The 110,591-nt window shown below is 61.5% G+C and carries 119 protein-coding genes, 4 tRNA genes and 1 rRNA gene (2 of these 124 running past the window's edge); 37 read left to right on the top strand and 87 right to left on the bottom strand.

Annotated elements, in window-relative coordinates:
• The 4 genes from leuS to ASF66_RS12030 all read left to right on the top strand — a co-directional run.
• Positions 1–612: the end of a leucine--tRNA ligase gene (leuS, locus tag ASF66_RS12045; protein ID WP_056844004.1), read on the top strand. The gene continues 1,995 nt to the left of window position 1, outside the view; only the last 612 of its 2,607 coding nucleotides appear in the window; its start codon lies off the left edge, out of view; the stop codon is at positions 610–612.
• A gap of 72 nt (positions 613–684) precedes the next feature.
• The gene (locus tag ASF66_RS12040; RefSeq protein ID WP_049860849.1) at positions 685–1,290 is read left to right on the top strand and encodes an LPS-assembly lipoprotein LptE; all 606 of its coding nucleotides are present in this window, start codon (positions 685–687) and stop codon (positions 1,288–1,290) included.
• 74 nt (positions 1,291–1,364) lie between these two features.
• Entirely contained in the window at positions 1,365–2,402 is a 1,038-nt protein-coding gene (gene holA, locus ASF66_RS12035; RefSeq protein WP_056844003.1) for a DNA polymerase III subunit delta, read from the top strand.
• Positions 2,403–2,600: 198 nt separating this feature from the next.
• Positions 2,601–3,920 (top strand): lytic murein transglycosylase, encoded by a 1,320-nt coding sequence (locus tag ASF66_RS12030; RefSeq protein ID WP_056844002.1) that lies wholly within the window; start codon positions 2,601–2,603, stop codon positions 3,918–3,920.
• Positions 3,921–3,945: 25 nt separating this feature from the next.
• Here ASF66_RS12030 and ASF66_RS12025 read toward each other — a convergent pair whose 3' ends face one another.
• From ASF66_RS12025 to ASF66_RS11965, 13 genes are all read right to left on the bottom strand, one after another.
• Complete coding sequence (locus ASF66_RS12025) at positions 3,946–4,857, bottom strand: S66 peptidase family protein (protein WP_056844001.1); 912 nt, start codon at positions 4,855–4,857, stop codon at positions 3,946–3,948.
• A gap of 65 nt (positions 4,858–4,922) precedes the next feature.
• Positions 4,923–5,954 carry a lipoyl synthase gene (gene lipA / locus ASF66_RS12020; RefSeq protein WP_049860845.1) on the bottom strand — a complete coding sequence of 344 codons (1,032 nt, stop codon included), beginning with the start codon at positions 5,952–5,954 and terminating at the stop codon, positions 4,923–4,925.
• 1 nt (position 5,955) lies between these two features.
• Positions 5,956–6,603 (bottom strand): lipoyl(octanoyl) transferase LipB, encoded by a 648-nt coding sequence (lipB, locus tag ASF66_RS12015; RefSeq protein ID WP_056844000.1) that lies wholly within the window; start codon positions 6,601–6,603, stop codon positions 5,956–5,958.
• On the bottom strand, positions 6,603–6,878 hold the full coding sequence (locus ASF66_RS12010) for a DUF493 domain-containing protein (protein ID WP_049860843.1): 276 nt from the start codon (positions 6,876–6,878) through the stop codon (positions 6,603–6,605). Before ASF66_RS12010 ends, lipB begins: the two co-directional genes overlap by 1 nt.
• A 79-nt stretch (positions 6,879–6,957) precedes the next feature.
• On the bottom strand, positions 6,958–8,118 hold the full coding sequence (locus ASF66_RS12005) for a D-alanyl-D-alanine carboxypeptidase family protein (protein ID WP_049860842.1): 1,161 nt from the start codon (positions 8,116–8,118) through the stop codon (positions 6,958–6,960).
• A gap of 122 nt (positions 8,119–8,240) precedes the next feature.
• Positions 8,241–9,260 (bottom strand): septal ring lytic transglycosylase RlpA family protein, encoded by a 1,020-nt coding sequence (locus tag ASF66_RS12000; RefSeq protein WP_056843999.1) that lies wholly within the window; start codon positions 9,258–9,260, stop codon positions 8,241–8,243.
• The gene (gene mltB / locus ASF66_RS11995; protein ID WP_056843998.1) at positions 9,260–10,270 is read right to left on the bottom strand and encodes a lytic murein transglycosylase B; all 1,011 of its coding nucleotides are present in this window, start codon (positions 10,268–10,270) and stop codon (positions 9,260–9,262) included. The genes ASF66_RS12000 and mltB overlap by 1 nt, the downstream gene beginning before the upstream one ends.
• A 17-nt stretch (positions 10,271–10,287) precedes the next feature.
• On the bottom strand, positions 10,288–11,391 hold the full coding sequence (rodA, locus tag ASF66_RS11990) for a rod shape-determining protein RodA (protein ID WP_049860839.1): 1,104 nt from the start codon (positions 11,389–11,391) through the stop codon (positions 10,288–10,290).
• Positions 11,392–11,422: 31 nt separating this feature from the next.
• Positions 11,423–13,318 (bottom strand): penicillin-binding protein 2, encoded by a 1,896-nt coding sequence (mrdA, locus tag ASF66_RS11985; RefSeq protein ID WP_049860838.1) that lies wholly within the window; start codon positions 13,316–13,318, stop codon positions 11,423–11,425.
• Positions 13,319–13,333: 15 nt separating this feature from the next.
• Positions 13,334–13,801 carry a 23S rRNA (pseudouridine(1915)-N(3))-methyltransferase RlmH gene (gene rlmH, locus ASF66_RS11980; RefSeq protein WP_043192648.1) on the bottom strand — a complete coding sequence of 156 codons (468 nt, stop codon included), beginning with the start codon at positions 13,799–13,801 and terminating at the stop codon, positions 13,334–13,336.
• Between the two features lie 8 nt (positions 13,802–13,809).
• Positions 13,810–14,217 carry a ribosome silencing factor gene (gene rsfS / locus ASF66_RS11975; protein WP_056843997.1) on the bottom strand — a complete coding sequence of 136 codons (408 nt, stop codon included), beginning with the start codon at positions 14,215–14,217 and terminating at the stop codon, positions 13,810–13,812.
• Between the two features lie 17 nt (positions 14,218–14,234).
• Positions 14,235–14,924 carry a nicotinate-nucleotide adenylyltransferase gene (gene nadD, locus ASF66_RS11970; RefSeq protein ID WP_056843996.1) on the bottom strand — a complete coding sequence of 230 codons (690 nt, stop codon included), beginning with the start codon at positions 14,922–14,924 and terminating at the stop codon, positions 14,235–14,237.
• A gap of 1 nt (position 14,925) precedes the next feature.
• Positions 14,926–16,197: a glutamate-5-semialdehyde dehydrogenase gene (locus ASF66_RS11965; RefSeq protein ID WP_056843995.1), complete on the bottom strand. Its 1,272-nt coding sequence runs from the start codon at positions 16,195–16,197 to the stop codon at positions 14,926–14,928.
• Between the two features lie 168 nt (positions 16,198–16,365).
• Here ASF66_RS11965 and ASF66_RS11960 point away from each other — a divergent pair, with 168 nt between their 5' ends.
• Together ASF66_RS11960 and ASF66_RS11955 are read left to right on the top strand one after the other, a co-directional pair.
• Positions 16,366–17,037 carry a DNA-3-methyladenine glycosylase gene (locus tag ASF66_RS11960; protein ID WP_056843994.1) on the top strand — a complete coding sequence of 224 codons (672 nt, stop codon included), beginning with the start codon at positions 16,366–16,368 and terminating at the stop codon, positions 17,035–17,037.
• Between the two features lie 3 nt (positions 17,038–17,040).
• Positions 17,041–18,360, top strand: coding sequence for a bifunctional DedA family/phosphatase PAP2 family protein (locus ASF66_RS11955; RefSeq protein ID WP_056843993.1), 1,320 nt, complete (start codon positions 17,041–17,043; stop codon positions 18,358–18,360).
• Between the two features lie 36 nt (positions 18,361–18,396).
• Here the strand turns inward: ASF66_RS11955 and ASF66_RS11950 are convergent, their stop codons facing one another.
• The 3 genes from ASF66_RS11950 to ASF66_RS11940 are packed head-to-tail and all read right to left on the bottom strand — an operon-like array spanning position 18,397 to position 20,077.
• Positions 18,397–18,987, bottom strand: a complete 591-nt coding sequence (locus ASF66_RS11950; RefSeq protein ID WP_056843992.1) for an LON peptidase substrate-binding domain-containing protein — start codon at positions 18,985–18,987, stop codon at positions 18,397–18,399.
• Between the two features lie 11 nt (positions 18,988–18,998).
• Complete coding sequence (locus ASF66_RS11945) at positions 18,999–19,715, bottom strand: LrgB family protein (protein WP_049860831.1); 717 nt, start codon at positions 19,713–19,715, stop codon at positions 18,999–19,001.
• On the bottom strand, positions 19,712–20,077 hold the full coding sequence (locus ASF66_RS11940; protein WP_049860830.1) for a CidA/LrgA family protein: 366 nt from the start codon (positions 20,075–20,077) through the stop codon (positions 19,712–19,714). The genes ASF66_RS11945 and ASF66_RS11940 overlap by 4 nt, the downstream gene beginning before the upstream one ends.
• A 221-nt stretch (positions 20,078–20,298) precedes the next feature.
• Here ASF66_RS11940 and ASF66_RS11935 point away from each other — a divergent pair, with 221 nt between their 5' ends.
• Both ASF66_RS11935 and ASF66_RS11930 read left to right on the top strand, forming a co-directional pair.
• On the top strand, positions 20,299–22,008 hold the full coding sequence (locus ASF66_RS11935) for a C13 family peptidase (protein ID WP_056843991.1): 1,710 nt from the start codon (positions 20,299–20,301) through the stop codon (positions 22,006–22,008).
• Positions 22,009–22,048: 40 nt separating this feature from the next.
• Positions 22,049–22,690 (top strand): oxidoreductase, encoded by a 642-nt coding sequence (locus tag ASF66_RS11930; protein WP_049860828.1) that lies wholly within the window; start codon positions 22,049–22,051, stop codon positions 22,688–22,690.
• A 15-nt stretch (positions 22,691–22,705) separates the two neighbouring features.
• Here the strand turns inward: ASF66_RS11930 and ubiX are convergent, their stop codons facing one another.
• Both ubiX and mpl read right to left on the bottom strand, forming a co-directional pair.
• Positions 22,706–23,335 (bottom strand): flavin prenyltransferase UbiX, encoded by a 630-nt coding sequence (gene ubiX / locus ASF66_RS11925; protein WP_056843990.1) that lies wholly within the window; start codon positions 23,333–23,335, stop codon positions 22,706–22,708.
• On the bottom strand, positions 23,332–24,681 hold the full coding sequence (gene mpl, locus ASF66_RS11920) for a UDP-N-acetylmuramate:L-alanyl-gamma-D-glutamyl-meso-diaminopimelate ligase (RefSeq protein ID WP_049860827.1): 1,350 nt from the start codon (positions 24,679–24,681) through the stop codon (positions 23,332–23,334). The genes ubiX and mpl overlap by 4 nt, the downstream gene beginning before the upstream one ends.
• A gap of 187 nt (positions 24,682–24,868) precedes the next feature.
• Here mpl and exaC point away from each other — a divergent pair, with 187 nt between their 5' ends.
• The 4 genes from exaC to ppa all read left to right on the top strand — a co-directional run bounded on the left by exaC (position 24,869) and on the right by ppa (position 28,814).
• Positions 24,869–26,389, top strand: a complete 1,521-nt coding sequence (gene exaC / locus ASF66_RS11915) for an acetaldehyde dehydrogenase ExaC (RefSeq protein ID WP_049860826.1) — start codon at positions 24,869–24,871, stop codon at positions 26,387–26,389.
• A gap of 182 nt (positions 26,390–26,571) precedes the next feature.
• The gene (locus ASF66_RS11910) at positions 26,572–27,219 is read left to right on the top strand and encodes a DedA family protein (RefSeq protein WP_049860825.1); all 648 of its coding nucleotides are present in this window, start codon (positions 26,572–26,574) and stop codon (positions 27,217–27,219) included.
• A gap of 4 nt (positions 27,220–27,223) precedes the next feature.
• The gene (locus ASF66_RS11905; RefSeq protein WP_056843989.1) at positions 27,224–28,015 is read left to right on the top strand and encodes a zinc-dependent peptidase; all 792 of its coding nucleotides are present in this window, start codon (positions 27,224–27,226) and stop codon (positions 28,013–28,015) included.
• 271 nt (positions 28,016–28,286) lie between these two features.
• Complete coding sequence (ppa, locus tag ASF66_RS11900; protein WP_049860823.1) at positions 28,287–28,814, top strand: inorganic diphosphatase; 528 nt, start codon at positions 28,287–28,289, stop codon at positions 28,812–28,814.
• A 370-nt stretch (positions 28,815–29,184) separates the two neighbouring features.
• On the opposite strand, the gene ASF66_RS11895 is transcribed toward ppa, so the two are convergent.
• Positions 29,185–29,970 carry an aldolase gene (locus ASF66_RS11895; protein ID WP_056843988.1) on the bottom strand — a complete coding sequence of 262 codons (786 nt, stop codon included), beginning with the start codon at positions 29,968–29,970 and terminating at the stop codon, positions 29,185–29,187.
• A 230-nt stretch (positions 29,971–30,200) separates the two neighbouring features.
• Here ASF66_RS11895 and ASF66_RS11890 point away from each other — a divergent pair, with 230 nt between their 5' ends.
• Positions 30,201–31,523, top strand: a complete 1,323-nt coding sequence (locus tag ASF66_RS11890) for an aspartate aminotransferase family protein (RefSeq protein ID WP_056843987.1) — start codon at positions 30,201–30,203, stop codon at positions 31,521–31,523.
• Positions 31,524–31,650: 127 nt separating this feature from the next.
• Here the strand turns inward: ASF66_RS11890 and pdxR are convergent, their stop codons facing one another.
• A complete protein-coding gene (pdxR, locus tag ASF66_RS11885) occupies positions 31,651–33,147 on the bottom strand; it encodes a MocR-like pyridoxine biosynthesis transcription factor PdxR (RefSeq protein ID WP_056843986.1) in 1,497 nt (498 codons plus the stop codon).
• 287 nt (positions 33,148–33,434) lie between these two features.
• Here pdxR and ASF66_RS11880 point away from each other — a divergent pair, with 287 nt between their 5' ends.
• From ASF66_RS11880 to ASF66_RS11865, 4 genes are all read left to right on the top strand, one after another.
• Complete coding sequence (locus ASF66_RS11880; RefSeq protein ID WP_082484657.1) at positions 33,435–34,328, top strand: transporter substrate-binding domain-containing protein; 894 nt, start codon at positions 33,435–33,437, stop codon at positions 34,326–34,328.
• A gap of 171 nt (positions 34,329–34,499) precedes the next feature.
• Positions 34,500–35,141: an amino acid ABC transporter permease gene (locus ASF66_RS11875; RefSeq protein ID WP_049860819.1), complete on the top strand. Its 642-nt coding sequence runs from the start codon at positions 34,500–34,502 to the stop codon at positions 35,139–35,141.
• 12 nt (positions 35,142–35,153) lie between these two features.
• Positions 35,154–35,816 (top strand): amino acid ABC transporter permease, encoded by a 663-nt coding sequence (locus ASF66_RS11870; protein WP_056843985.1) that lies wholly within the window; start codon positions 35,154–35,156, stop codon positions 35,814–35,816.
• Positions 35,809–36,582 carry an amino acid ABC transporter ATP-binding protein gene (locus tag ASF66_RS11865; protein ID WP_090360605.1) on the top strand — a complete coding sequence of 258 codons (774 nt, stop codon included), beginning with the start codon at positions 35,809–35,811 and terminating at the stop codon, positions 36,580–36,582. The genes ASF66_RS11870 and ASF66_RS11865 overlap by 8 nt, the downstream gene beginning before the upstream one ends.
• Before the next feature lie 12 nt (positions 36,583–36,594).
• Here the strand turns inward: ASF66_RS11865 and ASF66_RS11860 are convergent, their stop codons facing one another.
• Positions 36,595–37,122, bottom strand: coding sequence for a glyoxalase superfamily protein (locus ASF66_RS11860; RefSeq protein ID WP_056843984.1), 528 nt, complete (start codon positions 37,120–37,122; stop codon positions 36,595–36,597).
• A gap of 492 nt (positions 37,123–37,614) precedes the next feature.
• Between ASF66_RS11860 and ASF66_RS11855 the strand changes: the two genes are divergently transcribed.
• Genes ASF66_RS11855 through cysC form a run of 6 tightly spaced genes read left to right on the top strand, consistent with a single transcriptional unit; the run spans position 37,615 to position 43,393 of the window.
• Positions 37,615–38,292, top strand: a complete 678-nt coding sequence (locus tag ASF66_RS11855; protein ID WP_056843983.1) for a class I SAM-dependent DNA methyltransferase — start codon at positions 37,615–37,617, stop codon at positions 38,290–38,292.
• Positions 38,289–39,230, top strand: a complete 942-nt coding sequence (locus ASF66_RS22070) for an isopenicillin N synthase family dioxygenase (RefSeq protein ID WP_082484656.1) — start codon at positions 38,289–38,291, stop codon at positions 39,228–39,230. The genes ASF66_RS11855 and ASF66_RS22070 overlap by 4 nt, the downstream gene beginning before the upstream one ends.
• A 19-nt stretch (positions 39,231–39,249) precedes the next feature.
• On the top strand, positions 39,250–40,569 hold the full coding sequence (locus ASF66_RS11845; RefSeq protein WP_056843982.1) for an NAD(P)-dependent oxidoreductase: 1,320 nt from the start codon (positions 39,250–39,252) through the stop codon (positions 40,567–40,569).
• Positions 40,566–41,669 carry a mandelate racemase/muconate lactonizing enzyme family protein gene (locus tag ASF66_RS11840; protein ID WP_056843981.1) on the top strand — a complete coding sequence of 368 codons (1,104 nt, stop codon included), beginning with the start codon at positions 40,566–40,568 and terminating at the stop codon, positions 41,667–41,669. Before ASF66_RS11845 ends, ASF66_RS11840 begins: the two co-directional genes overlap by 4 nt.
• Positions 41,662–42,816 carry an aromatic ring-hydroxylating oxygenase subunit alpha gene (locus ASF66_RS11835; protein ID WP_056843980.1) on the top strand — a complete coding sequence of 385 codons (1,155 nt, stop codon included), beginning with the start codon at positions 41,662–41,664 and terminating at the stop codon, positions 42,814–42,816. Before ASF66_RS11840 ends, ASF66_RS11835 begins: the two co-directional genes overlap by 8 nt.
• A complete protein-coding gene (gene cysC / locus ASF66_RS11830; RefSeq protein ID WP_056843979.1) occupies positions 42,809–43,393 on the top strand; it encodes an adenylyl-sulfate kinase in 585 nt (194 codons plus the stop codon). Before ASF66_RS11835 ends, cysC begins: the two co-directional genes overlap by 8 nt.
• A gap of 4 nt (positions 43,394–43,397) precedes the next feature.
• Here cysC and ASF66_RS11825 read toward each other — a convergent pair whose 3' ends face one another.
• Positions 43,398–44,336 (bottom strand): LysR substrate-binding domain-containing protein, encoded by a 939-nt coding sequence (locus tag ASF66_RS11825; RefSeq protein ID WP_082484652.1) that lies wholly within the window; start codon positions 44,334–44,336, stop codon positions 43,398–43,400.
• Between the two features lie 62 nt (positions 44,337–44,398).
• Between ASF66_RS11825 and ASF66_RS11820 the strand changes: the two genes are divergently transcribed.
• The 6 genes from ASF66_RS11820 (at position 44,399) to dxs (ending at position 53,662) form a co-directional block, all read left to right on the top strand.
• Positions 44,399–45,346 carry a DMT family transporter gene (locus tag ASF66_RS11820; RefSeq protein ID WP_236707102.1) on the top strand — a complete coding sequence of 316 codons (948 nt, stop codon included), beginning with the start codon at positions 44,399–44,401 and terminating at the stop codon, positions 45,344–45,346.
• Positions 45,347–45,360: 14 nt separating this feature from the next.
• Entirely contained in the window at positions 45,361–49,452 is a 4,092-nt protein-coding gene (locus ASF66_RS11815; RefSeq protein WP_056843976.1) for an SDR family oxidoreductase, read from the top strand.
• A complete protein-coding gene (locus ASF66_RS11810; protein ID WP_056843975.1) occupies positions 49,449–50,486 on the top strand; it encodes an NAD(P)-dependent alcohol dehydrogenase in 1,038 nt (345 codons plus the stop codon). Before ASF66_RS11815 ends, ASF66_RS11810 begins: the two co-directional genes overlap by 4 nt.
• Before the next feature lie 80 nt (positions 50,487–50,566).
• A complete protein-coding gene (locus ASF66_RS11805; RefSeq protein WP_049860808.1) occupies positions 50,567–50,809 on the top strand; it encodes an exodeoxyribonuclease VII small subunit in 243 nt (80 codons plus the stop codon).
• Positions 50,806–51,693, top strand: a complete 888-nt coding sequence (ispA, locus tag ASF66_RS11800; protein ID WP_056843974.1) for a (2E,6E)-farnesyl diphosphate synthase — start codon at positions 50,806–50,808, stop codon at positions 51,691–51,693. Before ASF66_RS11805 ends, ispA begins: the two co-directional genes overlap by 4 nt.
• A gap of 70 nt (positions 51,694–51,763) precedes the next feature.
• Complete coding sequence (gene dxs / locus ASF66_RS11795; protein WP_056843973.1) at positions 51,764–53,662, top strand: 1-deoxy-D-xylulose-5-phosphate synthase; 1,899 nt, start codon at positions 51,764–51,766, stop codon at positions 53,660–53,662.
• Positions 53,663–53,707: 45 nt separating this feature from the next.
• Here the strand turns inward: dxs and ribA are convergent, their stop codons facing one another.
• From ribA to nrdR, 10 genes are all read right to left on the bottom strand, one after another.
• Complete coding sequence (gene ribA, locus ASF66_RS11790) at positions 53,708–54,349, bottom strand: GTP cyclohydrolase II (protein ID WP_056843972.1); 642 nt, start codon at positions 54,347–54,349, stop codon at positions 53,708–53,710.
• Between the two features lie 102 nt (positions 54,350–54,451).
• Positions 54,452–55,195, bottom strand: coding sequence for a substrate-binding periplasmic protein (locus tag ASF66_RS11785; RefSeq protein ID WP_056843971.1), 744 nt, complete (start codon positions 55,193–55,195; stop codon positions 54,452–54,454).
• A gap of 37 nt (positions 55,196–55,232) precedes the next feature.
• Positions 55,233–55,742 carry a phosphatidylglycerophosphatase A family protein gene (locus ASF66_RS11780; RefSeq protein ID WP_049860803.1) on the bottom strand — a complete coding sequence of 170 codons (510 nt, stop codon included), beginning with the start codon at positions 55,740–55,742 and terminating at the stop codon, positions 55,233–55,235.
• Entirely contained in the window at positions 55,739–56,704 is a 966-nt protein-coding gene (gene thiL / locus ASF66_RS11775; protein WP_056844281.1) for a thiamine-phosphate kinase, read from the bottom strand. The genes ASF66_RS11780 and thiL overlap by 4 nt, the downstream gene beginning before the upstream one ends.
• 17 nt (positions 56,705–56,721) lie before the next feature.
• Entirely contained in the window at positions 56,722–57,222 is a 501-nt protein-coding gene (gene nusB / locus ASF66_RS11770) for a transcription antitermination factor NusB (RefSeq protein ID WP_049860802.1), read from the bottom strand.
• Positions 57,219–57,695, bottom strand: a complete 477-nt coding sequence (gene ribH, locus ASF66_RS11765) for a 6,7-dimethyl-8-ribityllumazine synthase (RefSeq protein ID WP_049860801.1) — start codon at positions 57,693–57,695, stop codon at positions 57,219–57,221. The genes nusB and ribH overlap by 4 nt, the downstream gene beginning before the upstream one ends.
• Before the next feature lie 133 nt (positions 57,696–57,828).
• Positions 57,829–58,920, bottom strand: coding sequence for a bifunctional 3,4-dihydroxy-2-butanone-4-phosphate synthase/GTP cyclohydrolase II (gene ribBA / locus ASF66_RS11760; protein ID WP_056843970.1), 1,092 nt, complete (start codon positions 58,918–58,920; stop codon positions 57,829–57,831).
• Positions 58,921–58,954: 34 nt separating this feature from the next.
• Positions 58,955–59,617, bottom strand: a complete 663-nt coding sequence (locus ASF66_RS11755; protein WP_049860799.1) for a riboflavin synthase — start codon at positions 59,615–59,617, stop codon at positions 58,955–58,957.
• Between the two features lie 45 nt (positions 59,618–59,662).
• A complete protein-coding gene (gene ribD, locus ASF66_RS11750) occupies positions 59,663–60,826 on the bottom strand; it encodes a bifunctional diaminohydroxyphosphoribosylaminopyrimidine deaminase/5-amino-6-(5-phosphoribosylamino)uracil reductase RibD (RefSeq protein ID WP_056843969.1) in 1,164 nt (387 codons plus the stop codon).
• A gap of 5 nt (positions 60,827–60,831) precedes the next feature.
• Complete coding sequence (nrdR, locus tag ASF66_RS11745) at positions 60,832–61,296, bottom strand: transcriptional regulator NrdR (protein WP_161804299.1); 465 nt, start codon at positions 61,294–61,296, stop codon at positions 60,832–60,834.
• 107 nt (positions 61,297–61,403) lie between these two features.
• Here nrdR and ASF66_RS11740 point away from each other — a divergent pair, with 107 nt between their 5' ends.
• Both ASF66_RS11740 and trxA read left to right on the top strand, forming a co-directional pair.
• Complete coding sequence (locus tag ASF66_RS11740) at positions 61,404–61,865, top strand: YbaY family lipoprotein (protein ID WP_056843968.1); 462 nt, start codon at positions 61,404–61,406, stop codon at positions 61,863–61,865.
• 100 nt (positions 61,866–61,965) lie between these two features.
• Positions 61,966–62,838: a thioredoxin gene (gene trxA, locus ASF66_RS11735; RefSeq protein ID WP_056843967.1), complete on the top strand. Its 873-nt coding sequence runs from the start codon at positions 61,966–61,968 to the stop codon at positions 62,836–62,838.
• A 39-nt stretch (positions 62,839–62,877) separates the two neighbouring features.
• Here the strand turns inward: trxA and ASF66_RS11730 are convergent, their stop codons facing one another.
• Complete coding sequence (locus ASF66_RS11730) at positions 62,878–63,234, bottom strand: hypothetical protein (protein WP_056843966.1); 357 nt, start codon at positions 63,232–63,234, stop codon at positions 62,878–62,880.
• A gap of 183 nt (positions 63,235–63,417) precedes the next feature.
• Between ASF66_RS11730 and ASF66_RS11725 the strand changes: the two genes are divergently transcribed.
• The 5 genes from ASF66_RS11725 to ASF66_RS11705 all read left to right on the top strand — a co-directional run bounded on the left by ASF66_RS11725 (position 63,418) and on the right by ASF66_RS11705 (position 67,319).
• On the top strand, positions 63,418–64,011 hold the full coding sequence (locus ASF66_RS11725) for a DUF2796 domain-containing protein (protein WP_056843965.1): 594 nt from the start codon (positions 63,418–63,420) through the stop codon (positions 64,009–64,011).
• Between the two features lie 3 nt (positions 64,012–64,014).
• Positions 64,015–64,734, top strand: coding sequence for an ABC transporter ATP-binding protein (locus ASF66_RS11720; RefSeq protein ID WP_049860794.1), 720 nt, complete (start codon positions 64,015–64,017; stop codon positions 64,732–64,734).
• The gene (locus tag ASF66_RS11715) at positions 64,734–65,999 is read left to right on the top strand and encodes an ABC transporter permease (RefSeq protein WP_049860793.1); all 1,266 of its coding nucleotides are present in this window, start codon (positions 64,734–64,736) and stop codon (positions 65,997–65,999) included. The genes ASF66_RS11720 and ASF66_RS11715 overlap by 1 nt, the downstream gene beginning before the upstream one ends.
• Before the next feature lie 11 nt (positions 66,000–66,010).
• Complete coding sequence (locus ASF66_RS11710) at positions 66,011–66,526, top strand: DUF3299 domain-containing protein (RefSeq protein ID WP_056843964.1); 516 nt, start codon at positions 66,011–66,013, stop codon at positions 66,524–66,526.
• Positions 66,527–66,620: 94 nt separating this feature from the next.
• Positions 66,621–67,319, top strand: a complete 699-nt coding sequence (locus ASF66_RS11705) for an OmpW/AlkL family protein (RefSeq protein WP_056843963.1) — start codon at positions 66,621–66,623, stop codon at positions 67,317–67,319.
• A gap of 65 nt (positions 67,320–67,384) precedes the next feature.
• On the opposite strand, the gene ASF66_RS11700 is transcribed toward ASF66_RS11705, so the two are convergent.
• From ASF66_RS11700 to ASF66_RS11680, 5 genes are all read right to left on the bottom strand, one after another.
• Positions 67,385–68,314, bottom strand: a complete 930-nt coding sequence (locus ASF66_RS11700) for an NAD-dependent epimerase/dehydratase family protein (protein ID WP_056843962.1) — start codon at positions 68,312–68,314, stop codon at positions 67,385–67,387.
• Positions 68,307–69,191: a sugar nucleotide-binding protein gene (locus tag ASF66_RS11695; protein ID WP_056843961.1), complete on the bottom strand. Its 885-nt coding sequence runs from the start codon at positions 69,189–69,191 to the stop codon at positions 68,307–68,309. The genes ASF66_RS11700 and ASF66_RS11695 overlap by 8 nt, the downstream gene beginning before the upstream one ends.
• Positions 69,192–69,352: 161 nt before the next feature.
• Entirely contained in the window at positions 69,353–70,486 is a 1,134-nt protein-coding gene (locus tag ASF66_RS11690) for an acyltransferase family protein (RefSeq protein WP_056843960.1), read from the bottom strand.
• A 292-nt stretch (positions 70,487–70,778) separates the two neighbouring features.
• Positions 70,779–71,309 (bottom strand): single-stranded DNA-binding protein, encoded by a 531-nt coding sequence (locus ASF66_RS11685; protein ID WP_043192553.1) that lies wholly within the window; start codon positions 71,307–71,309, stop codon positions 70,779–70,781.
• 9 nt (positions 71,310–71,318) lie between these two features.
• Complete coding sequence (locus ASF66_RS11680) at positions 71,319–72,713, bottom strand: MFS transporter (RefSeq protein ID WP_056843959.1); 1,395 nt, start codon at positions 72,711–72,713, stop codon at positions 71,319–71,321.
• A 165-nt stretch (positions 72,714–72,878) separates the two neighbouring features.
• Here ASF66_RS11680 and uvrA point away from each other — a divergent pair, with 165 nt between their 5' ends.
• Positions 72,879–75,713, top strand: a complete 2,835-nt coding sequence (uvrA, locus tag ASF66_RS11675; protein ID WP_056843958.1) for an excinuclease ABC subunit UvrA — start codon at positions 72,879–72,881, stop codon at positions 75,711–75,713.
• Between the two features lie 138 nt (positions 75,714–75,851).
• Here the strand turns inward: uvrA and bfr are convergent, their stop codons facing one another.
• From bfr to rrf, 49 genes are all read right to left on the bottom strand, one after another.
• Positions 75,852–76,316 carry a bacterioferritin gene (gene bfr, locus ASF66_RS11670; protein WP_049860778.1) on the bottom strand — a complete coding sequence of 155 codons (465 nt, stop codon included), beginning with the start codon at positions 76,314–76,316 and terminating at the stop codon, positions 75,852–75,854.
• Between the two features lie 154 nt (positions 76,317–76,470).
• On the bottom strand, positions 76,471–77,919 hold the full coding sequence (locus ASF66_RS11665; protein ID WP_056843957.1) for a catalase: 1,449 nt from the start codon (positions 77,917–77,919) through the stop codon (positions 76,471–76,473).
• Between the two features lie 181 nt (positions 77,920–78,100).
• Positions 78,101–78,487: a 50S ribosomal protein L17 gene (gene rplQ, locus ASF66_RS11660; protein WP_056843956.1), complete on the bottom strand. Its 387-nt coding sequence runs from the start codon at positions 78,485–78,487 to the stop codon at positions 78,101–78,103.
• A 42-nt stretch (positions 78,488–78,529) separates the two neighbouring features.
• Entirely contained in the window at positions 78,530–79,531 is a 1,002-nt protein-coding gene (locus ASF66_RS11655; protein WP_007924176.1) for a DNA-directed RNA polymerase subunit alpha, read from the bottom strand.
• A 22-nt stretch (positions 79,532–79,553) separates the two neighbouring features.
• Positions 79,554–80,174 carry a 30S ribosomal protein S4 gene (rpsD, locus tag ASF66_RS11650; protein WP_043192542.1) on the bottom strand — a complete coding sequence of 207 codons (621 nt, stop codon included), beginning with the start codon at positions 80,172–80,174 and terminating at the stop codon, positions 79,554–79,556.
• An 18-nt stretch (positions 80,175–80,192) separates the two neighbouring features.
• A complete protein-coding gene (rpsK, locus tag ASF66_RS11645; RefSeq protein ID WP_002555466.1) occupies positions 80,193–80,582 on the bottom strand; it encodes a 30S ribosomal protein S11 in 390 nt (129 codons plus the stop codon).
• A gap of 30 nt (positions 80,583–80,612) precedes the next feature.
• Positions 80,613–80,969, bottom strand: coding sequence for a 30S ribosomal protein S13 (gene rpsM / locus ASF66_RS11640; RefSeq protein ID WP_008374135.1), 357 nt, complete (start codon positions 80,967–80,969; stop codon positions 80,613–80,615).
• Between the two features lie 129 nt (positions 80,970–81,098).
• Positions 81,099–81,215 carry a 50S ribosomal protein L36 gene (gene rpmJ / locus ASF66_RS22065; RefSeq protein WP_002555468.1) on the bottom strand — a complete coding sequence of 39 codons (117 nt, stop codon included), beginning with the start codon at positions 81,213–81,215 and terminating at the stop codon, positions 81,099–81,101.
• 28 nt (positions 81,216–81,243) lie between these two features.
• A complete protein-coding gene (gene secY, locus ASF66_RS11635) occupies positions 81,244–82,575 on the bottom strand; it encodes a preprotein translocase subunit SecY (protein WP_043192540.1) in 1,332 nt (443 codons plus the stop codon).
• Complete coding sequence (gene rplO / locus ASF66_RS11630) at positions 82,576–83,010, bottom strand: 50S ribosomal protein L15 (RefSeq protein WP_049860776.1); 435 nt, start codon at positions 83,008–83,010, stop codon at positions 82,576–82,578.
• A 3-nt stretch (positions 83,011–83,013) separates the two neighbouring features.
• Entirely contained in the window at positions 83,014–83,190 is a 177-nt protein-coding gene (rpmD, locus tag ASF66_RS11625) for a 50S ribosomal protein L30 (RefSeq protein WP_003176408.1), read from the bottom strand.
• Positions 83,191–83,192: 2 nt separating this feature from the next.
• Entirely contained in the window at positions 83,193–83,693 is a 501-nt protein-coding gene (gene rpsE, locus ASF66_RS11620; protein WP_043192537.1) for a 30S ribosomal protein S5, read from the bottom strand.
• 3 nt (positions 83,694–83,696) lie between these two features.
• On the bottom strand, positions 83,697–84,047 hold the full coding sequence (gene rplR / locus ASF66_RS11615) for a 50S ribosomal protein L18 (RefSeq protein ID WP_043192536.1): 351 nt from the start codon (positions 84,045–84,047) through the stop codon (positions 83,697–83,699).
• 10 nt (positions 84,048–84,057) lie between these two features.
• The gene (gene rplF, locus ASF66_RS11610) at positions 84,058–84,591 is read right to left on the bottom strand and encodes a 50S ribosomal protein L6 (RefSeq protein WP_043192535.1); all 534 of its coding nucleotides are present in this window, start codon (positions 84,589–84,591) and stop codon (positions 84,058–84,060) included.
• A gap of 12 nt (positions 84,592–84,603) precedes the next feature.
• Positions 84,604–84,996 carry a 30S ribosomal protein S8 gene (gene rpsH, locus ASF66_RS11605; RefSeq protein ID WP_043192534.1) on the bottom strand — a complete coding sequence of 131 codons (393 nt, stop codon included), beginning with the start codon at positions 84,994–84,996 and terminating at the stop codon, positions 84,604–84,606.
• Between the two features lie 212 nt (positions 84,997–85,208).
• Positions 85,209–85,514 carry a 30S ribosomal protein S14 gene (rpsN, locus tag ASF66_RS11600; protein ID WP_049860775.1) on the bottom strand — a complete coding sequence of 102 codons (306 nt, stop codon included), beginning with the start codon at positions 85,512–85,514 and terminating at the stop codon, positions 85,209–85,211.
• A 13-nt stretch (positions 85,515–85,527) separates the two neighbouring features.
• The gene (rplE, locus tag ASF66_RS11595; protein ID WP_049860774.1) at positions 85,528–86,067 is read right to left on the bottom strand and encodes a 50S ribosomal protein L5; all 540 of its coding nucleotides are present in this window, start codon (positions 86,065–86,067) and stop codon (positions 85,528–85,530) included.
• A 20-nt stretch (positions 86,068–86,087) separates the two neighbouring features.
• The gene (rplX, locus tag ASF66_RS11590; protein WP_049860773.1) at positions 86,088–86,402 is read right to left on the bottom strand and encodes a 50S ribosomal protein L24; all 315 of its coding nucleotides are present in this window, start codon (positions 86,400–86,402) and stop codon (positions 86,088–86,090) included.
• Positions 86,403–86,413: 11 nt separating this feature from the next.
• On the bottom strand, positions 86,414–86,782 hold the full coding sequence (gene rplN, locus ASF66_RS11585) for a 50S ribosomal protein L14 (RefSeq protein WP_003243907.1): 369 nt from the start codon (positions 86,780–86,782) through the stop codon (positions 86,414–86,416).
• A gap of 23 nt (positions 86,783–86,805) precedes the next feature.
• Complete coding sequence (rpsQ, locus tag ASF66_RS11580; protein ID WP_043192528.1) at positions 86,806–87,072, bottom strand: 30S ribosomal protein S17; 267 nt, start codon at positions 87,070–87,072, stop codon at positions 86,806–86,808.
• Between the two features lie 2 nt (positions 87,073–87,074).
• Positions 87,075–87,266, bottom strand: coding sequence for a 50S ribosomal protein L29 (rpmC, locus tag ASF66_RS11575; protein WP_002555481.1), 192 nt, complete (start codon positions 87,264–87,266; stop codon positions 87,075–87,077).
• Positions 87,266–87,679: a 50S ribosomal protein L16 gene (rplP, locus tag ASF66_RS11570; protein ID WP_003176421.1), complete on the bottom strand. Its 414-nt coding sequence runs from the start codon at positions 87,677–87,679 to the stop codon at positions 87,266–87,268. The genes rpmC and rplP overlap by 1 nt, the downstream gene beginning before the upstream one ends.
• Positions 87,680–87,691: 12 nt before the next feature.
• Positions 87,692–88,378 carry a 30S ribosomal protein S3 gene (rpsC, locus tag ASF66_RS11565; RefSeq protein WP_003176422.1) on the bottom strand — a complete coding sequence of 229 codons (687 nt, stop codon included), beginning with the start codon at positions 88,376–88,378 and terminating at the stop codon, positions 87,692–87,694.
• A gap of 13 nt (positions 88,379–88,391) precedes the next feature.
• The gene (gene rplV / locus ASF66_RS11560; RefSeq protein ID WP_003103908.1) at positions 88,392–88,724 is read right to left on the bottom strand and encodes a 50S ribosomal protein L22; all 333 of its coding nucleotides are present in this window, start codon (positions 88,722–88,724) and stop codon (positions 88,392–88,394) included.
• A gap of 11 nt (positions 88,725–88,735) precedes the next feature.
• Positions 88,736–89,011, bottom strand: a complete 276-nt coding sequence (gene rpsS / locus ASF66_RS11555) for a 30S ribosomal protein S19 (RefSeq protein ID WP_002555486.1) — start codon at positions 89,009–89,011, stop codon at positions 88,736–88,738.
• A gap of 16 nt (positions 89,012–89,027) precedes the next feature.
• Entirely contained in the window at positions 89,028–89,852 is an 825-nt protein-coding gene (gene rplB, locus ASF66_RS11550) for a 50S ribosomal protein L2 (protein ID WP_043192523.1), read from the bottom strand.
• A 14-nt stretch (positions 89,853–89,866) separates the two neighbouring features.
• The gene (rplW, locus tag ASF66_RS11545) at positions 89,867–90,166 is read right to left on the bottom strand and encodes a 50S ribosomal protein L23 (protein ID WP_002555488.1); all 300 of its coding nucleotides are present in this window, start codon (positions 90,164–90,166) and stop codon (positions 89,867–89,869) included.
• Positions 90,163–90,765: a 50S ribosomal protein L4 gene (gene rplD, locus ASF66_RS11540; RefSeq protein WP_043192522.1), complete on the bottom strand. Its 603-nt coding sequence runs from the start codon at positions 90,763–90,765 to the stop codon at positions 90,163–90,165. Before rplD ends, rplW begins: the two co-directional genes overlap by 4 nt.
• A 12-nt stretch (positions 90,766–90,777) precedes the next feature.
• A complete protein-coding gene (rplC, locus tag ASF66_RS11535; protein WP_043192521.1) occupies positions 90,778–91,413 on the bottom strand; it encodes a 50S ribosomal protein L3 in 636 nt (211 codons plus the stop codon).
• An 81-nt stretch (positions 91,414–91,494) separates the two neighbouring features.
• A complete protein-coding gene (rpsJ, locus tag ASF66_RS11530; RefSeq protein ID WP_003186070.1) occupies positions 91,495–91,806 on the bottom strand; it encodes a 30S ribosomal protein S10 in 312 nt (103 codons plus the stop codon).
• Positions 91,807–91,947: 141 nt separating this feature from the next.
• Positions 91,948–93,141, bottom strand: coding sequence for an elongation factor Tu (gene tuf, locus ASF66_RS11525; protein ID WP_049860772.1), 1,194 nt, complete (start codon positions 93,139–93,141; stop codon positions 91,948–91,950).
• A gap of 30 nt (positions 93,142–93,171) precedes the next feature.
• Positions 93,172–95,274 carry an elongation factor G gene (fusA, locus tag ASF66_RS11520; protein ID WP_049860771.1) on the bottom strand — a complete coding sequence of 701 codons (2,103 nt, stop codon included), beginning with the start codon at positions 95,272–95,274 and terminating at the stop codon, positions 93,172–93,174.
• A gap of 30 nt (positions 95,275–95,304) precedes the next feature.
• Positions 95,305–95,775: a 30S ribosomal protein S7 gene (gene rpsG, locus ASF66_RS11515; RefSeq protein ID WP_010490886.1), complete on the bottom strand. Its 471-nt coding sequence runs from the start codon at positions 95,773–95,775 to the stop codon at positions 95,305–95,307.
• Between the two features lie 101 nt (positions 95,776–95,876).
• Positions 95,877–96,248 carry a 30S ribosomal protein S12 gene (gene rpsL, locus ASF66_RS11510; RefSeq protein ID WP_003186084.1) on the bottom strand — a complete coding sequence of 124 codons (372 nt, stop codon included), beginning with the start codon at positions 96,246–96,248 and terminating at the stop codon, positions 95,877–95,879.
• A gap of 218 nt (positions 96,249–96,466) precedes the next feature.
• Positions 96,467–100,666: a DNA-directed RNA polymerase subunit beta' gene (gene rpoC / locus ASF66_RS11505; RefSeq protein ID WP_043192517.1), complete on the bottom strand. Its 4,200-nt coding sequence runs from the start codon at positions 100,664–100,666 to the stop codon at positions 96,467–96,469.
• 64 nt (positions 100,667–100,730) lie between these two features.
• Entirely contained in the window at positions 100,731–104,804 is a 4,074-nt protein-coding gene (gene rpoB / locus ASF66_RS11500) for a DNA-directed RNA polymerase subunit beta (protein ID WP_049860770.1), read from the bottom strand.
• 216 nt (positions 104,805–105,020) lie between these two features.
• Positions 105,021–105,389 (bottom strand): 50S ribosomal protein L7/L12, encoded by a 369-nt coding sequence (rplL, locus tag ASF66_RS11495; protein WP_043192515.1) that lies wholly within the window; start codon positions 105,387–105,389, stop codon positions 105,021–105,023.
• Between the two features lie 80 nt (positions 105,390–105,469).
• Complete coding sequence (gene rplJ, locus ASF66_RS11490; RefSeq protein ID WP_049860769.1) at positions 105,470–105,970, bottom strand: 50S ribosomal protein L10; 501 nt, start codon at positions 105,968–105,970, stop codon at positions 105,470–105,472.
• Positions 105,971–106,174: 204 nt separating this feature from the next.
• Positions 106,175–106,870, bottom strand: coding sequence for a 50S ribosomal protein L1 (gene rplA, locus ASF66_RS11485; protein ID WP_043192511.1), 696 nt, complete (start codon positions 106,868–106,870; stop codon positions 106,175–106,177).
• The gene (rplK, locus tag ASF66_RS11480) at positions 106,870–107,301 is read right to left on the bottom strand and encodes a 50S ribosomal protein L11 (protein WP_049860768.1); all 432 of its coding nucleotides are present in this window, start codon (positions 107,299–107,301) and stop codon (positions 106,870–106,872) included. The genes rplA and rplK overlap by 1 nt, the downstream gene beginning before the upstream one ends.
• 115 nt (positions 107,302–107,416) lie before the next feature.
• A complete protein-coding gene (nusG, locus tag ASF66_RS11475) occupies positions 107,417–107,950 on the bottom strand; it encodes a transcription termination/antitermination protein NusG (protein WP_010443972.1) in 534 nt (177 codons plus the stop codon).
• Between the two features lie 9 nt (positions 107,951–107,959).
• A complete protein-coding gene (secE, locus tag ASF66_RS11470; protein ID WP_043192508.1) occupies positions 107,960–108,328 on the bottom strand; it encodes a preprotein translocase subunit SecE in 369 nt (122 codons plus the stop codon).
• Positions 108,329–108,373: 45 nt separating this feature from the next.
• Positions 108,374–108,449: transfer RNA gene (locus ASF66_RS11465), tRNA-Trp, on the bottom strand.
• A 210-nt stretch (positions 108,450–108,659) separates the two neighbouring features.
• Positions 108,660–108,735: transfer RNA gene (locus ASF66_RS11460), tRNA-Thr, on the bottom strand.
• Between the two features lie 26 nt (positions 108,736–108,761).
• Positions 108,762–108,835, bottom strand: a tRNA-Gly gene (locus ASF66_RS11455).
• Between the two features lie 24 nt (positions 108,836–108,859).
• Positions 108,860–108,944 (bottom strand) — tRNA-Tyr (locus tag ASF66_RS11450).
• A gap of 290 nt (positions 108,945–109,234) precedes the next feature.
• Positions 109,235–109,402 carry a hypothetical protein gene (locus ASF66_RS22745; RefSeq protein WP_177327965.1) on the bottom strand — a complete coding sequence of 56 codons (168 nt, stop codon included), beginning with the start codon at positions 109,400–109,402 and terminating at the stop codon, positions 109,235–109,237.
• A complete protein-coding gene (gene birA, locus ASF66_RS11445; RefSeq protein ID WP_056843955.1) occupies positions 109,399–110,391 on the bottom strand; it encodes a bifunctional biotin--[acetyl-CoA-carboxylase] ligase/biotin operon repressor BirA in 993 nt (330 codons plus the stop codon). Before birA ends, ASF66_RS22745 begins: the two co-directional genes overlap by 4 nt.
• Positions 110,392–110,542: 151 nt before the next feature.
• Positions 110,543–110,591: ribosomal RNA gene (gene rrf / locus ASF66_RS11440) — 5S ribosomal RNA — on the bottom strand (it continues 121 nt past the right edge of the window).

Genomic DNA, 110,591 nt, shown 5'->3' with positions numbered 1-110,591 from the left:
TGGTCCGACTCCGGCGTGGAAGGCTCGCACCGCTTCCTCAAGCGCGTCTGGCGTCTGGCGCAGGCACATGTCGGCCAGGGTTCGCATGCCCCGCTCGACGTCGTAGCTCTGGACGACGAACAGAAAGCCGTTCGCCGCGCGATCCACCTGGCGATCAAGCAGGCCAGTCAGGATGTGGGCCAGAACCACAAGTTCAACACCGCCATCGCCCAGGTGATGACGCTGATGAACGTGCTGGAGAAGGCCCCGCAGGCCACGGCTCAGGATCGTGCCTTGCTGCACGAAGGTCTGGAAACCGTGACCCTGCTGCTGGCACCGATCACGCCGCACATCAGCCACGAGCTCTGGCAGCAGCTGGGCCACGCCGATGCGGTAATCGATGCCGGCTGGCCTGTATTGGACGAATCGGCCCTGGTGCAGGACAGTCTGCAGTTGGTCATCCAGGTCAACGGCAAGCTGCGCGGCCAGATCGACATGCCTGCCAGTGCCAGCCGCGAAGAGATCGAAGCCGCCGCACGGGTCAACGAAAACGTGCTGCGTTTCACCGACGGCCTGACCATCCGCAAGGTCATCGTCGTACCAGGTAAACTGGTCAACATCGTCGCCAGCTGATCGACCGGCGCCCGCTTCACCGGGCGCCCGTCACGCATGCCACAGCCAACAAGGTTTCTAGGGAGCAACAAGATGATCAAACGCAATCTGCTGGTTATGGGCCTGGCTGTCCTGCTGAGCGCCTGTGGTTTCCAGCTCCGCGGCACCGGCACCAACGAGATGGCCATCAAGGAACTCAACCTTACTGCGCGCGACGCCTACGGCCAGACCGTGGTGCAACTGCGCAAGGCGTTGCAGAACAGCGGGGTCCACGTGGCCAGCGGCGCACCGTACACCCTGGACCTGGTGAACGAGCGCGAGGATCGTCGCACCGCCAGCTACAGCGGTTCGGCGCGCTCGTCCGAGTACGAGCTGAGCAACATGCTGCAATATGAGATTCGCGGGCAGAACAACCTGAGCTTGCTCAACGACAAGATCGAAGTGCAGAAGGTTTATGTCCACGACGGCAACAACCTGACAGGTTCGGACCAGGAAGCCAGCCAGGTGCGTCGTGAAATGCGTAACGAGTTGGTCCAGCGGATGATGCTGCGTCTGCAGCAGATCACCCCTGCCCAGCTGCAAAAGCTGCAGGTAGATGCCGACGCACGCGCCAAGGCCGAAGCCGATGCGGCCGCCGAAGCTCAGCGTGTGATGGATGCAACGCCCCAGCAGTCGCCGATCCAGATCCCCAATCAGTAAGGCAGACAAGGGCGCTCAGGCGCCCTTTTCGCTGCCATCGCACCCGTGAAGTGTTCAATCCTGTCGATGCGTCCATGAAAATCACCCCCGCCCAGCTCGGCAAACACCTGCAAGGCCCGCTTGCGCCTGTCTATGTGGTCAGCGGCGACGATCCGCTGCTGTGCCAGGAAGCGGCGGACGCCATACGTGCCACGGCGCGTCAGCAAGGCTTCGACGAACGCCAGGTGTTCAGTGCCGACAGCAACTTCGATTGGGGCACGCTGCTGCAGGCCGGTGCCAGCCTGTCGCTGTTTGCCGAGCGGCGCCTGCTGGAACTGCGCCTGCCTTCGGGCAAGCCGGGTGACAAGGGCGCTGCGGCGCTGATCGAATACTGCTTACGACCTGCCGAAGATACCGTGCTGTTGATCAGCCTGCCCAAGCTGGACGGCAGTGCGCAGAAAACCAAATGGGGCAAGGCCCTGGTGGATGGCGCGCACACGCAGTTCGTGCAGATCTGGCCGGTGGATGCGCAGCAGTTGCCGCAATGGATCCGCCAGCGCCTGGCCCAGGCCGGGCTGGCGGCGCAACCGGATGCGGTGGAGCTGATCGCCGCGCGGGTAGAGGGCAATCTGCTGGCGGCCGCGCAGGAGATCGAAAAGCTCAAGTTACTGGCCGAGGGTAACCAGATCACGCTGGAGACGGTGCAATCGGCGGTCGCCGACAGTGCTCGCTTCGACGTGTTCGGCCTGATCGATGCGATCCTCAATGGCCAGGCCGAACATGCTCTGCGCATGCTCGAAGGGTTGCGCGGCGAAGGTGTCGAGCCGCCGGTCATCCTCTGGGCGCTGGCCCGCGAGCTACGCCTGCTGGCCAGCCTGTCGCAGCAGTACAGCCAGGGGGTGCCGCTGGACAAGGCTTTCAGCCAGGCCCGCCCGCCCGTCTGGGACAAGCGCAAACCGCTGATGAGCAAGGCTCTGCAGCGGCATTCGGCACTGCGCTGGGCGCAGTTGCTGCAGGATGCGCAACGCATTGACGCGCAGATCAAGGGTCAGGCGCCGGGTTCGGTGTGGGTGGGGTTGTCGCGGTTATCGCTGTTGATGACGGGCCAGCGCCTGACCCTTCCGGCCGAATAGCGCAGCATTCTGGTAGGCAGATGAAGCCTGCACTGCGGCATGTCAGATACATTGCGTCGCTGCATTCGCGGGCAGAGCCCGCTCCCACAAAGCTGCACCGCAGAGTGTCAGGCTGATCGCTGAACAGGCTAAACCCATGCTACTGGTTCGGCTGGCATGTTAAGGTTTGCCTCTGCCCCGAAAGCCCTGGACTTGTGAATGTCTTCTCGTCGTACCTCTGGCTGGCCCATGCGCCAGTTCGCCGTGACTACCTGCCTGGCCTTGCTGGTTGCCTGCGCGGAAAAACCCACCGTCGCCGATACCCTGCCCGCTCCGATCGTCCAGCCTTCCCTGCCGGTGCCCATGGCGCCCGCGCCGAGCAGCGTCGACACCCCGGTGCTGCCAACCCAGACATTCGCAGAATGGCAACAGGGCTTCCGCCAGCAAGCGCTGCGCAGCGGCGTCGACGCGCAGCTGTTCGACCGCGCCTTTGAAGGCGTCACGCCCGACCTGAGCGTAATCAAGGCTGATCGCAGCCAACCTGAATTCAGCCGTCCGGTGTGGGAATACCTCGACGGCGCCATCTCCCCGACTCGCGTGCGCCGTGGCCAGGCCATGCTTGACCAGTATGCGGACGTGCTGACGAGCATCGAGCAGCGCTACGGCGTCGAGCGCCAGGTGCTGGTTGCCGTGTGGGGCATGGAAAGCAGCTTCGGTCAGATCCAGGGCGACAAATCGGTGATCCGCTCGTTGGCGACCCTGGCTTACGAAGGCCGCCGCCCTGAGTTCGCGCAAAGCCAGCTGCTGGCTGCGTTGCAGATCCTGCAGAATGGCGACATCCAACCTGAGCGCATGCTCGGCTCGTGGGCCGGTGCCATGGGCCAGACCCAGTTCATCCCCACCACCTACAATTCCCACGCCGTGGACTTCGACGGCGATGGTCGCCGCGACATCTGGAACAGCGCCGCCGACGCCCTCGCCTCTACGGCCCACTACCTGCAAAGCTCTGGCTGGCAAAGCGGCCAGACCTGGGGCCTGGAAGTGCGCCTGCCCGAGGGCTTCGACTACGCCCTGGCCGACGGCAGCAGTCGCAAGCCGGTCAGCGAATGGCAGCGTCTGGGTGTAGCGACGATGCCCGGCGGCGCAGTCCCGGCGGGCAGCGAGAATGCCTCGGCGGCGCTGCTTCTGCCCGCCGGCTACCGCGGCCCGGCCTTTCTGGTGTTCGATAATTTCCGCGCGATCCTGAAGTACAACAACTCCTCGTCGTACGCGCTGGGCGTAAGCCTGCTGGCACAGCGCTTCCAGGGTTCGGGCTACATTCAAGGCACCTGGCCGAAAGATGACATGCCCCTCACACGCACCGAGCGCATCGAGCTGCAGAGCCGGTTGACTGCGCGCAATTACGACGCCGGCGCTCCGGACGGCATCATCGGCGCCAACACACGCAAGGCCATCCGCAGTGCGCAGCAAACCCTGGGCTGGCCAGCTGACGGCTATCCGACCCACAAGCTGCTGGAAGCCTTGCGGGCGCAGCAGTAACAGGATGTGGTGGCCTTGGCATCGCCTAGACCACCACATCCTGCTCCAACCAGACCTGCCGCTCAGTGGCGTCAAGCCTGACCTGCACGCCCAGCGGCAAGGTCAGGTTCGGATCGCAATGACCACTGCGCCACCCGGCCAGCACTGGAATGCCATCGGCCTGAAACGTATCGAGCAGCAGCGGCGTCATCTGCTCGACACCGATGCCCGCGAAGTCGCCCACAATCACACCCCGCACCCCACGCAGCTTGCCGGCCAGGCGCAGGTGGGTCAGGAAACGATCCACGCGGTACAGCGGCTCGTTGACGTCCTCGATGAACAGCACGATGTCCTCGCCAGGCAGCTCGTACGGCGTTCCCAGCGTGGCACTGATCATCGCCAGGTTGCCGCCCATCAATCGCCCTTGAGCCTGGCCAGGCAGTATCGTGGTCAGCGGCCACGCTGGCGGATGCCGCAACAGGTCTCCTGCCCCCAGCTCTCCGCGCAGCATCTGCCACAACGAAGACTCGGTAGGCGCTTGCTTCTGCGTCAGCAGATCGGATTTGAACAACGGCCCATGGAAGGTCACGAACCCGGCATGGCGAGCGATGGCCACATGCAGCGCGGTGATATCGCTGTAGCCCACGAAGGGTTTGGGGTGGCGCGCCAGTAGCGGGAAGTCGATCTTGTCCAGCAGACGGGGCGTACCGTAGCCACCACGCAGGCAGAAAATGGCATCTACTTCGGGATCGGAAAACGCGTCGTGGAGGTCTTGCAGGCGGGCCTCGTCGCTACCGGCCAGATAACCCTGGGCCAGCGCAACACCGGGGTAGATCCGCAGCGTGTAGCCGCGCGCTCGGGCCCAGGCGCAAGCTGCTTTGATGTCCAGCTCGATGGGGCCCGCCGGCGCGATCAGGGCGATCGTGCCGTGGTCGGGCAGACGTGGGGGTAATTGCATGGGAAAAACTCCGCAATCGTGGGTCCGGCGTACACCAGGCGGTGCCTGCTCTACGCCGGCAGATGTCAGAGCTTGATCTTGGCTTCGTGCGCCTGCTGGTCGGCATGGTACGAGGAGCGCACCAACGGCCCGGAGGCGACGTTCTTGAAGCCCATCTTGTAGCCTTCCTCGGCGAACCAGGCGAAGGTGTCCGGGTGCACGAAGCGCTGGACCGGCAAGTGGCTGCGCGACGGCTGCAGGTACTGGCCCAGGGTCAACATGTCGATGTTGTGCTCGCGCATGCGGTGCATGACCTCGATCACTTCCTCGTCGGTTTCGCCCAGACCCAGCATCAGGCCGGACTTGGTCGGCACATGGGGCACCAGCTCCTTGAACTTCTGCAGCAGGGTCAGCGACCACTGATAGTCCGAACCCGGACGCGCGGCCTTGTACAGGCGCGGTACGGTTTCCAGGTTGTGGTTGAACACATCCGGCGGCTCTTGCGCCGTGATGGCCAGTGCCACGTCCATACGCCCACGGTAGTCGGGCACCAGGGTTTCCAACTGCACGCCGGGTGACAGCTTGCGGATCTCGCGCAGGCAGTCGGCGAAGTGCTGGGCACCGCCGTCGCGCAGGTCGTCGCGATCCACCGAGGTGATCACCACGTACTTGAGGCGCAGATCGGCGATGGCCACGGCGAGGTTCATCGGCTCGTCGGCGTCCAATGCCTTGGGGCGACCATGACCCACATCGCAGAACGGGCAGCGACGGGTGCAGATGTCGCCCATGATCATGAAGGTCGCGGTACCGCCGGAGAAGCATTCGCCCAGGTTGGGGCAGCTGGCCTCTTCGCAGACGCTGTGCAGCTTGTGCTTGCGCAGCAGCTGCTTGATGCGGTCGACTTCGGGCGACACCGGAATGCGCACACGGATCCAGTCGGGCTTTTTCGGCAGCTCTTCGGTGGGGATGATCTTGACCGGGATGCGCGCGACCTTTTCGGCACCGCGCAGCTTGACGCCCGCCTCGACCTTGGGCCGCGGCGCGTTGGCCTTGGGCGCACCCTCGGCGAGGTTCTGCAGGGGGATCAGCGTTTGCACAGCTTCTGTCGCGGTAGTCATATCAGTCGATTCCGCCCGTAAGGGTCGTCTGCTCAACATAGTCGAGGTGCTTGACCAGCTGCGCTCGCAGCCTTGCACTGACCTCGGCAAATTCAAGGGGTGCGACATGATCGCACATCTGCGTCATCGGCAGGCCGGCATATCCACATGGATTTATCCGTCGAAAGGGCGCGAGGTCCATGTCGACGTTCAGGGCCAGGCCGTGGAATGAGCAACCACGGCGTATACGCAGGCCCAGCGAGGCGATCTTCGCGCCGTTCACGTAGACACCGGGGGCATCCGCACGGGCTGCGGCTGGCACCCCATAGGAGGCCAGCAGATCGATCAGGGTGTGTTCCATGCGCGTGACCAGCTCGCGCACACCGTAGCCCAGCCGGCGCACGTCCAGCAGCAGGTACACCACCAGTTGGCCGGGGCCATGGTAGGTCACCTGGCCACCACGGTCGACCTGCACCACCGGGATCTCGCCGGGCACCAGCAGGTGCTCGGCCTTGCCCGCCTGGCCCTGGGTGAAGACCGCCGGATGCTGGACCAGCCAGACTTCATCGGCGGCGTCTGCATCGCGCTGATCGGTGAACCGCTGCATCGCGTGCCAGACGGGCTCGTAAGGCATCAGACCGAGTTCGCGAAACCCCAGGCATTGCGGCATCAAAGCACCATTTTGACGATGCCGGTGGCGCGCAGCTCACTGTTGATGTTGTAGAGCTGTTCCTGGCCGGTCGCCAGGATGTGCAACTGCAGAGTGGTGTAGTTGCCGTTGGTGCTCTGGCGCTCGGCGTTCTTGTCGTGATTGACGGTGGCGTGCTTCTCGACGATCTTCACCACCGTGTCGCGAAAGCCCACGCCGGTGTCGCCGATGATCTTGATCGGGTAGTCGGCGCAGGGAAATTCGATCTTCGGTTCTTTTACTTCGGTATCGGTCATGACGATGACGGCCTCGGGTAAACCGTGAAAACAACAACGCCCCCGCCTGTTGCCAAGGCGAGGGCGCGCGGTCGCGATATCAGTTGAACAAGCCGTAGAAGAATAGACGAACGCTATCCCACACGCGGCGGAAAATACCACCTTCCTGTACATCGTCCAACGCGATCAGATCGGAGGTCTGAACGATCTTGTCACCGTTCTTCACTTCGACCTTGCCGATCACATCGCCCTTGGCGATGGGCGCGGTCAGCTGCGGGTTGATGGTCATGCTGGCAGCCAGATTCTTCAGCTGGCCCTTGGGCAGCGTCATGGTCAGGTCTTCAGCCAGGCCGGCCTTGATCTCGCGGATATCGCCCTTCCAAACCGGTGCTTTGGCCAGCTCGGTGCCCTTCTGGTAGAAGGTCTGGGTTTCGTAGAAGCGGAAGCCGTAGGTCAGCAGCTTCTGGGTTTCGGCTGCACGGGCCTGCTCGCTGTTGGTGCCGAACACCACGGCGATCAGACGCATGCCGTCGCGCACGGCCGAGGACACCATGCAGTAGCCGGCTTCTTCGGTGTGGCCGGTCTTCAGACCGTCGACGGTCTTGTCACGCCACAGCAGCAGGTTGCGGTTGGGCTGCTTGATGTTGTTCCAGAAGAACTCCTTCTGCGAGTAGATCGCATAGTGGGCCGGGTCTTCGTGGATGATGGCGCGAGCCAGCAGTGCCATGTCGTGAGCGGTGGAGTAGTGCTCAGGGTTCGGCAGGCCGGTCGGGTTCATGAAGTGGCTGTTGCTCATGCCCAGTTTGCCGGCGGTGGTGTTCATCATGTCGGCGAAGGCGTCTTCGCTGCCGGCGATGTGCTCGGAGAGCGCCACCGAAGCGTCGTTGCCCGACTGGATGATGATGCCGTGCAGCAGGTCGCTGACCGACACCTGGGTGCCGACCTTGATGAACATCCGCGAGCCGCCGGTGCGCCAGGCGTTTTCGCTGACGGTGACCGGGTCGTTCTCGCCGATCTGGCCGCGACGGATCTCCAGGGTGGCGATGTACGCGGTCATCAGTTTGGTCAGGCTGGCTGGCGGCAGACGCTGGTCGCCGTTGTTTTCAACCAGCACGTTACCGCTGGAAGCTTCCATCAGCACGTAGGATTTGGCAGCCAGTTGCGGCGGCGCTGGCATCATCTGATCTGCCGCCCAAGCGGCAGGGGCAATGATCAGCGGTACAAGCAGGCACAGGCGTTTGGCAAATGTGGTGATGTTCATCCGTCTCTCGAAATTGCTGATGGGCACATGCCCTTGCGGGCAGTCTTGTTGTGGGCGGGCGGCCCGGTGTCGCACGCCCGTTGCGGGGCGTTCATTGCAGCGCCGCCCGCAGGCGGCGCGGTTCAATCCAGTGTCACCAACTTGGGCACGCCGAGGTTGGCCATGCGCACGTTGTCCTGTATCTGCTGGGCTTCACCCTGGGAATTGATCGGTCCCAGACGCACCCGATAGAACGTCTGCTGGTTGACCGCGATCTGGCTGGTGAAGGCCGGTGCGCTGACCATCGAGCTCAGCTTGGAACGCAGCAGCTCCGCAGCGTCGGGGTTGGCGAACGCTCCCACCTGGAGATACAGGCCAGACGCTTGTGCAGAACCGTTTTTTTTTGCGTCCATCTGCACCGGCAGCGTGGCGACCGCGTGTTGCTGGGGCGGCGGCGTGTATTGCTCGACCGTGCCGGCCGACGGCGTGATGTTGGGCCGGGCCTGAGCCACCACCGGCCCCTGGTTCAGCACCAGCGGCGCCGGGCGACCACGCTGGGCCCACCATTCCTGAGGATCGATCCCCTCGACCCGGACGCGCGCAGTGCCCGTTTCGGCGTAGCCCAGCTTCTTGGCGGCGGCATAGGACAGGTCGATGATCCGGTCGGAATAGAAAGGCCCGCGGTCGTTGACCCGCAGTACCACCGTGCGATTGTTGTCCAGGTTGGTCACGCGCACATAGCTGGGCAGCGGCAGGGTCTTGTGCGCCGCGCTCATGCCATACAGGTCGTAGACCTCACCGTTGGCGGTGTTCTGGCCGTGGAACTTGGTGCCATACCAGGACGCCGTGCCGGTGGCCTGATACTGGCGCGACTCGGCTATCGGGAAGTAGGTCTTGCCCAGCACCGTGTAGGGGTTGGCCTTGTAGGGACCGGTGTGCAGGGTCGGTACGGCGTCGGGGATCTTCGACACGTCGACGTCCCACCATGGCGCGCCGTCCTTGTGAGCCCGATTGATGTTCAGGCCGGGAATGGCTTTGACGGTCGGGCCCGATTGCTTGACGGTACGCGACGGCGGCGGGGTCGACGAGCAGCTGGCGAGCAACAGGCCCAGTGCCGCGCAGGCCGCGATGGCTGAAGATGTACGTATCGGCATTGCCCGCATTACTTGACGCCCCGTGCTTGAACCAGCGATTCCGACAGTTGGTGCACAGCCATGGCGTACATCACACTGCGGTTGTAGCGAGTGATTGCATAGAAATTCTTCAGGCCCATCCAGTATTCCGGACCTTCGGCGCCCTGCAGGCGGAAGGCGGTCACTGGCAGGTCGTCGCGCAGCGCATCATGACTCGACCAGCCCAGCGCCCGCAACTGCCCGACATTCTTGACCGGGTCGATGCCCGGGCTCAAGCCATCGTCGACCTGCGGACCGGAAACGCTGGCCCGGCTGACCACTGGCTGGCCGGCGACCCATCCATGCTCCTTGAAATAGCTGGCGACGCTGCCGATGGCGTCATCGGCGTCGGTCCAGATATTGATGTGGCCGTCGCCGTCGAAATCCACCGCGTAGGCGCGGAAGCTGCTGGGCATGAACTGCGGCAGCCCCATGGCCCCTGCGTACGAGCCCTTGAGGGTCAACGGATCGAGCTGCTCGTCGCGCGCCAGCATGAGAAACTCGCGCAGCTCCTTGCGGAAGAATGGCGCGCGCGGCGGGTAATCGAAGCTCAGGGTGGACAGCGCGTCGATCACCCGATAACTGCCGGTGTTGCGGCCGAAGAAGGTTTCGACACCGATGATCGCGACGATGACCTGCGCCGGGACGCCGTATTCGCGCTCCGCACGGGCCAGCACCGCCTCGTGCTGACGCCAGAAGTCGACGCCGCGGGCGATACGCGCATCGGTGATGAACATCGGCCGGTACTCGCTCCACGGCTTGACCCGTTCGGCGGGACGCGAGATCGCGTCGAGAATCGACTGCTTGCGCTCGACTTCCCTGAACACCTCATTCAACTGGTCGCTGGCGAAGCCATAGTCGCGGGTCATCTCACCAATGAACTGGGTCACCTGCGGTGAGCCACCGTAGTCGCCGGCGCTGGCTTGCTGTGCCGACCCCAACAGGCCCATCAGGCCGATCCAGGGAACGCTTCGAGCTGCCCAGCTACGCATTACTTGCATGCAATTGCTCACCTTATTCAAACCTGTGCGATCCACTTGCGATGGGTGTGGATCGACATCAAAACGCCAAACGCTGACAGTAGGGTCACCAACGAAGTTCCGCCGTAGCTAATGAATGGCAACGGCACCCCCACCACCGGCAGCAGGCCACTGACCATACCGATATTGACGAAAACGTAAACAAAAAAAGTCATGGTCAGGCTGCCGGCCAGCAACTTTCCGTACAGGGTCTGGGCCTGCGCAGTGATCACCAGCCCGCGGCCGATCAACAACAGATAGATCAACAGCAGCGCACAGATACCGACCAGGCCGAACTCCTCGCCCAGCACCGCGATGATGAAGTCGGTATGGCTTTCCGGCAGGAAGTCCAGGTGCGACTGGGTGCCCAGCAGCCAGCCCTTGCCAAACACGCCGCCGGAGCCGATGGCCGCCTTGGACTGGATGATGTTCCAGCCAGTCCCCAGCGGATCGCTCTCCGGGTCGAGGAAAGTCAGGATCCGCTGCTTCTGGTAGTCGTGCATGATGAAGAACCACATGGCCACGGCAACGGGCACGGCGGCTGCCAGCACGCTGAGGATCCAGCGCCAGCGCAGCCCGGCCATGAACAGCACGAAGGCGCCAGAGGCCAGGATCAGCAGCGACGTGCCCAGGTCCGGCTGACGCACGATCAGCACGAAGGGAATGCCGATCAGGGCCAGGCTGGCCGCCACGTGCTTGAGCGTGGGTGGCAGGGTTCGCTTGGCCAGGTACCAGGCGATGGTCGCCGGCATGATGATCTTCATGAATTCCGAGGGCTGAAAGCGGATGACCCCGGGAATGTTGATCCAGCGCGTGGCGCCCATGGCGTTGTGACCCATCACGTCCACCACCACCAGCAATATCACCCCGGCCACGTAGGCCAGGGGTACCCAGCGCGCCATGAAGCGCGGCTCCAGCTGGGCTATCACGAACATCGAGACCAGGCCCAGACCGAACGAGGTCGCCTGCTTGATCAGCAGGTCCCAGTTCTTGCCGCTGGCCGAATACAGGACGAACAGGCTGCCGGCCGCCAGGGTCAGCAGCAGGATCAGCAGGGGGCCGTCGACGTGGATGCGTTGCAGGAACGTCGCGCGGCGACGCATCACATCCTCGCTGGAGAGGATGCGGTCGAAATTACTCTTCAAGGGCGGTGATCTCCGCGCCCGCGGCGCTGGCGTATTCGGGTTTCAACTGGCCGTCGGGGCCGAGCAGCCAGGCATCCATGATCTGCCGCACCACAGGCGCGGCGACGCCTGAACCGGACTCACCGTTCTCGACCATCACCGACACCACGATGCGCGGATTGTCGGCAGGCGCGAAGCCGACGAACAGGGCATGGTCGCGATGGCGTTCCTGGACCTTGCTGCGGTCGTACTTTTCGCCCTGGCGAATGGCGACGACCTGAGCCGTACCGGACTTGCCGGCGATGCGGTACTTGGCGCCGATGGCCGCCTTGCGCGCGGTACCGCGGGCACCTTGCATGACCATCTCCATGCCATGGGTGACCTTGCCCCAATCGGAAGGGTTGCGCAGCACGATGTCGGGCATGGGGTTCTCGTCTACCGGCGGCGCGCCCTCGATGGTGCGCGCCAGCCGCGGACGATTCCATTTGCCCTTGTTGGCCACCAGAGCGGTGGCCTGGGCCAATTGCAGCGGGGTGGCCTGCATGTAGCCCTGGCCGATGCCCAGGATCAGCGTTTCGCCGGGGAACCAGGCTTGGCGACGGGTCTTGCGCTTCCATTCGCGCGAAGGCATCAGGCCCGGCGACTCCTCGAACATGTCCAGGGACACCTTCTGGCCGATGCCGAACTGACCCATGTAGCTGTCCAGCTTGTCGATGCCCAGCTTGTGCGCCAGGTCATAGAAATAGGTGTCGTTGGAACGCATGATGGCGGTGTCCAGGTCCACCCAGCCATCGCCGGTGCGGTTCCAGTTGCGGTACTTGTGGTCGTAGTTGGGCAGCTGATAGAAGCCGGGGTCGAACACCCGCGAACCGGCGTTGATCACACCGGAATCCAGGCCGGCGATCGCTACCGCGGGCTTGATCGTCGAACCAGGTGGATACAGGCCGCGCAATACACGGTTGAACAGCGGCCGATCGATCGAATCGCGCAGGTCGGCGTAGGCCTGGAAGCCGATGCCGGTGACGAACAGGTTGGGGTCGAAACTGGGCTGGCTGACCATGGCCAGCACTTCACCGGTGCGCGGGTCCATCGCCACGATGGCACCGCGCCGACCGCCCAGCGCTTCTTCGGCGGCTTCCTGCAGCTTGATGTCCAGGCTCAGAACGATGTCCTTGCCTGGTTTCGGATCGGTGCGCTTGAGCACCCGCAGCACACGGCCGCGAGCATTGGTCTCGACTTCCTCGTAACCCACCGTGCCGTGCAGCTCCGGCTCGTAGAAGCGCTCGATACCGGTTTTGCCGATGTGATGAGTACCGCTGTAGTCCACCGGATCCAGGGTCTTGAGTTCCTTCTCGTTGATGCGTCCGACGTAGCCCACCGAGTGCGCGAAATGCGCGCCCTGCGGGTAGTGCCGCACCAACTGTGCGACCACTTCCACACCGGGCAGACGAAACTGGTTCACCGCGACCCGGGCGATCTGTTCTTCGTTGAGCTCGAACAGGATCGGCACCGGCTCGAACGGCCGGCGCCCCTGTTTCATGCGGCGCTCGAACAATTGCCGGTCTTCGTCGCTGAGCTCCAGCACCTCGACGATGGTGTCGAGCACCTGACGCCAGTCGCCGGAGCGCTCGCGGGTCATGCTCAGGCTGAAACTGGGCCGGTTGTCGGCCACGACCACGCCATTGCGATCGAAGATCAGCCCGCGCGTGGGCGGGATCGGCTGCACGTGCACCCGATTGTTTTCCGACAGGGTGGAGTGATACTCGTACTGGATCACCTGCAGGAAATACAGGCGCGCGATCAGGACGCAGATCAGCACCAGAATCGCCGCCGCACCGACCACGACGCGGCTGCGCACGGTGCGCGCGTCTTTCTCGTGGTCCTTGAGGCGAATCGGCTGGGACATCGGCTGGTTTACGGCCTATTTGTGATAAGGGTGCCCGGACAGTACGGTCCAGGCGCGATACAGCTGCTCGCCGATGAGTATCCGTACCAGCGGGTGAGGCAGGGTCAGCGGCGACAACGACCAGCGCTGCTCGGCACGGGCGCAGACTTCCGGCGCCAGCCCCTCGGGGCCACCGACCATGAAGTTCACCGTGCGCGAGTCCAGGCGCCAGCGATCCAGTTCCACCGCCAACTGCTCGGTGCTCCAGGGCTTGCCGTGCACTTCCAGGGTGACGATGCGCTCGCCCGGACCCACCTTGGCCAGCATCGCTTCGCCTTCCTGACGGATGAAGCGTGCGACGTCGGCATTCTTGCCGCGGGTGTTCAGCGGAATTTCGACCAGGTCCAGCGCAAGCTCGGCAGGCAGACGCTTGGCATACTCATGCCAGCCTTCTTCCACCCACTTGGGCATGCGCGAACCCACCGCGATCAGACGCAGACGCATGGCCCAGACTACTCTTGGTCGTTAAGAGTCTGGTGGCCGGGGGTATGGTGCGCAGCGCTGGCGGCACGGCTCTGCTCGGCGCCCTGCCACAGGCGTTCCAGGTCGTAGAACTGGCGCGAGGCGGCGGTCATCATGTGCACCACCACGGTGTCCAGGTCCAGCAGGACCCAGTCGCTGTCGCCCGCGCCTTCTTCGCCCAGCGGCTTGACGCCCTTGGCCTTGACCAGTTCGCGAACCTTCTCGCGCATGGCGCTGATCTGGCGGTTGGAGGTACCGGTGGCGATGACCATGAAGTCGGTGATGCTGTTCTTGTCGCGCACGTCGATGACCAGGATGTCCTGGGCCTTGACGTCTTCCAGAGCAGTCTTGGTCAGCTCGACGATTTCTTCTGCGGGGATTGCTTGCTTATTGCTCATAAAAAAACTCGTTCAGTTCAATTGGACGCACGGTACAGCCCGTGCGCCTCGATGTAGGCCAGTACAGCGTCAGGCACCAGGAAACGCACCGACTTGCCGCTGGCCAGCAGTTGACGGATCTGGGTGGCCGACACCGCGAGCGGTGCCTGCCAGACGAAAGTAATCTGCCCGCAGGGCCCCTTGAGGGCTTGCGGGTCGCTGATGGAACGCGCCGCCACCAGATTGCGCAGGGCATCGGGCAGCTCGGTGTCGGCATCAGGTCGCTGCAACACGACGATATGGCAGTGTTGCAGCAGTTCTTCCCAGCGGTACCAGGTGGGCAGGCCACAAAAGGCGTCCCAGCCCAGCAGCAGGAGCAACTGGTCTTGCGGGTCGAGCTCGGCACGCATCGACACCAGGGTGTCGAGTGTGTACGACGGTTTGTCGCGCCCCAGCTCGCGGTCATCCACGCTCAAGGGCGCCAGACCCTGAACCGCGGCACGCACCATGGCCAGGCGCTGCTCGGCCGATACCTGCGGCTGGTCGCGGTGCGGCGGCCGCGCGCTGGGCACCAGCCGCAGGTCGTCCAGACCCAGTGCCTCGACCACCTCCACGGCGCCGCGCAGATGACCGATGTGCACCGGGTCGAAGGTACCGCCCAGCACGCCGATTCGACGCGCAGCGCGGGAGTGTACAGCGTGGGGACCGGGGCGGCTCGGTGCGGTCAACTCAGACCGGCTCCTGGCCGCGCAGCTGGCCGTCGCCGATCACCACGTATTTTTCGCAGGTCAGGCCTTCCAGCCCCACTGGACCGCGAGCGTGGATCTTGTCGGTGGAAATGCCGATCTCGGCGCCCAGACCATACTCGAAGCCATCGGCGAAACAGGTCGGTGCATTGACCATCACCGAGGCCGAGTCGACTTCGGCGACGAAACGCCGGGCGTGGCCCTGCTGCTCGGTCACGATCGCATCGGTGTGGTGCGAGCCGTGGTGGTTGATGTGCTCGATCGCCTGGTCCAGGCCGTCGACCACACGGATCGACAGGATGGCCGCCAGGTACTCGGTATCCCAGTCCTCTTCGCTGGCCGGTACCGCGTCGATGAGGTCGCGGGTGCGCGGGCAACCGCGCAGCTCGACGCCTTTCTCGCGGAACTGGGCGGCCATCGGCGGCAGGAAGCTGGCCGCCACCGACTGGTCGACCAGCAGGGTTTCCATGGCCCCGCAGATGCCGTAGCGGTAGGTCTTGGCATTGAAGGCGATGCGTTGCGCCTTGGCCAGGTCGGCCCCGGCGTCGACGAACACATGGCAGATGCCGTCCAGGTGCTTGATCACCGGCACCTTGGCCTCGCGGCTGACACGCTCGATCAGACCACGCCCGCCGCGCGGCACGATGATGTCCACGTACTCGGGCATGCTGATAAGGGCGCCGACCGCCGCGCGGTCAGTGGTGTCGACCACCTGCACCACGGCGGCGGGCAAGCCGGCTTCGGCCAGGCCGCGCTGGATGCAGGCGGCGATGGCGCGGTTGGAATGGATGGCCTCGGAGCCGCCACGCAGGATGGTCGCGTTGCCCGACTTCAGGCACAGGCTGGCGGCGTCGATGGTCACGTTGGGCCGCGACTCGTAGATGATACCGACCACGCCCAGGGGCACGCGCATCTTGCCGACCTGGATCCCCGAAGGCCGGTAGCTCATGTCGCGGATCGCGCCGACCGGGTCCGGCAGGCTGGCCACCTGGCGCAGGCCGACGATCATGCCGTCGATGCGCGCAGGGGTCAGCGCCAGGCGCTCGAGCATGGCCGCGTCCAGGCCATTGGCGCGACCCGATGCCAAATCCTGCTCGTTGGCGGCAACCAGTTCGGCGCGGGCGCTGTCCAAGGCACTGGCCGCCGCCTGCAGGGCGCGATTCTTCTGCGCAGTGCTGGCACGGCCAATGACCCGCGAGGCTTCGCGGGCGGCGCGACCCAGGCGGGTCATGTAGTCAAGAACGGACTCGGTCATGGTCTCTATGGTCTTGGCAAAGAGGAAAGCGGCTGATTATAGCTGTCACGTACGCCCACTAACAGCGGTGACGGGCGGATGGTCGAAAACACCTCTTTAAACATATGTCCACGGGCCTGCCCGATGTGCAATTGCTATCATCCACCGCGACACCGAATGGACCCCGTTATGTTCAACCCGTTGCCCGACGCCTTTTTCGATACCGACGCGCAATCCCTGGCCCGTGCGTTGCTGGGCAAGGTGATTCGCCACCGTCAGGGACCCTATTGGCTGTCGGCGCGCATCATCGAAACCGAGGCGTACTACGTCACGGATCGCGGCAGCCATGCCTCGCTTGGCTATACCCACAAGCGCCGCGCGCTGTTCCTGAACGGCGGCCACATCTATATGTATTACGCCCGCGGTGGCGATTCGCTGAATTTCAGTGCCCAGGGACCGGGCAACGCGGTGCTGATCAAGTCGGCCTACCCCTGGCTCGACGCCTGCACCGACGACAACGCCTTCGCCCAGATGCAGCTCAACAATCCCGATGCGAGCGGCCAGCCACGTCCGGCCGAGCGCCTGTGCGCCGGGCAGACTCTGCTGTGCAAGGCCCTGGGCCTGAAAGTGCCGGTGTGGGACGCCCAGCGCTTCGACACCGAGCACCTGTTCGTCGACGATGTCGGCGCCACTGTCTCGCACGTGGTGCAGACCACGCGCCTGGGCATTCCGCTGGGCCGTGACGAACACCTGCCCTATCGCTTCGTGGATGCCGGCTATGCCCGCTTCTGCACGCGCAACCCCCTGCGTCGCGGCCAGATCGAAGGCCGCGATTATTTCTCGATCTTTCAAGGAACCTGACTCATGGGCGAATGGCTGGACAGTCTGACAGGCTGGCTGACGTTGCATCCGCAGTGGCTGGGCGTGGCGATCTTCGCCATTGCCTGCATCGAATGCCTGGCGATCGCCGGGATCGTCGTACCCGGCACGGTGGTTTTATTCGCCGTGGCGGTGCTGGCGGGCAACGGTGCGCTGTCGCTCAGCGAAACCCTGCTGCTGGGCTACGCCGGCGGCCTGTTGGGCGACGCCATTTCATACGCCTTAGGCAGGCGCTTTCACCAGAACATCCGTGGCCTGCCGTTGCTGCGCACGCACCCGCAATGGCTGGAGACCGCCGAGAGCTATTTCCAGCGCTACGGCGTTGCCAGCCTGCTGGTCGGCCGCTTCATCGGCCCGCTGCGGCCGATGCTGCCCATGGTCGCCGGGATGCTCGACATGCCCTTGCCGCGCTTCATCCTCGTCAGCCTGGTGGCGGCGGCCGGCTGGTCGGTGGCCTATCTGCTACCAGGCTGGGCAACCGGTGCGGCATTCCGCCTGCCCCTGCCCGATGACTTCTGGCCACAGGCAGGTATCGTCGTTGCCTGTATCGCCCTGCTGATGGGCCTGAGCCTGCATGCCACCTGGCGCAACCGCGAGCGCGGCACGATGCTGATCGCCCTCGCCTCCTTGATCATGCTGATTGCCCTGTTCTTCGGCTTCCCGCACCTGAGCGCGCTGGACAACGGCCTCAAGACCCTGGTGCAGGAGCACCGCAGCGAGGCCGCGGAAACTTTCGTGGTGCTGGTGACACGCATCGGTGATTTCCGCACCCAGTTCATGGCGGCCGGATTGCTCACCGCACTGCTGCTGATCACTCGCCAATGGCGGCCGGCCCTGTTCGCCTGCTCGACCATGCTGATCACCGCATTGCTCAACGGCTCGCTGAAACACCTGGTGGCGCGGCAGCGGCCCGACGTGCTGCTCGAACCGCTGACCACCTTCAGCATGCCCAGCGGGCACAGCTCGGCGGCCTTCGCGTTCTTTCTGAGCCTGGCGATCCTGGCCGGACGTCGGCAGACGCCGCGCATGCGCCTGGTCTGGGTCATCCTGGCGAGCATTCCAGCGCTGTCGATTGCCTTGTCGCGGGTCTACCTGGGCGCCCATTGGCCGACCGATATCATGGCCGGAACCATGCTGGCCTGCTTCGTCTGCGCCTCGTGCCTGGCGGCCGTGGAATATCGCAAGCCGCTGCCGGCCATGCCCCTGCATGTCTGGTGGCTGGTGGTGCCAGCGTGCGCGCTGCTGCTCGGCTTCTTCGCCGTGCACGGGCTGCCGATGGCACTGGAACAGTATCGCTATATGTAGCCCAAGCGCGGGGAACGCCCATGATCCTGCGAAAGATCAGGCCTGGGCGTCGCCCTGCAGGGTATCGAGCAGGGCCTGGATCTGCATCAGGGTGGTACCTGGATCGCTCTGGGCCAACAACCGGCTTTTCTCCTGCTCGGTGAACGGCAGCAGATAGGCCAGCTGGTTGGCCAACGACTGCTGTCCGTGCGCGCCTTCGGTCATGCCCAGAGCGGCGACCATCGGATGTTCGGCCAACGCCTGCAGCAGGGCCTGCAGATCGGCATGCTCTTCGGTCAGCGGCGGGTCTGCCTGCTCATCCAGCCAGCTGACGTCGGCCACCAGCAACTGATCCTTCTGCACCTCGGTACGCTCGACGCGGAAGCGCCGCGCACCTTTCACGCGAATACCTAGCAGGCCATTGTCCTGCTTCTGGAAGTCGATGATCACCGCCTCACAGCCCACCTGGGCGTGCGCGCTCGGCGCGTCGCCCACTTCTGCGCCGTCGACGATACCGACCACCCCGAATCCGGTGCCCTGCTTCATGCAGCGACCGATCATGTCCAGGTAACGCGCCTCGAACAGCTGCAAGTCCAGCACGCAGCCTGGGAACAGCACGGTGTTGAGGGGAAAGAGCGGCAATGTCATGGCTTGTGTCCTCACGCGAATGCGCTGATGGCCAACGGCAGGAAAACCGCCGTGCCGACGCCCATCAGACTCATGGCCAGCGCCGCGAAGGCGCCGGTTTCTTCACTTTCCTGCAGTGCCACCGAGGTGCCCACCGCATGCGCGTTCAGGCCCAGTGCCATCCCGCGCGCCGCCGGATGCTCGACGCCCAGCAAAGACAGCAGGCCGGGGCCGAAGATTCCACCGATGACGCCGGTGATCAGCACGAACACGGCCGCCAGCGCTGCGACGCCACCAATCTGCTCCGCCACCAGCATGGCGATCGGCGAGGTGACCGACTTGGGCGCCATGGTCATCAGAATCATGTGATCGGCCCCCAGCCAACGTCCCAGCAGCAGGCACAAGGCCGTGGCGAACAGGCCGCCCAGGCCCAAGGTGATCAGCGTCGGCCACAGCAACTGACGAATCCGCCGCAGGTTGAGGAACAGCGGCACCGCCAGGGCCACCGTCGCCGGGCCCAGCAGAATGCCGAGAATTTCCGTGCTCTTGCGGTATTCGGCATAGCTGATCCCGCAGCCGACCAGCACCGCGACCAGCAGCAGCATCGACAGCAGCACCGGTTGCAGGAAGATCCAGCGGGTCTTCTCGTAGCCGGCCAGCACCAGTTGATAGGCACCCAGGGTGATGCCGATGCCGAACAGCGGATGATGGATGACGGCCTGCACCGCGCCCTGCCAGTCCAGCATCATGGTTGCACCGGGGTGTCGTGTCGGCGGCGACGGATCAGGCGCTGCATCAGCCAGCCGACGAAAACCGTGGATACCGTGACGGAAATCACCAGCGAGCCGACGATGGCCCAGAAGTCATCGGCGATCTGCTGGGCATACACCATCACGCCCACTGCAGGCGGCACCAGCAGCAATGGCAGGTAGCGCAACAGGTTGTTGGCCGCCAGGCTCAGCGGCTCGCTGACCTCGCCACGGACCATCAGGTAGATCAGCAGCAGCACCAGACCGATGATCGGACCGGGCAACACAGGCAGAATCAGATGATTGAGGGCCGTGCCCAACAGCTGGAACAGGACCAGCCAGGTCAAACCGCGTAGCAACATTGGGGGTCTCCTTCGCAAGCCAGGCATTATAAGCACCTCGGGCGTACGCCTGGGTGATGCAAGATGGCGCACCCCTCGGCGGATTACGGACCGAGCAGGCAGGCGACGATGATCCGAACGCTGTCGGCGTGCAGGCAGCGCGTGGCCGAAAAGCACCCTGCATCTGTTTTCCACCCTTGCATCTGCGGCATACTCGGCGCCTCAATCGCCCGGACCCGCTCATGCGCCCTCTCGTTCCCCTCGCCCTGTCGTTGTTGATCGCCGCTTGCGGGGATGGCGAGCCACTGTCGCCGCCCGATGCGCGACTGCCCGACGGCGGTCGCTATCGCGGGGACGTGGTCAATGGGCTGTTGCAGGGCCAGGGCCGGGTCGACTACCCCAACGGCAGTGGCTACGCCGGGCAGTTCAAGGACGGCCAGTGGCAGGGTGAAGGCCAATGGCACGGGCGCAATGGCGAGGTCTACACCGGCGGTTTCGACCATGGCCTGTTTCATGGCCAGGGGACGCTGATCGCGCGCGGCACCACCTACACCGGCGGCTTCGTCAAGGGACGGCGCCAGGGTGAGGGCACCTTCAAGGAAGCCGGCGTGTCGTACCGCGGCGGCTTCAAGGAAGATCAGTACTGGGGTGAAGGCCACATCGAGCTCGACGATGGCAGCCAGTACCAGGGCTGGTTCGCCCACGGCAAACCCAATGGCGAAGGCACGCGCAGCGATGCGGCGGGCAATCAGTTCACTGGCACCTTCGTCAACGGCCTGCTCGAAGGCCACGGCACGTTCAGCAACGCCGACGGCGACCAGTACATCGGCAACTTCCACCTCAACCAGCTGCACGGCCGTGGCCGCTACGAGAATGCCGCAGGCGACGTGTGGATCGGCACCTTCAAGGAAGGCGTGCTCAGCGGAAAGGGCGAAATGTTCGCCAGCGATGGCAGCCACTACAAGGGCGAATTCGCCGATTGGCGCTTCAGCGGCAAGGGTTGGCTGGCCCTGGCCGACGGCAGCACCTACAGCGGCACCTTCGAGAACGACACCTATCAAGGCCAAGGCACCCTGACCCTCAAGGATGGCAGCACCCAGGTCGGCTACTGGCTCAATGGCCAGCGCATTCGCGATGCCCAGGGCCACCTGTTGCCCGATCCGCTGGAGCAGGGGCTGCTCAACCAGGGCCGGCTGCTGGAACAGGCGCTTGCCGCCGTTCCGCCGTCCACCGCGGCGATCGAACTGTACAGCCTGGCGCTGGCCGGGGATGGCAAGCAAAGCGTGTTCATGCGCGAAGCCGACTACGTCACCGGCATGCTCGCCAGCCGTTTCGGCGCCGTCGGCCAGATCACCCTGGCCAACCATCGCGATCACCTGGCCGATCGCGTGATGGCCAGTCGCGAGACCCTGAGCCGCAGCGTCCAGACGCTGGCGGCGCGCAGCGGCCCGGAAGACCTGGTGTTCATCTACCTGACCAGCCACGGCACCAGCGAGCACGAACTGGTGCTCGACCAACCTCGCCTGCAACTGGGCGACCTGCCGGCCGATGAACTGGCCGCCGTGCTGGCACCGCTCAAGGGCCGTGACAAGGTGGTGGTCATTTCGGCCTGCTACTCGGGCGGGTTCATCCCGGCGCTCAGGGACGAGAAAACCCTGATCATGACCGCCTCGCGAGCCGACCGCGTGTCCTTCGGCTGCTCCGAAGAGGCCGACTTCACCTATTTCGGCGACGCCCTGTTCGCCCAGGCCCTGAACCAGACGGATGACCTGCAGCAGGCATTCGAACTTGCCAGCCGGCACGTTGCCGAACGGGAGATCACCGACAATTACGAGGCCTCGCAGCCACAGATCTGGGCGCCCAAGGGGGTGCTCGCGCATTGGCGGCGATTGCGCCAACAACAGGCCAAGCGCGCATTGCACACTGCCGCAGCGCCTGAGAACACGCCATAGGGCATCCGCTTCACGCTGCCTGTATCAAGGGAGACACCGCATGTACTTGACGCCGCAGCACATCCTTCTCGCGGGCGCCACGGGCCTGACCGGCGAGCATCTGCTCGATCGCCTGCTCGCCGAACCCACCGTGAAAAGAGTCCTGGCGCCCACCCGCCGCCCCCTCGCCGAGCACGCGCACCTGGAAAACCCGGTGGGGCCGTTGCTGCCCCTGCTGGCAGACCTGCAAGGGCCGGTGGACATCGCCTTCTCGTGCCTGGGCACGACCATCAAGCAAGCCGGCTCCCAAGAGGCGTTTCGCGAGGTCGACCATACGCTCATCGTTGCCTATGCCCAGCGCGCGCTGGAACTGGGTGCGCGACACTTTCTGCTGATCAGCGCCATCGACGCCGACCCGCAATCTTCGGTTTTCTACAACCGGGTGAAGGGTGAAACCGAAGAGGCTCTGCGTGCGCAGGGCTGGCCGCAACTGACCATTGCCCGACCGTCGCTGCTGATCGGTGACCGCGTCGAGGCACGCCTGGCCGAGCGCATTGCTGGGCCGCTGTCGAAACTGATTCCGGGCAAGTACCACGGCATCGAAGCGCTGCAACTGGCCCGCGCGCTGTGGCGCCTGGCGCTGGAGGAACAGGACGGCGTGCGCGTGGTGGAATCGGACGAGCTGCGACGCCTGGGCAAATAGCTTTCCGCCCGCGCTCTAGTCATCGCTGCCGTGGTGGTGTTCGCCCCAACGCGGCAGCATGTCCTGAGGAATATCGAGCAGATTCAACACGCGTGCGACGACGAAGTCGATCAAGTCGTCGATGGTCTGCGGCTGGTGATAGAAACCCGGTGCCGCTGGCAGGATCACCGCACCCATCTGCGACAGCTTGAACATGTTTTCCAGGTGAATGGTCGAGAACGGTGCTTCCCGCGGCACCAGGATCAACTGCCGACGCTCCTTGAGGGTGACGTCGGCGGCGCGCTCGATGAGATTGTTGCAGGCGCCGGTGGCGATGGCCGACAGCGTTCCCGTCGAGCACGGTACCACCACCATCGCACTGGGCGCGCCGGAACCCGAGGCCACCGGCGACATCCAGTCTTCCTTGCCATACACACGGATCTGCCCGGCGGACGCTCCGGTGTACTCGTTGAGAAAAGCCTGCATGGCCTGCGGTTTGGCTGGCAGGGTGACGTCGGTCTCGGTGGCCAGCACCAGTTGCGCAGCCTTGGAGATGAGGAAATGCACCTCGCGGTCCTCACGCACCAGGCAGTCGAGCAGGCGCAGGCCATATTGCGCGCCCGAGGCGCCGGTCATGGCCAGGGTGATACGTTGCGGACCACTCATTTGAGCGCCTCCGCCAGTTTCAGATGCAGGCCGCCGAAGCCGCCGTTGCTCATGATCACCACATGGGTGCCGGGCCGGGCCTGGCCCTTGACCCGCTCGATGATCGCTTCCAGCGAATCGGCAACGACCGCCGGGACCGGGCACTGCGCCGCCGTCGCGGCCAGGTCCCAGCCCAGATTGGGGGGCGCGTACCAGATCACCTGATCGGCGTCGCGGACGCTTTCGGGCAAGCCGTCACGATGCGCCCCCAGCCTCATGGAGTTGGAACGCGGTTCGATCACGGCGATCAATGCCGCATCACCAATGCGCTTGCGCAGGCCGTCCAGCGTCGTGGCGATGGCCGTGGGGTGGTGCGCGAAATCGTCGTAGAGGGTAACGCCCTGCACTTCGGCGACCCATTCCATACGCCGCTTGACGCTCTTGAACGCGCACAGCGCCTCGATACCCAATGGCGCAACCACGCCGACGTGGCGGGCGGCGGCCAGGGTTGCCAAGGCATTGGCCACGTTGTGCTGGCCGGTCAGCGGCCAATCCACCGTGCCCTGCACCACACCCTCGAACGACACTTCGAAGCGCGAGCCATCGGCACTGAGCAGATTCGCCTGCCACTGACCGTTCTCGCCCGTGGTCTGCACCGGTGTCCAGCAACCCATCTCGATCACGCGACTCAAAGCCGGCTCGGTGGTGGGGTGGATGACCAGGCCCTCGCTGGGCACCGTGCGGATGAGGTGATGGAATTGACGCTCGATGGCCGCCAGGTCGGGGAAGATGTCAGCGTGATCGAATTCCAGGTTGTTGAGGATCGTGGTCCGCGGGCGGTAGTGGACGAACTTGGAGCGCTTGTCGAAAAACGCACTGTCGTATTCGTCTGCCTCGACCACGAAGAACGGCGTCTGCCCCAGGCGGGCGGACACCGCGAAATTCTGCGGCACCCCGCCGATCAAAAAGCCCGGTGCCATGCCGGCATGCTCCAGCACCCAGGCCAGCATGCTGCTGGTAGTGGTCTTGCCGTGGGTGCCAGCAACGGCCAGCACCCAACGCCCCTGCAGCACATGGTCGGCCAGCCATTGGGGGCCGGAAACGTAGGGCAGGCCCTTGTTCAGCACGTATTCGACCGCTGGGTTGCCGCGCGACAGGGCATTGCCGATCACCACCAGGTCGGGTGCAGGTTCCAGTTGGGCGGCGTCGTAGCCTTGGGTCAGTTCGATGCCCTGAGCCTGCAGCTGGGTGCTCATGGGCGGATAGACGTTGGCGTCCGACCCCGTGACGCGGTGGCCCAGTTCCTTGGCGAGCACCGCCAGAGAGCCCATGAAGGTGCCGCAGATACCGAGAATGTGAATGTGCATGGTTGGCCTCGTAAAACGTCGAGGCAGGGTAGCCTAGGGTAGGAAAAATCTCATCCTTTGATTGGCGATCACCCGCCTCCGGCTTGCCGCCGTGCAGCGGTTTCAAGGCGCCCTGCCCGGCTTTGTTCTACGCTTAAGGGGCGCTACCGCGCGTCCTCCACAGAACCACAACAGCAGGAGACTCCCCATGCGTTACGCACACCCGGGCACCGAAGGCGCCAAGGTCGAGTTCAAGGCCAAGTACGGCAACTATATTGGCGGCGAATTCGTCGCGCCGGTGGACGGCAACTACTTCACCACGACCTCACCCGTCAACGGCAAGCCCATCGCCGAATTCCCCCGCTCCAATGCCCGCGACATCGACAAGGCGCTGGACGCCGCCCATGCCGCCGCCGAGGCGTGGGGTACGACATCGGTACAGGCTCGCTCGCTGATCCTGCTGAAGATCGCCGACCGTATCGAACAGAATCTGGAAACCCTGGCCATCACCGAAACCTGGGACAACGGCAAGGCCATTCGGGAAACCCTGAACGCCGACATTCCGCTGGCGGCCGATCATTTCCGCTACTTCGCCGGATGCCTGCGGGCCCAGGAAGGCAGCGCCGCCGAAATCGATGGCAACACCGTCGCCTACCATATCCACGAACCGCTGGGCGTGGTCGGGCAGATCATTCCCTGGAACTTCCCGATCCTGATGGCCGCCTGGAAGCTGGCCCCGGCACTAGCCGCCGGCAACTGCGTGGTGCTCAAGCCGGCCGAACAGACGCCGCTGGGCATCACGGTACTGATGGAGTTGATCGGCGACCTGCTGCCGCCAGGCGTGCTCAACGTGGTCCAGGGTTTCGGCAAGGAGGCCGGCGAAGCGCTGGCCACCAGTAAGCGCATCGCCAAGATCGCCTTCACCGGCTCGACGCCGGTGGGCTCGCACATCATGAAATGCGCTGCCGAGAACATCATTCCCTCGACGGTGGAGCTGGGCGGCAAATCACCGAACATCTTTTTCGAAGACATCATGCAGGCCGAGCAGACCTTCATCGAGAAAGCCGCCGAAGGCCTGGTGCTGGCCTTCTTCAACCAGGGCGAGGTATGCACCTGCCCTTCACGCGCGCTGGTGCAGGAATCCATCTACCCGGCCTTCATGAAGGAAGTCATGAAGAAGGTCGAGCAGATCAAGCGCGGCGATCCGCTGGACACCGACACCATGGTCGGCGCCCAGGCGTCGGAGCAGCAGTTCGACAAGATTCTCTCCTACCTGGAAATCGCCAAGGGTGAAGGCGCCGAACTGCTCACCGGCGGTCAGGTGCAGAAACTCGAAGGTGACCTGTCGACCGGCTACTACATCCAGCCAACCCTGCTCAAAGGCACGAACAAGATGCGCGTGTTCCAGGAGGAAATCTTCGGCCCGGTGGTCAGCATCACCACCTTCAAGGACGAAGCCGAGGCCCTGGCCATCGCCAATGACACCGAATTCGGCCTGGGTGCCGGGGTCTGGACCCGCGACATCAACCGTGCCTGGCGCATGGGCCGCGGGATCAAGGCCGGACGGGTCTGGACCAACTGCTACCACCTGTACCCGGCGCATGCCGCGTTCGGTGGCTACAAGAAATCCGGCGTGGGCCGCGAGACCCACAAGATGATGCTCGACCACTACCAGCAGACCAAGAACCTGCTGGTCAGCTACGACATCAATCCACTGGGCTTCTTCTGACCCAACGACAGCGAGGGATGCCTTGGCGTCCCTTGCCTGCTCTGCCGACCTTGTCAGTTTCGCTGCACTGACACACGACCGTCGGTCGTTTGTGCGGACCTGGCGAACCGACCAACAAACCTGCTTCACCCATCGGTATACTGCGCGGATTCTCAAAGATCGAATCAGCACAGGTACCCGCCATGGAATTCAGCTTCATCGACCTCATCCTGCACCTGGATGTGTACCTCAACATGCTGGTGACCCAGTACGGCACCTGGGTCTACGCGATCCTGTTCCTGGTGATCTTCTGCGAAACCGGCCTGGTGGTGATGCCTTTCCTGCCCGGTGACTCACTGCTGTTCATCGCCGGTGCCGTGGCAGCCGGTGGCGGCATGGACCCGTTCCTGCTCGCGGGCCTGCTGATGACCGCCGCCATCCTGGGCGACAGCACCAATTACATCGTCGGGCGTACCGTGGGCGACAAGCTGTTCAGCAACCCGGATTCCAAGATCTTCCGTCGCGACTATCTGGATCAGACCCACGCCTTCTATGCCCGCCACGGCGGCAAGACCGTTACCCTGGCGCGGTTCCTGCCGATCCTGCGCACCTTCGCCCCGTTCGTGGCTGGTGTCGGCAAAATGCACTACCCGCGCTTCCTGGGCTTCAGTGTGCTGGGCACGGTGTTGTGGGTCTGCGGCCTGGTGACCCTGGGCTACTTCTTCGGCAACATGCCGTTCATCAAACAGAACCTGACCCTGCTGATCGTAGCGATCATCCTGATTTCGCTGCTGCCGATGATCATCGGCCTGGTGCGCAGCCGTATGGGCGGCCCTGCCCCGTCGCGCTGAAATCATGTGGTCGTACAAGGCCTGGCGGCGCCAGCGGATTCTGGACCGCCACCGTATCGATGACGCGCTGTGGCAAACGGTGCGTGAAGACCTGCCGATCCTCGATGGCCTCGATGCACGGCAGGACCAGCACCTGCGCGAGGCCTGCGTGCTGTTCCTGCAGGCCAAGACCTTGACCTGCCTGCCCGGCGTCGAACTCGACGACCGGGCGCGCCTGCACCTGGCAGCACAGGCGCAACTGCCGCTGCTGCAGCTGGGCGACCTGGACTGGTATCAGGGCTTCCACGAAATCGTCCTGTACGCCGACGATTTCGTCAGCCCGCAGCGCTACCGCGATCCCAGCGGCGTGGAGCACCAGTGGGACGGCGAGCACAGTGGCGAGGCCTGGCAACAGGGACCGGTCATCCTTGCCTGGTCGGGGGTGATGACCAGCGGTGGCTGGGACGGCTACAACCTGGTCATCCATGAACTGGCGCACAAGCTCGACATGCTCAACGGCGACGCCAACGGCCTGCCGCCGCTGCACGGCGACATGCGTGTGAGCGACTGGGCCAGCGCCATGCAGCACGCCTACGACGACCTCAATCGCCAGCTCGATGCCAATCCGGATGCGGAAACGGCCATCGACCCCTATGCGGCGGAAAACCCGGCGGAGTTCTTCGCCGTCACCAGCGAGTATTTCTTCGCCGCGCCGGATTTGCTGCACGAGGCCTATCCGCAGGTCTACGAGCAGTTGCGCCTGTTCTATCGCCAGGATCCGCTCGAACGGCTCGCGGCCCTCCCCCGACCTGCATAACGCCCGGACGCGGCTTGCGCCGCTGCTACAGGGGACCGCGTTCATCCGTACCGCGTCGGTCGTCGACAGCCAATCCCATTCCCCAACGCCACGTTTAATGGCAAACCCATTCCCTGTAGCAGCGGCGCAAGCCGCGTCGGCAGGCGCTGCACACGACCGGGGCCGGACCGCGGCGCGTGTGGCATGCGGTCCTACAATGTGCCTATAATCGCGCCCACATTTTCGGCCTGCACGGCCTTCAGACTGGCCCAAACCACGGGGGCAACGCCCAATGAGCTACAGCAAGATTCCGGCTGGCAAAGACCTGCCGAACGACATCTACGTCGCCATCGAGATTCCGGCCAACCACGCGCCGATCAAATACGAAATCGACAAGGACAGCGACACCCTGTTCGTCGACCGTTTCATGGCCACGCCGATGTTCTACCCGGCCAACTACGGTTTCATCCCCAACACCCTGGCCGATGACGGCGACCCCCTCGACGTGCTGGTCGTCACCCCTTACCCGGTTGCGCCAGGCTCGGTCATCCGCGCCCGTCCGGTCGGCATCCTGCACATGACCGACGACGGCGGCGGCGACGCCAAGGTCATCGCCGTACCGCACGACAAGCTGTCGCAGCTGTATGTGGACGTGAAGGAATACACTGATCTGCCGCCGCTGCTGCTGGAACAGATCAAGCACTTCTTCGAGAACTACAAGGATCTCGAAAAAGGCAAATGGGTCAAGATCGAAGGCTGGGGCGACGCAGACGCCGCCCGCGCCGAAATCACCAAGTCGGTCGCCGCGTACAAAGGCTGATCCGTCGCTGTACCGAAAACCCCGGCCCAGGCCGGGGTTTTTCATGGGCGCAGCAAAGGCATTTGGCGCTGAAGGGAAAAAGAGATTTGCACAGGCACCCGCCCGTGCGTATTCTTTGGCCCTCACCAGCTCAGGCTGGTCAACAGTTTGCAGGCGGTTGCGGCTTACCAAAAGTAAGGCAAGATCGTCGACGAGAAGCCGGCCATAAGCCGGCTTTTTAATGCCCGCAAGAAACTGCTCAGCGCCTGTTTCGCGGCCACAGACCGCTCCTGCGGAACACCGTATACACCCCTGTAGGAGCGGTCGTCGGCCGCGAAAGCGTCCTTCGGGCCACCATCGACTCCAGCATCTTCATGATAACTGGCTGCACTTACAGGTCGTAACCGCTGCCCGCCAGACCGCGCTTGACACTCTCAAGATGCAGACGCGCGCTTTCGGCGTTGCCGACCAGCATCTGCCGGCACGCGGCGCTGGCGATGGCGTGGGGTACGGGCTTGAGCGGGCGGCCGCTGGCCATGGCCTTGAGCTGCACTTCGGCGGCCCGTTCCAGGTAGTACAGGTCATCCCACGCTTCGGCGATGCTGGGGCCGAGCACCAGCGGGCCGTGATTCTTGAGCATGACGATATCCGCCTCACCGGCCGCGCGCGAAATGCGCTCGCCCTCGGCATCGTCCAGGGCCAGGCCGTTGTAGTGCTCGTCCACTACCATCCGCTCATAGAACTTCAACGCTGTTTGCCCGGCCCACACGAATGGGTCGCCTTCGAGCATGCACAGCGCCGTGGCGTTGGGCATATGGGTATGGAACGCGGCGGTGGCACGCGGGTTGAGGCGATGCAGTTGGGCGTGGATGAAAAACGCCGTCGCCTCCGGCTGGCCTTCACCGGCCAGGACCCGCCCCTGAAAATCGCAGATCAGCAACGAGGAAGCGGTGACTTCGGCGAACGCCAGACCGAACGGGTTGACCAGAAACAACTGCGGATGGCCGGGCAGCACAAAGGAAAAGTGGTTGCAGATCCCCTCGGCCATACCCAGTTTCGCCGCCATGCGAAAACAGGCCGCCAAGTCGCTGCGCGCCTGACGGATCTCGGGGCTGTCGAGACTGGCCGTACGCGTCATAGGGCTGACAGCGGGGTGGATATCGAAACTGTGAGCCATGGTCACGGGTCCTGAAAATGCTGGAGAGAGACTGCCAAGCGTAGCCAAAACCAGCCGCCGGCCAAGGGACAGTTACGCGATTTGCCTGGGCCAGTCGAACGGCCTGACCCACTGTTTCAGCCCATCTGGCCCTACGGACGCGGTAGCGTTTGTTCCTATCGTGAGCCACCGCCGTGCGCTCACGGCCCCGCCACCAGCCTTGGCTGACTACGATCCTGCAGAGGTAGCCCATGAGCACGCCCGTTTCCAACGACTACGTGTACGCCCTGGACCGTGAATTCGTGTTCCATTCCTGGTCGACCCAGGGCGCGCTGAACCCGCTGGTGATCGCCGGTGGCCAGGGCTGTACGCTGTGGGACTACGAGGGGCGCGAGTATCTGGACTTCAGCAGCCAGTTGGTCAACACCAACATTGGCCATCAGCATCCGAGAGTGATCGCGGCCATCGTCGAGCAGGCCGGCAGCCTGGTCACGGTGGCTCCAGCCACGGCCAACCTGATGCGCGGTGAGGCGGCCAAGCGCATCCTGGCGCGGGCGCCGAGCCACTTCAGCAAAGTGTTTTTCACCAATGCCGGCGCGGACGCCAACGAGAACGCCATGCGCATGGCGCGGCTGTTCACCGGGCGCGACAAGATTCTTTCCGCCTACCGCTCCTACCATGGCAGCACCGGCGCGGCCATCGTCGCCACGGGCGATCCACGGCGAGTGCCCAATGAATTCGCCCGCGGCCATGTGCATTTCTTCAATCCGTACCTGTTTCGCACCGAGTTTCATGCCACCAACGAGCAGGAAGAAAGTGAACGCGCGCTGCAGCACCTGCGCCGGGTCATCGAATGCGAAGGCCCGGCTGCCATTGCGGCCATCCTGCTGGAAAGCGTACCCGGCACGGCGGGCATTCTGGTGCCGCCCAAGGGCTACCTGGCCGGCGTGCGCGCGTTGGCCGACGAGTACGGCATTCTGGTGATTCTCGATGAAGTGATGGCCGGTTTCGGGCGCACCGGCAGCTGGCTGGCGCTGGACCATTTCGACATCGTGCCGGACCTGATCTGTTTCGCCAAAGGGGTCAACTCCGGCTACGTGCCGGCCGGTGGGGTGATGATTTCCAAACCCATTGCCGAGTATTTCGATGACCATTTCTTCCCCGGCGGCCTGACCTATTCGGGACATCCGCTGGCCATGGCGGCCATCGTGGCGACGCTGGACGTGATGGCCGAGGAAGGTATCGTCGACAACGCCCGGCAGATCGGCCTTGAAGTCCTCGGCCCGGGCTTGCAGGCGCTGGCAGCGAAGTACCCGTTGATCGGTGAGGCCCGAGGGATCGGCCTGTTCTGGGCGCTGGAGTTCATCAGCGACAGAACACTCAAGACGCCGCTGGCCGCTCCGGTGATGGGCCAGATGAAAGCGGCATTTCAGGCGCGCGGATTGCTGACTTTCATCGTCGAGAACCGCTTGCACGTGGTGCCGCCGTGCATCGTCAGTGCCGCTCAGGTGGAGGAAGCGCTGGGGATTTTCGATGAGGTGATCGGTGAGTTTTCGGGCAGGTATTCGCGGTGAATGGGCTGGCCCCTTCGCGGGCAGAGAGCTCGCCGCCCGCCCCGCTCCCACAGCAGATCTTATTTACCTGTGGGAGCGGACTCTGCCCGCGAAGAGGCCAGCACAAGCACCACAAGATCCAAGCCCCTCACACCCCCTCCAGCACCCCAGCCAACTGCTCTATCCCTGGCCGGATCTTGTCGGCATCGATGGCATGAAAACCTAGCCGCATGAAATTCCCGGGCGGTGCGGGCTTGAAGAAGAACTGCGCTCCGGATTCGATCAGAATGCTCTTCTGCGCCGCCGCCCACGCCAGTTTCTGAGTATCCACGCTGGCCGGTGCCTTGAGCCAGAATGCGCTGGAACTGTCGCTGCCCAGATGCTGGCAACTGCTCAGGCATCGACTGACAGCGTCCTGCATCGAGGCCCGTCGCCGCCCATGTTCCTCGCGAAAGCGGCGCAGGTGTGCATCGTAGTGACCTTGAGCGAGAAACTCGGCCAGCATGCGCTGGTTGTTCAACGGCGGGTGCCGGTACATCAAGCGGCGCAGGGCCCGCAGCTCGCTGATCAGTTCGGCATCGGCCACCATGTAACCCAGGCGCAGCCCCGGTGAAAAGGCTTTCGACAAGCTGCTCAGGTAGATCACCCGCCCACTGCTGTCGCTGGCCTTGAGCGCGGGCTGCGGATGATGGTCCAGGTTGAGCTCGGCGTCGTAGTCGTCCTCGATGAGGATCTGGTCGTGCTGGCGAATATGCTGCAGTAGGCGGGTCCGTCGTGCGGCACTCATGGCGATGCCGGTGGGCACCTGATGGCCCGGCGTCACATAGAGGTAGTCACAGTCGTCCAGGCGAGCATCCACCACCAGCCCTTCAGCGTCGATGTCCTGCTTGTGCACGTGAGCGCCTTGCAATTCGAAGATGCTCAGGGCATCGCGAAAACCGGGGTTCTCGATGGCCACCTTGACGCCATGCGTCATCAGCAGTGTGGCCAGCAGGTACAGCGCGTTCTGCGAGCCCAGGGTCAGCAGGATTTCGTCGGAGCTGGCCCAGATGCCCCGCTTGGGCAGCACGCGGGTGCGCAGCTGTTCGATGAGCATCTGATCGTCGCGGTCGAAACGATCGCACAACCAGCCTTGATCGCGTTCGCTGCGCAGGGTATTGCGCGACACTTCACGCCAGCGTTCCAACGGGAACAAGTCCCGTATGGGCTGCCCGTAGATGAACGGGTAGCTGAAGCCACTCCAGTCACCGGGCCGCAAGACGCCGTGCTTCAAACTGGGGAGCATCTTCAGGCGCCCGGCCCAATCCGGAGCGCGCTCCGCATCGCAGGTATCGCTGTAGCCGACCGGACGGTGACGGCTGAACGACGGCCAGGCGTTGCGCGCATCGCCGCCGCAGTAGTCGGCATGCAGGTAGTAACCACTGCGAGGACGGCTCACCAGATAGCCGTTATCCAGCAGGCTCTCGTACACCAGTGCCACGGTATTGCGCGAGATGCTCAATTGCTGGGACAGCTTACGGCACGACGGCAAGGGCTCATCGGGTGGAAACCCTCCGCCCAGAATCGCCGACACCAGAGACTCGCGCAGTTGCTCCTGCAAGCCGCGCTGCTGGTCGAAATCCAGGTAAAACACGTGATCGATCATGCTCTCGCTCCGCGATGGCCCGCCGCGGATTGATCCGCGTCGAAGCGCTTTCACCTGTCCTGGACCCGCCCGGTTTCCAGGGCGAGCCAACCTGTTGGCACCCATGCCGATCGATGGACTTTGCAAATAGCGCGCCATGCTTTTTTGCGCACGCAACTGGCCAGTCGAATGTGCCCAACTGCCCCTATCGCTGTGCGCAGACGCCTCACTAAGGTTGAGGCCATGCCACTGAACGCCTTCGTTCAGCGAAACGATCAGGCCTATTTCAACCCTCGGGAGCAGCATCTATGAAGCAACCCCGCAAGCGTTCGATAACCGGCACATCCCTGGGCCTGCTGCGCACGTTGAGCCTGGCCACGCTGGTACTCTCGGCCTCGTTCGGCGCCCATGCCGACCTCGCCGAGGTGAAGAGCAAAGGTTTCCTGAGTGTCGCCACCGAGGATGACTACGCACCGTTCAACTACATCGTCGATGGCAAACCCGAAGGCTTTCACAAGGAGCTGCTGGAGGACCTCAAGGCCTACGCCAAAACCCAGAACGTCGACGTCAAGCAGGACATCCTGCCCTGGACCGGGCTGCTCGCGTCGGTTTCTTCCGGTCAGTACGACGTGGCCTTCACCGGTGCCCTGGTCACCGATGAGCGTCTGCGCGTGTTCAACTTCGCCCCGCCTTTCGCGTCCGCCCAACACTTCTACGTCAAGCGTGCCGATGACAAGCGCCTCAGCGATATCGCCAGCCTGTGCGGCAAGACCGTCGGCGTGCAGGCCGGCAGCGCACTGCTGGCACGCCTGCCCGAACTCAAGAAAATGATGAAGGACAAGGGTTGCGAGATGGGCAAGGTGGTGGAGTATCCGTCGTACCCAGAAATCTACGCCGATTTGGCCAACGGTCGCTTGGACTACGCCGTGAACGCGCTGATCTCGGTGAACGACCTGGTCAAGACCCGCGGCGACACCTTTGCCAAGGGCATTGCCGTGTCGGGCGCCGGCTTCGCCGCCTGGCCCGTGCCGAAGAACAGCCCGGAGCTGCTCACGTTCCTCAGCGGCTTCATGGACCAGATCCGCGCCAACGGGCGTCTGGCCGCGTTGCAGACCAAGTGGTTCGGCGAAGCCTTCCCGGACATGCCCAAGGAGCCGATCACCAACGTCGAGCAGTTCCACACGTTGGCGGGGATGAAGTGATCGCCTGAATGATCGGGTTGTGCCGGTCTGGCCTCTTCGCGGGCAGATGGCTCGCCGCCCGCCCCGCTCCCACAAGGCTACGCGGTGCATCACTAATCCCTGTAGGAGCGGGCTGTGCCCGCGAAAGGGCCGGCACATACAACGCAACAACCCCAGCCAAGGATGCCTGCCATGAACACACACGCCTGGCTTCTCTTGCTCGAAGGCGCCTGGACCACCCTGTGGCTATGCGGCATCGCCATCGGCATCGGTGTTGTCCTGGGCCTGGTCATCGCCCTGATCCGCCTGGCCAAGGTCCCGTTCGTCGAGCAATTGCTGGTGCTCTATATCAGCCTGGCCAGGGCCACACCGCTGGTGACCCTGGTGCTGTTCCTGTTCCTCTCGGCGCCGGTGTTCGGCATCAACATGAACCGCAACACGGCCGCCATCGTCGCCATGACCCTGAACACCGCCGCATTCAACGCGGAAATCTGGCGCGCCGCCTTCCTCAGTTTCTCCCGCGACCAGCGCGAGGCCGCGCTGGCCTGCGGCATGACCGGTGGGGTGTTCTTTCGCCGCATCATGTTGCCGCAAATGATCACCACCAGCCTGCCCGGCCTGGTCAACGAGATGTCGTTTCTGATCAAGGGCAGCCCGGCCGTGGCCGTGATCGGCATCGTCGACCTGACCCGCGTCACCAACCGCATCTCGGCGGTGACCTACGATCCGCTGCCGCCCATCCTCGCCGCCGCCGTGCTGTACATGCTGATCATCGGCGTACTGCTCAAGCTGCAAGGGCTGGCGGAACGAAAAGCCAATCGGCTGGCCATGTGAGGAATTATCGACATGACTGAATGGACCATTCTGTGGGAGGCACGGGCGCTGTTCCTCGATGGCCTGCTGGCCACTCTGGGACTGTTCGCGCTATCGATCATCTGCGCCTTCGTACTGGGCTGCGCCTGGGTGTTCCTGCTCGAGGAGCGCAACCGGCTGTCCATAGTTGTACGCGGTTGGATCAACCTGATGCGCACCCTGCCGTTCCTGATTCTCGCCTATCTGCTGTACTACGGCCTGCCGGAACTGGGTCTGCGCATGAGCGCCTGGACCGCCGGCCTGCTGGCCCTGGTGATCTACCATGCAGCGTATTTCGCCGAGATCCTGCGCGGCAGCCGTCTGGTATTGCCCGAAGGTTACATCGAGGCCGCCAAGGCGCACGGTTTCACCCCACTGCGTCTGTACCTGCGCATCACCTTGCCGCAACTGCTGATCAAGACCCGTCCCCTGCTGGGCAACCAGTTGATCATTGCACTGAAGGACACCGCCTTTCTGACCATCATCACCGTGCAGGAACTCACTGCCGCCGCCAACTCGGTGCAGTCCACCTATTTCATCCCGACCCAGGCGTTCGTGGTGGTGATCGTGATGTATTGGCTGATCAGCATCTGCCTGGAGCTGGCGCTCAAGCGCGCCGGCCGTTTCGGCGCCAGAAGAGGATTCGACCATGTCTGAACCCAGCATCGCCATCCCGGCGGTCAGTATCCGCAAGCTTTCCAAGAGTTTCGACGGGGTCGAGGTGTTGCGCGACATCGATCTGGTGGTGAACAAGGGCGAAGTGGTCAGCGTGCTGGGCTCCTCGGGCTCCGGCAAGTCTACCATGCTGCGCTGCATCAACTGGCTGGAGGAGCCGGATCGGGGCAGCATCCACATCGCTGGCCAGCGCATCGGCATCAATGAGCAGACCCGCCGCAAGATGACCAGCAAAGAGCTGGCCACGCTGCGCGCCCGCACCGGCATGGTGTTTCAGGGCTTCAACCTGTGGCCGCACCTGAGCGTGATCCAGAACGTCATGGAGTCACCGATCTACGTCAAGCGCATGCCCAAGGACCAGGCGCGTGCCATCGCCGTGGAACTGCTGGAAAAGGTCGGCCTGGCCGACAAGCACGAGGCCTACCCCTACACGCTGTCCGGTGGCCAGAAGCAACGGGTAGCCATTGCCCGAGCGCTGGCCATGAGCCCGGAGGTGATCCTGTTCGACGAGCCCACTTCGGCACTCGATCCCGAGCGGGTCGGCGAGGTGTTGCAGGTGATGAAGAACCTGTCCAGCGAGGGCTACACCATGATCGTGGTCACCCACGAAATGGAGTTCGCCCGCGCCGTTTCCGATCAAGTGGTGTTTCTGGACAAGGGCCGGATCATCGAAAAAGCCCCACCGTCGAAGTTCTTCAGCAACCCTGATACCGAACGGGTGCGCAAGTTTCTCGAAATCACGGCCTAGATCAGGCCGCTGTCACCCTTCGCAGAAGCGAATCCGGTTGCCGAACGGGTCATACACTTCCAATACCCTTCCCCACCCCTGATCGACGATCTGCGGGCGCCCATAGCCATAACGCTTGGCCAGCAGTTCGTCGCGCAACGCTTCCACACCCTGCATCGGCACGAACACGGTCGAGCCTGGCGAGCTATCGCCATGATGTTCGGATAGATGCAGGTGCAGACTTTCTCGTGCCACGCCCAGGTACAACGGCAAATCAGCTTCGAAACGATGCTCGAACTCGACCTCGAAGCCCAGAAAGTCCAGGTAGAACTCGCGGGCCTTGGCTTCGTCGAAAATCCGCAGGATGGGGATGGCCCGGTCGAAACCGATGGTCGAAGAAGCGATCGGCGCCAGGCTGGCTGATGCGGTGTTCCAGTCCTTGTGCCCCAGTTGCCGGGCGACCATTTCCAAAGCGCTGGAATGGGACACTTCATGACCCTGCGCCTGCAGCCCGACGCGCAACGTCCTGGCCATCTGCTTGGCTTGCTCGATAGAAAACATGACAACTCCCGAGTCGATGCATGCTGGTGCTCGCGTTGCCAGACCTCGACGATCAAGAGAGGTATGAGGGCGGTGCTCGAAGATGCTTTCACCTTTCCTTGCGGAGCGAGCGGCGGGCAGCATGGGCCGTCGCAGAGCCTAGCGCAAAACAGGACGATGGTCATCCCGAAAAGTGCCGTGAGTTCTGCTCTGTGAGCCACGATTAAATTGACGGCGTGCCCGACGAAAAAATCATGGATCGGGCATTGGCGATTGCGCGTGATCGTGCGTCGTAAAGGATTTTACAGTCCCGACAAGGCGTGTTTCCGGGGGGCGGCGGTACGCTGCCTTGATCGACGCGCGTGCAACACCGTGCCAGCCCAGGAGCCCCGTCTGCGGCTGTAAATTTTCTTTCGAATCAAGGCCATTTCAGCTCGATTGACCCTGTCTGGCGGCGCTGCTAACTCTTACGACAGCCAACCCGCCCAACAGTTTTCCTTCGAGATTCGAATCATGGATGCAGCCACCACCGTCATACCTTCGGCTCTTGCGCCGCAGACTTCGAGCACCCGTTCGATTGCTGATGCGCTGTCGCACCACAGCACTCACCATCTGGAGCGTTACTACGATCACTGGGCTCGTCACTACGATGCCGATGTCGAAGCCGAAGCCTATTGCGGCCCAACCATGGTGGTCGATCTGCTCGACGCCGTGGCGCAGTGCCCCGCTGTCCGCCACGTCAGCAGTGTTCTCGATGCCTGCTGCGGTACCGGCCTGGTCGGGCGTACGCTGCATGAACGCGGCTATCGCCAGATCAGCGGGTGTGACCTGTCCAAACCCATGATCGACCAGGCCCAAGCTACCCAGGCCTATCAGCATCTGTACAGCCAGATAGATCTGACCCAGCCGCTGCCGCCCGATATGCTCCGGCGCTTCGATGCGGTAGTGTGCTGCGGTGCCTTTATTCCTGGGCATCTGCCGGCCTCCGCGCTGCGTGGCCTGATCGGCATGACGCAATCGGGTGGCGTGGTGGTGGTGAGCATTCGCGAGGCCTATTACGACACCGCCGGCTTCGAGCCACTGCTGCAGGCACTCGAGGATGAGCAGGGGGTGAGCGTACTGCAAGGGCAGATGTCGGCCCGCTACCTGCAGAACGCCAAAGCCCACTACCTGGCCTTGCACGTCGCATGAACGGCGCTCATGACACACCGGTACTTCCGGTCATTTCCCTTGCGCAACTGGCCGCATGCGAACCACAGGCTCTTGCCCAGCTGCACGATGCATGCGTGCACGACGGCTTTTTCTATCTGGTCGAACATGGCCTCTCGGCCGTGCTGATCGAGCGATACCTGAACGCCGCCCAGGCCTTTTTCGCGCTACCCGAGTCGGTCAAGCAGCGTTTCGGTCATGATCGGCAGCCCGGCTACCCGCCCACTGCACGCGGCTACGTCGGTGCATACGGCGAAACCCTGCACCCGGATGCCGGCCCGGACAACAAGCAGCATCTGGACTGGGGCATCGACCGGCCCGGATGCGCGCCCTTCAGTGGCCCCAGCGTACTGCCCGACGAGCATGTGGCTCCTGGCCTCAACGCCAGCGCCTATGCCTTGCAGGGCGAGGTCATGGAACACCTGTTTCCGAACCTGCGCCGTGCGATCGCCACCGCGCTGACCCTGCCTGCGCACGCCTTCGATGCACATTTTCGCCGGCCAACCCTGATCCAGCGCGCCTCGTATTACCCGGCCAGGTCGGGAACGGCCGGAAAGCACACCGACAACGGCTTTCTTACCGTGCTGATCCAGCAACCCCTGCCGCAGCCGTCACTGCGCGTCCATACCCGCGGCCAGTGGTGCGATGTGCCGTGCCTGGAAGGCGCCGTGCTGGTCAACCTGGGTGATCTGCTGCAACGCTGGACCCATGGACGTCTGGTCAGTACCGCTCATCAAGTCCTGCATCGTCAGCCCAGCGCTCGGGTGTCTCTGGCTTTTTTCATCTACCCGGACATCGACGCGATCATCACGCCCATCAACGACGGGCCAAGCTTTTCCACGGCCGAAGTCATGCTGGACAACTTCGACTCGATCTGGGTACGCAAACAGGGCGCTGGAAGGGCCCGCCAACTGGTTTGAACATTCAAGGAATCGCTCGATGACCCTTTCCATTGGCTTTATCGGTGCCGGCAACATGGGGCGCCCGTTCGTGACTGCACTGCTGAAAAAAGGCTTCATCGTGACTGTCCACGATCATGATCCCAGCTGCGAACGCTGGGTTTGCGGTCAAGGCGCGCAGTGGGCATCGACCCCTGCGGCAGCGGCCGTGGGCAACGCCATCCTGATCACCTGCCTGCCACTGCCCAGCCATGTGCGCGAAACCATGATCGGCAACAATGGCGCACTCACCGCCCTGGCCAGCGGTGCGGTATGGATCGACACCTCGACCACCGATTACCACAACACCCTGGAGATCGCCCGAATGGCCGCGGTGCGCGGCGTCATGAGCCTGGAGGCCCCCGTGAGCAACCTCTCGCACATGGGCGTGGACTTCAACAACGTCTGCTTCTATGTCGGCGGTGAGAAAAAGGCCTATGACATTGCCCGTCCGGCACTGGACGCGATGGGTCAACACCGCTTCCACGTGGGTGCCATCGGCCATGGTCAGTCGGTCAAGTTACTGACCAACCTGCTGTTCTACTGCGCGACCCTGGCGTGGGGCGAGTTGCTGCTGGTAGCCCAGAACCAGGGGCTGGACCTGCATTGGTTATGGAATGTGGCCAAGCATTCGCAAGCCAACTGCTTCGTCGTCGACCAGGTCACGCCAATGCTTCTGGACGGCAGTTACGATCACTCCTGCACCTTGGAAATCACCGTCAAGGACATGGCCCTGACGGTGGCTCTGGCCGACGAGCTCGGCGTTGACCTGCCACTGGGTCGGCTGATCGAGGCGCGCTATCGCCAGGCCGGCGGTCGTTACCCGGCCCACGCCAACCACCTCAAGGTGGTGGCATTGATGGAAGCCGAAAACCAGCGTCGCCTGTTGATCGACGGTTTCACCGCGCCCTCGCCTTATGGCGCCGACCGAACCTATCGCCATCCCGACACTTTCGTGATCGACGCACGCGGCCGACGCAAGCCCAGCCTGCCGGAGCACTTTGGCTATACGCTCACCCATCCCGCATGCGGCCACTACGCCCAGTGCGTACTGGAAGTCATGGCCTGGACCAACCACACCATCCTGCAGGAAGCATTGCAACTGGGGGACGCCATGGGCCTGGAGCCATCGCTGCTCGAGCAGGTGGTCAGCCGCAGTTGTGGCGCCAGCTGGGTGGATGATCAACGCGACAGCTATGTACCTCATGTGGCACTGCTGCACGATTTCCCAAGGCTCATGGAATCGTTGCATCTGCCCATCCTGCAAGCCCTGGCGCTCGACACTGTGCTCGCCCCCCAGCCTGCGAGGCATGCATCATGAAAATCAGTCGCCTGCGCATCTACCAAGTGGACCTGCCTCTGGACAAGCCTTACGCACTGTCCGGCGGACGTCTGCACTACAGCGCGCTGGACAGCACCATCGTGGTGATCGAGACCGATCAGGGCTTGTCCGGGATCGGCGAAAGCTGTCCGTGGGGCTCGTCCTACCTGCCCGCCTTCGCCCGCGGCGTGCGCGCCGGACTGGCCGAACTGGCGCCTCATCTGCTGGGCTGCAACCCGCTGAACCTGAATGCGATCAATCAGGTCATGGACCTGGCATTGCCAGGCCACCCCTACGTCAAGACCGCCGTGGACATGGCTTGCTGGGACATTCTGGGCCGCTACTGCAACCTGCCAGTGCATACGCTCCTCGGCGGACGCCTGAACACCGAATTGACCCTGCAAAGCAGCATCCCCACCTCGACGCCCCGGCAGATGGTTGTCGACATGCACCAAGCGCATGCCGAAGGCTACCGGACCCATTCGTGCAAGGTCGGATCGGGTGTGTCGGCCGACCTTTCACGGATCCAGAGCCTGTTGGCCGATCGCGTGCGCGGCGACCACCTGACCTTCGACGCCAATCGCGCTTGGCTGCCGGCCCAGGCAATCGCGGTGATGAACGCCGTCAAGGACCCCGAGGTTCATTTCGAGCAGCCTTGCCAGACACTGGAACAGTGCCAGCATGTGCGCAGGCTGACGCACCAGCCGCTGATTCTGGACGAATGCATTCACGACGCCGGCGATCTGTACCGCGCCTGTGCCCGCCATACCGCCCAGGTCATCGGTTTGAAGATCGCCCGGGTCGGCGGGCTGACCAAGGCCCGGCATCTGCGCGACTACTGCATTGAGCGCGGCATCCAGATGAACATCGAAGACGTGGGCGGCAGCCAGATCGCCGACACTGCGGCCATGCACCTGGCCATGGCCACCCCCCATCAATACCTGCGCGCCAGCTGGAACGCCTGCCGCCATCACAGCATCGTCACCGCACATGGCGGCGTAAGCGTGACCCGCGGCATTGCGCGACTGGATGACAGCCCCGGCTTGGGCCTGACCTTGTGCCCGCAAACCCTGGGCGATGCGGTGGCCGTCCATGAATGAATATGGCGCAGAACACCTCTGTACGGGCCTCGACGTCGGTGCTTTTCATCCCGATGCCGAGCACGCCTACAACTTCCCCGGCGCTTTCTATTTCGACGCCGCACGTTACGATCAGGAACTGCAGGCCATTTTCCATCGCACCTGGCAGTACGCCTGCCATGTTTCCGCGCTGGCGGTCGAAGGCAGCTTTGTCGTCTGCGACATCGGCCAGCAGAGCGTACTGGTGGTGCATGGCCAGGACGGCCAGCTCAGGGCGTTCCACAACGTCTGCCAGCACCGCGCCCATCGCCTGCTCGAAGGCTGCGGGCAACTGCGTGGCGCAATCACCTGCCCCTACCATGCCTGGCGCTACGACCACGCAGGCAGCTTGCTCAGCGCTCGGCACAGCTGCGACGTGGCAGGTTTCGAACCTGGGCGTGCCCGCCTGGCCAGCGTGCGCCTGGAGGTGATGTGCGGGCTGGTCTTCTTCAATCTGGACCCCGACGCCGCACCATTGGCCAGCCAGCTCGCCGGGCTGGAGGCGCAACCGCGCAGCTTCTCGCCTGCGCCAGAGTCGCTCTACCACAGCTACAGCCATACCTATGCACTGCAGGCAAACTGGAAGGTCTCGGTGGAAAACTATTCAGAGTGCTATCACTGCCCCGGCTGTCATCCCAGCCTGTCGCAGCAGACACTGGACCTGAGCAGCTACCGTATCGACCTGCATCCGGGCTTCCATGCCCATCTGAGCGCCGACCAAGGTGAACGGCAAGGCTACGCGACCAACCCCGGCGCGCCGCGCACGGGCGAATTCGGTGCCTGGTACGTTTGGCCAAACCTGTGCATCGAGGTCTATCCGGGCGGGTACATGAACCTGTTGCATCACGTACCCACGGGACCGCAACGCTGTGAGCAGCGTGTGCAGTGGTTCACCCAAGGCCCCCAGCCCGATCCCCAGGAGCAGGCCGTGATCGATTTCGTCGCGGTGGTCCGTGAAGAAGATCTGCCCCTGTGCGAGAGTGTCCAGAAAGGCCTGCACAGCCTGGGCTACTCTGGGGGACGGTTGATGGTGGATGCGCTGCGCAGCGGTTTCAGCGAACATGCCGTACACGATATCCAGAAGAGGGTACTGGCAGCACTTGCCGACCCTGGAGCACGCGATGCTTAGATCCCCCCACGGCACCTTTCGACTGCCACACCGGCGGCTGGCCAGCACGCGCCCCACGGTGCTATGGCTGACCGGCATCCCCGCCGCTGGCAAGACCACCATCGCCCGGGCCACGCAAGTGGAGCTCGAAGAGTTGGGCTATGCCTGTGTAGTGCTCGACGGTGACGAATTGCGGCGTGGGCTCTGCCAAGACCTCGGCTTCAGCGATAGCGACCGCCTGGAGCACGTACGTCGAACCGCTGAAGTCGCGCGCCTGTTCTGCCTCCAGGGCTGCATCGTCCTGGCCGCGTTGATCTCGCCGCGCTCTGCACACCGGGCGCTGGCGCAGCAAATCATCGGCAGCGATGCCTTCGTCGAAGTCTTCGTCGATACCCCCCTGGCGCTCGCCGAAGCGCGGGATCCCAAAGGCCTCTATCGCCAGGCACGCAGCGGTGCCCTGAGCCATTTCACCGGCGTGAGCGCCGCTTACGAAGCGCCGCTGGCTCCCCAGGTCAGGCTGACTACCGCCAACATGAGTTCCACGTGCTGCGTGCAGTCGCTGCTTGGCTGCCTGTCGCTGCGCAACGCGGTGATGTGACCCCTCAGGCCGAGACCGACTCCACGCTGGGCTTGAACTCGAGCAAAAGCTGTTGCAGCCACTGCACCAACAGGCCGGCCGCCGGCGAGAGCGGATTGGCATGCCACTTGTAGACGCCCAGTGCGTCGGTCATCGCCAAGCGCTTGTCGAACAGGCGCACCAACCTGCCATCTTCAAGCATCTGCCGGGTGGTCATCCCCCAGCCCAGTGCCACGCCATGGCCTTCCAGCGCCGCTTGCATCATGACCGGAAAACTGTTGAAGCCCATCCCCTTGCGACCCACCCGAAACGGCGCACCGACATATTCCAGCCACTGGTCCCAGCCCACGAAATCTTGCCTGCTCGGCTCGTAGTGCAGCAGGCGGCAGTTGGGCAACTCTTCAAGGGTCAACCGCCTGCAGATGCTATCGAAGTAGGCAGGGCTGCAGACCGGGAAGACTTCATCAGGTGCGCTGAACAGCAGGACGTGATCGGCACTGGCACGACCCAGAGTCTGGACCGCCACATCGAAGCGCTCGCGCTCGTCACCGATAGCAGCCAATGTCGAATGCAGGCGTAATTCGATCTGCGGATGCTTCTGATGAAAACCCGCCAGCGCCGGCATGAACAGGTAGAACGCCTCGACCAATTGCGACGACAGCACCACGACCCGTGCCGACGACTGATGCTGACGCAGCTCTTCGGTCCGCTGGGCAATATCCCGCAAGGCGGCGGCAACCGTCTGGCGATAGCTTTCACCGGCGTCGGTAAGAAAAACGCCACGGCTCTTGCGATCGAACAACTGCACACCCAGGTTCTCTTCGAGCGAACGAATCTGGCGGCTGATGGCGGTCTGGGTAAGGTGCAACTCGTCCGCCGCACGGGAGAAACTCTGTAGCCTGGCGGCTGCTTCGAATGGGATGAGACTTGAAAGTGGCGGTAATTTACGCCGGAGGTTTTCCATAACCTGAAGTTGCCCTGGCCGAATAAATGGTCGTTACAGACCATGTCACCTTTTAGGGCATCATGCAAAGACTCACCGCCTGGACTCACCACGGCATGGAACAGCGACGGCACCTCAACGATACACGCGCAGGTGCGGGGCTGATCACCGGTTCGGTATTCCTGGTCGCGACATCCGATGCATTGATCAAGCTGGGCAGCGCCCAGTTCACGGTATGGCAGCTGTACGTCGTTCGTTCCACGATCGCCATTGCCCTGCTCCTGCTGTGGCTGTGCCTGTCGCAGCGCAGCAGCACGTGGCTTCAACTGACATGGGATCGCTGGACACTGCTGCGCAGTGCGGCCCTCACGCTGATGTGGATCGCCTTCTACGCTGCACTGCCGCACGTGAGTCTGAGCCTGGCCGCGCTGGCGCTCTATACCGCGCCGCTGTTCATTGCCCTGCTGTCGGCAAAGGTGCTGCGCGAGCAAGTAAACCCACGTCGCTGGATGGCCATTGCTTTGGGTTTCCTTGGCGTACTGCTGATCCTGCGGCCAACGGCTGAACATTTTTCCGCCATGTCGCTGTTGCCGGTGCTGGCAGCCTTGCTTTACGCCGTGGCGGCTGTAGTGACGCGCACTCGATGCGCCAGCCACTGCGCGTTGTCGCTGGCGCTCAATCTCAACCTCTGCCTGTGCCTGGTCGGGGCACTGGTGTTGCTGGGCCACCGGTTGCAGAGCCCATCATCGGAGCCTGTGCACGAAGGTTTTCTGGCGCCGCATTGGGTATCGCTGGGGCCTGCGCAGTGGGGATTGCTGAGTGTACTTGCGGTACTGATGGTGCTGATGAGCGTGGGCGTTGCCAAGGCCTATCAGTTAGGCCCGAGCACGATCGTGGGCACGTTCGATTACAGCTACCTGCTGTTTGCGATGTTCTGGGGCTTTGCCCTGTTCAATGAAGTCCCCGACGCCATCATGATCGTGGGCATGGGCCTGATTGCCGCATCCGGGGTCTGGGTGCTGCGTGGTTGACCAAGGAGCTGGACATGTTGATGCGACCGCTGCGAGTGATCATCTGGGCCGTGTCCAGAAGTCGCTCTACTGCACTTGAACGCTGCGTGATGGAGCACCCCGCCGTGCACGTACTTCACGAACGACTGAGCGAGCCGTTCCTGATGCAGCACTGGCCTGAAAAATACCGCAACGTGCTCGACACCCACCGCAAGACCGGCAACCGGGACCTGGTGCCCACCTATGGCCAGGCTCTGGACGCGCTGGCCCTGGCGCCATTGCCCGAAGGAAAATCGGTGTTGTTGAGCAAGGAAATCGCCTGGTTCTGCGACTTTGCCCAGATCAGCGACGACTGGCTGCAGCAGTTCAAGCATGTGTTTCTGGTCCGCGAGCCGGAGGCGGTCATGCGCTCACTGTATCGCGTCGGCACTCAGGGCGAGGACACGTGGTTCGATGCCGAGGAGTCGGGATTCGAGGAACTGCTGGCGCTGTACCGGCGCGTGCATCGAGTGTGCGCGGCCCAGAGTCTGCTGGCCCTGGAAAGCGATCAGGACTTGATGCACGACAGCGCCAGCGGCTTGAGCACGTTGTGCGACTTTCTGGGCGTACCGTTCAACCCGACCATGCTGCAATGGGAGGCACAAACGGTACCTGCCTGGCAGTTTTTCAAAGGCTGGCACGATGAGGCGCAGCGCTCGACCGGTTTTGCACCCGTGCACCACCCTGAGCAAGCCTACCCCGCCGTGGTCGACGAAACCGCCGCCAACGCCCAGCCGACGTATCGATTCTTCGCCCTACTGGCCGGCCTGCAGCGACCTGCCAGTACCGCCGGGACGCTCAGCAGCCTGCACCGCGCACCTTCGGCGAATCTGGATATCGTCCTGCTGCACAGCGGGCTGCACAGCGGCAGCGAGGACCTAGGTCACCTGCTCTGGGCCATGGCCCAGTTCCCCAGGGTGGACTGCCATGCCCTGGATACCTCGGCACTCACCTGGGCCAAGACCGACGCGCCGGCCCCGCTGCATGAACTGCTCGGCCAGCCGCTGTTGTTGGTGTGCCGGGAAGCGGACATCGCAGCGCAGCGGCCGTCCATAGACAAGCTGATGGCGCAAGCCTGCGTGATCGGGCTGCTGACCGAAACCGGCTTTCATTTGCTGGATGCACAAGGCCGAACCGGCCCCTCGCCACTGACAGCGCCTCAGGCCTGCACCTTGCAACTGCAACGCTTGCGCGAACGCAGTCTCGATGACTGGGGCACCTTCAACCATCACAACCTGAGCCCGGTAGCCGTGCCTGACTGGCTGGATACGTTCAATGCCTGCGTGGCCGCCGACCCGGATCACGTCGCCGTCAGCGATGGGCGCGACAGTCTGACCCTGCAGCAACTGCACGATCAGGCGCAGCGGTTGGCGCAGGTACTGCGAGCCCGCCTGGCGCCTGATGCCTGGGCGGTGTTGTTCAAGCGCAAGAACATCCACACGGCCGTGGCCATGACCGCCTGTGCCCTGGCCGGCCGTCGCTATCTCGAGATGCCTGCCTGGTACAGCGCTCAACATTGCCATCAGTTGCTCGAGCGCCTGGGCGATTGCCTGGTGCTGTGCGACGCCGATGGCGCGCGACAGCTGGATGCTTCGCAGCCCCACTTGCTGGAAAGCCAATTCGCCCGCCAGGTCCCTGCCGACTGTCCGCCATGGGCACCCGCTCGTTCGGCCATCGCCTACGGCCTGCTGACCTCGGGCACCAGCGGCCCTGCCAAGGTGGCGTTGATGCCACCGTCTGCCGTGCTTGATTCCCTGGGCTTGTGGCAGAGCTATCTGCAGCCTGGGCAACGAGTAGGCTTCAATGCCTGGCTGACCAGCTACCTGTATTACCCGCTGCTCAGCCGGTGTACCACGGTGCTTATCGCCGATGAGGTGGTGCTGGACCCGATCCGACTGATGAACTTCATCGCCGACAACCATCTGCAGCAGATCATGATTACCCCATCGTTGTTGCAGGGCCTGGTCCGTGAAGCAGTTCGTTTCGTGGCCTGCTGCGCGGGCCTGGAAGTGCTCTGGAGCAGCGGGGAGAACCTGTCGGCGGCCTTGCGTTCACGCGTGCAGGCATTACTGCCCGACTGTCACCTGATCGACCTGTACGGTTCCAACGAAGCCGGCGACGTTGCGCTCAAACACGATGACGGCAGCCTGCAATTGATCAGGGGTGTCGAAGCCCGGGTGCTTGACCGGGACGGGCAGGCGGTGCCCCACCGCGTCGCAGGTCACCTGCACCTGCGTACGCCAGGGATGTTCACTGGCTACCTCGGGCAGCCTGACGCTGCGCTGAACGGCCAGCTGTTCGACAGCGGCGATCGGGTGATCTGGCTGGGCAACGGCCGCCTGCAGTTGCTCGGGCGTGATAGCGCCCACCTCAAGATCCGCGGCTACAAGGTGCATCCGGAAAACGTCGAGCAGGTCTTGAACAGCCATCCGCTGGTGGCCCAAACCTATGTCGGCAGCCGTCACGAAGGCGCCGCCCGACAATTGCTGGCCTACGTCGTGCCTGCCAACCCCAAGCAACTGCCCACAGCCACTGCCCTGCGCGCCTGGGCTGCACTGAACCTGCCTTTCTTTGCGGTACCCAGCGCCTACTACGCGTTGGCCAGCCTGGACGCTGGCCGCAATCAGAAACGCGGGGCGTTGAGCGCAGCCTACCTGGGGCAAGCCGTTTCACTGCCTGAAGACCAGGTGCCGTTGACCGCCACCCAGGCACAGGTTTCCGCAGTTTGGCGCACCCTGCTGGGCGACGATATTCCGGCCTTGCACGAAGACGATGATTTCTTTGACCGCGGCGGCAGCCTGCAACTGAGCGAATTGCTGCTCGAACTCAACCAGCGTTTCGATGTACAGCTTTCCCTCTCCACACTGATCAAGGACACGCGACTGCAAGGCATGGCATTGGCCATTGATCGCGCCCAGGCCGGGTTGCCTGTGGCCTCGGTCCTGCGCGAAGTCGCTGTGGAGGCAGCGCGTTACGCGTTCAATCCTGGGCCGCAAAGCGGCGCACAGGTTCTCCACGCCTACCGAGCCAAACCACGCAAGCGCATCCTGCTGACCGGCGCGACGGGTTTTTTCGGCGCATTCATCCTGTCCACCCTGGCCCGTCAGCTCGAGGTCGAACAGGTGGTCTGCCTGGTCCGTGCCAGGGACCTGGCAGAAGCGCGGCGACGCTGCCTGGACAGCCTGCACCGCCATGGCCTGGTGCCAACCGGCGTGCCGCTGGACTGGCTGGGCAAGCTGCAGATCGAATGTGGCGACCTCACCGCCACGCAACTGGGGCTGTCTGCAGATACTTATCAGAGCCTGGCGGCAACCGTCGATTGCGTTGTTCACGCAGGGGCCGAAGTCAATTGGGTCAAGCCCTATGCCAATCTGGTGCCGTGCAATGTCGAAGGCACCGCTCAGATCGTGCAACTGGCCCTCGATGGTGCGATGCCGCTGCTGCTGGTGTCCACTCTCGCCGGGGGCGGCAGCGCGCGAACTGGGTACGAAGAGAGCAAGCAGGTTGCCGAAGCCATGGCGCTGAACGCCGCACGCGAACATGGCCTGGCCGTTACCATCGTCCGTTGCGGCGACCTGGCCGCGCCCCTCGGGGTTGAGCACAGCACCGTCAACGACAGCGACTACGTGTGCCTGCTACTGGGCACGTGCATTTTGCTTGGATGCTGGCCAGCCGACCTCGAAGGCGGTATCGACCTGACACCCGTCGACGCCGCCGCGCAGGTCCTGGCGCAATTGGCGATCCAGCTACCCGCCGGCACACTGGGTCGAGCGTCCAACCTGTGCCATCCAAACGGAGCCCTGTCCTGGAAGGTACTGTGTGGCTGGGTGGCCGACACCCTCGCACCGGGCAGCTTCGTCCCGCTACCCCTGGACCGCTGGCGACAGCGCCTGGACAGCGACACCCGCCAGCACCCGATCATCGCCAAGACCCGCTTGATCCTGCCGATGATTCTCGATGACCTGGCCGCCACACCGGCGCGCAATGAGTTGGAATTCCCAGGCCCCTCGGCGCCTCGCCTCAACTCGGGATGGGCGGCACGGCTGACTCGACAACTGCTCCACAGCCTCGAGCAGGCCCGTCCATGAACGGACGCCTGGTCACCGCGTGGGCGGCCGCTCAATCCAAGCGCGAACTGATGACGCTCAGCTACCGCAGCCCGCCCTTGAGGCCGATGGATGTGGAAATCCAGGTCACTCATTGCGGCCTGTGCAGCAGTGACCTGCACCTGATCGATGGCCACTGGGGCGATGCGAGTGTCTACCCACAGGTGTGCGGGCACGAAGTGATTGGCCACGTCAGTGCCTTGGGTGAAAACGTCGCAGGTCTGCACCTTGGCCAACGGGTCGGCGTTGGCTGGTACCGCAGCGCCTGCCTGGCCTGTGAGTTCTGCCTTCGGGGCGAAGAGCAGCATTGCCCCTGCCTGATCGCCACCTGCACCCATGGCGAACGCGGTGGTCTGGCCGACTACATGCACTGCGACAGCCGCTTTGTATTCCCCATCCCTACCACGCTGAGCAGCGAACACGCCGCGCCTCTGCTGTGCGCAGGCGTCACCGTGTACACGGCGCTCAGACGCGCCACGTGGCCCGGCATGGCGGTCGGCATCGTCGGCATTGGTGGCTTGGGCCATCTCGCTGTCCAGTTCGCAGCCAAGCGCGGCTGTCGCGTCACTGCGCTGTCCAGCAGCCCGCACAAGGAACGCGATGCCCGGACCTTGGGTGCCAATCGTTTCGTCGACCTGAGCAATCCTGTCGAGTGCAAACAGGTGCGCGACGGCTTGGACTACATTCTGGTGACCAGCTCGGTCACCTGCGACTGGACGGCCATCGTCGACATGCTCCGGCCCTTCGGCACGTTGTGTTTCGCCGGTATGCCACCACCGGTGACCTTCGATATCGCCTCCATGATGTACAAGACCTTGAGCATTACCACCGCCAATGTCGGCGGGCGTCAGGATATTCTGGACACCCTGGACTTCGCGGCGACGCGCGAAGTAAGACCGTGGGTGCAGTCGTGGCCGATGGAAGACGTCAATCAGGCCATACGGCAGTTGCGCAAAGGACGGGTGCGCTACCGCGCCGTGGTGCACGTCGGCGACGTGCAGAGCCAGCCCCAGTAGCCGCGTTGCTCCCATTTGCCCCGCAGCCGCCTGTCTGATAACGTCGCCCGGTTTCAATCCTTCTCGCCGAGACCGCTGCCATGGCCCGCAAAAAAGCCTCCCTGGATTTCGAACAATCCCTTGCCGACCTGCAGACGCTGGTCGAACGCCTGGAGAACGGCGAGCTTTCGCTGGAAGACTCGCTCAGCGCTTTCGAGAACGGTATCCGCCTCACCCGTGACTGCCAGAGCGCGCTCGCCCAGGCCGAGCAGAAAGTCCAGGTGCTGCTGGAAAAGGACGGCGAACTCTCAGAAGAACCCTTCGACACGGAACAGCCTGAATGATCGCTGCCTACCAGGCTCTCTGCCAACAACGCGTGGATGGCGCGCTGCAAGGTCTGTTCATCCCTCCGTCGACGGAGCTGACCCGGCTTTACCAGGCCATGCGCTACAGCGTCATGAACGGTGGCAAGCGGGTCCGCCCGCTGCTGGCCTACGCCGCCTGCGAGGCCTTGGGTGGCGACGCAAGTCAGGCGAATGGCGCGGCCTGCGCGGTCGAACTGATCCATGCCTACTCGCTGGTGCACGACGACCTGCCGGCCATGGACGATGACGATCTGCGCCGTGGCCAGCCGACCACCCACAAGGCGTTCGACGAAGCCTGCGCGATCCTTGCCGGTGATGGCCTGCAGAGCCTGGCTTTCACTGCCCTCCTCGACCCGAGCCTGAGCCCGCAAAGCGACGCTATCCGGCTGAGCATGGTCCAGGTGCTGGCCCAGGCCGCAGGCCCCGCCGGCATGGTCGGTGGCCAGGCCATCGACCTGGGCTCGGTGGGTCTGCAGCTCGACCGGCACGCCCTCGAATTCATGCACCGGCACAAGACCGGTGCCTTGATCGAGGCCAGCGTACGCCTCGGCGCGCTGGCCAGCGCCCGCGCCGAGCCAGCGCAACTTCAAGCGCTGCAAGCCTACGCCCAGGCGGTAGGGCTGGCGTTCCAGGTACAGGACGACATCCTCGACGTCGAAAGCGATACCGCCACCCTGGGCAAACGCCAAGGTGCCGACATCGCCTTGAACAAACCGACCTACCCGGCCCTGCTCGGCCTGGAAGCCGCCAAGGCCTATGCCCTGGATCTGCGCGATCAGGCCTTGCACGCGTTGCAGCCTTTCGATGCCGCGGCCGAGCCGCTGCGCGAGCTGGCACGTTACATTGTGACGCGACGCAACTGACGAGCGCGTGCGCAGCCGCCGCCGCATCAGGTAAACTGCTCCATTCTTAAAACTCATAACGATTCGCCTGATGCCCACGACGTTTCAAGAGATCCCCCGCGAACGCCCGGCGACGCCCCTGCTCGACCGTGCTGACACTCCTGCCGGCCTGCGCCGTCTGGGCGAAGCCGAGCTCGAAACACTGGCCGACGAACTGCGCCAGGAGCTGCTCTACACGGTCGGCCAGACCGGCGGGCATTTCGGTGCCGGTCTGGGCGTCATCGAGCTGACCATCGCCCTGCACTACGTCTTCGACACACCCGACGATCGTCTGGTCTGGGACGTCGGCCACCAGGCTTACCCGCACAAGATCCTCACCGGTCGCCGCGAACGCATGGCCAGCCTGCGCCAGAAGGACGGCATCGCCGCCTTCCCGCGACGCAGTGAAAGTGAATACGACACCTTTGGCGTCGGGCACTCCAGCACGTCCATCAGCGCCGCGCTGGGCATGGCCATCGGCGCACGCCTGCAGAACAGCGGGCGCAAGGCCATTGCCGTGATCGGCGATGGCGCCCTGACCGCAGGCATGGCTTTCGAAGCGCTCAATCATGCGCCGGAAGTCAACGCCGACATGCTGGTGATCCTCAACGACAACGACATGTCGATTTCGCGCAATGTCGGCGGCCTGTCCAACTACCTGGCCAAGATTCTTTCCAGCCGCACCTACACCAGCATGCGCGAGGGCAGCAAGAAGGTCCTGTCGCGCCTGCCCGGTGCGTGGGAAATCGCCCGCCGCACCGAGGAATACGCCAAGGGCATGCTGGTTCCCGGCACCCTGTTCGAAGAACTGGGCTGGAACTACATCGGCCCGATCGACGGCCACGACCTGCCGACACTCGTCGCCACCCTGCGCAACATGCGCGACCTCAAGGGTCCGCAGTTCCTGCATGTGGTTACCAAGAAGGGCAAGGGGTTCGCTCCGGCCGAGGTCGACCCGATCGGCTACCACGCCATCACCAAGCTCGACCCGCTCGACGCGCCGGTCGCCGCTCCCGCCAAGGCCAGCGGGCCGAAGTACTCGGGCGTATTCGGGCAATGGCTGTGCGACATGGCAGAAGCCGATCCTCGCCTGGTCGGCATCACCCCGGCCATGAAGGAAGGTTCGGACCTGGTGGTGTTCAGCGAGCGCTTCCCCGAACGGTATTTTGACGTGGCCATTGCCGAGCAGCATGCGGTGACCCTGGCTGCCGGCATGGCCTGTGAGGGCACCAAGCCGGTAGTCGCGATCTACTCGACCTTCCTCCAGCGCGGTTACGATCAACTGATCCACGACGTGGCGGTGCAAAACCTCGACGTCCTGTTCGCCATCGACCGCGCCGGCCTGGTGGGCGAGGACGGCCCGACCCACGCCGGCAGCTACGACCTGTCGTACCTGCGCTGCATCCCCGGCATGCTGGTGATGACGCCCAGCGATGAAAACGAGCTGCGCCTGATGCTCAGCACCGGTCACCACTACCCAGGTCCGGCAGCCGTGCGCTACCCACGCGGCAACGGTCCGGGCGCGGCGATTCACCAGGGCCTGGACAGCATCGAGATCGGCAAGGGCGTGGTCCGTCGGCAAGGTCGTGGCGTTGCCATTCTGGTGTTCGGCGTGCAGCTGGCCGAAGCACTGAAGGTGGCGCAGAAGCTGGATGCCACCGTCGCCGACATGCGCTTCGTCAAACCGCTGGACGAGCAACTGGTGCGCGAACTGGCCGAGAGCCACGATCTACTCGTCACGCTGGAAGAGAACGCCATCATGGGCGGTGCAGGTTCGGCGGTCAGCGAGTTCCTGGCCCGCGAAGGCGTGCTCAAGCCTGTATTGCACCTGGGCTTGCCGGACACCTATGTGGAACACGCCAAGCCGGCGCAGATGCTGGCCGAGTGCGGCCTGGATGCCGCCGGCATCGAAGCCGCCATCACCCTGCGTCAGCGTCTGCTGCAGCGCTGACGACATCGCAATGCAGGGCCGACGGCGTCGGCCCTGCATTGCACACTACATCCCTTCGCTACCCTTGCGGATCGTGCCGACGACTTCGCCCTGATGCTCGTTGCCCATCATGTGGCCAAGCTTGCCGGCCTTGGTCGCCAGATAGTATTTGTTGTGCGGGTTGTGCCCGGTGTGCAGTGGCACCCGCTCGGCAACGTTGATGCCCATGTCGGTCAGCGCTTTGACCTTGCGCGGGTTGTTGGTCATCAGGCGCAAGGCTTTGACACCCAGGTGTTCGAGCATCGGTTCGCACATGCCGTAGTCGCGTTGATCGGCAGCGAAGCCCAGGCGCTCGTTGGCCTCGACCGTATCGGCACCGCCGTCCTGCAGTTCATAGGCACGGATCTTGTTCAGCAAGCCTATACCCCGACCTTCCTGACGCAGGTACAGCAATACGCCACGGCCTTCACGGGCAATGGCCTGCAACGCGGCCTCGAGCTGCGATCCGCAGTCACAGCGCTGGCTGAACAGCGCATCCCCCGTCAGACATTCCGAATGCAGGCGTCCCAACACGGGCGCACCGTCAGCCACATCGCCCAGGCTGAGCACGACATGCTCGCGGCCTGTGGCCTCATCGAGAAAACCATGCATGGTGAACAAAGCGAAAGGCGTGGGAAGCTGAGAAGCAGCGACAAAAACGACGGGCACCGGGTGCTCCTGATTCTTGATGAACTTGACAAGGGCAGTATTGTAACAGCAGCTCTGCGGGCCTGCTCAGCGGATGATCGTGGCGCGCTTTACACACGCCGGTCAAGGCGCTGGCTGGGGTGCATCGAATGGATAAGGTTGGCCCCAGCGCTGGTAGATGCCGCGCAGCTGTCCGCCTTGGACCAACTGCTCCATGCGTTGGTCATAAATGGCCAGCAACGCCCGCCCGCGCGCGCTGTCGTTGAAGCCTAGATACAACGGCAGCTCGGCCACGTGTACACGCTTGAAACGATCGGGATCGGCCGTCTCGCGCAGGATGACTTCGATTTCGGTCAGGGCATCGACGTAATAGTCGGCACGGTCGTGTTCGAGCATGGGCAGGATGCCATTGCGGCGCTGAATCTCGTTGTAGATCTTCACGTTGGGCAGGTATTTCTGGAACTGGTAGCCCCGTACCCAGGCCAAGCGATAGCCACCCAGACTGGTGAAATCGACCTGAGGCTTGTCGACCAGGCTCAGGGCGTAGATGTGATCGGTGTCGTAATGCCAACGTGGGTACAGGGCCTGCGTCTCGTTCTGGTACGAACCAACCCAGGCATCGGCTTGGCCCTGCTGCACCAGGCCGACCGAGCGAATGTAAGGCGCGGTGTGGATGACCACCGTGACACCCGCCGGCTGAAACACTTCTCGCAACACGTCCCAGGCCAGGCCCTTGCCATCGGCGTCGGTGTAGTCTTCCCATGCCTCACTGACCAGATCGATGCGCGCCGGCTGCGGCAACACGCCTGCGATGGCCGCCCCGCAGATCAGCACCGCTGCGCCCAGCAGCCATCGCCATCGACCCATCCGTTGCGCCCTCACAGCCGATCCACCCGAGGCCGGTTCACACGAAGCTCCAACCCCACACCAGCAACTGCATGGCCAACCAGGCAAATACCCCGGCCAGCACATCGTCGAACATGATACCCACACCCCCATGCACATGGCGATCTATCCAGCGAATCGGCCACGGCTTGAGAATGTCGAAAAAGCGGAACACCAGAAACCCCACCAGCAACCACACCCAGCCTTCGGGCACCAGCCACAGGGTGATCCACATGCCCACCATCTCGTCCCAGACGATGCCTTCATGGTCGTGCACGCGCAGATCGTCGGCGACCTTGCCGCACAGCCAGATGCCGAACAGCATGCTCACACCCAGCATCAGCCAGTAGCCCCAATCCGGGAGCATCTGCCACAACGGAATGAACGGCACGGCGACCATCGACCCCCAGGTGCCCGGCGCCTTGGGCAGGGTTCCGGAGCCGAAACCGAAGGCCAGGAAATGCCATGGATTACGCCACACCGAGGGGGGCACGAACTCCGCTGGAACCTGGTTGGGATGGTCTGTCACGGTGTCTCCGCAAAATGTTGGTAGCCCCGGATGGTCGGGGTGATGTCCTGGCCGTGATGATCGACCAGCGTGACGCCTTCGCCAACACTCGCTTGGCCGATGACGAAAAACACCTCGCCCTGCGCGCGCAGGCTGGCTTCTTCTTCAGGAGGCAGGGTGAACGCCAGTACATAGTCGTCACCGCCACTCAGGGCTGCCGACCAGGCACCTTCCAGTCCCAGCAGCGCCTGCAGGGCATTGGACACCGGTAGCCGCTCGCGTTCCACCCGCAGGGCGACTTTCGAGGCCCTGGCGATGTGGCCGCAGTCGGCCAACAAGCCATCGGAGATGTCCAGCGCTGCACTGGCCCGGCTACGCAATGCCTGGCCCAGTACGAACTGCGGGATCGGCGACCAGTAGTGCGCCAGCAACGGCCCGGCCACCTCTGGCTCGGCGCGACGCTGGCCGAGCACCAGTGGCAGGGCACCTGCGGCATTGCCCAGCTTGCCACCCACGCACAGCAGATCACCCGGTCGGGCGCCGCTGCGGGTCAGGGCCTGACCTCGGGGAATGCTGCCGAAGACCGTCAGGGTCAAACTCAGCGGGCCACGGGTCGTGTCGCCGCCGACCAGGCGCAGGGCGCAGCGTTCGGCCATGGCATCCAGGCCGCTGGCGAACTCTTCCAGCCATTGTGCTGAAACGCTGGGCAAGGTCAGGGCCAGGGTAAAGCCCAGGGGGCTGGCGCCCATGGCGGCCAGGTCGCTGGCCGCAACGGCCAGGGCGCGCTGGCCCAGCAGGAAAGGATCGGCACCGTCGGGAAAATGCACGCCCGCCACCAAGGTGTCGGTGGAAACCGCCATCTGCTCACCCGGCGCCAGTGCCAACAAGGCGCAGTCGTCGCCGATGCCCAGGGCGACACCCTCGCCGGCCCGCGCACAGGACGCAGCGGCGAAATAGTGTCGGATCAGCTCGAATTCGCCCATGGGCTGCATGTCCGCGATCAGCGCTTGTGCGCTGCTACTTCCGGGCCACGCAGGCTCGGCGCCAGCTTGTCGAGCACGCCGTTGACGAACTTGTGGCCGTCGGTGGAACCGAACACCTTGGCCAACTCGATGCCTTCGTTGATGACCACGCGGTACGGCACGTCGACACGCTTGAGCAGTTCCCAGGTGGACAGGCGCAGCACGGCCAACTCGACCGGATCGAGCTCCTCGATGGTGATGTCCAGGCAGGGCGCCAGCGCGCTGTCGATTTCATCGCGGCTGGCCGGCACACCGTGCAGGATTTCGCGGAAGTAGGCGCCATCTATGTCGCTGAAGTCGTTATCGACGCGAAACTGCGCTTCGATCTCGTTCAACGAGTGCTTGGCCATGTGCCACTGGTACAGGGCCTGGGTCGCCAACTGGCGGGCTTCACGGCGCTTGGCGCTGCGCGAAGGCTTGCCGGCGTCTGCAGGCTTGGGATCGCGCGGGTTGAAGCGATCGCTTTCGTCGTTGATCACTTGGCCTCCAACTGCGCCAGCAGGCTGACCATTTCCAGGGCCGAAAGCGCGGCTTCAGCGCCCTTGTTGCCGGCCTTGGTGCCGGAACGCTCGATGGCCTGTTCGATGGTGTCCACGGTCAGTACGCCGAAGGCGACCGGCACGCCGAACTCCATCGACACTTGGGACAGGCCCTTGGTGCATTCACCGGCGACGTATTCGAAGTGCGGCGTACCGCCCCGAATGACCGCACCCAGGGCGATGATCGCGGCGTATTCACTTTGCTGGGCGACCTTCTGTGCGACCAGCGGAATCTCGAACGCACCGGGGGCGCGAATGATGGTGATGTCGCTTTCGCTGACGCCATGGCGAACCAGGGCATCGATGGCACCGCTCACCAGGCTTTCGACGACGAAGCTGTTGAAGCGGCCAACCACCAGGGCGTAGCGACCTTTGGGGGCGATGAAGGTACCTTCGATGGTCTTCAGGGTCATTCGGGTCTGTCTCATCTTAAAGAGCCAGGCCGCCTGCAGGCGGCCTTTGCGGATAATGGATCACGAATATCGACGCTGCGGTTCGAGCACACCGCCATCTAGGCGGCACTGCGGCGAACCTTGCAGCCAGTCTTTATTCGGAGGGCACGTATTCTACAACTTCCAGATCGAATCCGGATATCGCATTGAACTTCATCGGCGAACTGAGCAGGCGCATCTTGCGCACGCCCAGGTCCCGCAGGATCTGTGAACCGGCGCCAACGATGCTGTAGGTGGTCGGTGTTTTTGCCGTGGCCTGCCCGGCGCTTTCGCGCAGGTGTGCCAGCAACACATCACCGTCCTGCTGATGACCGAGCAGCAGCACCACGCCGCTGCCGGCCTCTGCCACCGCGCTCATCGCGGCCCGCAGGCTCCAGCGGCCAGGCTGCTTGACCATCAGCAGGTCGCGCAACGGATCCATGTTGTGCACCCGCACCAGGGTCGGCTGGTCCGCCAGCACGGTGCCCAGGGTCAGCGCCATGTGCACGTCGCCTTCCACCGAATCGCGGTAGGTCACCAGGTTGAACTGGCCCAGCTCACTGTCCAGCGGCTGCTCGGCAATCCGCTGAACGGTACGTTCATGGATCATCCGGTAATGGATCAGATCGGCGATGGTGCCGATCTTGATGTCATGCTCGGCGGCGAACACTTCCAGTTCGGCACGACGCGACATGGTGCCATCGTCGTTCATCACCTCGCAGATCACCCCGGCCGGCTCGAAGCCGGCCATGCGCGCCAGGTCGCAGGCCGCTTCGGTATGACCGGCGCGGGCCAGGGTGCCGCCCGCCTGCGCCATCAGCGGAAAGATGTGCCCGGGGCTGACGATGTCTTCGGCGCGGGCCTCGCGAGCGGCCGCAGCCTGAACCGTGCGTGCGCGGTCGGCGGCAGAGATGCCCGTGGTGACGCCGGTAGCTGCTTCGATGGACACGGTGAACTTGGTACCAAAGCCCGACCCATTGCGCGGTGCCATCAGCGGCAGCTTGAGCGTCTCGCAGCGCTCGCGAGTCATCGGCATGCAGATCAGGCCGCGCGCATGGCGGGCCATGAAGTTGATGTGCTCGGCCTTGCAGCATTCGGCGGCCATGATCAGGTCGCCTTCGTTTTCGCGGTCTTCGTCATCCATCAGGATGACCATCTTGCCCTGGCGGATATCTTCCACCAGTTCCTCGATCGTGTTGAGCGCCACGCGGCACCCCCTTGTGTTCAGAACAGCAGACTGTTCAGGATTTCAGGTAGCCGTTGGCGGCCAGAAAGCTTTCGCTGATCCCGCCATGACTCGACTCGCTGGCCTTGTCGCCCAGCAGCAGTCGCTCCAGGTAGCGCGCCAGCAGATCGACCTCGAGGTTGACCAGGCGACCGGGACGGTAGTCGTCCATGATGGTTTCGCTCAGCGTGTGCGGAATGATCGTCAACTCGAACTCGGCGCCGTCCACGGCGTTCACGGTCAGGCTGGTGCCGTCGACGGTGATCGAACCCTTGTGGGCTATGTACTTGGCCAGTTCCTTGGGCGCGCGGATACGGAATTCCACGGCTCGGGCATTTTCCTGGCGCGAAACCACTTCGCCGACACCGTCGACATGGCCGCTGACCAGGTGCCCACCCAGACGCGTGGTGGGGGTCAGGGCCTTTTCCAGATTGACCCGGCTGCCGTTCTTGAGCTGGTGGAAGGCGGTGCAGTCCAGGGTTTCGCGGCTGACGTCGGCAACGAAACCATGGCCTGGCAGTTCGACGGCCGTGAGGCAGACGCCGTTGATGGCAATGCTGTCGCCCAGCTTGACGTCACCCAGGTCGAGCTTGCCGGTGTCCACGTGGACGCGCACGTCACCGCCCTTGGGGGTCAACGCACGGATGCTGCCGATGGATTCGATGATACCGGTGAACATGAGTTCTCCTCCAGAACTGGGCTGGCGCCAGGCGCAAGCCGAAAATTATACGCGCTTTGTCGGTACCGTAGCGGGCTGTGGCGCGGGGTTCGGGGCCGGGACGGCAATCACCCGCCAGTCGTCGCCCACCGCGGTCATTTCGATGATCTGCAAAGGCGCCGCTTCGCTCATGCGCTCAAGCGGCCAGTCGAGCAACGGTCGCGCCGTGGAGCCCATGAACTTGGCGGCGATGAACAGCTGGTATTCATCCACCAGGCCCTGCTTCGCGAAGGCACCGGCCAGACTCGCCCCAGCTTCCACCAGCACTTCATTGATGCCTCGCCGTGCCAGCTCGATGGACAGTTGCGGCAGATCGACCCGGCCGTCCTCGCCACGCAAACTCAGCAACTCATGGCCACCATGGGCGTATTGCGGATGCGCTGCCGCGTCTGCGCAGGTCACCACCAGCGCGGGCCCTGCCTGGAAGAACGGTGCATCCAGCGGCACCCGCAGGCGACCGTCGATCAGGATACGCAACGGGGTGCGGCGGGTGGCCAGTTCGACGGTCTCGGCATCCAGCCCCAGCTCGGCGGCGCGTACGGTCATGCGGGCGCCGTCGGCGATCACACTGTCGGCGCCGGTCAGCACGGCACTGGATTGAGCCCGCAGGCGCTGCACCGCCGAGCGCGCAGCGGGCCCGGTGATCCATTGACTCTCGCCGCTGGCCATGGCCGTGCGCCCGTCCAGGCTCATGGCCAGTTTCACCCGAATGTATGGCTGGCCGTGCTCCATGCGTTTGAGAAAACCGGGGTTCAGCGCACGCGCCTCGGTCGCGAGCAGCGGACAGGTGACGGCGATGCCCGCTTGCCGCAGGCGCTCCAGGCCCTGCCCGGCCACCTGCGGATTCGGGTCTTGCATCGCCACCACCACCCGCGCCACCCCTGCTTCGACCAACGCCTCGGCGCACGGCGGTGTACGCCCGTGGTGGCTGCACGGCTCCAGCGTTACATAGGCCGTGGCACCGCGGGCGCGATCACCAGCCTGACGCAGTGCATGCACCTCGGCATGGGGGCCTCCGGCCTGGACATGCCAGCCTTCGCCGACCGTTTCGCCGTCCCGCACGATCACGCATCCCACGCGCGGGTTAGGGTGGGTGGAATACACCCCCTTGCGTGCCAGTTCCAGGGCTCGGGCCATGTGCCGGGCGTCGTTGGCTGCCAGGTCGGACATGCAGGTCACTCCTTGGCCGGCTCGCGGGCCAGGCGGTCGATTTCCTCACGGAATTCGTCCAGATCCTGGAAGCGCCGGTAGACCGAAGCGAAACGGATATAGGCCACCTCATCGAGCTTCTGCAGCTCGGTCATGACCCACTCGCCCACGACCAGCGACTTGACCTCACGCTCGCCCGTGGCGCGCAACTGATGCTTGATGTGCACCAACGCCGCCTCAAGACGCTCGACGCTGACCGGGCGCTTTTCCAGGGCCCGCTGCATGCCAGCGCGCAGCTTTTCCTCGTCGAAGGGCTGGCGGCTGCCGTCTTGCTTGATCAGCCGCGGCAGCACCAGTTCGGCGGTTTCGAAGGTGGTGAAACGCTCACCACAGGCCAGGCACTCACGGCGCCGGCGAACTTGCTCGCCCTCGGCGACCAGGCGTGAATCGATGACCTTGGTGTCGTTGGCACCGCAGAAGGGACAGTGCATGGTGGCAGGCAACAAAAAAAGGGAGGGCCATGGTAGCGCATCCCACTGGCAAGACAAGCCCGAGCCTTTGCGGTATACAGACGGATCTACTTTTATCGGGTTTCGAAATGCCAACCAAGTCGCTCGTTCTGCTCGCCCTTTTCAGCCTGCTCGCCGCCTGCAGCAGCGATGCGCCCAAGCCTGCGGCCAGCGTCACGCCGCCCGCAGCGGCGCCTGCGCCGGTCATCAAGGCACCCGTCGAACTCGGCCCGTTGCCAGCCTACCAGCGTCAGCTCAGCGGCAACCTGCTCGGCGTGCCTGCCGGTGCCGAGGTTGAAATGGCCTTGCTGGTGATCGATTCGAAGGGACGTCCGCAAAAGCTGCTGGCCAGCGCCAAGCAACGCGGCACCGCGCAACCACTGCCCTTTCAGCTGCGCTTTGCTGCCGAAGCTTTCCCGGCAGGCTCGCGGGTCGAGTTGCGGGCCCGTGCCAGTCAGTCGGGGCAGTTGATCCTGCACTTGCCTGCGGTGCAGATCAGCCAACCGACCACCCAACTGCTGGGCAACCTGGAGATGATCAAGGCCCCCTGAAACGGCCTGACAGCGCCCGCCACCTGGCCATCCGAGCGGCGGTGGTGGGCCTGATTCGAATCCCTTATAGTCCACCGAACCGCTGATCCTCGAGATTCACATGAGTCAAGAAACCCCCTACATCTTCGACGTGACCACTGCCGATTTCGATCAGGCCGTCATCCAGAACTCCTACATCAAGCCCGTGCTGGTGGATTTCTGGGCCGAGTGGTGCGCCCCTTGCAAGGTGCTGATGCCCTTGCTGCAACAGATCGCCGAAAGCTATGCCGGCGAATTGGTTCTGGCCAAGGTCGACTGCGACGCCGAGCCCGACATCGTCGGCCGCTTCGGCATTCGCAGCCTGCCCACCGTGGTGTTGTTCAAGGATGGTCAGCCGGTGGATGGCTTCGCAGGCGCCCAGCCTGAATCGACCATTCGCGCGCTGCTCGAACCCCATGTGCAGATGCCGCCACCGCCAGCAGCCGATCCGCTGGAACTGGCGCAGGCGCTGTTCAGCGAGAGCCGTTTCGGCGAAGCCGAGCAGACCTTGAAGGGGCTGCTGGCCGAAGACAATGCCAACCCTGGGGCGTTGATCCTGTTCGCCCGCTGCCTGGCCGAACGCGGCGAGCTGGACGAAGCGCAGCAGGTGCTCGACGCCGTCAGCGGCGACGAGCACAAGGCTGCGCTGGCCGGTGCCAAGGCGCAGCTGACATTCCTACGCCAGGCGAAGGCCCTGCCCGACGTCACCGATCTCAAGGCCCGCCTGGGTCGGGACGCGGGCGACGACGAAGCGGCGTACCAGTTGTGCATCCAGCAGCTGTCGCGCCAGCACTACGAAGCCGCCCTCGATGGCTTGCTCCACCTGTTCATGCGCAATCGCAGCTACAGCGAAGGGCTGCCGCACAAGACCTTGCTGCAAGTGTTCGAATTGCTCGGCAACGATCACCCGCTGGTGACCACCTACCGCCGCAAGTTGTTCGCCGCCCTGTACTGATGGGTTGCGCAGGGCATGCCAGGCGAGCGGTCCTTCCCGCTAGCCGACCCAGCAATAGACCGGCGCATCCGCGCCGGCTTCCACCTTTACCTGCGGGCAATGGCGCAAGCGCACCAGCATTCGCTTGCCGGCCGCCACGTCACCCACCAACCCCTGGACCTGATCCAGCAACGCCGGACCCTCGATACGCCCTGCCTGCTCCAGCAGCAACAGCACGCTGCGCCAGGCGCCGTCGTCCTGCGCCTTGCCCTTGCCCGGCGCGGGCGCCACTGCAGACGTTGGCGCAGCTTCGGCGGCTGTCGCGAATGGGCCGGTGAGGTGCGCCCAGTCCTGGGCGTCTATTTCTATGGCCAGGTCCACCGGCAGATTGCCAACGGTGCCTTTGATTCTGATCATGCGAATGCCCTTTCATAGCGAGGCCTCGTTGTAGCAGCGCCCCGCCAGTGAAGCAATCCCGCCTTCGACATCACGCCGTCCGCGCCCGCTGCCTGAAGCGAACATGAATCTTTCCCCAGGCATGGTCACAAAATGTAAATTTGTTATAACATTGCGTTCCCATACCGCTCACGAGATTCCCTTATGCGCCGTCTCATGCTTGCCCTGCCCTTTGCCCTGCTCCCCCTCGGCGTCCACGCCCACGAAGAGGGCCACGATCACGAGCATGAACACGAGCACGGCAGCCTCGGCGCCCATGAGCATGGCGTGGCCCGCCTCGACGCTGCGCTGGATGGCCAGACGCTGGAACTGGAGTTGCAAAGCCCGGCCATGAATCTGGTGGGTTTCGAACACGCCGCCAGCAGCGATGCCGACAAAGCCAAGGTCGCCGCAGCCCGCAAGACCCTGGAGCAACCCCTGGCGTTGTTCAGCCTGCCCGCCGCAGCGGGCTGCAAGGTCACTGACCAGGAACTGGAAAGCCCGCTGTTCGGCGACAAGCCGGATCACGAGCACGGCGCCACCGAAGCCAAGCAAGGCGATGAGCACCATCACGAGCACAGCGAGATTCACGCCCACTACCACTTCACCTGTGCATCGCCGAAGGCCCTCGACCACCTGGACCTTGCGCGCCTGTTCAGCACCTTCCCCGCCACCCAGAAAATTCAGGTACAACTGATCGGCCCGTCCGGCCAACAGGGCGCGGACCTCACTCCCACGCAAAGCAGCCTGAAATTCTGACCCATGAGCGATGCATTGATCGAGCTGGCCGAACTGGGCTTTGCCTGGCCCGGCCAAGCGATGTTGCTGGATATCCCTGCGTTCCGCCTGGAGCGTGGGGAAACCCTCTTTCTCAAAGGCCCCAGCGGCAGCGGCAAAACCACCCTGCTCGGCTTGCTCGGTGGCGTACACACTCCGCAACGCGGCAGCGTCCACCTGCTCGGTCAGAACCTGAGCGAGCTCAGCTTCGCCGCCCGTGACCGGTTTCGCGTCGAGCACACCGGCTACATCTTCCAGCAATTCAACCTGCTGCCGTTCCTGTCGGTGCGCGAAAACGTGGAACTGCCCTGCCGCTTCTCCCGACGCCGCGCCGATCGCGCCGGGCAGCGCCATGGCAGTGTTGCCCAGGCGGCTACCCAACTGCTGGCTCACCTGGGACTGCGCGACCCGGACCTGCTCCAGCGGCGCGCCGACACCCTGTCCATCGGTCAGCAGCAAAGGGTCGCCGCCGCACGCGCGCTGATCGGCCAGCCCGAACTGGTGATCGCCGACGAGCCGACTTCGGCCCTGGACAGCGATGCTCGCGAAGCCTTCATCCAACTGCTGTTCGCCGAATGCCGCGCAGCGGGCTCGAGCCTGCTGTTCGTCAGTCACGATCAAAGCCTGGCCCCCTTGTTCGACCGTCATCTATCCCTGGCCGAGCTCAATCGCGCAGCGCGCCCTGCCTCATCCGAGGTGTCTTGATGTACCTGCTTCGTCTTGCCCTGGCCAGCCTGGCCAATCGCCGCTTCACCGCATTTCTGACCGCCTTCGCCATTGCCCTTTCGGTGTGCCTGCTGCTGGCTGTGGAACGTGTGCGCCACGAAGCCCGCGCCAGCTTCGCCAGCACCGTCAGCGGTACCGACCTGATCGTGGGCGCCCGCTCCGGCTCGGTGAATCTGCTGCTCTACTCGGTGTTTCGCATCGGCAACGCCACCAACAACATCCGCTGGGACAGCTTCGAGCATTACGCCAGCAACCCGCAGGTCAAATGGGCCATCCCCATCTCGCTGGGTGACTCCCACCGCGGCTACCGGGTCATGGGCACCAACCAGAGTTATTTCGAGCACTATCAATACGGCCGTCACCAGTCCCTGCAACTTGCCCAGGGCCGTGCCTTCCAGACCGACCCTTTCGAAGTCGTGCTCGGCGCGGAGGTGGCCGACGCCTTGCACTACAAACTCGGCGACAAACTGGTGCTGGCCCACGGCGTGGCGGCCATCAGCCTGGTCAAGCACGACGACAAGCCGTTCACCGTCGTCGGCATCCTGGCGCGCACCGGCACGCCGGTCGATCGCACGCTGCACATCAGCCTGGGTGGCATGGAAGCCATCCACATCGACTGGAAAAACGGCGTACCGGCCCGCGGCGCCGGACGAATCAGCGCCGACCAGGCGCGCAACATGGACCTGACGCCCAGCGCCATCACCGCTTTCATGGTCGGCCTCAATAGCAAGATCGCCACCTTCGCCTTACAGCGCGACATCAACGACTTTCGTGGCGAACCGCTGATGGCGATTCTTCCCGGCGTCGCCCTGCAAGAGCTGTGGAGTCTGATGGGCACGGCGGAACAAGCCCTGTTCGTCATTTCGGTGTTCGTCGTGCTCACCGGTCTGATCGGCATGCTCACGGCGATCGTCACCAGCCTCAACGAGCGCCGCCGCGAGATGGCTATTCTGCGCTCGGTCGGCGCCCGTCCCTGGCACATTGCCGGTTTGCTGATTCTTGAAGCCTTCGCCCTGGCGCTGGTGGGGATCCTGGCCGGCATGGCATTGTTGTACCTGAGCATTGCCTGCGCCCAAGGCTACGTGCAGTCCAACTACGGCCTGTACCTGCCCTTGAGCCTGCCCAGTGTCTATGAGTGGTCGTTGCTGGGCATCATCCTCGCAGCCGCCGTGGTCATGGGCGCGATACCGGCCTGGCGCGCCTACCGACAATCCCTGGCCGACGGCCTGTCGATCCACCTGTGAGGATTCAACCTATGTTGCGCGCGGTAATGGTCTTGTTACTGCTGACCAGCCTGTCGCTGTCCGCGGCCGAGCTCAAGGAAGTCAGCTGGGAGGCACTGATCCCACCGGATGCGCCCAAGCTGGTACCGCAGATGACACCCATGCACGACCTGGCGCAGATGGGCACCGCGCTGGCCGAAGCCGGGCCCGCCGCCCATCAGCAGGCGCCGGACGCACCGGTCGTCCAGGCACTGGACGGTCAGCAGCTGCGCATCCCCGGCTACATCGTGCCGCTGGAGGTCAACGAGTCGGGACGGACCACCGAGTTTCTGCTGGTGCCTTACTTCGGCGCCTGCATCCATGTGCCGCCTCCGCCGTCGAACCAGATCGTGCATGTGACCAGCGCCGTCGGGGTGAAGGTCGAAGAGCTCTACCAGCCTTACTGGATCGAAGGGCCGATGCAGGTCAAGGCCAGCACCAGCGAGCTGGCGCAGGCCGGCTACCAGATGGCTGCTGCGAAGATCTACCCCTACGAACTGCCGGACTGAGCCATTGGCCTTTTATTGAGCCAGATCAAAAAACCGAGCCGGTGCACTGACTACCATTGGGCGAATTTCCTTCGCATTGCCCAATGGAGCTCCCATGAACAAGTCCTTGCTCGGCGCCTCACTGATTGCCATGGCGCTGGCAACCCCCCTGGCCCAGGCACACCAGGCCGGCGATCTGATCATCCGTGCCGGCGCCGCCACCACCGCCCCCAATGAAGACAGCAGCCAGCTCAAGCTGGACGGCGCCAAGGTCGCGGGCACCAAGGCCACCTTGGACAGCGATACCCAACTGGGCCTGGCCTTCGCCTACATGCTCACCGACCACGTCGGCATCGAATTGCTGGCGGCCACGCCGTTCCAGCACACCGTGGGTGTACGCGGAGTCAGCGCTGCCACCGGCATCGCCGGGCTGGACGGGAAACTGGCGGACGTCAAGCAACTGCCTCCCACCCTGTCCCTGCAGTACTACCCACTGGCGCCGACGTCGCGCTTCCAGCCGTACGCCGGCGTGGGTATCAACTACACCCTGTTCTACGACGAAGACCTGAGCGGTGCGCGCAAGCAACAGGGCTTCAACAACCTGAAGATTCAGGATTCGGTGGGCATCGCCGGGCAACTGGGGTTCGACTACATGCTCAGCGAGCACATGATGGTCAACGCATCGGTCTGGTACGTCGACATCGACACCAAGGCCAGCGTCGACGGCCCTACCGCGCTAGGCGTAGGCCGTACCAAGGTCGATCTGGAAGTCGACCCGTGGGTGTACATGGTCGGTGTAGGCTACAAGTTCTAGACGCGCTTGCCGTCGCCCGCCCTTCGCCCGTTGCGGGCGTGGGCTGGCACGTGAAAGTGAAAAGCCTACAACCCGAGCAGGCGCCGCAGCCCTTCTTCCAGCGGCGTCACCGGACCCAGTTCGAAGCGTTCCAGCAGTCGGGTATTGTCGGCCCGCGAATGACGGATATCGCCCCCCCGCGTCGGCCCATGGCTCACCGCCGGCAAACCACCCAGCACCGCCCCCAGCCCCGCCAGCAACTGGTTCAATGAAGTCGCCTGATTCAGCCCGACGTTGACCGGCCCCGCCTGCACATTCGGCTGCTGCAACCCCTGCATCAGCAAGGTCACCAGATCGCCCACATAGAAGAAATCGCGGGTCTGCTCGCCATCGCCGAACAGGCTGATCGGTTGCCCGCGCTGCGCCCGCTCGCTGAATATACTGATGACGCCCGAGTAGGGCGAGGAAGGGTCCTGCCTCGGCCCGTAGATATTGAAGAAGCGAAACACCACCGGCTCCAGCCCATGCTCGCGACGGTAGAAGTCAAGGTAGTACTCGCTGGCCAGCTTGTCGGCTGCGTAAGGCGTCAGCGGCGCCTTGGTGGTGTCTTCGCCAACCGCTTCGCCCTCGCCATTGTTGCCATACACCGCCGCGCTGGAAGCGAACAGCACTCGCTTGACCCCTGCCAGGCGCATGGCCTCGCACAGGTTCAAGGTGCCGATGAAGTTGCTCTGATGGGTTTTCACCGGATCGTCCACCGAGGCCTGCACCGAAGCGACCGCCGCCAGGTGCACCACCGCCTTGCAGCCACGCACCACCTGGGTCATCAGCGCGGCGTCGGCGACATCGCCCTCGATCAGTTCCAGCCTGGGGTTTTCCATCGGCAGGTTGCTGCGCTTGCCCGTGGACAAGTCATCGAGCACCCGCACCGAGTGACCGTCGGCCAGCAACGCATCGACCAGATGGGAGCCAATGAAACCGGCGCCGCCGGTGATCAGAATGGGTGTATCAACCATGTCGGTAGTATCTGTCCAGAAGGCTCGGCAACCCCGAACGCCAGGCGCGCGGCTTGATGCCGAAAGTGTGCAAAATTTTCTTGCAGGCCAGTACCGCGTGTTGCGGTTCTTCCCCTGCATCGGGTCGCGCGGCGTGGGCCTGCGCGGTGGGCGCATCGATCGCCAGCGAATGCATCGTCTTGGCTTCACTGATGATTGCCTGGCCCAGGGCCAGGGCGGTGGTCGCCTCGTTGCCGGCGTAGTGGTAGGTGCCCCACAGCGGCGCTTCGCAGTCCAGCTGCTTGAGCACCGAGAGGATCACCCGTGCAGCATCGTCCACGGGGGTCGGATTGCCGCGTCGGTCATCGGCCAGAGGCAAGGGTTGCGGCAACTCGGCACGCCGCAGGTAACGGCCCAGTACGCCGTCGGCGCTGTCGTCCAGCAGCCAGCCGAAACGCAACAGCACATGCCGCGGACAGGCCGCACGCACGCTCTGCTCGATTCGCCACAGTGCCTGACCGCGCAGGCCCAGAGGCACCGGCTCGTCCTTTTCGCTATAGGCAGTGGCCCGCGAGCCATCGAACACACGATAGCTGGAAGGCTGCAGCAGCACGATCTGATGCTCCTGGCATCGCTCGGCCAGACGCTCCACCGCAAGTTCTTGCTGGTCCAGGCGCGCCTGACTCACGGCATCGGCCTGAAACCAGTCGAAGTAGTACGCCAGGTTGATCAGCGCATCGGGGCGGGTTTCATCGAGCAGGTCGGTGAGGCTGGCCGCATCCCAACCAGCGTCCGGTGGACGTGGAGCCAGGAAGCCGATGCCCTCTTCCGCTCCAAGGCGAATCAGCGCATGCCCCAGGGCATTCCCACCGCCCAACAGCATAAGGCGCATTCGCATAGAGTCAGCAGGTCCGTTCAAATTGACAGTTCAGATTAACCGCAGGCGCGTGGTCGACGATCAAACCTTCGCCCGCACTCGAATCGAACAGCCATTTTGCGTTTTTCTGACGCTGACGTCACGCGCTATCAAAAAGAGGGGTTCGTGGCAGCGCCGCAGCCTCAGCCCGGCACGGCCTGCGCAGGCAATCGATGCCCAAGTAAACGACGCCCCAACTTCTGCCCGTTGACCTCGATCAGGTAGTAGGTGATGAAAGAAGCCCCGATCACGGCAAGCAATACCAGGCCCACGAGCAGATTGTTGAGCCACGGATAACCGCTGTCCAGATAGCGGAAATCTCCGAACACCGGCGCCAGCGGCAAGCCGGTTTTCTTCTCCAACACCATGAACAGCAGGATCAACACACTCAAAATGATCACATGGGTCAGGTAGATCGAGTAGGACAGTCGCCCCAGCAGCTCGAACACACGCGTCTTCAGCACGCTGGAAACGACCCCGGCATCGAACGCATACAAAGTCACCGTCAGGCAGAACAGAGCGCTGGCCAGCATGGCCTTGTTCGGGCTGTCGCTGCTCAAGGTCCACACAATCAAAGCGCCCGCCAGCATTTCCAGTAGCGATGCCATGCCAAACCCCAGCTGCACCCGTTGGCGCAGCGCTTCGAACACCTTGTAGCACAAGGCACCGGCGAAGAAGCAGGCCAGCCCCTTGTAGGCCAGCGCGGTAAACGGCCCCGCCCCGCTGTACAGCATCGCCACGGCGACGATGACGATCCCCGCCCACACCAGCACCCGACGCGCCGACGTGCACAGCACCACCGCGGCGAAAATCAAATACATGTAGTACTCGATGCTGATGCTCCAGGACGGATAGTTGAATGACATGTTTTCCGTCCACGGCGTCCACGCCTGGATCAACAGCAAGTTGGGCACGATCTGCGAAGGCGCATACATACCGGTGAACGGCTCCTTGTTGAAGTTGACCCCTTGCTGCGCGGCGCCCCACTTCACGAACTCGAAGACGATGAACACGCCCAGCAAACAGACATGCAAGGGCGCCAGACGAAAGGTGCGCAGAATGAAGAACCGCCGCAGGTCCAGATCATGCCGCGCGCCGTAGGCATGAGTGATCACGAACCCGCTGAGCACGAAGAAGAAGTCCACGAACAAATCGGCACTGCGAAAGAACGCCAGCTCGGTCAGGCTGCCCACCACATGCAGGTGGTACAACACCACCGCCAATGCGCAGATGCCGCGAAGACTGTCGAGCGCATGAAAGCGATGACCTGATGCCATGGAATGATTCCGTTCGAAGGGGTGTATCGGCTGCAGGCATTGCGCTGTAAGCAACAGCACGCGGGCAACAGGACGCGAAGTTTCGAAAAAGCTTAGTGAAGCGACGGGGCCGCGGCAAGAGAATACGCGATGCATATATTTATATTTTGCCGCTGCAAAAACAGCTGAAAAACTGACGCCAAATCAGGCTGCGAAGGCCGATTGCAAGCCGCGACCTCGCCTGGTTTTTGGCGAGCAACAAAAAGCCCCGCTGCCGGGTGGCAGCGGGGCTTTTTCGGTTCAAGCGGGCAGCTTAGAACGGAATATCATCATCAAAACTATCAAAATCCGGAGCCGGTTGCTGCGCTGGCTGCTGCTGCGCAGGCGGAGCCGAACGCTGCTGCGGCGCGGACTGCTGTGGACGCGGCGCCTGTTGACGCGGAGCCGGTGCCGACTGCTGGTAGTTGTTGCCGCCACCGCCCTGCTGGTCGTTGTTCTGCGGACGGCCGCCCAGCAGCTGCATGGTGCCCTGCATGTCGACGATGATCTCGGTGGTGTACCGCTTGATACCGTCCTTTTCCCACTCGCGGGTCTGCAGCTTGCCTTCGATGTACACCTGCGAGCCTTTGCGCAGGTACTCACCGGCGATCTCCGCGACCTTGCCGAACATCGACACACGGTGCCACTCGGTACGCTCGACCTTCTGGCCGCTCTGCTTGTCGGTCCACTGCTCGCTGGTGGCCAGGCTCAGGTTGGTGACCGCGTTGCCGTTGGGCAGGTAGCGAACTTCCGGATCCTGACCACAGGTGCCGACCAAAATGACTTTGTTAACCCCACGGGCCATATCGTTCTCCTAGGCTTCGCACGCTGTCGGCGCTGGGTTGACCAGGCGCTCGAGGGCGGTGCGATCCAAAATTTCTTTGTCCAATTTGATATAGATGGCAGCTTCTTCTGCTACCACCACCGCATCTGTTACACCGGGCACGGTTTTCAACCGCTCGGCCAATCCCGTCTCGCGCATCGCTTGGGGCGAAAGCGGCAAGCGCAGACTGGTCACGTAGGGTGGTTCGCGCATAGTAACAGCTATGGCCAGCCACAGGGCGCACAGCGCCGCGCATCCGATGAAGACCACACCCAGGCCACCGTGCTGGAACAGCCAGCCACCCAGGATGCCGCCCATGGCCGACCCCAGGAATTGACTAGTGGAATACACCCCCATGGCCGTCCCCTTGCCACCGGCCGGCGAAACCTTGCTGATCAACGAAGGCAGCGACGCCTCGAGCAGGTTGAACGCGGTGAAGAACACCACCGTACCGATCACCAGCGCCTTGAGACCGTCGCCGAACGCCCAGAAGAACAGCTCCACCAGCATCAGGGTTGCCACCGCGCCCAGCAGAACACGCTTCATCTTGCGCTTCTTTTCGCCGTAGATGATGAACGGAATCATTGCGAAAAAAGATACGACCAGCGCCGTCAGGTAAACCCACCAATGCTGCTCCTTGGGCAACCCGGCGCGCTCCACCAGCGCCAGCGGCAAAGCGACGAAGCTGGCCATCAGGATCGAGTGGAGGACGAAGATGCCCAGGTCCAGGCGCAGCAGGTCGGGGTGCTTGAGCGTGGCCAGCATCTCGCCCCGGGCCACGCCGGACTCGCGATGCCGAGTGTGGGCCGTTGCCTTGGGCACGACGAAGGCCACCAGCACGATGCCGACCAGAGCCAGCACACCGGTCGCCAGGAACAGCCCATGCAGGCCGAAGGCGCGGGTCAACAGCGGCCCGACCACCATCGCCACGGCGAAGGACACACCGATGCTCATGCCAATCATGGCCATCGCCTTGGTGCGGTTCTGCTCGCGAGTCAGGTCCGAGAGCAGAGCCATGACCGCCGCCGATATCGCCCCGGCACCCTGCAGGATGCGTCCTGCGATTACGCCCCAGATGGAATCGGCCTGGGCCGCGACCACACTGCCGATGGCGAAGATCACCAGGCCGCCGTAGATCACCGGGCGACGGCCGATGCGGTCGGAAATAACCCCGAAAGGGATTTGCAGAAAGGCTTGGGTCAAGCCATAGGCGCCGATCGCCAGGCCGATCAAGGCCGGGGTGGCACCTGCCAGGTCCATGCCATAGGTCGCCAGTACCGGCAAGACCATGAACATGCCCAGCATGCGGAAAGCGAACACCAGGGCCAACCCGCTGGCTGCGCGGGTTTCACCGCTGCTCATGCGTTCGCTGTGGGGATCGTGCATGGATAAACCTCGTGTGAACCGGTGACGATTCTACCAGTCCCACCCATTAACGGCACAGATGGCGACGCTATGACGCGCCTTCTTCATCTTTGCGCGCACGCACCGTGCGGTGCCATTGACAAGCCCCGTATACTCACCTGTTTACGCCCGCCGCGCGAGGCCGCCTTGGACAAGATTCTGGTACGTGGGGCTCGAACCCACAATTTGAAAAACATCGACCTGACCCTGCCCCGTGACAAACTGATCGTCATCACCGGGCTGTCGGGTTCAGGCAAATCCTCCCTGGCTTTCGACACCCTCTACGCCGAAGGCCAACGCCGCTACGTCGAATCGCTGTCGGCCTATGCCCGCCAGTTCCTGTCGATGATGGAAAAGCCCGATGTCGACACCATCGAAGGTCTGTCGCCGGCCATTTCCATCGAACAGAAGTCGACGTCGCACAACCCCCGCTCCACCGTCGGCACCATCACCGAGATCTACGACTACCTACGCCTGCTCTACGCCCGCGTAGGGACGCCGCGCTGCCCGGATCACGACATCCCGCTGGAAGCCCAGACCGTCAGCCAGATGGTCGACCTGGTCCTGGCCCAGCCCGAAGGCGCGCGGCTGATGCTGCTGGCCCCGGTCATCCGTGAGCGCAAGGGCGAGCACCTGGCCATTTTCGAAGAGCTGCGCGCCCAGGGCTTCGTCCGCGCGCGCATCAACGGCAAGCTCTACGAGATGGACGAACTGCCCAAGCTCGACAAGCAGAAGAAGCACACCATCGAAGTCGTCGTGGACCGCTTCAAGGTCCGTTCCGACTTGCAGCAACGCCTGGCCGAATCGTTCGAAACCGCCCTGAAGCTGGCCGACGGCATCGCCCTGGTCGCCTCGATGGATGACGACGCCTTCGAAGAGATCATCTTCTCCGCACGCTTCGCCTGCCCAATCTGCGGACATGCGATCAGCGAGCTGGAACCCAAGCTGTTCTCCTTCAACAACCCGGCCGGTGCCTGCCCGACCTGCGATGGCCTGGGTGTGAAGCAGTTCTTCGACAACAAGCGCCTGGTAAACGGCGAGCTGACCCTGGCCGAGGGCGCGATCCGCGGCTGGGACAGGCGCAACGTCTATTACTTCCAGATGCTTGGCTCGCTCGCCAGCCATTATCAGTTCAGCCTGGACGTGCCGTTCAATGAACTGCCAGCCGACCAGCAGAAAGTCATCCTCACCGGCAGCGGCACCCACAATGTCGACTTCCGCTACCTGAATGACCGGGGCGATATCGTCAAGCGTTCGCACCCCTTCGAGGGCATCGTGCCCAACCTCGAGCGCCGCTACCGCGAAACCGAATCGGCCAGCGTGCGTGAAGAGCTCGCCAAATTCCTCAGCACCCAGCCTTGCCCCGACTGCCGCGGCACTCGCCTGCGCCGCGAGGCACGTCACGTATGGGTGGGCGAAAAAACCCTGCCTGCCGTCACGGGTCTGCCGATCGGCGATGCCACCGATTATTTCGGCAGCCTCAGCCTGACCGGTCGCAAGGGCGAAATCGCCGACAAGATCCTCAAGGAAATCCGCGAGCGCCTGCAGTTCCTCGTCAACGTAGGCCTGGACTACCTGACCCTGGACCGCAGCGCCGACACCCTGTCCGGCGGCGAGGCCCAGCGCATCCGCCTGGCCAGCCAGATCGGCGCGGGCCTGGTGGGCGTCATGTACATCCTCGACGAGCCGTCCATCGGTCTGCACCAACGCGACAATGACCGCCTGCTGGGTACCCTCAAGCACTTGCGCGACATCGGCAACACCGTGATTGTCGTCGAGCATGACGAGGATGCCATTCGCCTCGCCGACTACGTGGTCGACATCGGCCCAGGCGCCGGCGTCCACGGTGGTCACATCGTCGCCCAGGGCACCGCGCAGGAGGTCATGGACCATCCTGACTCACTGACGGGCAAGTACCTGTCCGGCCGCGTGAAGATCGCCGTACCTGCCAAGCGCACACCACGCAACAAGAAGCTTGCCCTGACCCTGAAGGGCGCCCGCGGCAACAACCTGCGCAACGTCGATCTGGAGATCCCGATCGGCCTGCTCACCTGCGTGACCGGCGTGTCCGGCTCGGGTAAGTCGACCCTGATCAACAACACCCTGTTCCCCCTCAGTGCAACCGCCCTGAATGGCGCAACTACGCTGGAAGCGTCAGCACACGACAGCATCAATGGCCTGCAGCACCTGGACAAGGTCGTGGACATCGATCAAAGCCCGATCGGACGTACGCCACGCTCCAACCCGGCCACCTACACCGGGCTGTTCACGCCGATCCGTGAACTGTTCGCCGGGGTTCCTGAGTCGCGCTCACGCGGCTATGGCCCGGGCCGATTCTCCTTCAACGTCAAGGGCGGACGCTGTGAAGCCTGTCAGGGCGACGGCTTGATCAAGGTCGAAATGCACTTCCTGCCTGACATCTACGTGCCGTGCGACGTCTGCAAGAGCAAGCGCTACAACCGCGAAACCCTGGAGATCAAGTACAAGGGCAAGAACATCCACGAAACACTCGAGATGACCATCGAGGAAGCTCGTGAATTCTTCGACGCGGTACCGGCGCTTGCCCGCAAATTGCAGACGCTGATGGACGTGGGCCTTTCCTACATCAAGCTGGGCCAGTCGGCGACTACGCTGTCTGGTGGCGAAGCGCAGCGGGTCAAGCTGTCGCGCGAACTGTCCAAGCGCGACACGGGCAAAACCCTCTACATCCTCGACGAACCCACAACAGGCCTGCATTTTGCCGACATCCAGCAATTGCTCGACGTGCTGCATCGTCTGCGCGACCACGGCAATACTGTGGTGGTGATCGAGCACAACCTGGACGTCATCAAGACGGCCGACTGGCTGGTCGACCTGGGTCCGGAAGGCGGCTCCAAAGGTGGACAGATCATCGCCGTCGGCACCCCGGAGCAGGTCGCCGAGATGAAGCAGTCCTATACCGGCCACTACCTCAAGCCCCTGCTGGAACGCGACAAAGTCTGAAACCAAAAAGCCCCGCGCAAGCGGGGCTTTTCTCAACACAATCCCTGTATCAGCAGCGCGACCCCTGTAGCAGCGGCGCAAGCCGCGTCAGCGATCTCTACATTCCACCGGCCGAATCAAACCACAGCCTGCCATCGATCAGAACTGCGACTGCAGATAATTCTCCAGCCCAATCGACTTGATCAGCCCCTGCTGCTTTTCCAACCAATACGTATGGTCTTCCTCGGTATCCGCCAACTGCACGCGCAGAATGTCGCGGGTCACGTAGTCATTGTGCTGTTCGCACAACTCGATCCCCTTGCACAGCGCAGCGCGCACCTTGTATTCCAAACGCAGATCGGCGGCGATCATGCTCGGCACATCGGTCCCGACCTCGAGATCGTCCGGGCGCATGCGCGGCGTGCCTTCGAGCATCAGGATGCGGCGCATCAAGGCGTCGGCATGACCCGCCTCTTCTTCCATTTCGTGATTGATGCGCTCGAAGAGCTTGGCGAAGCCCCAGTCCTCGTACATCCGCGAGTGGATGAAATACTGGTCACGGGCAGCCAGCTCGCCAGTGAGCAAAGTATTGAGGTAATCGATTACGTCCGGGTGGCCTTGCATCGCCGTAGATCTCCTAGCAGAAAGGCATAGTTTGAACCAAGGTCGCGGATACGTCACGGCCTGCGGTGCAGAAATACGCTAAAAAGCAGAGAAAAAGTGACGAAATAAAGCGAAAAACCGCCCAAATGAGGGCGGTTCTTTTTATCACTTAGGTTCAGCCGAGCTGGATGCCCAAGGCTTTGGCGATGCCATTACCGTAGGCTTCATCGGCATGGTAGAAGTGCTGCAGCTGGCGCTCCACCACGTCCGCGCTCACACCCATCATCGCACCGGCGATGTTGTCGATCAGCAGCGTCTGCTGCTCGGCACTCATCAAACGGAACAGAGCACCAGCCTGGCTGTAGTAGTCCGCGTCCACGCGATGATCGAAGCGATCCGCATCGCCATGCAAGGCCAAGGCAGGTTCGCGGTACTGAGGCGATTGCTTGGGCGCATCTGCATAGCTGTTCGGCTCGTAGTTGGGTGCTGCCCCGCCATTGCTGCCAAACGCCATGGAGCCGTCTCGCTGGTACGAATGAACCGGGCTGCGCGGCGCGTTCACCGGCAGTTGCTGGTGATTGGTCCCGACGCGATAGCGGTGGGCATCGGCGTAAGCGAACACACGACCCTGCAGCATGCGGTCAGGTGACAGCCCTACACCGGGCACCATGTTGCTCGGGCCAAAGGTCGCTTGCTCGACTTCGGCAAAGTAGTTCAGCGGATTACGGTTCAGTTCCAGCATGCCCACTTCGATCAACGGGAACTCCTTCTGCGACCAGGTCTTGGTCACGTCGAAGGGATTCTCGTGATGACGGTTCGCCTGGTCCTCGCTCATGATCTGCATGCATACGCGCCACTTGGGGTAATCCCCACGCTCGATCGCATCGAACAGATCGCGCTGAGCGTAATCCGGATCGGTGCCGGCAATACGAGCCGCGTCGGCAGGTGCCAGGTTCTTGATCCCCTGAGCCGTCTTGTAGTGCCACTTGACCCAGTGCCGCTCGCCCTTGGCGTTGATCAGGCTATAGGTATGGCTACCGAAGCCGTGCATGTGACGATAGCCATCAGGAATACCCCGATCCGAGAACAGAATGGTGACTTGATGCAACGACTCAGGCGAATGCGACCAGAAGTCCCACATCATCTGCGCGCTTTTCAGATTGCTCTGAGGCAAGCGTTTCTGTGTGTGGATAAAGTCTGGAAACTTCATCGGATCGCGAATGAAGAACACCGGCGTGTTGTTGCCTACGATGTCCCAGTTGCCTTCCTCGGTGTAGAACTTGAGCGCGAAACCACGCGGGTCGCGCTCGGTATCTGCCGAACCACGCTCGCCACCCACGGTGGAGAACCGCAAGAAGGTTTCGGTCTGCTTGCCTACCGCGCTGAACAGCTTGGCGCTGGAGTATTCAGTGATGTCCCGAGTAACGGTAAAGGTACCGTACGCGCCCGAACCTTTGGCATGCACGCGACGTTCTGGAATGTTCTCGCGGTTGAAGTGCGCGAGTTTTTCAATCAGATGGAAATCGTCCAGCAACAAGGGACCACGAGGTCCCGCCGAGCGGGAATTCTGGTTGTCGGCGACAGGTGCGCCGCTGGCAGTGGTGAGGATCTTGCTCTGGCTCATGGACGATGTTCCTTGGTCTGGCTTGCTGTGTAGGTGCCGACTTGAGCGGCGTGAAGCAAGTATCCGAAAATCCTATCCATAGCACTAATCGGGAAATTATCTTTAGCCGATAGATTTTGGCTAACGAGCAGGCATAAAAAAACCGGGCCAGGGCCCGGTTTTTCAGAACAGACTTTTCGTCTTATTCGGCAGCTTCAATCGAGCCACCGACAGGACGATCAACCAGCTCGACGTACGCCATAGGTGCGTTATCGCCAGCGCGGAAGCCGCACTTGAGGATACGCAGGTAGCCGCCCTGACGGGTTGCATAGCGCTTGCCCAGATCGTTGAACAGCTTACCAACCATTTCTTTCGAGCGAGTACGGTCGAAAGCGAGACGGCGGTTTGCAACGCTGTCTACCTTGGCCAAAGTGATCAGCGGCTCGGCAACGCGGCGCAGTTCCTTGGCTTTTGGCAGGGTAGTCTTGATCAGCTCGTGCTCGAACAGCGACACCGCCATGTTCTGAAACATGGCCTTGCGGTGCGAGCTGGTACGGCTCAGGTGACGTCCACTTTTACGATGACGCATGGTTCATTCCTTACCAAACACTACGTTCGGTGATTACGACGATCAGGCAGTCGCCTTGTCGTCCTTCTTAAGACTTGCAGGCGGCCAGTTGTCGAGGCGCATGCCGAGGGACAGACCGCGGGAGGCCAGAACGTCCTTGATTTCAGTCAAGGATTTCTTGCCCAGGTTCGGAGTCTTCAACAGTTCTACTTCGGTACGCTGAATCAGGTCGCCGATGTAGTAAATGTTTTCCGCCTTAAGGCAGTTAGCCGAACGTACAGTCAGTTCCAGATCGTCAACCGGGCGAAGCAGGATCGGATCGATCTCGTCTTCTTGCTCGATTACCACAGGCTCGCTGTCACCTTTGAGATCGACGAACGCAGCCAGCTGCTGTTGCAGGATGGTTGCAGCGCGACGGATAGCCTCTTCAGGATCCAGGGTACCGTTGGTTTCCAGATCAATAACCAGCTTGTCCAGGTTGGTGCGCTGCTCGACACGGGCGTTTTCCACCACGTATGCGATACGACGTACCGGGCTGAACGAAGAGTCGAGCTGCAAGCGACCAATGCTGCGGCTTTCGTCTTCATCGCTTTGACGCGAGTCGGCCGGTTCATAACCACGACCACGAGCTACGACGAGCTTCATGTTCAGGGCGCCGTTAGACGCCAGGTTAGCGATTACGTGATCGGGATTAACGATCTCGACATCATGATCCAGCTGAATATCGGCAGCGGTAACCACCCCCGAACCCTTTTTCGACAAGGTCAGCGTAACTTCGTCACGACCGTGCAGCTTGATAGCCAGGCCTTTCAGGTTCAACAGGATTTCAATGACGTCTTCCTGTACACCTTCGATGGCGCTGTACTCGTGGAGTACACCGTCAATCTCGGCCTCGACTACTGCGCAGCCGGGCATTGAGGACAACAGGATGCGTCGCAGCGCGTTGCCCAGGGTATGGCCGAAACCACGCTCGAGAGGCTCGAGAGTGATTTTGGCGCGGGTTGGACTGACGACCTGCACATCAATGTGGCGGGGCGTCAGGAACTCATTTACCGAAATCTGCATGGATGCACCTATTTTCTAGCCCTTACTTGGAGTAGAGCTCGACAATCAGGCTTTCGTTGATGTCGGCGGACAGATCACTGCGAGCAGGAACGTTCTTGAAAACGCCCGACTTCTTCTCAGTGTCTACTTCTACCCATTCTACGCGGCCACGTTGGGCACACAGATCGAGAGCTTGGACAATGCGAAGCTGGTTTTTTGCTTTCTCGCGAATCGCGACCACGTCACCAGCACGAACCTGGTAGGACGGAACGTTAACGGTCTTGCCGTTGACGCTGACGGACTTGTGCGATACCAACTGACGGGATTCGGCACGAGTCGAGCCGAAGCCCATACGGTATACAACGTTGTCCAGACGGCATTCGAGCAGTTGCAGCAGGTTCTCACCGGTTGCGCCTTTCTTGCCGGCAGCTTCCTTGTAGTAACCGCTGAACTGACGCTCGAGAACGCCATAGATACGACGGACTTTCTGCTTTTCACGCAGCTGGGTGCCGTAGTCGGACTGGCGGCCACGGCGCTGACCGTGGATACCTGGGGCTGCTTCGATATTGCACTTCGATTCCAGGGCGCGAACGCCGCTTTTCAGGAACAGGTCAGTGCCTTCACGACGAGCCAGTTTGCATTTTGGACCAATGTAACGAGCCATTATCTATCGTCTCCTGAATTACACGCGGCGCTTCTTCGGCGGACGGCACCCGTTATGCGGGATTGGCGTCACGTCGGTGATGCTGGCGATCTTATAGCCACAGCCGTTCAATGCACGGACAGCGGACTCACGACCTGGACCTGGACCCTTGACGTTGACGTCGAGGTTCTTAAGGCCATATTCCAGCGCAGCTTGACCAGCACGCTCAGCAGCCACCTGGGCAGCGAACGGGGTGGACTTGCGAGAACCGCGGAAACCCGAACCGCCGGAAGTAGCCCAGGACAGGGCGTTACCTTGACGATCGGTAATGGTCACGATGGTGTTGTTGAAAGACGCGTGGATGTGGGCGATGCCATCAACCACTGTCTTTTTGACTTTCTTACGAGGACGAGCAGCAGGTTTTGCCATGACTAGATTCCTGTCGATTCGCTGGTGCGATTACTTGCGGATCGGCTTACGCGGACCTTTACGGGTACGCGCGTTGGTCTTGGTACGCTGACCGCGTACTGGCAGACCACGACGATGACGAAGACCGCGGTAGCAGCCCAGATCCATCAAGCGCTTGATTTTCATGTTGATTTCGCGGCGCAGATCACCTTCGGTGGTGAACTTCGCCACTTCGCCACGCAGCTGTTCAATCTGCTCGTCGCTCAGATCCTTGATCTTTGCGGCTGGGTTGACCCCAGTGTCTGCACAGATTTTCTGTGCAGTAGTGCGACCAACACCATAGATGTAGGTCAGCGAGATAACAGTGTGCTTGTTATCTGGAATGTTGACGCCTGCAATACGGGCCATTCAGTGGGACTCCAATTGACAGCTACCTACGCCCCGGAAGCCAAGAAATAGGGCGCGAGATAATATCGCTGTAATAACAAATAATCAACCCGGCAGCGCACTAGCTGCCGGGCTTGTAGCACATCACAGTCAGCCTTGGCGCTGTTTGTGACGCGGCTCTGCGCTGCAAATGACTCGAACGACGCCTTCGCGACGAATGATTTTGCAGTTACGGCACAGCTTTTTCACCGATGCACGAACTTTCATTGCCAACTCCTCGAACCTTAAGGGACTGTCAGCGCAGCAGACCGCTGCCACCGTAGCCTTTCAGGTTGGCTTTCTTCATCAGGGATTCGTACTGGTGCGAAACGAGGTGCGATTGTACTTGGGACATAAAGTCCATCACAACCACTACCACAATCAGCAACGAGGTCCCGCCAAGGTAGAACGGAACGTTTGCAGCCACCACCAGAAACTGTGGAAGCAAGCAGACGCACATCATGTACAGGGCACCGAACATGGTCAAACGAGTCAAAACGCCATCAATGTAGCGCGCCGACTGTTCGCCCGGACGAATACCCGGAATAAAGGCACCGGACTTCTTCAGGTTTTCCGCTACGTCTTTCGGATTGAACATCAACGCCGTATAGAAGAAGCAGAAGAAAATGATCCCTGCACTAAACAGCAGAATGTTCAACGGCTGACCAGGAGCGATCGACTGCGAGACGTCCTGCAACCAGCCCATACCTTCGGACTGACCGAACCAGGAGCCCAGCGAAGCCGGGAACAGCAAGATGCTGCTCGCGAAAATGGCAGGAATCACACCGGCCATGTTCACTTTCAGCGGCAAGTGGCTCGTCTGCGCAGCGAAGACCTTGCGGCCCTGCTGACGCTTGGCATAGTGAACGGCGATTCGCCGCTGACCACGCTCGATGAACACCACGAAACCGATAATCGCTACCGCCAGCAGACCGATTGCAACCAGCGCGAAGATGTTGATGTCGCCCTGACGTGCAGACTCGAAAGACTGCCCTATCGCTCTCGGAAGACCAGCAACGATACCCGCGAAGATCAACATCGAGATACCGTTACCCACACCACGCTCAGTAATCTGCTCACCCAGCCACATCATGAACATGGCGCCCGCCACGAACGTGGAGACCGCCACGAAGTAGAAGCTGAAGCTTGCAGTGAACGCCACACCCTGGTTGGCCAGGCCGATCGACATGCCGATCGCCTGCACCAAGGCCAGGATGACGGTGCCATAGCGGGTGTACTGGCTGATCTTGCGACGGCCAGCTTCACCTTCCTTCTTCAACTGCTCCAGCTGCGGGCTCACGGCGGTCATCAGCTGCATGATGATCGATGCCGAAATGTACGGCATGATCCCCAGTGCAAAGATGCTCATCCGTTCCAGCGCGCCGCCGGAAAACATGTTGAACAAGCTAAGAATGGTCCCCTCATTCTGTCGAAACAGGTCTGCGAGTCGGTCCGGGTTGATACCTGGAACCGGGATGTGTGCGCCAATTCTGTAGACGATGATCGCCAGGAACAGAAAACGCAGACGAGCCCAGAGTTCAGACATACCGCCCTTGCCTAGCGCTGAGAGAGCACCTTGCTTAGCCATTTATTCCTCGAACTTGCCGCCAGCTGCTTCGATAGCCGCACGCGCACCTTTGGTGGCGGCGATACCCTGGATGGTTACAGCGCGAGTCACTTCGCCCGACAGCATGATTTTCACACGCTGAACGTTCTGGTTGATCACGTTGGCATCCTTCAGGGACTGCACGGAGACGATGTCGCCTTCCACTTTGGCCAGCTCGGACAGACGCACTTCTGCGCGGTCCATGGCTTTCAGAGAAACGAAACCGAACTTCGGCAGGCGACGATGCAGCGGCTGTTGACCGCCTTCAAAGCCTGGAGCGATGGTGCCACCGGAGCGGGAGGTCTGACCTTTGTGGCCGCGGCCACCGGTCTTGCCCAAACCACTACCGATACCACGACCCGGACGGTGCTTTTCGCGACGCGAACCGGGAGCTGGACTCAGATCATTGAGTTTCATCGATTAACCCTCTACGCGAAGCATGTAGTAGGCCTTGTTGATCATCCCGCGATTCTCGGGAGTATCCTGGACTTCTACAGTGTGACCGATGCGACGCAGACCCAGACCCTTAACGCACAGTTTGTGGTTAGGGATACGGCCGGTCATGCTTTTGATCAGCGTAACTTTTACGGTAGCCATGATCAGATGATCTCCTCAACGTTCAGACCGCGCTTGGCGGCGATGGACGACGGGGACTGCATGGCTTTCAGACCCTTGAACGTAGCGTGAACCACGTTGACGGGGTTGGTGGAGCCGTAGCACTTGGCCAGAACGTTCTGGACACCAGCGACTTCGAGAACGGCACGCATTGCGCCGCCAGCGATGATACCGGTACCTTCCGAAGCAGGCTGCATGTACACCTTCGAAGCGCCGTGGGCAGACTTCATGGCGTACTGCAAGGTGGTCCCGTTCAGGTCCACTTGGATCATGTTGCGACGAGCTGCTTCCATAGCTTTCTGGATGGCAGCAGGCACTTCACGAGACTTACCACGGCCGAAGCCAACACGGCCCTTGCCATCACCTACCACGGTCAACGCGGTGAAGGTGAAGATACGGCCGCCTTTGACGGTCTTGGCAACGCGGTTAACTTGAACCAGCTTCTCGATGTAGCCTTCGTCGCGCTTTTGGTCGTTATTTGACATAACTTAGAACTCCAGCCCAGCTTCACGAGCGCCATCGGCCAGCGCTTTGACGCGACCGTGGTACTTGAAGCCAGAGCGGTCGAAAGCCACCTGCGAGACGCCAGCGGCCTTAGCACGCGAAGCGACCAGCTGGCCAACCTTAGTGGCCGCGTCAATGTTGCCAGTGGCACCATCACGCAATTCTTTGTCCAAAGTCGAGGCACTTGCCAGGACCTTGCTGCCGTCGGCCGAGATGACCTGGGCATAGATGTGCTGCGAAGAGCGGAACACGCAGAGACGCACGACTTCGAGTTCGTGCATTTTCAGGCGTGCTTTGCGAGCGCGACGCAGTCGAGTAACTTTTTTGTCGGTCATTTGCTATGCCCTACTTCTTCTTGGCTTCTTTACGGCGGACGACTTCGTCTGCGTAACGTACACCTTTGCCTTTGTAAGGCTCTGGCGGACGGAAATCGCGGATTTCAGCGGCCACTTGACCCACCAGCTGCTTGTCGATGCCCTTGATCAGGATATCGGTCTGGCTAGGAGTCTCAGCGGTGATGCCTTGCGGCAACTCGTAATCCACCGGATGAGAGAAGCCCAGCGACAGGTTCAGCACTGTGCCTTTTGCTTGTGCCTTGTAGCCAACACCGACCAGCTGGAGCTTGCGCTCGAAGCCTTGGCTTACGCCCTGGACCATGTTGTTGACCAAAGCGCGAGTGGTACCGGCCATTGCACGGGTCTGCTGATCGCCATTCTTGGCAGCGAAACGCAGTTCGCCAGCCTCTTCAACGATTTCAACCGACGAGTGAACGTTCAGTTCCAGAGTGCCCTTGGCACCCTTCACCGAAAGCTGTTGGCCGGCGAATTTGACTTCGACACCAGCTGGCAGCTTAACGGGGTTCTTAGCGACGCGAGACATGCTTATCCCCCCTTAGAACACTGTGCAAAGTACTTCGCCGCCGACACCGGCAGCGCGCGCAGCACGATCCGTCATCACACCTTTGTTGGTGGAGACGATGGATACGCCGAGACCGCCACGAACTTTTGGCAGATCTTCAACGGATTTGTACTGACGCAGGCCTGGACGACTTACGCGCTTGACTTCCTCGATGACCGGACGGCCTTCGAAGTATTTCAGCTCGATGGAAAGCGACGGTTTTGCTTCGCTGCTTACCTGAAAACCCGCGATGTAACCTTCGTCCTTCAGAACTTTGGCCACAGCTACCTTCAACGTGGAAGATGGCATGCTTACGACGGACTTTTCAGCCATCTGGGCATTACGGATTCGAGTTAGCATGTCCGCTAACGGGTCCTGCATACTCATGGGCTAGACGCTCCTGATACAAAAATAATTAGCCTTGCGGCTACAACGTCGCCGAGCGTGTGATCCGGTCCAAAAACCCGGGCTCAGGCGAGCCGGCAATTCTAGACGTACGCCAGAAATGAATCAAGCCCCATAAGGGGCTTGATTCAATCGCCATGACACCGGCGGTCGGTTGATTGCTCAATTTTCCGCCGGCACCAGGCCGGTCCGACTTACCAGCTGGCTTTTACCAGACCTGGTACGTCACCGCGCATGGCGGCCTGGCGCAGCATGTTACGGCCGAGGCCGAACTTGCGGTATACGCCATGTGGACGACCAGTCAGGCGGCAGCGGTTACGCATGCGCGAGGCGCTTGCGTCACGTGGCTGCTTCTGCAGAGCTACGGAAGCATTCCAGCGTTCTTCTTCACTTGCGTTCAGATCGACGATGATAGCTTTCAGCTCAGCACGCTTCTTGGCGTATTTAGCTACCGTCAGCTGACGCTTCAGCTCACGGTTCTTCATGCTCTTCTTGGCCATTTTCCTACTCCAATCAGTTGCGGAACGGGAAGTTGAAAGCACGCAGCAAGGCGCGACCTTCTTCATCCGAACGAGCAGTGGTGGTCAGGGTAATGTCCAGACCGCGCAGAGCATCGATCTTGTCGTAATCGATTTCCGGGAAAATGATCTGCTCTTTCACGCCCATGCTGTAGTTGCCACGACCATCGAAGGACTTGGCATTCAGGCCGCGGAAGTCGCGTACCCGAGGCAGGGAGATCGCCAGCAGGCGGTCCAGGAATTCGTACATCTTTTCGCGACGCAAGGTCACCTTGACACCGATCGGCCAGCCTTCACGGACTTTGAAGCCCGCGATGGATTTACGAGCGAAGGTCACAACGGCTTTCTGGCCGGTGATCTTCTCGATGTCGGCTACAGCGTGCTCGATGACTTTCTTGTCGCCGATCGCTTCGCCCAGACCCATGTTCAGGGTGATCTTGGTAACGCGCGGAACTTCCATCACGTTCGCCAGCTTAAGTTCTTCCTTAAGCTTGGGAGCGATTTCCTTCCGGTAAATCTCTTTCAGTCGTGCCATGGTCTTCTACCTAGCAGTGTTCAAGCATCAACCGCTTTTTGGGTCGACTTGAAGACACGAATTTTTTTGCCTTCTTCTACTTTGAAACCAACGCGGTCAGCCTTGTTGGTTTCGCCGTTGAAAATGGCGACGTTGGAAGCGTGCAGAGGCGCTTCTTTCTCGACGATACCGCCCTGTACGCCCGACATCGGGTTAGGCTTGGTATGACGCTTCACCAGGTTGACCCCACCAACGACCAGACGGTCGTCAGCGAGAACCTTGAGCACCTTACCGCGCTTGCCTTTGTCTTTGCCGGCGATCACGATGATCTCGTCGTCACGACGAATCTTTTGCATGTCGGATCTCCTTACAGCACTTCTGGGGCGAGCGAGACGATCTTCATGAACTTCTCAGAACGAAGTTCACGGGTCACTGGCCCAAAGATACGGGTGCCGATTGGCTCTTGCTTGTTGTTCAACAGAACAGCAGCGTTGCCATCGAAGCGGATGATGGAGCCGTCAGCACGACGAACGCCGTGGCGAGTGCGGACTACAACAGCAGTCATCACTTGACCCTTCTTCACCTTGCCACGAGGAATTGCTTCCTTCACGGTCACCTTGATGATGTCGCCGATGCCAGCGTACCGGCGGTGCGAGCCGCCCAGTACCTTGATGCACATGACGCGACGAGCGCCGCTGTTATCGGCCACATCGAGCATGGATTGAGTCTGAATCATAGAATTTCTCCGACCCCTAGCCCTTAGACTTCAACAGCGCGTTCGAGAACGTCAACCAGTGCCCAGGACTTGGTCTTGGCCAGCGGACGGGTTTCACGAATAGTGACCTTGTCGCCGATCTTGCACTGATTGGTTTCGTCGTGAGCGTGCAGCTTAGTCGAACGCTTAACGTATTTACCGTAGATCGGGTGCTTTACGCGACGCTCGATCAATACGGTGATGGTTTTGTCCATCTTGTCGCTGACCACACGGCCAGTCAGCGTACGGACGGTTTTTTCGGCTTCAGCCATGATCACTTACCTGCCTGCTGGTTGAGCACAGTTTTCACGCGAGCGATGTCGCGCTTCACTTGCGAGAGCAGGTGAGACTGCCCCAACTGGCCAGTTGCTTTCTGCATGCGCAGATTGAACTGGTCGCGCAGCAAGCCGAGCAGTTGCTCGTTCAGTTGCTGTGCTGATTTTTCACGAAGTTCATTCGCTTTCATCACATCACCGTCCGCTTAACAAAGGAGGTGGCGAGAGGCAGCTTTGCAGCCGCCAAGGCGAAAGCCTCACGCGCCAGCTCTTCGGAAACACCCTCGATTTCATACAGGACTTTGCCTGGCTGAATCTGGGCAACCCAATATTCCACGTTACCCTTACCTTTACCCATACGAACTTCGAGGGGCTTTTTGGAGATAGGCTTGTCCGGGAATACACGGATCCAGATCTTGCCGCCACGTTTTACGTGACGGGTCAGTGCACGACGCGCTGACTCGATCTGACGAGCGGTGAGACGACCACGAGCTACAGACTTCAGCGCGAACTCGCCGAAGCTGACTTTGCTACCGCGCTGAGCCAGACCACGGTTGTGGCCGGTCATCTGCTTGCGGAACTTCGTACGCTTAGGTTGCAACATTTGGCGTACCCCTTACTTAGCAGCTTTTTTACGAGGCGCAGGTGCTTGTGGTTTCAGTTCTTCTTGGCGACCACCGATTACTTCGCCTTTGAAAATCCAAACCTTCACACCGATCACACCGTAGGTGGTGTGAGCTTCGTAGTTGGCATAGTCGATGTCGGCACGCAGGGTGTGCAATGGCACACGACCTTCGCGATACCATTCAGTACGTGCGATTTCAGCACCGCCGAGACGACCGCTCACTTGGATCTTGATGCCTTTGGCACCAATGCGCATGGCGTTCTGTACGGCGCGCTTCATCGCGCGACGGAACATCACACGACGCTCCAGCTGCTGAGCTACGCTCTGCGCAACCAGCATACCGTCGAGCTCCGGCTTGCGGATCTCTTCGATATTGATGTGCACAGGCACACCCATTTGCTTGGTCAGGTCCTGACGCAGCTTCTCAACGTCCTCACCTTTCTTCCCGATAACGATACCAGGACGAGCGGTGTGAATGGTGATGCGTGCAGTTTGGGCCGGACGATGGATATCGATACGGCTTACGGACGCGCTTTTTAGTTTGTCTTGGAGATACTCACGCACCTTCAGATCTGCGAACAAGTAGTCCGCATAAGTCCGACCGTCTGCGTACCAGACGGAGGTGTGCTCCTTGACGATTCCCAGGCGAATGCCAATGGGATGTACTTTCTGACCCATCTGATCGACTCCGTTACTTGTCAGCAACCTTGACAGTGATATGGCAAGACCGCTTGACGATGCGATCAGCCCGGCCTTTGGCACGAGGCATGATGCGCTTCAGCGAACGCCCTTCGTTGACGAAAACGGTGCTGACCTTCAGGTCATCAACGTCTGCGCCTTCGTTGTGCTCGGCGTTGGCTACGGCCGACTCCAGCACTTTCTTCATGATTTCCGCGGCTTTTTTACTGCTAAAAGCCAGCAGGTTGAGCGCTTCGCCCACCTTCTTCCCGCGGATCTGGTCGGCGACCAAGCGGGCTTTCTGGGCGGAGATTCGAGCGCCCGACAACTTAGCGGCTACTTCCATTTCCTTACCCCTTAACGCTTGGCTTTCTTGTCAGCCACGTGCCCGCGATATGTACGGGTACCGGCGAACTCGCCCAGTTTGTGGCCGACCATGTCTTCGTTCACGAGAACGGGGACGTGCTGACGACCGTTGTGTACTGCGATGGTCAGACCGACCATTTGTGGCAGGATCATCGAACGACGCGACCAGGTCTTAACTGGTTTGCGATCGTTCTTTTCCGCCGCCACTTCGATCTTCTTCAGTAGGTGAAGATCAATAAAAGGACCTTTTTTCAGAGAACGTGGCACTGTCGTATCCCTCTATTTACTTGCGACGACGGACGATCATTTTGTCGGTACGCTTATTACCACGAGTCTTCGCGCCCTTAGTCGGGAAGCCCCATGGCGATACCGGATGACGACCACCGGAGGTACGACCTTCACCACCACCATGTGGGTGGTCAACCGGGTTCATGGCAACACCACGAACGGTTGGGCGAACGCCACGCCAGCGTTTGGCACCGGCTTTACCCAGCGAGCGCAGGCTGTGCTCGGAGTTCGAAACCTCACCCAGCGTTGCACGGCACTCGGACAGCACTTTGCGCATTTCGCCCGAACGCAGGCGCAGGGTCACATAGACACCTTCACGAGCGATCAGCTGAGCCGAAGCACCAGCAGAGCGAGCGATCTGAGCACCTTTACCCGGCTTCAGTTCGATGCCGTGGATGGTGCTACCAACCGGGATGTTGCGCAGCTGCAGCGAGTTGCCTGGCTTGATTGGTGCCAGAGCACCTGCAATCAGCTGGTCGCCAGCGCTCACGCCTTTCGGTGCGAGGATGTAGCGACGCTCGCCGTCTGCGTACAGAACCAGAGCGATGTGAGCAGTACGGTTAGGATCGTATTCGATACGCTCGACAGTGGCGGTGATGCCATCTTTGTCGTTGCGACGGAAGTCGATCATGCGGTAATGCTGCTTGTGACCACCACCGATGTGACGGGTGGTAATACGGCCATTGTTGTTACGACCACCAGACTTCGATTTTTTCTCGAGCAGCGGTGCGTGAGGAGCGCCTTTATGCAGCTCCTGGTTGACCACCTTGACCACGAAACGGCGGCCAGGGGAAGTCGGTTTGCATTTAACGATTGCCATGATGCACCCCTTCCTTACTCAGCACTGCTGCTGAAATCGAGATCTTGGCCTGGCTGAAGGGAGATAACTGCCTTCTTCCAGTCATTACGCTTGCCCAGACCGCGAGCAGTGCGCTTGCTTTTACCCAGTACGTTCAGGGTAGTAACACGCTCTACTTTCACGCTGAACAGGCTTTCGACGGCCTTCTTGATTTCCAGCTTGGTTGCGTCGGTAGCAACCTTGAAAACGAACTGACCTTTCTTGTCTGCCAGAACCGTAGCCTTCTCGGAAACGTGCGGGCCAAGCAGAACTTTAAATACGCGTTCCTGGTTCATCCCAGCAGCTCCTCGAATTTCTTCACGGCCGACACGGTGATCAACACCTTGTCGTATGCGATCAGACTAACTGGGTCGGAACCTTGAACGTCACGTACATCGACGTGCGGAAGGTTGCGAGCAGCCAGGTACAGGTTCTCGTCGACGGAGTCCGATACGATCAGAACGTCGGTGAGGCCCATGCCATTCAGCTTGCCCAGCAGGTCTTTGGTTTTCGGTGCTTCGACAGCGAAGTCCTGAACCACGACCAGACGATCGGTACGCACCAGCTCAGCAAGGATGGAGCGCAGTGCTGCGCGATACATCTTCTTGTTCAGCTTCTGGGTGTGATCCTGAGGACGAGCTGCGAAAGTGGTACCACCGCCACGCCAGATTGGGCTACGGATAGTACCGGCACGCGCGCGGCCAGTACCCTTTTGACGCCAAGGGCGCTTACCGCCACCACGAACGTCGGAACGGGTCTTCTGCTGCTTGCTACCCTGACGACCGCCAGCCATGTAGGCCACGACTGCCTGGTGCACCAGTGTCTCGTTGAACTCGCCGCCGAAAGTCAGTTCGGAAACTTCGATCGCCTGAGCGTCATTTACATTTAATTGCATTTTCGCTTCCCCTTAACCGCGAGCCTTGGCTGCCGGACGCACAACCAGGTTGCCGCCGGTTGCGCCAGGAACAGCACCCTTGACGAGCAGCAGATTGCGTTCAGCGTCGACGCGCACAACTTCCAGGGACTGCACGGTCACGCGCTCAGCGCCCATATGACCGGACATTTTTTTGCCCTTGAATACACGGCCAGGAGTCTGGCACTGGCCGATGGAGCCAGGGACGCGGTGGGAAACGGAGTTACCGTGGGTGTTGTCTTGACCGCGGAAGTTCCAACGCTTGATGGTACCGGCAAAGCCTTTACCTTTGGACTGACCGGTAACGTCTACCAGTTGGCCCGCTGCGAAGAGTTCAGCATTGATCAAGTCGCCGGCCTGGTACTCGCCTTCTGCAAGGCGGAATTCCCAGACGCCACGACCGGCAGCAACGTTCGCCTTGGCGAAGTGACCTGCCTGAGCAGCAGTCACGCGCGAAGCACGACGCTCGCCGACAGTGACTTGCACTGCACGATAGCCATCAGTTTCTTCAGTTTTGAACTGGGTGACGCGATTCGGCTCGATCTCAATGACCGTGACCGGAATGGAGACACCTTCTTCGGTGAAAATACGGGTCATACCGCATTTACGACCGACTACACCAATAGTCATGTTGTAAACCTCATGAGTGTACGGGGCTTTCACCCGCTATGGCCGCCCATTTCAGAGCGTTACACGACTAAGACCCAAGTCTTAGCCGAGGCTGATCTGCACTTCCACACCTGCCGCAAGATCAAGCTTCATCAGCGCGTCAACGGTTTTGTCCGTTGGCTGGACGATGTCCAGAACACGCTTATGAGTACGGATCTCGTACTGGTCACGCGCGTCTTTGTTGACGTGCGGGGAAACCAGAACAGTGAACCGCTCTTTACGGGTAGGGAGTGGAATTGGACCACGCACCTGAGCACCAGTACGTTTCGCGGTTTCCACGATTTCCTGGGTGGATTGGTCGATCAGGCGATGGTCGAAAGCCTTCAACCTGATACGGATTTGCTGATTTTGCATTGGATTTCAGACTCCGGCTGCTGTTCCCACCGGGCGCAATGCACCCGTTAAAAGGAGGCGCAATTCTATAGACGCGCCTATCGAGTGTCAACCCAATAAAAAAGCCCCCGCTAAGCGGGGGCTCTTTCAAGCGATCAACGATTACTCGATGATTTTGGCTACGACGCCGGCGCCGACGGTACGACCGCCTTCACGGATAGCGAAACGCAGGCCGTCTTCCATTGCGATGGTCTTGATCAGAGTGACAGTCATCTGGATGTTGTCACCTGGCATTACCATTTCAACGCCTTCTGGCAGCTCGCAGTTACCAGTCACGTCAGTTGTACGGAAGTAGAACTGTGGACGGTAGCCTTTGAAGAACGGAGTGTGACGACCGCCTTCTTCCTTGCTCAGAACGTAGACTTCTGCGGTGAACTTGGTGTGCGGCTTGACCGAACCTGGCTTGACCAGAACCTGGCCACGCTCAACGTCGTCACGCTTGGTGCCGCGCAGCAGCACGCCGCAGTTCTCGCCAGCACGACCTTCGTCGAGCAGTTTGCGGAACATTTCAACACCGGTGCAGGTGGTGACGGTGGTGTCACGCAGACCAACGATTTCCAGCGAATCCTGAACGCGAACGATACCGCGCTCGATACGACCGGTAACAACAGTACCGCGACCGGAGATCGAGAACACGTCTTCGATTGGCATCAGGAACGGCTTGTCGGTCAGACGAACTGGTTCTGGGATGTAGCTGTCCAGAGTTTCAACCAGTTTACGAACGGCAGTGGTGCCCATTTCGTTTTCGTCGTTGCCTTCCAGAGCCATACGAGCCGAACCGATGATGATCGGAGTGTCGTCGCCTGGGAAGTCGTAGGTGGACAGCAGGTCACGAACTTCCATCTCGACCAGTTCCAGCAGCTCAGCGTCGTCTACCAGGTCAGCCTTGTTCAGGAAGACCACGATGTACGGAACGCCTACCTGACGGGACAGCAGGATGTGCTCACGGGTTTGTGGCATCGGACCATCAGCAGCCGAGCAGACCAGGATAGCGCCGTCCATCTGGGCAGCACCGGTGATCATGTTCTTCACGTAGTCAGCGTGACCTGGGCAGTCAACGTGAGCGTAGTGACGAATGGTCGAGTTGTATTCGACGTGCGCGGTGTTGATGGTGATACCACGAGCTTTTTCTTCTGGTGCGCTGTCGATCTTGTCGAAGTCAACACGAGCCGAACCGAAAACTTCGGAGCAGACGCGAGTCAGAGCAGCGGTCAGAGTGGTTTTACCGTGGTCAACGTGGCCGATGGTGCCGACGTTGACGTGAGGTAGGGAACGATCAAATTTTTCTTTAGCCACGACAATAAACTCCTAGCCTAAGGGGCTGAATCAGCCTTGTTTTTTAACGATAGCTTCGACGACGTTCGACGGAGCCTCGGAGTATTTGGAGAATTCCATAGAGTAGCTCGCCCGACCCTGGGACATGGAACGAACATCGGTCGCATAACCGAACATTTCGCCCAACGGAACCTCGGCACGGATAACCTTGCCGGACACCGTATCTTCCATACCCTGGATCAGACCACGACGACGGTTCAGGTCTCCCATCACGTCACCCATGTAGTCCTCAGGTGTTACAACTTCCACCTTCATGATCGGCTCAAGCACAACACCGCCGCCTTTGGAGGCCAGCTGCTTGGTCGCCATGGAGGCAGCCACCTTGAACGCCATCTCGTTGGAGTCGACGTCGTGGTAAGAGCCATCGAAAACGGTCGCCTTCAGGCCGATCAGCGGATAGCCGGCAACGACGCCGTTCTTCATCTGCTCTTCGATACCTTTCTGGATCGCCGGGATGTATTCCTTCGGAACAACACCACCCACGACTTCGTTCACGAACTGCAGACCTTCCTGACCTTCGTCAGCAGGAGCAAAACGGATCCAGCAATGGCCAAACTGACCACGACCGCCGGACTGACGAACGAACTTGCCTTCGATCTCACAGGCCTTCGTGATCTTCTCACGGTAGGAAACCTGCGGTTTACCGATGTTGGCTTCTACGTTGAACTCGCGGCGCATGCGGTCAACCAGAATGTCCAGGTGCAACTCACCCATACCCGAGATGATCGTTTGACCAGTCTCTTCATCGGTCTTGACGCGGAAAGACGGGTCTTCCTGAGCAAGCTTGCCCAGTGCGATACCCATTTTTTCCTGGTCATCCTTGGTCTTGGGCTCAACGGCAACCGAGATTACCGGCTCCGGGAAGTCCATGCGAACCAGGATGATCGGCTTGTCGGCCGAGCACAGGGTGTCACCGGTGGTGACGTCCTTCATGCCGATCAAGGCCGCGATGTCGCCAGCGCGTACTTCCTTGATCTCTTCGCGGGTGTTTGCGTGCATCTGCACCATACGACCCACGCGCTCTTTCTTGCCCTTGACCGAGTTGATCACGCCGTCGCCGGAGCTCAACACACCCGAGTAGACACGGGCGAAGGTCAGGGTACCCACGAATGGGTCGGTAGCGATCTTGAACGCCAGAGCCGAGAACGGCTCGCTGTCGTCTGCATGACGCTCCATGGCCACAGTCTCGTCATCCGGATCGGAACCCTTGATGGCAGGAATGTCGACAGGGGCCGGCAGGTAGTCGATGACCGCATCCAGAACCAGGGGAACGCCCTTGTTCTTGAACGAGGAACCGCAAACAGCCAGGACGATTTCACCAGCGATGGTACGCTGACGCAGAGCGGCCTTGATTTCGTCGTTGGTGAGTTCTTCACCTTCGAGGTACTTGTTCATCAGCTCTTCGCTGGCTTCGGCCGCAGCCTCGACCATGTTGCTGCGCCATTCGTCAGCCAGTTCCTGCAGCTCGGCAGGGATCGGCTCACGGCGTGCAGCCATGCCTTTGTCAGCGTCGTTCCAGTAGACCGCTTCCATGGACATCAGATCGATCTGGCCCTGGAAGTTGTCTTCTGCACCGATGGCCAGCTGAATCGGCACCGGGGTGTGACCCAGGCGCTGTTTGATCTGACCGATCACGCGCAGGAAGTTGGCACCGGCACGGTCCATCTTGTTCACGTAGACGAGACGTGGAACACCGTACTTGTTGGCTTGACGCCATACGGTTTCGGACTGAGGCTCGACACCGGAGGTACCGCAGAACACCACGACCGCACCGTCGAGTACACGCAGCGAACGCTCTACTTCAATAGTGAAGTCAACGTGGCCGGGGGTATCGATGATGTTGAAGCGGTGGCGTGGGAACTGCTTGTTGGAGCCTTCCCAGAACGCGGTAGTAGCAGCGGAAGTAATGGTAATACCCCGCTCCTGCTCCTGCACCATCCAGTCCATGGTCGCGGCGCCATCATGCACCTCGCCCATCTTGTGGTTCACGCCCGTATAGAACAGGACGCGCTCGGTGGTGGTGGTTTTACCCGCATCCACGTGAGCGACGATACCGATGTTACGGTAGCGATTGATATCAGTTGTACGAGCCATAAAGCCCTCGCAAAATAAGTGACGCCGAATTTAGAAGCGGTAGTGCGAGAACGCTTTGTTGGCTTCAGCCATACGGTGAACGTCTTCACGCTTCTTAACTGCAGCACCTTTGCCTTCGGCAGCGTCCAGCAGTTCGCCGGCCAAGCGCAGAGCCATGGACTTTTCACCGCGCTTGCGCGCGAAGTCTACCAGCCAGCGCATTGCCAGAGCGTTACGACGGGACGGACGAACTTCGACCGGAACCTGGTAAGTAGCACCGCCTACACGGCGCGACTTCACTTCGACCAGCGGAGCGATGGCGTCGAGAGCTTTCTCGAAGATTTCCAGGGGGTCGCTGTTCTTGCGTTCTTTAACCTTGTCCAGCGCGCCATAAACGATACGCTCGGCAACGGCTTTCTTGCCGCTTTCCATCACGTGGTTCATGAACTTGGCCAGGATCTGGCTGCCGTATTTTGGATCGTCAAGCACTTCGCGCTTGGCTGCTACGCGTCTTCTTGGCATGGATAAGCCCTCAAACGGTCTTCAGGTTAGCTCGGGACAGGCCCGACCTTACTCTTATCGACTCAGAAAAATAGATAACTGCAGTATTACGCAAACGCCGATTACTTCGGACGTTTGGTACCGTACTTCGAACGACCTTGGTTACGACCTTTGACGCCGGAGGTATCCAGGGAGCCGCGAACGGTGTGGTAACGAACACCTGGCAAGTCTTTTACACGACCGCCGCGGATCAGTACCACGCTGTGCTCTTGCAGGTTGTGGCCTTCACCGCCGATATACGAGGAAACCTCGAAACCGTTGGTCAGACGCACACGGCATACTTTACGCAGTGCCGAGTTAGGTTTTTTCGGCGTGGTGGTGTACACACGAGTGCATACGCCACGACGTTGCGGGCAGTTCTGCAGCGCAGGTACGTCGGATTTCTCGACGATACGCTTACGCGGCTGACGTACCAGCTGGTTGATAGTTGCCATCTACTAGCTCCACTGTTGTCTTGCGACGCTATTGTCTTGCAAGAAAAGCAAAAATGGCAGGAATCAATCCCGCCAAATTTAGGGGTACAAGAGTCTAAAGAGGATCTCGTCCCCAGTCAAGACAAGGCCCCGGCCTCCCCTGCCCACTCCGCCGCGACTTTCGTGTCGTTGCGGAGCCTGCAAGGGCTACCGAGGCCCTGTCATCACTACCGCTGGTCTCAATTACCGCTTGAGTTCAGCGCTTCGGTCAACGCAGCTTCAACTTCACTGGCGCTGACGCGGGTTGGTTTGTCGAGTTCACGACGACGCTTGCGCTCGCTGTGATACGCCAGACCGGTACCGGCCGGGATCAGACGACCCACGACCACGTTTTCCTTCAGGCCGCGCAGGTAGTCGCGCTTGCCGGTAACCGCCGCTTCGGTCAGCACTCGAGTGGTTTCCTGGAAGGAAGCCGCCGAGATGAACGATTCGGTGGACAACGACGCCTTGGTGATACCCAGCAGAACACGAGTGAACTTGGAAACGAACTTGTCGTCACCGCTCAAACGCTCGTTCTCGCCCAGTACCTGGGTCAGTTCCATCTGGTCGCCCTTGATGAAGCTGCTGTCGCCCGACTCGGAGATCTCGACCTTGCGCAGCATCTGACGCAGGATCGTCTCGATGTGCTTGTCGTTGATCTTCACGCCTTGCAGACGGTATACGTCCTGAATCTCGTTGACGATGTACTTGGCCAGCGCACTCACACCCAGCAGACGCAGGATGTCGTGTGGATCGCTTGGACCGTCGGAGATCACTTCGCCGCGGTTCACTTGTTCGCCTTCGAAGACGTTCAGGTGACGCCACTTCGGAATCAGCTCTTCGTACGGATCGGTACCGTCGTTCGGAGTGATGACCAGACGGCGCTTGCCCTTGGTCTCTTTACCGAACGCAATGGTGCCGCTGACTTCCGCCAGAATCGAAGCTTCCTTCGGACGACGCGCTTCGAACAGGTCGGCAACACGCGGCAGACCACCGGTGATGTCACGCGTCTTCGAAGTTTCCTGCGGGATACGGGCGATAACGTCACCCACACCCACTTGCGCACCATCCGCCACGCCGACCAGGGCGTTGGCTGGCAGGAAGTACTGGGCCGGTACGTCGGTACCCGGCAGCAGCAGATCCTTGCCATCGACGCCGACCATCTTCACAGCTGGACGAATTTCCTTGCCCGCCGCTGGACGATCCTTGGCATCGAGTACTTCGATGTTGGTCAGGCCGGTCAATTCGTCTGTCTGACGCTTGATCGTGATGCCTTCTTCCATGCCCACGTAGGTCACGGTACCTTTCATCTCGGTGACGATTGGGTGAGTGTGCGGATCCCACTTGGCCACGATGGCACCAGCGTCGACCTTGTCGCCTTCCTTCACCGAAATCACTGCACCGTACGGCAGTTTGTAACGCTCACGCTCACGACCGAATTCGTCGGCAATCGCCAACTCACCGGAACGCGACACGGCTACCAGGTTGCCGTCGGCACGCTCTACGTGCTTCAGGTTGTGCAGACGGACGGTGCCGCCATTCTTCACCTGGACGCTGTCTGCAGCCGAGGTCCGGCTTGCCGCACCACCGATGTGGAACGTACGCATGGTCAGCTGGGTGCCCGGCTCACCGATGGACTGGGCAGCGATAACGCCGACCGCTTCACCGATGTTCACCTGATGCCCGCGAGCCAGGTCACGACCGTAGCACTTGGCGCAGATACCGTAGCGGGTTTCGCAGCTGATCGGCGAGCGCACGATGACTTCGTCGATGCTGTTCAGCTCGATGAATTCAACCCACTTCTCGTCTACCAGCGTACCGCCTGGAACGATGACTTCGTCGGTGCCTGGCTTGAACACGTCACGGGCGATCACTCGACCCAGTACGCGCTCGCCCAGAGGCTCGACGACGTCGCCGCCTTCGATGTGCGGGGTCATCAGCAGGCCGTGTTCGGTACCGCAATCGACCTCGGTCACCACCAGATCCTGCGCCACGTCTACCAGACGACGAGTCAGGTAACCGGAGTTCGCAGTCTTCAAGGCGGTATCCGCCAGACCCTTACGAGCACCGTGAGTGGAGATGAAGTACTGAAGTACGCTCAAACCTTCACGGAAGTTCGCGGTGATCGGCGTCTCGATGATCGAGCCGTCCGGCTTGGCCATCAGGCCACGCATACCGGCCAACTGACGAATCTGAGCAGCCGAACCCCGGGCACCGGAGTCAGCCATCATGTACATCGAGTTGAACGATTCCTGGTCGACTTCGTTGCCATGACGATCGATGACCTTCTCTTTCGAGAGGTTCGACATCATTGCCTTGGAAACTTCGTCGTTGGCCTTGGACCAGAGGTCGATCACCTTGTTGTACTTCTCGCCCTGGGTTACCAGGCCGGACGCATACTGGCTTTCGATCTCTTTCACTTCGTCGGTCGCAGTACCGATGATGCGAGCTTTCTCATCCGGGATAACGAAGTCGTTAACGCCGATGGAAACACCCGAAATCGTCGAGTAGGCAAAACCGGTGTACATCAACTGGTCAGCGAAGATCACGGTCTCTTTCAGACCTACCACGCGGTAGCACTGGTTGATCAGCTTGGAGATCGCCTTCTTCTTCATCGGCAGGTTGACGACGTCGAAGGACAGGCCTTTAGGCACGACCTGGAACAGCAGGGCACGGCCGACAGTGGTGTCGACGATACGGGTGCCGCTCACGCTGCCGCCATCACGGTCGTTGACGGTTTCGTTGATACGAACCTTGATCTTGGCGTGCAGGGCAGCTTCGCCGGCGCGGAAAACGCGGTCGACTTCCTGCAGGTCGGCAAAGATGCGGCCTTCGCCCTTGGCGTTGATCGCTTCACGGGTCATGTAGTACAGACCCAGTACAACGTCCTGCGAAGGAACGATGATTGGCTCACCGTTGGCTGGCGACAGGATGTTGTTGGTCGACATCATCAGCGCACGAGCTTCGAGCTGGGCTTCCAGGGTCAGCGGTACGTGAACCGCCATCTGGTCACCGTCGAAGTCGGCGTTGTACGCGGCGCAGACCAGCGGGTGCAGCTGGATGGCCTTGCCTTCGATCAATACCGGCTCGAACGCCTGGATACCCAGACGGTGAAGGGTCGGTGCACGGTTGAGCAGCACGGGGTGTTCGCGAATCACTTCGGCGAGCACGTCCCACACTTCTGGCAGCTCGCGCTCGACCATCTTCTTGGCGGCCTTGATGGTAGTCGCCAGACCACGCATTTCCAGCTTGCCGAAGATGAACGGCTTGAACAGTTCCAGAGCCATCTTCTTCGGAAGACCGCACTGGTGCAGGCGCAGGGTCGGGCCTACGGTAATTACCGAACGACCCGAGTAGTCAACGCGCTTGCCGAGCAGGTTCTGACGGAAACGACCCTGCTTACCCTTGATCATGTCAGCCAGGGATTTCAGAGGACGCTTGTTCGAACCAGTGATGGCACGACCGCGACGACCGTTGTCGAGCAGCGCATCCACAGCTTCCTGCAGCATGCGCTTTTCGTTGCGCACGATGATGTCGGGAGCCGACAGATCCAGCAGGCGCTTCAGACGGTTGTTACGGTTGATCACTCGACGATACAGATCGTTGAGGTCGGACGTTGCGAAACGACCGCCATCCAGTGGAACCAGTGGACGCAGATCTGGCGGCAGAACCGGCAGAACGGTCAACACCATCCACTCAGGCAGGTTGCCGGAGCCCTGGAAAGCTTCCATCAGCTTCAGGCGCTTGGACAGCTTCTTGATCTTGGTTTCCGAGTTGGTCTGCGGAATCTCTTCGCGCAGGCGACCGATCTCGTGTTCCAGGTCAATGGCGTGCAGCAGCTCGCGAACGGCCTCGGCACCCATGCGGGCGTCGAAGTCGTCACCGAACTCTTCGAGTGCTTCGAAGTACTGCTCGTCGTTCAGCAACTGGCCCTTTTCAAGGGTAGTCATGCCCGGATCGATAACGACGTAGCTCTCGAAGTAGAGAACGCGTTCGATATCACGCAGGGTCATGTCCATCAGCAGACCGATACGGGACGGCAGCGATTTCAGGAACCAGATGTGAGCGACCGGCGAAGCCAGTTCGATGTGAGCCATGCGCTCGCGACGAACCTTGGCCAGCGCGACTTCGACGCCGCACTTCTCGCAGATCACGCCACGGTGCTTCAAGCGCTTGTACTTACCGCACAGGCACTCGTAGTCCTTGACCGGGCCAAAGATCTTGGCGCAGAACAAGCCGTCACGCTCAGGCTTGAACGTACGGTAGTTGATGGTTTCCGGCTTTTTAACTTCACCGAACGACCACGAACGGATCATCTCAGGCGACGCGAGGCCGATGCGGATCGCATCGAACTCTTCGACTTGACCCTGGTTTTTCAGCAAATTCAGTAGGTCTTTCAAGGCCTTTCCTCCTGGCGGAGCAGGGAGTGGACGGTAGCCGTCCACTCCCGATTCGCGTCACGTGTTATTCGGTTTCCAGATCGATATCGATACCCAGAGAACGGATCTCTTTGATCAACACGTTGAAGGACTCGGGCATGCCCGGCTCCATACGGTGATCGCCGTCCACGATGTTTTTGTACATCTTGGTACGACCGTTCACATCGTCCGACTTCACTGTGAGCATTTCTTGCAGGGTGTATGCCGCGCCGTATGCTTCCAGCGCCCACACCTCCATCTCCCCGAAACGCTGACCACCGAACTGCGCCTTACCACCCAGCGGCTGCTGGGTAACCAGGCTGTAAGAACCAGTGGAACGCGCGTGCATCTTGTCGTCCACCAAGTGGTTCAGCTTCAGCATGTACATGTAGCCAACGGTGACCGGACGCTCGAACTTGTTGCCGGTACGACCGTCGAAAAGCTGCATCTGGCCGCTTTCCGGCATGTCGGCCAATTTCAGCATGGCCTTGATTTCGCTTTCCTTGGCACCGTCGAACACCGGGGTAGCCATTGGAACGCCGCCCTTGAGATTCTTCGCCAGATCCAGGATTTCCTGGTCGGAGAAGGTTTCCAGCTGTTCTTGACGGCCACCGATCTCGTTGTAGATCTCGGTCAGGAACTTGCGCAGATCAGCTACCTTACGCTGCTCTTCGAGCATGGTGTTGATCTTCTCGCCCAGACCCTTGGCCGCGAGGCCCAGGTGGGTTTCAAGAATCTGACCAACGTTCATACGCGAAGGTACACCCAGCGGGTTGAGTACCACGTCCACCGGCGTACCGTTGGCGTCGTGCGGCATGTCCTCGACAGGCATGATCACGGAAACCACACCCTTGTTACCGTGACGACCGGCCATCTTGTCACCCGGCTGGATGCGACGGCGGATGGCCAGGTAGACCTTGACGATCTTCAGCACGCCCGGAGCCAGGTCATCGCCTTGCTGCAGCTTGCGCTTCTTGTCTTCGAACTTGTCATCCAGCAACCGGCGACGATCGACGATGTAGGCCTGAGCCTTCTCGAGCTGTTCGTTGAGCGCGTCTTCGGCCATGCGCAGTTTGAACCACTGACCATGCTCCAGACCGTCGAGGACCTCGTGGGTCACCTCGGTGCCTTTCTTCAGGCCAGCGCCGCCTTCGATGATCTGCCCCATCAGGGCCGAGCGCAGACGTTCGAAGGTCGCGCCTTCAACGATACGGAACTCTTCGTTCAGGTCCTTGCGGATCTCGTCCAGTTGGCTCTTCTCGATCGACAGAGCACGAGCATCACGCTCGACACCGTCGCGGGTGAAGACCTGTACGTCGATGACAGTACCCTTGGTGCCGGTAGGCACGCGCAGGGAGGTGTCCTTAACGTCGCTGGCCTTCTCGCCGAAGATCGCGCGCAGCAGTTTTTCTTCCGGCGTGAGCTGGGTTTCGCCTTTAGGCGTCACCTTGCCGACCAGAATGTCGCCGGCGCCGACTTCGGCACCTACATAAACGATACCGGCTTCGTCCAGCTTGTTCAGCGCCGCTTCACCCACGTTCGGGATGTCCGCAGTGATTTCCTCTGGGCCAAGCTTGGTGTCACGGGCCACACAGGTCAGTTCCTGGATGTGGATCGTGGTGAAGCGATCTTCCTGAACCACACGCTCGGACAGGCAGATGGAGTCTTCGAAGTTGAAGCCGTTCCACGCCATGAACGCGATGCGCATGTTCTGACCCAGCGCCAGTTCACCCATGTCGGTGGACGGGCCATCGGCCATGATGTCGCTGCGCTGAACCACGTCACCCTTGTTGACCAGCGGACGCTGGTTGATGCAGGTGTTCTGGTTCGAGCGGGTGTACTTGGTCAGGTTGTAGATGTCGACACCGGCTTCGCCAGTCTCGACTTCGTCATCGGCAACCCGGACCACGATACGGCTGGCATCGACGGAGTCGATCACGCCGCCACGACGAGCCACGACGCAAACGCCGGAGTCACGGGCAACGTTACGCTCCATGCCGGTACCGACCAGCGGCTTGTCGGCACGCAGGGTAGGTACAGCCTGACGCTGCATGTTCGAACCCATCAACGCACGGTTGGCGTCGTCGTGCTCGAGGAACGGAATCAGCGATGCGGCTACCGACACGACCTGCTTGGGCGAAACGTCCATCAGGGTGACGTCTTCCGGCGCCTTGACGGTGAATTCGTTCAAGTGACGTACGGCCACCAGCTCGTCGATCAGGACCTTCTTGTCGTTCATCGTGGCCGAAGCCTGAGCGATCACGTGATCGGCTTCTTCGATGGCAGACAGGAACACGATCTCGTCGGTGACCAGAGCGTCTTTCACCACACGGTACGGGCTTTCCAGGAAGCCGTACTGGTTGGTGCGCGCATAGGCCGCAAGGGAGTTGATCAGACCGATGTTCGGGCCTTCCGGCGTTTCGATCGGGCACACGCGACCATAGTGCGTCGGGTGAACGTCGCGCACTTCGAAGCCTGCACGTTCGCGGGTCAGACCACCAGGGCCGAGCGCGGAGACGCGACGCTTGTGGGTGATCTCGGACAGCGGGTTGTTCTGGTCCATGAACTGCGACAGCTGGCTGGAACCGAAGAACTCCTTGACCGCGGCAGCCACTGGCTTGGCGTTGATCAGGTCCTGCGGCATCAGGCCTTCGCTTTCGGCCATCGACAGACGTTCCTTGACCGCGCGTTCTACACGCACCAGGCCAACACGGAACTGGTTCTCGGCCATTTCGCCTACGCAGCGAACACGACGGTTACCCAGGTGGTCGATGTCATCGACGATGCCTTTGCCGTTGCGGATGTCGACCAGGGTCTTCAATACAGCAACGATGTCTTCCTTGCTCAATACACCCGAACCTTCGATCTCGGTACGACCGATACGACGGTTGAACTTCATCCGGCCGACCGCAGACAGGTCATAGCGCTCAGGGCTGAAGAACAGGTTGTTGAACAGGGTCTCGGCAGCATCCTTGGTTGGCGGCTCGCCGGGACGCATCATGCGATAGATTTCCACCAGGGCTTCAAGCTGATTGCCGGTGGAATCGATCTTCAGGGTGTCGGAGATGAACGGACCGCAATCGATGTCGTTGGTGTACAACGTCTCGATGCGAACGACCTGCGCCTTGGCGATCTTGAGCAGCAGTTCGGTGGTCAGCTCGGTGTTGCACTCGCACAGGATCTCGCCGGTGGCCGGGTGCACGATGGCCTTGGCCGTGGTGCGGCCCAGGACGTAGTCCAGTGGCACTTCCAGCTGCTTGATGCCGGCCTTTTCGATCTGGTTGATGTGCCGGGCAGTGATACGGCGGCCCTGCTCGACAATGACCTTGCCCTTGTCGTCGACGATGTCGAGAACGGCGATTTCACCGCGCAGGCGCTGAGGCACCAGTTCCAGGCTGAGCTGCTCGCCCTGCACGTGGAATACGTTGGTGGTGTAGAACGCATCGAGGACTTCCTCGGTGCTGTAACCCAGGGCGCGCAGCAGCACCGAGGCAGGCAGCTTGCGACGACGGTCGATACGGACGAATACACAGTCTTTCGGATCGAACTCGAAGTCCAGCCAGGAGCCACGGTAAGGAATGATACGGGCCGAATAGAGCAGCTTGCCCGAGCTGTGCGTCTTGCCACGGTCGTGGTCGAAGAACACACCTGGCGAACGGTGCAGCTGGGAAACGATGACGCGCTCGGTACCGTTGATTACGAAGGTACCGTTCTCGGTCATCAGGGGGATTTCCCCCATGTAGACTTCCTGCTCTTTGATGTCCTTGATCGCTTTGTTCGACGATTCTTTGTCGAAAATGATCAGGCGCACTTTTACACGCAGCGGCACGGCGTAGGTCACGCCACGCAGTACGCACTCTTTGACGTCAAAGGCCGGTTCGCCCAGACGATAACCAACGTACTCCAGAGCAGCGTTGCCGGAGTAGCTGATGATCGGGAAAACGGATTTGAAGGCCGCATGCAGACCGACATCACGGAACTGGTCCTTGGTCGCGCCCGCCTGCAAGAATTCGCGATACGAATCCAGCTGGATAGCCAAGAGGTACGGTACGTCCATGACGTCCGGCAACTTGCTAAAGTCCTTGCGGATACGTTTTTTCTCAGTATATGAGTAAGCCATCAGCGTTCCCCAGCTTGGTCACCTGCTTGTGGCTTCTCCCGACGGGAGCAGCCAGAAAATCGTGCAAACCCCGTGGTTTGCGCCACCCTCGGGTGGTTACAGCGCGTTGCCGGCGTCGACCTGATCGACTGCCAGTAACGGAAAAAGGCCGGTGGCATGAGCCACCAGCCATCAGCCTTTCGCTTGACGCTCGGGCTGGAGACGCAAGGTCGATGCTTACTTGAGCTCGACTTTGGCGCCTGCTTCTTCCAGCGTTGCTTTGGCTTTGTCGGCTGCGTCTTTGGCAACAGCTTCCAGAACCATGGCAGGAGCGCCGTCAACAACAGCCTTGGCTTCTTTCAGGCCCAGACCGGTCAGTTCACGAACTGCCTTGATGACGTTCACTTTCTTCTCGCCAGCTTCCAGCAGCATGACGTTGAATTCAGTTTGCTCTTCAACAACGGCAGCTGGACCAGCAGCTGGACCGGCGGAAGCGGCAGCAGCCGAAACGCCGAACTTTTCTTCCATCGCTTTGATCAGCTCAACGATTTCCAGAACGGATTTCTCGCCGATTGCTTCGATGATTTGGTCGTTAGTCAGAGACATGACTATAAATTCCTGTATTGGGGTGACGGCCTAGGCGGCCATCGAAATAAACAATAAACGTAGAGAGAAGTCGCTCAGCCTCAGGCTGCTGCAGCTTCTTTCTGGTCGCGAAGGGCCGCCAGAGTACGAGCCAGTTTGCTGGTAGCGCCTTGAATCACGCTCATCAGCTGGGAAATGGCTTCGTCACGGGTCGGCAAGCTTGCCAGCACGTCGATTTGGTTAGCTGCGAGGTAGTTACCCTCGAACGCAGCTGCCTTGATCTCGAACTTGTCCTGACCTTTAGCGAACTCCTTGAACAAACGGGCAGCAGCACCTGGATGTTCGTTGGAGAAGGCGATCAAGGTCGGGCCAGTGAACACGTCGTTCAGAACACTGTAAGGAGTGTCTGCAACGGCGCGCTTGAGCAGGGTGTTACGTACGACACGTACGTATACGCCAGCTTCACGAGCCTCTTTACGGAGTCCGGTCATAGCGCCTACTGTTACGCCACGGGCATCAGCCACGACAGCGGACAGAGCAACTTGGGCAGCCTTGTTGACTTCAGCGACGATGGCCTTCTTGTCTTCAAGTTTAATTGCCACGGGTTCAACTCCTGCTTGTTACCGTTTCATCCAACCGAGGCCGGATGTCGTTTTGGTGTCTGATTCGGTAAGGAACCGGGAGCACCATCTGCGTAGGCTTGTGGTTTAAGACTTGCGCCGCCTACGGTCTTGGATAGCCCCCGCCAGGCAGGGACCCCAATTTTTTCAGCCACCGGCCCGGTTACCCAGGCCGGTGGCAAAGTCTTACGCGTCCAGCGAGCCTTGGTCGATGACCAGACCTGGGCCCATGGTGGTGCTCAGGGTAACGCGCTTGACGTAGATACCTTTCGAGGAAGCTGGCTTGATACGCTTCAGATCAGCGATCAGGGCTTCAACGTTTTCCTTCAGCTTGACGGCGTCGAAACCGACCTTGCCAACGGAAGTGTGGATGATGCCGTTCTTGTCGGTACGGTAGCGAACCTGACCAGCCTTGGCATTCTTGACGGCGTTGGCGACGTCTGGCGTCACGGTGCCGACTTTCGGGTTAGGCATCAGGCCACGTGGACCGAGGATCTGACCCAACTGACCTACTACGCGCATGGCATCCGGGGATGCAATGACGACGTCATAGTTCAGGTCGCCGCCTTTCATTTCGGCGGCCAGGTCGTCCATGCCAACGCGGTCTGCACCGGCAGCCAGAGCGGCTTCGGCAGCAGGACCCTGGGTGAACACGGCAACACGTACGGTCTTGCCAGTGCCGTGTGGCAGCACGGTAGCGCTACGTACGACCTGGTCGGATTTACGTGGGTCAACGCCCAGGTTCACAGCCACGTCAACGGATTCGCTGAACTTGACGGTGGACAGTTCGGTGAGCAGCGCAGCTGCATCTTCGAAGTTGTACAGCTTGCCTGCTTCGATCTTGGAAGCAATAGCTTTTTGGCGCTTGGTCAGCTTAGCCATTACACACCCTCCACGTTGAGGCCCATGGAGCGAGCAGAACCGGCGATGGTACGCACGGCTGCTTCCATGTCAGCGGCAGTCAGGTCCGCATTCTTGGCTTTAGCGATTTCTTCGAGCTGAGCGCGAGTCACGGTACCGACTTTGACGGTGTTCGGACGGGCGGAACCGCTGGTCAGGCCAGCAGCTTTCTTCAGCAGTACCGAAGCAGGGGTGCTTTTGGTCTCGAAGGTGAAGCTACGGTCACTGTAGACAGTGATGATTACAGGAGTCGGCAAGCCGGCTTCTTGACCCTGAGTACGGGCGTTGAAGGCCTTGCAGAATTCCATGATGTTCACGCCATGCTGGCCCAGGGCCGGGCCGACGGGCGGGCTAGGGTTGGCCTGGCCGGCCTTTACTTGCAGCTTGATGTAAGCCGTGATTTTCTTAGCCATGAGCTACTCCACTATTGGGTACGAGCGCCTTGCGGCTCCCCAGTTGCTTGCGTTTTATCCCAGTGACGACAAAACCCCGCAGCTTACGCCTGCGGGGTATGGGATCCGTTTCCAATCAGACTTTTTCGACCTGACTGAACTCGAGCTCTACCGGAGTAGAGCGACCGAAAATGAGCACCGCGACCTGGATCCGGCTCTTTTCGTAGTTGACTTCTTCGACGGTACCGTTGAAATCCGCGAACGGACCATCGGTGACGCGAACCACTTCGCCTGGCTCGAACAACGTCTTGGGCTTGGGCTTGTCGCTACCATCAGCAACACGACGCAGGATAGCTTCAGCTTCCTTGTCGGTGATCGGAGCCGGCTTGTCTGCCGTGCCGCCGATGAAACCCATGACCCGAGGCGTGTCCTTGACCAAGTGCCAAGTGCCTTCGTTCATGTCCATCTGCACCAGCACATAGCCTGGAAAGAACTTGCGTTCACTTTTACGCTTTTGGCCATTTCGCATCTCGACCACTTCTTCAGTGGGGACGAGAATTTCGCCAAAACCGTCTTCCATACCAGCCAGCTTTACACGCTCGATCAAAGAGCGCATAACATGCTTCTCGTAACCCGAGTAAGCATGCACAACGTACCAACGCTTAGCCACGGGACACCCTTAGCCAACAATCAAGGAAACAAGCCAGCCGAGCAGGGAATCTAGCCCCCACAACAGCAACGCCATGACCAGAACGACCGCAACTACGATCAGCGTGGTCTGTGTGGTCTCTTGGCGAGTCGGCCAAACGACTTTACGGATTTCGGTGCGCGCTTCCTTTGCCAGGACGAAGAACGACTTGCCTTTGGCGGTCTGCAGAGCCACGTAGGCAGCCACAGCAGCAATGGCAAGAAGTGCAAGCACCCGGTACAGGATCGGCGACGCGGAGTAGTACTGATTACCAACCACGCCAACCACGACCAAAGCGACAACAACGAGCCACTTCAGCAGATCGAAACGAGATTCTGGGGCTTCAGCCTTGGGAGTCATCTAGGAGGATCCTGTGAAAAGAAAGCCAGACACACCGAGTGAATCTGGCAGGTCAGGAGGGAATCGAACCCCCAACCTACGGTTTTGGAGACCGTCGCTCTGCCAATTGAGCTACTGACCTAAAACAAATCAGGCCGAACATTATGCCGACCCGGGAAAGCTATTTCAACACCTGATTGGACCGCCGCATTGCACAAGAGAAGATAACTCCTCGCTAGGCACAGACCTCACAATCCAAGATGCCAACAGCAGAGACCTGTAATGCCCACAGGAGCAAGACACGCCTACCATTAAAACAAAGGCAGATATTTTCATATCTGCCTTGCAAAAATGGAGCTCTTGAGCGGATTTGAACCGCTGACCTCACCCTTACCAAGGGTGTGCTCTACCAACTGAGCTACAAGAGCTTGAAACCATGCACAAACAGCAAACTTGGAGCGGGTAGCGGGAATCGAACCCGCATCATCAGCTTGGAAGGCTGAGGTTCTACCACTAAACTATACCCGCGGAGCTTGCGGCTCACGCTAAAAATGGTGGAGGGAGAAGGATTCGAACCTTCGAAGTCGTAGACGTCAGATTTACAGTCTGATCCCTTTGGCCGCTCGGGAACCCCTCCTTAACGTGGCGGCATTTTACGCTATGCCACCTTGCTGTCAAGCTTTTTCTCATTAAAATCTTGAGGTTAGCTACATCGACAGCCGTTTCACATCGCTGGGCATTCGCACCATCGCTGTGAAGCGGGCGCCATTCTATGCAAACCATTACACCCTGGCAATACCCTGGCTGAGATTATTTTACGTTTTAAGTTATTGAATTCATTGAGCCCCTGCTGGGCCCTTGATACACGAGTCATCGCAAGTCGTGCCTTGGGCATTCAGACCTGCAGGCACACGCAGCGCAAGTCAGTCAGTGCTCACTCGCAGGCTTTTCGTTGAGCAGCTGGATGTTGTGCCGCTCGCCTTTGTAGGTAGAGAGCGGCTCGAATTCCTTTGGTCGTACCGGCAACTCCTGGTTGTGCCACCCGGCATAAAACACATTGAGCACCAATAGAAGCAGTACCAGCCAGCGCATCATCTTTCCTCGCCTTGGTCAGAAGCCGCTAAGGGCTGGTCGTTTGCTGCAAGTCGCAGACTCAGCTCTCCGCCATTGAATACCTGCTCCGCTCCGTTCACCACGAGCCGCAGGCCACCTTGTCCGTCTATTCCAAGTACCTGGCCCTCAATGGCTTTCAAACCGGCACTGAGTACCACCGACCTGCCCTGCCAAGCATGAAGGGCTTCCCATTCCTCGCGCAACTGCTCGAAGCCGGACACTGCATGACGCTCCAGGTAACACTGCAATTGGTCATTGAGCTCGGTAACCAGAACATTGCGGTCCACCAGACACATGCGCTGCAGACGCATGGACGTCCAAGGTCGATCCACCTCGGTATTCAGCTTCATGTTCACGTTGATACCGATACCGATCACCACGTGACACACGTCACTGGGGTCACCGACCAGCTCCAGCAGTATCCCTGCCAGCTTCTTGTCTCCCACCAGGATATCGTTGGGCCACTTGAGTCTTGCCTCGCTCACGCCTTGCGCATGCAGGGCTCGTACCACGGCAAGACCGACAACCAGACTCAATCCTTCCAAACGCGTCATACCGCCCTCTATGCGCAGCGCCAGGCTGTAATAGAGGTTTTGTGCATACGGGCTCACCCACGGCCTGCCTCGTCGCCCTCTGCCTGCAGTCTGACGCTCTGCCAGCACCAGCAGCGGCAGTGGGCATCCCTTGGCTATGGCGTGCAGTGCCTGGGCATTGGTGGAATCAGCGCTTTGCATGATACGTACGTCCCAGCCAGCAGGTGCTCCTGCCCTCACTGCCTCCAGGCACAACGAAGAGATCGGGTCAGCCAGACGATAACCTTTGCCACGAACCTTGTGCACCTCGATGCCAAGCTCTGCCTGCAACTGCTGAAGCTGTTTCCACACAGCGCTACGGCTAACCCCCAGGACTTCGCCAAGTACTTCGCCCGAGTGAAACTGACCGTCTTTAAGCAAATCCAGTAATGGTGACATAGCCAACTCGGCGCCTGTGGTAAGGCCGCAATGATAGCCATGCCCGTAAGCTTCGAACACTGGCAAAAATGAAGGATGACGATTGGAAACGCGAGATGCGGAAAAGACAAAACCCCTACCTGCTCACGCAGATAGGGGTTTCGGAATTGAATCTTGACGATGACCTACTCTCACATGGGGAAACCCCACACTACCATCGG

Source organism: Pseudomonas sp. Leaf129 (genome assembly GCF_001423465.1).
GTDB lineage: Bacteria > Pseudomonadota > Gammaproteobacteria > Pseudomonadales > Pseudomonadaceae > Aquipseudomonas > Aquipseudomonas coleopterorum.
This window is presented reverse-complemented; position numbering and strand designations above follow the sequence as displayed.

What these genes read in the sequence shown, in the direction of transcription:
- ASF66_RS12040 (WP_049860849.1), top strand. Translation starts at nt 685, where the DNA reads ATGATCAAACGCAATCTGCTGGTTATGGGCCTGGCTGTCCTGCTGAGC.
- holA (WP_056844003.1), top strand. Translation starts at nt 1,365, where the DNA reads ATGAAAATCACCCCCGCCCAGCTCGGCAAACACCTGCAAGGCCCGCTT.
- ASF66_RS12030 (WP_056844002.1), top strand. Translation starts at nt 2,601, where the DNA reads ATGTCTTCTCGTCGTACCTCTGGCTGGCCCATGCGCCAGTTCGCCGTG.
- ASF66_RS12025 (WP_056844001.1), bottom strand. Translation starts at nt 4,857, where the DNA reads ATGCAATTACCCCCACGTCTGCCCGACCACGGCACGATCGCCCTGATC.
- lipA (WP_049860845.1), bottom strand. Translation starts at nt 5,954, where the DNA reads ATGACTACCGCGACAGAAGCTGTGCAAACGCTGATCCCCCTGCAGAAC.
- lipB (WP_056844000.1), bottom strand. Translation starts at nt 6,603, where the DNA reads ATGCCGCAATGCCTGGGGTTTCGCGAACTCGGTCTGATGCCTTACGAG.
- ASF66_RS12010 (WP_049860843.1), bottom strand. Translation starts at nt 6,878, where the DNA reads ATGACCGATACCGAAGTAAAAGAACCGAAGATCGAATTTCCCTGCGCC.
- ASF66_RS12005 (WP_049860842.1), bottom strand. Translation starts at nt 8,118, where the DNA reads ATGAACATCACCACATTTGCCAAACGCCTGTGCCTGCTTGTACCGCTG.
- ASF66_RS12000 (WP_056843999.1), bottom strand. Translation starts at nt 9,260, where the DNA reads ATGCGGGCAATGCCGATACGTACATCTTCAGCCATCGCGGCCTGCGCG.
- mltB (WP_056843998.1), bottom strand. Translation starts at nt 10,270, where the DNA reads ATGCAAGTAATGCGTAGCTGGGCAGCTCGAAGCGTTCCCTGGATCGGC.
- rodA (WP_049860839.1), bottom strand. Translation starts at nt 11,391, where the DNA reads ATGCGTCGCCGCGCGACGTTCCTGCAACGCATCCACGTCGACGGCCCC.
- mrdA (WP_049860838.1), bottom strand. Translation starts at nt 13,318, where the DNA reads ATGTCCCAGCCGATTCGCCTCAAGGACCACGAGAAAGACGCGCGCACC.
- rlmH (WP_043192648.1), bottom strand. Translation starts at nt 13,801, where the DNA reads ATGCGTCTGCGTCTGATCGCGGTGGGTTCGCGCATGCCCAAGTGGGTG.
- rsfS (WP_056843997.1), bottom strand. Translation starts at nt 14,217, where the DNA reads ATGAGCAATAAGCAAGCAATCCCCGCAGAAGAAATCGTCGAGCTGACC.
- ASF66_RS11965 (WP_056843995.1), bottom strand. Translation starts at nt 16,197, where the DNA reads ATGACCGAGTCCGTTCTTGACTACATGACCCGCCTGGGTCGCGCCGCC.
- ASF66_RS11960 (WP_056843994.1), top strand. Translation starts at nt 16,366, where the DNA reads ATGTTCAACCCGTTGCCCGACGCCTTTTTCGATACCGACGCGCAATCC.
- ASF66_RS11955 (WP_056843993.1), top strand. Translation starts at nt 17,041, where the DNA reads ATGGGCGAATGGCTGGACAGTCTGACAGGCTGGCTGACGTTGCATCCG.
- ASF66_RS11950 (WP_056843992.1), bottom strand. Translation starts at nt 18,987, where the DNA reads ATGACATTGCCGCTCTTTCCCCTCAACACCGTGCTGTTCCCAGGCTGC.
- ASF66_RS11945 (WP_049860831.1), bottom strand. Translation starts at nt 19,715, where the DNA reads ATGATGCTGGACTGGCAGGGCGCGGTGCAGGCCGTCATCCATCATCCG.
- ASF66_RS11940 (WP_049860830.1), bottom strand. Translation starts at nt 20,077, where the DNA reads ATGTTGCTACGCGGTTTGACCTGGCTGGTCCTGTTCCAGCTGTTGGGC.
- ASF66_RS11935 (WP_056843991.1), top strand. Translation starts at nt 20,299, where the DNA reads ATGCGCCCTCTCGTTCCCCTCGCCCTGTCGTTGTTGATCGCCGCTTGC.
- ASF66_RS11930 (WP_049860828.1), top strand. Translation starts at nt 22,049, where the DNA reads ATGTACTTGACGCCGCAGCACATCCTTCTCGCGGGCGCCACGGGCCTG.
- ubiX (WP_056843990.1), bottom strand. Translation starts at nt 23,335, where the DNA reads ATGAGTGGTCCGCAACGTATCACCCTGGCCATGACCGGCGCCTCGGGC.
- mpl (WP_049860827.1), bottom strand. Translation starts at nt 24,681, where the DNA reads ATGCACATTCACATTCTCGGTATCTGCGGCACCTTCATGGGCTCTCTG.
- exaC (WP_049860826.1), top strand. Translation starts at nt 24,869, where the DNA reads ATGCGTTACGCACACCCGGGCACCGAAGGCGCCAAGGTCGAGTTCAAG.
- ASF66_RS11910 (WP_049860825.1), top strand. Translation starts at nt 26,572, where the DNA reads ATGGAATTCAGCTTCATCGACCTCATCCTGCACCTGGATGTGTACCTC.
- ASF66_RS11905 (WP_056843989.1), top strand. Translation starts at nt 27,224, where the DNA reads ATGTGGTCGTACAAGGCCTGGCGGCGCCAGCGGATTCTGGACCGCCAC.
- ppa (WP_049860823.1), top strand. Translation starts at nt 28,287, where the DNA reads ATGAGCTACAGCAAGATTCCGGCTGGCAAAGACCTGCCGAACGACATC.
- ASF66_RS11895 (WP_056843988.1), bottom strand. Translation starts at nt 29,970, where the DNA reads ATGGCTCACAGTTTCGATATCCACCCCGCTGTCAGCCCTATGACGCGT.
- ASF66_RS11890 (WP_056843987.1), top strand. Translation starts at nt 30,201, where the DNA reads ATGAGCACGCCCGTTTCCAACGACTACGTGTACGCCCTGGACCGTGAA.
- pdxR (WP_056843986.1), bottom strand. Translation starts at nt 33,147, where the DNA reads ATGATCGATCACGTGTTTTACCTGGATTTCGACCAGCAGCGCGGCTTG.
- ASF66_RS11880 (WP_082484657.1), top strand. Translation starts at nt 33,435, where the DNA reads ATGAAGCAACCCCGCAAGCGTTCGATAACCGGCACATCCCTGGGCCTG.
- ASF66_RS11875 (WP_049860819.1), top strand. Translation starts at nt 34,500, where the DNA reads ATGAACACACACGCCTGGCTTCTCTTGCTCGAAGGCGCCTGGACCACC.
- ASF66_RS11870 (WP_056843985.1), top strand. Translation starts at nt 35,154, where the DNA reads ATGACTGAATGGACCATTCTGTGGGAGGCACGGGCGCTGTTCCTCGAT.
- ASF66_RS11865 (WP_090360605.1), top strand. Translation starts at nt 35,809, where the DNA reads ATGTCTGAACCCAGCATCGCCATCCCGGCGGTCAGTATCCGCAAGCTT.
- ASF66_RS11860 (WP_056843984.1), bottom strand. Translation starts at nt 37,122, where the DNA reads ATGTTTTCTATCGAGCAAGCCAAGCAGATGGCCAGGACGTTGCGCGTC.
- ASF66_RS11855 (WP_056843983.1), top strand. Translation starts at nt 37,615, where the DNA reads ATGGATGCAGCCACCACCGTCATACCTTCGGCTCTTGCGCCGCAGACT.
- ASF66_RS22070 (WP_082484656.1), top strand. Translation starts at nt 38,289, where the DNA reads ATGAACGGCGCTCATGACACACCGGTACTTCCGGTCATTTCCCTTGCG.
- ASF66_RS11845 (WP_056843982.1), top strand. Translation starts at nt 39,250, where the DNA reads ATGACCCTTTCCATTGGCTTTATCGGTGCCGGCAACATGGGGCGCCCG.
- ASF66_RS11840 (WP_056843981.1), top strand. Translation starts at nt 40,566, where the DNA reads ATGAAAATCAGTCGCCTGCGCATCTACCAAGTGGACCTGCCTCTGGAC.
- ASF66_RS11835 (WP_056843980.1), top strand. Translation starts at nt 41,662, where the DNA reads ATGAATGAATATGGCGCAGAACACCTCTGTACGGGCCTCGACGTCGGT.
- cysC (WP_056843979.1), top strand. Translation starts at nt 42,809, where the DNA reads ATGCTTAGATCCCCCCACGGCACCTTTCGACTGCCACACCGGCGGCTG.
- ASF66_RS11825 (WP_082484652.1), bottom strand. Translation starts at nt 44,336, where the DNA reads ATGGAAAACCTCCGGCGTAAATTACCGCCACTTTCAAGTCTCATCCCA.
- ASF66_RS11820 (WP_236707102.1), top strand. Translation starts at nt 44,399, where the DNA reads ATGCAAAGACTCACCGCCTGGACTCACCACGGCATGGAACAGCGACGG.
- ASF66_RS11815 (WP_056843976.1), top strand. Translation starts at nt 45,361, where the DNA reads ATGTTGATGCGACCGCTGCGAGTGATCATCTGGGCCGTGTCCAGAAGT.
- ASF66_RS11810 (WP_056843975.1), top strand. Translation starts at nt 49,449, where the DNA reads ATGAACGGACGCCTGGTCACCGCGTGGGCGGCCGCTCAATCCAAGCGC.
- ASF66_RS11805 (WP_049860808.1), top strand. Translation starts at nt 50,567, where the DNA reads ATGGCCCGCAAAAAAGCCTCCCTGGATTTCGAACAATCCCTTGCCGAC.
- ispA (WP_056843974.1), top strand. Translation starts at nt 50,806, where the DNA reads ATGATCGCTGCCTACCAGGCTCTCTGCCAACAACGCGTGGATGGCGCG.
- dxs (WP_056843973.1), top strand. Translation starts at nt 51,764, where the DNA reads ATGCCCACGACGTTTCAAGAGATCCCCCGCGAACGCCCGGCGACGCCC.
- ASF66_RS11785 (WP_056843971.1), bottom strand. Translation starts at nt 55,195, where the DNA reads ATGGGTCGATGGCGATGGCTGCTGGGCGCAGCGGTGCTGATCTGCGGG.
- thiL (WP_056844281.1), bottom strand. Translation starts at nt 56,704, where the DNA reads ATGGGCGAATTCGAGCTGATCCGACACTATTTCGCCGCTGCGTCCTGT.
- ribH (WP_049860801.1), bottom strand. Translation starts at nt 57,695, where the DNA reads ATGACCCTGAAGACCATCGAAGGTACCTTCATCGCCCCCAAAGGTCGC.
- ASF66_RS11755 (WP_049860799.1), bottom strand. Translation starts at nt 59,617, where the DNA reads ATGTTCACCGGTATCATCGAATCCATCGGCAGCATCCGTGCGTTGACC.
- ribD (WP_056843969.1), bottom strand. Translation starts at nt 60,826, where the DNA reads ATGTCCGACCTGGCAGCCAACGACGCCCGGCACATGGCCCGAGCCCTG.
- nrdR (WP_161804299.1), bottom strand. Translation starts at nt 61,296, where the DNA reads ATGCACTGTCCCTTCTGCGGTGCCAACGACACCAAGGTCATCGATTCA.
- ASF66_RS11740 (WP_056843968.1), top strand. Translation starts at nt 61,404, where the DNA reads ATGCCAACCAAGTCGCTCGTTCTGCTCGCCCTTTTCAGCCTGCTCGCC.
- trxA (WP_056843967.1), top strand. Translation starts at nt 61,966, where the DNA reads ATGAGTCAAGAAACCCCCTACATCTTCGACGTGACCACTGCCGATTTC.
- ASF66_RS11730 (WP_056843966.1), bottom strand. Translation starts at nt 63,234, where the DNA reads ATGATCAGAATCAAAGGCACCGTTGGCAATCTGCCGGTGGACCTGGCC.
- ASF66_RS11725 (WP_056843965.1), top strand. Translation starts at nt 63,418, where the DNA reads ATGCGCCGTCTCATGCTTGCCCTGCCCTTTGCCCTGCTCCCCCTCGGC.
- ASF66_RS11720 (WP_049860794.1), top strand. Translation starts at nt 64,015, where the DNA reads ATGAGCGATGCATTGATCGAGCTGGCCGAACTGGGCTTTGCCTGGCCC.
- ASF66_RS11715 (WP_049860793.1), top strand. Translation starts at nt 64,734, where the DNA reads ATGTACCTGCTTCGTCTTGCCCTGGCCAGCCTGGCCAATCGCCGCTTC.
- ASF66_RS11710 (WP_056843964.1), top strand. Translation starts at nt 66,011, where the DNA reads ATGTTGCGCGCGGTAATGGTCTTGTTACTGCTGACCAGCCTGTCGCTG.
- ASF66_RS11705 (WP_056843963.1), top strand. Translation starts at nt 66,621, where the DNA reads ATGAACAAGTCCTTGCTCGGCGCCTCACTGATTGCCATGGCGCTGGCA.
- ASF66_RS11700 (WP_056843962.1), bottom strand. Translation starts at nt 68,314, where the DNA reads ATGGTTGATACACCCATTCTGATCACCGGCGGCGCCGGTTTCATTGGC.
- ASF66_RS11695 (WP_056843961.1), bottom strand. Translation starts at nt 69,191, where the DNA reads ATGCGAATGCGCCTTATGCTGTTGGGCGGTGGGAATGCCCTGGGGCAT.
- ASF66_RS11690 (WP_056843960.1), bottom strand. Translation starts at nt 70,486, where the DNA reads ATGGCATCAGGTCATCGCTTTCATGCGCTCGACAGTCTTCGCGGCATC.
- ASF66_RS11685 (WP_043192553.1), bottom strand. Translation starts at nt 71,309, where the DNA reads ATGGCCCGTGGGGTTAACAAAGTCATTTTGGTCGGCACCTGTGGTCAG.
- ASF66_RS11680 (WP_056843959.1), bottom strand. Translation starts at nt 72,713, where the DNA reads ATGCACGATCCCCACAGCGAACGCATGAGCAGCGGTGAAACCCGCGCA.
- bfr (WP_049860778.1), bottom strand. Translation starts at nt 76,316, where the DNA reads ATGCAAGGCCACCCGGACGTAATCGATTACCTCAATACTTTGCTCACT.
- ASF66_RS11665 (WP_056843957.1), bottom strand. Translation starts at nt 77,919, where the DNA reads ATGAGCCAGAGCAAGATCCTCACCACTGCCAGCGGCGCACCTGTCGCC.
- rplQ (WP_056843956.1), bottom strand. Translation starts at nt 78,487, where the DNA reads ATGCGTCATCGTAAAAGTGGACGTCACCTGAGCCGTACCAGCTCGCAC.
- ASF66_RS11655 (WP_007924176.1), bottom strand. Translation starts at nt 79,531, where the DNA reads ATGCAGATTTCGGTAAATGAGTTCCTGACGCCCCGCCACATTGATGTG.
- rpsD (WP_043192542.1), bottom strand. Translation starts at nt 80,174, where the DNA reads ATGGCTCGTTACATTGGTCCAAAATGCAAACTGGCTCGTCGTGAAGGC.
- rpsK (WP_002555466.1), bottom strand. Translation starts at nt 80,582, where the DNA reads ATGGCAAAACCTGCTGCTCGTCCTCGTAAGAAAGTCAAAAAGACAGTG.
- rpsM (WP_008374135.1), bottom strand. Translation starts at nt 80,969, where the DNA reads ATGGCCCGTATTGCAGGCGTCAACATTCCAGATAACAAGCACACTGTT.
- rpmJ (WP_002555468.1), bottom strand. Translation starts at nt 81,215, where the DNA reads ATGAAAGTTCGTGCATCGGTGAAAAAGCTGTGCCGTAACTGCAAAATC.
- secY (WP_043192540.1), bottom strand. Translation starts at nt 82,575, where the DNA reads ATGGCTAAGCAAGGTGCTCTCTCAGCGCTAGGCAAGGGCGGTATGTCT.
- rplO (WP_049860776.1), bottom strand. Translation starts at nt 83,010, where the DNA reads ATGAAACTCAATGATCTGAGTCCAGCTCCCGGTTCGCGTCGCGAAAAG.
- rpmD (WP_003176408.1), bottom strand. Translation starts at nt 83,190, where the DNA reads ATGGCTACCGTAAAAGTTACGCTGATCAAAAGCATGACCGGCCGTATC.
- rpsE (WP_043192537.1), bottom strand. Translation starts at nt 83,693, where the DNA reads ATGTCAAATAACGACCAAAAGCGCGACGAAGGCTACATCGAGAAGCTG.
- rplR (WP_043192536.1), bottom strand. Translation starts at nt 84,047, where the DNA reads ATGACCGACAAAAAAGTTACTCGACTGCGTCGCGCTCGCAAAGCACGC.
- rplF (WP_043192535.1), bottom strand. Translation starts at nt 84,591, where the DNA reads ATGTCTCGCGTCGCTAAGAACCCCGTTAAGCTGCCAGCTGGTGTCGAA.
- rpsH (WP_043192534.1), bottom strand. Translation starts at nt 84,996, where the DNA reads ATGAGTATGCAGGACCCGTTAGCGGACATGCTAACTCGAATCCGTAAT.
- rpsN (WP_049860775.1), bottom strand. Translation starts at nt 85,514, where the DNA reads ATGGCCAAGAAGAGCATGAAGAACCGTGAGCTGAAGCGTCAGCTGACG.
- rplE (WP_049860774.1), bottom strand. Translation starts at nt 86,067, where the DNA reads ATGGCACGACTGAAAGAGATTTACCGGAAGGAAATCGCTCCCAAGCTT.
- rplX (WP_049860773.1), bottom strand. Translation starts at nt 86,402, where the DNA reads ATGCAAAAGATTCGTCGTGACGACGAGATCATCGTGATCGCCGGCAAA.
- rplN (WP_003243907.1), bottom strand. Translation starts at nt 86,782, where the DNA reads ATGATTCAGACTCAATCCATGCTCGATGTGGCCGATAACAGCGGCGCT.
- rpsQ (WP_043192528.1), bottom strand. Translation starts at nt 87,072, where the DNA reads ATGGCTGAAGCCGAAAAAACCGTCCGTACGCTGACTGGCCGTGTGGTC.
- rpmC (WP_002555481.1), bottom strand. Translation starts at nt 87,266, where the DNA reads ATGAAAGCGAATGAACTTCGTGAAAAATCAGCACAGCAACTGAACGAG.
- rplP (WP_003176421.1), bottom strand. Translation starts at nt 87,679, where the DNA reads ATGTTGCAACCTAAGCGTACGAAGTTCCGCAAGCAGATGACCGGCCAC.
- rpsC (WP_003176422.1), bottom strand. Translation starts at nt 88,378, where the DNA reads ATGGGTCAGAAAGTACATCCCATTGGCATTCGCCTGGGAATCGTCAAG.
- rplV (WP_003103908.1), bottom strand. Translation starts at nt 88,724, where the DNA reads ATGGAAGTAGCCGCTAAGTTGTCGGGCGCTCGAATCTCCGCCCAGAAA.
- rplB (WP_043192523.1), bottom strand. Translation starts at nt 89,852, where the DNA reads ATGGCAATCGTTAAATGCAAACCGACTTCCCCTGGCCGCCGTTTCGTG.
- rplW (WP_002555488.1), bottom strand. Translation starts at nt 90,166, where the DNA reads ATGAACCAGGAACGCGTATTTAAAGTTCTGCTTGGCCCGCACGTTTCC.
- rplD (WP_043192522.1), bottom strand. Translation starts at nt 90,765, where the DNA reads ATGCAATTAAATGTAAATGACGCTCAGGCGATCGAAGTTTCCGAACTG.
- rplC (WP_043192521.1), bottom strand. Translation starts at nt 91,413, where the DNA reads ATGACTATTGGTGTAGTCGGTCGTAAATGCGGTATGACCCGTATTTTC.
- rpsJ (WP_003186070.1), bottom strand. Translation starts at nt 91,806, where the DNA reads ATGCAAAATCAGCAAATCCGTATCAGGTTGAAGGCTTTCGACCATCGC.
- fusA (WP_049860771.1), bottom strand. Translation starts at nt 95,274, where the DNA reads ATGGCTCGTACAACTGATATCAATCGCTACCGTAACATCGGTATCGTC.
- rpsG (WP_010490886.1), bottom strand. Translation starts at nt 95,775, where the DNA reads ATGCCAAGAAGACGCGTAGCAGCCAAGCGCGAAGTGCTTGACGATCCA.
- rpsL (WP_003186084.1), bottom strand. Translation starts at nt 96,248, where the DNA reads ATGGCAACTATCAACCAGCTGGTACGTCAGCCGCGTAAGCGTATCGTC.
- rpoB (WP_049860770.1), bottom strand. Translation starts at nt 104,804, where the DNA reads ATGGCTTACTCATATACTGAGAAAAAACGTATCCGCAAGGACTTTAGC.
- rplL (WP_043192515.1), bottom strand. Translation starts at nt 105,389, where the DNA reads ATGTCTCTGACTAACGACCAAATCATCGAAGCAATCGGCGAGAAATCC.
- rplA (WP_043192511.1), bottom strand. Translation starts at nt 106,870, where the DNA reads ATGGCTAAGCTGACCAAGCGCCAAAAAGCTATTGCTTCCAAGATCGAA.
- rplK (WP_049860768.1), bottom strand. Translation starts at nt 107,301, where the DNA reads ATGGCTAAGAAAATCACGGCTTACATCAAGCTGCAAGTAAAGGCCGGC.
- secE (WP_043192508.1), bottom strand. Translation starts at nt 108,328, where the DNA reads ATGACTCCCAAGGCTGAAGCCCCAGAATCTCGTTTCGATCTGCTGAAG.
- ASF66_RS22745 (WP_177327965.1), bottom strand. Translation starts at nt 109,402, where the DNA reads ATGATGCGCTGGCTGGTACTGCTTCTATTGGTGCTCAATGTGTTTTAT.
- birA (WP_056843955.1), bottom strand. Translation starts at nt 110,391, where the DNA reads ATGTCACCATTACTGGATTTGCTTAAAGACGGTCAGTTTCACTCGGGC.